General features: G+C 40.6%; 115 protein-coding genes, 1 tRNA gene, 1 pseudogene and 1 other annotated feature (2 of these 118 running past the window's edge). Of the genes and pseudogenes, 25 read left to right on the top strand and 92 right to left on the bottom strand.

Annotation, left to right across the window (positions count from 1 at the left end; translation table 11 throughout):
* Positions 1-141, top strand: the end of a protein-coding gene (gene trhA / locus IGJ01_RS06305) for a PAQR family membrane homeostasis protein TrhA (RefSeq protein WP_005236874.1). 513 nt of this gene lie to the left of the window's left edge; 141 of the gene's 654 nt are visible here — the last part of the coding sequence; its start codon lies off the left edge, out of view; the stop codon is at positions 139-141.
* Between the two features lie 63 nt (positions 142-204).
* Here the strand turns inward: trhA and IGJ01_RS06300 are convergent, their stop codons facing one another.
* The 11 genes from IGJ01_RS06300 to IGJ01_RS06250 all read right to left on the bottom strand — a co-directional run bounded on the left by IGJ01_RS06300 (position 205) and on the right by IGJ01_RS06250 (position 12,358).
* Positions 205-693, bottom strand: coding sequence for a dihydrofolate reductase (locus IGJ01_RS06300; RefSeq protein ID WP_008379636.1), 489 nt, complete (start codon positions 691-693; stop codon positions 205-207).
* 5 nt (positions 694-698) lie between these two features.
* A complete protein-coding gene (locus IGJ01_RS06295) occupies positions 699-1,445 on the bottom strand; it encodes a hypothetical protein (protein WP_016621290.1) in 747 nt (248 codons plus the stop codon).
* Positions 1,446-1,488: 43 nt separating this feature from the next.
* Positions 1,489-2,436, bottom strand: a complete 948-nt coding sequence (locus IGJ01_RS06290) for a thymidylate synthase (RefSeq protein WP_005236877.1) — start codon at positions 2,434-2,436, stop codon at positions 1,489-1,491.
* Positions 2,437-2,452: 16 nt separating this feature from the next.
* On the bottom strand, positions 2,453-4,360 hold the full coding sequence (locus IGJ01_RS06285; protein ID WP_430601527.1) for an ABC-F family ATP-binding cassette domain-containing protein: 1,908 nt from the start codon (positions 4,358-4,360) through the stop codon (positions 2,453-2,455).
* Between the two features lie 204 nt (positions 4,361-4,564).
* The gene (locus IGJ01_RS06280; RefSeq protein ID WP_016613210.1) at positions 4,565-6,601 is read right to left on the bottom strand and encodes a cation:proton antiporter; all 2,037 of its coding nucleotides are present in this window, start codon (positions 6,599-6,601) and stop codon (positions 4,565-4,567) included.
* Between the two features lie 3 nt (positions 6,602-6,604).
* Positions 6,605-6,886: a hypothetical protein gene (locus IGJ01_RS06275; protein WP_008379625.1), complete on the bottom strand. Its 282-nt coding sequence runs from the start codon at positions 6,884-6,886 to the stop codon at positions 6,605-6,607.
* Positions 6,887-7,076: 190 nt separating this feature from the next.
* Positions 7,077-9,197, bottom strand: coding sequence for a peptidoglycan D,D-transpeptidase FtsI family protein (locus tag IGJ01_RS06270; protein WP_016613209.1), 2,121 nt, complete (start codon positions 9,195-9,197; stop codon positions 7,077-7,079).
* Between the two features lie 407 nt (positions 9,198-9,604).
* Positions 9,605-10,630 carry an LCP family protein gene (locus tag IGJ01_RS06265; RefSeq protein WP_016621289.1) on the bottom strand — a complete coding sequence of 342 codons (1,026 nt, stop codon included), beginning with the start codon at positions 10,628-10,630 and terminating at the stop codon, positions 9,605-9,607.
* 257 nt (positions 10,631-10,887) lie between these two features.
* Complete coding sequence (locus IGJ01_RS06260; RefSeq protein ID WP_005229578.1) at positions 10,888-11,088, bottom strand: cold-shock protein; 201 nt, start codon at positions 11,086-11,088, stop codon at positions 10,888-10,890.
* Positions 11,089-11,232: 144 nt separating this feature from the next.
* Positions 11,233-11,838: a superoxide dismutase gene (locus IGJ01_RS06255; RefSeq protein WP_005236898.1), complete on the bottom strand. Its 606-nt coding sequence runs from the start codon at positions 11,836-11,838 to the stop codon at positions 11,233-11,235.
* Between the two features lie 76 nt (positions 11,839-11,914).
* The gene (locus IGJ01_RS06250) at positions 11,915-12,358 is read right to left on the bottom strand and encodes a GtrA family protein (RefSeq protein WP_034878673.1); all 444 of its coding nucleotides are present in this window, start codon (positions 12,356-12,358) and stop codon (positions 11,915-11,917) included.
* Positions 12,359-12,490: 132 nt separating this feature from the next.
* On the opposite strand from IGJ01_RS06250, the gene IGJ01_RS06245 reads away from it, so the two are divergent.
* A complete protein-coding gene (locus tag IGJ01_RS06245) occupies positions 12,491-13,300 on the top strand; it encodes a DUF1189 domain-containing protein (RefSeq protein ID WP_061053948.1) in 810 nt (269 codons plus the stop codon).
* A 26-nt stretch (positions 13,301-13,326) separates the two neighbouring features.
* Positions 13,327-14,322, top strand: coding sequence for a phosphoglycerate dehydrogenase (locus IGJ01_RS06240; protein WP_430601526.1), 996 nt, complete (start codon positions 13,327-13,329; stop codon positions 14,320-14,322).
* Positions 14,323-14,384: 62 nt separating this feature from the next.
* Here the strand turns inward: IGJ01_RS06240 and IGJ01_RS06235 are convergent, their stop codons facing one another.
* From IGJ01_RS06235 to IGJ01_RS06175, 13 genes are all read right to left on the bottom strand, one after another.
* On the bottom strand, positions 14,385-15,329 hold the full coding sequence (locus IGJ01_RS06235; RefSeq protein WP_061053946.1) for a glycosyltransferase family 2 protein: 945 nt from the start codon (positions 15,327-15,329) through the stop codon (positions 14,385-14,387).
* Between the two features lie 57 nt (positions 15,330-15,386).
* Positions 15,387-15,686, bottom strand: a complete 300-nt coding sequence (locus IGJ01_RS06230) for a HesB/YadR/YfhF family protein (RefSeq protein WP_430601525.1) — start codon at positions 15,684-15,686, stop codon at positions 15,387-15,389.
* A gap of 11 nt (positions 15,687-15,697) precedes the next feature.
* Positions 15,698-16,363: a potassium channel family protein gene (locus IGJ01_RS06225; RefSeq protein ID WP_005229566.1), complete on the bottom strand. Its 666-nt coding sequence runs from the start codon at positions 16,361-16,363 to the stop codon at positions 15,698-15,700.
* 87 nt (positions 16,364-16,450) lie between these two features.
* Positions 16,451-17,080 carry a response regulator transcription factor gene (locus IGJ01_RS06220; protein ID WP_005236913.1) on the bottom strand — a complete coding sequence of 210 codons (630 nt, stop codon included), beginning with the start codon at positions 17,078-17,080 and terminating at the stop codon, positions 16,451-16,453.
* A gap of 3 nt (positions 17,081-17,083) precedes the next feature.
* Positions 17,084-18,151, bottom strand: coding sequence for a sensor histidine kinase (locus tag IGJ01_RS06215; protein WP_008379604.1), 1,068 nt, complete (start codon positions 18,149-18,151; stop codon positions 17,084-17,086).
* Entirely contained in the window at positions 18,148-18,879 is a 732-nt protein-coding gene (liaF, locus tag IGJ01_RS06210) for a cell wall-active antibiotics response protein LiaF (RefSeq protein ID WP_008379602.1), read from the bottom strand. The genes IGJ01_RS06215 and liaF overlap by 4 nt, the downstream gene beginning before the upstream one ends.
* A 152-nt stretch (positions 18,880-19,031) precedes the next feature.
* Positions 19,032-19,511: a transcription elongation factor GreA gene (gene greA / locus IGJ01_RS06205; protein ID WP_005229556.1), complete on the bottom strand. Its 480-nt coding sequence runs from the start codon at positions 19,509-19,511 to the stop codon at positions 19,032-19,034.
* Between the two features lie 115 nt (positions 19,512-19,626).
* A complete protein-coding gene (mltG, locus tag IGJ01_RS06200; protein ID WP_429969992.1) occupies positions 19,627-20,760 on the bottom strand; it encodes an endolytic transglycosylase MltG in 1,134 nt (377 codons plus the stop codon).
* A gap of 271 nt (positions 20,761-21,031) precedes the next feature.
* Positions 21,032-22,564, bottom strand: a complete 1,533-nt coding sequence (locus IGJ01_RS06195; RefSeq protein WP_244733370.1) for a lipopolysaccharide biosynthesis protein — start codon at positions 22,562-22,564, stop codon at positions 21,032-21,034.
* 88 nt (positions 22,565-22,652) lie between these two features.
* Positions 22,653-23,759 carry a glycosyltransferase gene (locus tag IGJ01_RS06190; RefSeq protein ID WP_244733368.1) on the bottom strand — a complete coding sequence of 369 codons (1,107 nt, stop codon included), beginning with the start codon at positions 23,757-23,759 and terminating at the stop codon, positions 22,653-22,655.
* Positions 23,756-24,112, bottom strand: a complete 357-nt coding sequence (locus IGJ01_RS06185; protein WP_010749362.1) for a DUF2304 domain-containing protein — start codon at positions 24,110-24,112, stop codon at positions 23,756-23,758. The genes IGJ01_RS06190 and IGJ01_RS06185 overlap by 4 nt, the downstream gene beginning before the upstream one ends.
* Before the next feature lies 1 nt (position 24,113).
* A complete protein-coding gene (locus tag IGJ01_RS06180) occupies positions 24,114-24,890 on the bottom strand; it encodes a glycosyltransferase family 2 protein (RefSeq protein ID WP_244733366.1) in 777 nt (258 codons plus the stop codon).
* Complete coding sequence (locus tag IGJ01_RS06175; RefSeq protein ID WP_060792197.1) at positions 24,859-25,641, bottom strand: glycosyltransferase family 2 protein; 783 nt, start codon at positions 25,639-25,641, stop codon at positions 24,859-24,861. Before IGJ01_RS06175 ends, IGJ01_RS06180 begins: the two co-directional genes overlap by 32 nt.
* 236 nt (positions 25,642-25,877) lie before the next feature.
* On the opposite strand from IGJ01_RS06175, the gene IGJ01_RS06170 reads away from it, so the two are divergent.
* Positions 25,878-27,680, top strand: a complete 1,803-nt coding sequence (locus tag IGJ01_RS06170; protein WP_244733365.1) for an LTA synthase family protein — start codon at positions 25,878-25,880, stop codon at positions 27,678-27,680.
* An 806-nt stretch (positions 27,681-28,486) separates the two neighbouring features.
* A pseudogene (locus tag IGJ01_RS06165) lies at positions 28,487-28,840 on the top strand (transposase); the annotation flags it as partial.
* Positions 28,841-29,008: 168 nt separating this feature from the next.
* Here IGJ01_RS06165 and IGJ01_RS06160 read toward each other — a convergent pair.
* The 17 genes from IGJ01_RS06160 to IGJ01_RS06080 form a co-directional block, all read right to left on the bottom strand.
* Entirely contained in the window at positions 29,009-30,319 is a 1,311-nt protein-coding gene (locus tag IGJ01_RS06160) for a DUF2142 domain-containing protein (protein ID WP_244733364.1), read from the bottom strand.
* 20 nt (positions 30,320-30,339) lie between these two features.
* Complete coding sequence (locus tag IGJ01_RS06155; protein ID WP_196044543.1) at positions 30,340-31,587, bottom strand: glycosyltransferase family 4 protein; 1,248 nt, start codon at positions 31,585-31,587, stop codon at positions 30,340-30,342.
* Positions 31,588-31,633: 46 nt separating this feature from the next.
* Positions 31,634-34,708 carry a rhamnan synthesis F family protein gene (locus IGJ01_RS06150; protein ID WP_244733363.1) on the bottom strand — a complete coding sequence of 1,025 codons (3,075 nt, stop codon included), beginning with the start codon at positions 34,706-34,708 and terminating at the stop codon, positions 31,634-31,636.
* Positions 34,709-34,734: 26 nt separating this feature from the next.
* The gene (locus tag IGJ01_RS06145) at positions 34,735-35,964 is read right to left on the bottom strand and encodes an ABC transporter ATP-binding protein (RefSeq protein ID WP_244733361.1); all 1,230 of its coding nucleotides are present in this window, start codon (positions 35,962-35,964) and stop codon (positions 34,735-34,737) included.
* Between the two features lies 1 nt (position 35,965).
* On the bottom strand, positions 35,966-36,766 hold the full coding sequence (locus tag IGJ01_RS06140; RefSeq protein ID WP_005229524.1) for an ABC transporter permease: 801 nt from the start codon (positions 36,764-36,766) through the stop codon (positions 35,966-35,968).
* 209 nt (positions 36,767-36,975) lie between these two features.
* Complete coding sequence (locus tag IGJ01_RS06135) at positions 36,976-38,142, bottom strand: nucleotide sugar dehydrogenase (protein WP_244733359.1); 1,167 nt, start codon at positions 38,140-38,142, stop codon at positions 36,976-36,978.
* A 16-nt stretch (positions 38,143-38,158) separates the two neighbouring features.
* The gene (rfbD, locus tag IGJ01_RS06130; protein WP_244733357.1) at positions 38,159-39,010 is read right to left on the bottom strand and encodes a dTDP-4-dehydrorhamnose reductase; all 852 of its coding nucleotides are present in this window, start codon (positions 39,008-39,010) and stop codon (positions 38,159-38,161) included.
* Positions 39,011-39,052: 42 nt separating this feature from the next.
* Entirely contained in the window at positions 39,053-40,081 is a 1,029-nt protein-coding gene (gene rfbB, locus IGJ01_RS06125) for a dTDP-glucose 4,6-dehydratase (RefSeq protein WP_244733355.1), read from the bottom strand.
* 12 nt (positions 40,082-40,093) lie between these two features.
* Complete coding sequence (gene rfbC / locus IGJ01_RS06120; RefSeq protein ID WP_244733353.1) at positions 40,094-40,666, bottom strand: dTDP-4-dehydrorhamnose 3,5-epimerase; 573 nt, start codon at positions 40,664-40,666, stop codon at positions 40,094-40,096.
* Between the two features lie 15 nt (positions 40,667-40,681).
* A complete protein-coding gene (rfbA, locus tag IGJ01_RS06115; RefSeq protein WP_016621264.1) occupies positions 40,682-41,548 on the bottom strand; it encodes a glucose-1-phosphate thymidylyltransferase RfbA in 867 nt (288 codons plus the stop codon).
* 106 nt (positions 41,549-41,654) lie between these two features.
* The gene (locus tag IGJ01_RS06110; RefSeq protein ID WP_244733350.1) at positions 41,655-42,359 is read right to left on the bottom strand and encodes a glycosyltransferase family 2 protein; all 705 of its coding nucleotides are present in this window, start codon (positions 42,357-42,359) and stop codon (positions 41,655-41,657) included.
* Positions 42,356-43,186 carry a glycosyltransferase gene (locus IGJ01_RS06105; RefSeq protein WP_244733347.1) on the bottom strand — a complete coding sequence of 277 codons (831 nt, stop codon included), beginning with the start codon at positions 43,184-43,186 and terminating at the stop codon, positions 42,356-42,358. Before IGJ01_RS06105 ends, IGJ01_RS06110 begins: the two co-directional genes overlap by 4 nt.
* Entirely contained in the window at positions 43,186-43,974 is a 789-nt protein-coding gene (locus IGJ01_RS06100; protein WP_077452589.1) for a glycosyltransferase family 2 protein, read from the bottom strand. Before IGJ01_RS06100 ends, IGJ01_RS06105 begins: the two co-directional genes overlap by 1 nt.
* Positions 43,975-44,242: 268 nt before the next feature.
* Positions 44,243-45,541 (bottom strand): asparagine--tRNA ligase, encoded by a 1,299-nt coding sequence (gene asnS, locus IGJ01_RS06095; protein WP_005236932.1) that lies wholly within the window; start codon positions 45,539-45,541, stop codon positions 44,243-44,245.
* A 43-nt stretch (positions 45,542-45,584) separates the two neighbouring features.
* Positions 45,585-46,778 (bottom strand): pyridoxal phosphate-dependent aminotransferase, encoded by a 1,194-nt coding sequence (locus IGJ01_RS06090; RefSeq protein WP_008381156.1) that lies wholly within the window; start codon positions 46,776-46,778, stop codon positions 45,585-45,587.
* A gap of 50 nt (positions 46,779-46,828) precedes the next feature.
* Positions 46,829-47,329, bottom strand: a complete 501-nt coding sequence (locus tag IGJ01_RS06085) for a DUF5590 domain-containing protein (protein ID WP_005236934.1) — start codon at positions 47,327-47,329, stop codon at positions 46,829-46,831.
* 48 nt (positions 47,330-47,377) lie between these two features.
* Entirely contained in the window at positions 47,378-50,134 is a 2,757-nt protein-coding gene (locus IGJ01_RS06080) for a helicase C-terminal domain-containing protein (RefSeq protein ID WP_430601524.1), read from the bottom strand.
* A gap of 212 nt (positions 50,135-50,346) precedes the next feature.
* On the opposite strand from IGJ01_RS06080, the gene IGJ01_RS06075 reads away from it, so the two are divergent.
* Positions 50,347-51,117 carry an SDR family oxidoreductase gene (locus IGJ01_RS06075; protein WP_430601523.1) on the top strand — a complete coding sequence of 257 codons (771 nt, stop codon included), beginning with the start codon at positions 50,347-50,349 and terminating at the stop codon, positions 51,115-51,117.
* Positions 51,118-51,215: 98 nt separating this feature from the next.
* On the opposite strand, the gene IGJ01_RS06070 is transcribed toward IGJ01_RS06075, so the two are convergent.
* The 5 genes from IGJ01_RS06070 to IGJ01_RS06050 all read right to left on the bottom strand — a co-directional run bounded on the left by IGJ01_RS06070 (position 51,216) and on the right by IGJ01_RS06050 (position 55,390).
* Complete coding sequence (locus tag IGJ01_RS06070; protein WP_008381147.1) at positions 51,216-51,848, bottom strand: YfbR-like 5'-deoxynucleotidase; 633 nt, start codon at positions 51,846-51,848, stop codon at positions 51,216-51,218.
* A gap of 106 nt (positions 51,849-51,954) precedes the next feature.
* Complete coding sequence (locus tag IGJ01_RS06065) at positions 51,955-52,155, bottom strand: cold-shock protein (RefSeq protein WP_003126918.1); 201 nt, start codon at positions 52,153-52,155, stop codon at positions 51,955-51,957.
* Positions 52,156-52,433: 278 nt separating this feature from the next.
* The gene (locus IGJ01_RS06060; protein ID WP_430601522.1) at positions 52,434-53,558 is read right to left on the bottom strand and encodes a hypothetical protein; all 1,125 of its coding nucleotides are present in this window, start codon (positions 53,556-53,558) and stop codon (positions 52,434-52,436) included.
* 83 nt (positions 53,559-53,641) lie between these two features.
* Positions 53,642-54,361 (bottom strand): ThuA domain-containing protein, encoded by a 720-nt coding sequence (locus IGJ01_RS06055; RefSeq protein ID WP_016621256.1) that lies wholly within the window; start codon positions 54,359-54,361, stop codon positions 53,642-53,644.
* A gap of 96 nt (positions 54,362-54,457) precedes the next feature.
* A complete protein-coding gene (locus IGJ01_RS06050) occupies positions 54,458-55,390 on the bottom strand; it encodes a haloacid dehalogenase-like hydrolase (RefSeq protein ID WP_430601521.1) in 933 nt (310 codons plus the stop codon).
* Between the two features lie 69 nt (positions 55,391-55,459).
* Here IGJ01_RS06050 and IGJ01_RS06045 point away from each other — a divergent pair.
* Positions 55,460-55,531 (top strand) — tRNA-Arg (locus IGJ01_RS06045).
* A gap of 76 nt (positions 55,532-55,607) precedes the next feature.
* Here the strand turns inward: IGJ01_RS06045 and IGJ01_RS06040 are convergent.
* The 11 genes from IGJ01_RS06040 to sfsA form a co-directional block, all read right to left on the bottom strand.
* On the bottom strand, positions 55,608-56,789 hold the full coding sequence (locus IGJ01_RS06040; RefSeq protein ID WP_430601520.1) for a GNAT family N-acetyltransferase: 1,182 nt from the start codon (positions 56,787-56,789) through the stop codon (positions 55,608-55,610).
* 60 nt (positions 56,790-56,849) lie between these two features.
* Complete coding sequence (locus IGJ01_RS06035) at positions 56,850-57,263, bottom strand: DUF3284 domain-containing protein (protein WP_016621254.1); 414 nt, start codon at positions 57,261-57,263, stop codon at positions 56,850-56,852.
* Positions 57,250-57,444: a hypothetical protein gene (locus tag IGJ01_RS06030; RefSeq protein ID WP_005236946.1), complete on the bottom strand. Its 195-nt coding sequence runs from the start codon at positions 57,442-57,444 to the stop codon at positions 57,250-57,252. Before IGJ01_RS06030 ends, IGJ01_RS06035 begins: the two co-directional genes overlap by 14 nt.
* Positions 57,445-57,456: 12 nt before the next feature.
* Positions 57,457-57,678, bottom strand: coding sequence for a hypothetical protein (locus tag IGJ01_RS06025; RefSeq protein WP_005236947.1), 222 nt, complete (start codon positions 57,676-57,678; stop codon positions 57,457-57,459).
* A 59-nt stretch (positions 57,679-57,737) separates the two neighbouring features.
* Positions 57,738-59,135, bottom strand: coding sequence for a PTS sugar transporter subunit IIC (locus IGJ01_RS06020; RefSeq protein WP_005236948.1), 1,398 nt, complete (start codon positions 59,133-59,135; stop codon positions 57,738-57,740).
* 81 nt (positions 59,136-59,216) lie between these two features.
* Positions 59,217-59,534 carry a PTS lactose/cellobiose transporter subunit IIA gene (locus tag IGJ01_RS06015; RefSeq protein ID WP_005236949.1) on the bottom strand — a complete coding sequence of 106 codons (318 nt, stop codon included), beginning with the start codon at positions 59,532-59,534 and terminating at the stop codon, positions 59,217-59,219.
* Positions 59,535-59,572: 38 nt separating this feature from the next.
* On the bottom strand, positions 59,573-59,890 hold the full coding sequence (locus IGJ01_RS06010) for a PTS sugar transporter subunit IIB (RefSeq protein WP_005229471.1): 318 nt from the start codon (positions 59,888-59,890) through the stop codon (positions 59,573-59,575).
* 134 nt (positions 59,891-60,024) lie between these two features.
* Entirely contained in the window at positions 60,025-62,739 is a 2,715-nt protein-coding gene (locus IGJ01_RS06005; RefSeq protein ID WP_016613177.1) for a sigma 54-interacting transcriptional regulator, read from the bottom strand.
* 66 nt (positions 62,740-62,805) lie between these two features.
* Entirely contained in the window at positions 62,806-64,080 is a 1,275-nt protein-coding gene (locus tag IGJ01_RS06000) for a DEAD/DEAH box helicase (RefSeq protein WP_430601519.1), read from the bottom strand.
* 14 nt (positions 64,081-64,094) lie between these two features.
* Complete coding sequence (locus IGJ01_RS05995) at positions 64,095-65,096, bottom strand: Gfo/Idh/MocA family protein (RefSeq protein ID WP_008381134.1); 1,002 nt, start codon at positions 65,094-65,096, stop codon at positions 64,095-64,097.
* Positions 65,097-65,114: 18 nt separating this feature from the next.
* On the bottom strand, positions 65,115-65,840 hold the full coding sequence (gene sfsA / locus IGJ01_RS05990) for a DNA/RNA nuclease SfsA (RefSeq protein WP_016613175.1): 726 nt from the start codon (positions 65,838-65,840) through the stop codon (positions 65,115-65,117).
* A 182-nt stretch (positions 65,841-66,022) separates the two neighbouring features.
* On the opposite strand from sfsA, the gene IGJ01_RS05985 reads away from it, so the two are divergent.
* The 3 genes from IGJ01_RS05985 to IGJ01_RS05975 all read left to right on the top strand — a co-directional run bounded on the left by IGJ01_RS05985 (position 66,023) and on the right by IGJ01_RS05975 (position 68,322).
* Positions 66,023-66,367, top strand: a complete 345-nt coding sequence (locus IGJ01_RS05985) for a DUF4828 domain-containing protein (protein WP_008381130.1) — start codon at positions 66,023-66,025, stop codon at positions 66,365-66,367.
* A gap of 214 nt (positions 66,368-66,581) precedes the next feature.
* The gene (locus IGJ01_RS05980; RefSeq protein WP_008381128.1) at positions 66,582-66,746 is read left to right on the top strand and encodes a hypothetical protein; all 165 of its coding nucleotides are present in this window, start codon (positions 66,582-66,584) and stop codon (positions 66,744-66,746) included.
* 241 nt (positions 66,747-66,987) lie between these two features.
* Positions 66,988-68,322, top strand: coding sequence for a serine hydrolase (locus tag IGJ01_RS05975; protein ID WP_016621251.1), 1,335 nt, complete (start codon positions 66,988-66,990; stop codon positions 68,320-68,322).
* A gap of 57 nt (positions 68,323-68,379) precedes the next feature.
* Here IGJ01_RS05975 and IGJ01_RS05970 read toward each other — a convergent pair whose 3' ends face one another.
* On the bottom strand, positions 68,380-68,892 hold the full coding sequence (locus tag IGJ01_RS05970; protein WP_008381124.1) for a GyrI-like domain-containing protein: 513 nt from the start codon (positions 68,890-68,892) through the stop codon (positions 68,380-68,382).
* A gap of 124 nt (positions 68,893-69,016) precedes the next feature.
* On the opposite strand from IGJ01_RS05970, the gene IGJ01_RS05965 reads away from it, so the two are divergent.
* A complete protein-coding gene (locus tag IGJ01_RS05965) occupies positions 69,017-70,216 on the top strand; it encodes a YdcF family protein (protein WP_016621250.1) in 1,200 nt (399 codons plus the stop codon).
* A gap of 148 nt (positions 70,217-70,364) precedes the next feature.
* Positions 70,365-71,660, top strand: a complete 1,296-nt coding sequence (locus IGJ01_RS05960; protein WP_429972316.1) for an ISL3-like element ISEfa11 family transposase — start codon at positions 70,365-70,367, stop codon at positions 71,658-71,660.
* Between the two features lie 126 nt (positions 71,661-71,786).
* Here IGJ01_RS05960 and IGJ01_RS05955 read toward each other — a convergent pair whose 3' ends face one another.
* Both IGJ01_RS05955 and IGJ01_RS05950 read right to left on the bottom strand, forming a co-directional pair.
* The gene (locus IGJ01_RS05955) at positions 71,787-72,296 is read right to left on the bottom strand and encodes an HD domain-containing protein (protein ID WP_005236965.1); all 510 of its coding nucleotides are present in this window, start codon (positions 72,294-72,296) and stop codon (positions 71,787-71,789) included.
* 124 nt (positions 72,297-72,420) lie between these two features.
* Complete coding sequence (locus IGJ01_RS05950; protein WP_430601518.1) at positions 72,421-73,182, bottom strand: TrmH family RNA methyltransferase; 762 nt, start codon at positions 73,180-73,182, stop codon at positions 72,421-72,423.
* Between the two features lie 95 nt (positions 73,183-73,277).
* Here IGJ01_RS05950 and IGJ01_RS05945 point away from each other — a divergent pair, with 95 nt between their 5' ends.
* From IGJ01_RS05945 to IGJ01_RS05935, 3 genes are all read left to right on the top strand, one after another.
* The gene (locus IGJ01_RS05945; RefSeq protein ID WP_430601517.1) at positions 73,278-73,556 is read left to right on the top strand and encodes an acylphosphatase; all 279 of its coding nucleotides are present in this window, start codon (positions 73,278-73,280) and stop codon (positions 73,554-73,556) included.
* A gap of 124 nt (positions 73,557-73,680) precedes the next feature.
* On the top strand, positions 73,681-74,607 hold the full coding sequence (yidC, locus tag IGJ01_RS05940; RefSeq protein ID WP_005236971.1) for a membrane protein insertase YidC: 927 nt from the start codon (positions 73,681-73,683) through the stop codon (positions 74,605-74,607).
* Between the two features lie 109 nt (positions 74,608-74,716).
* Entirely contained in the window at positions 74,717-75,658 is a 942-nt protein-coding gene (locus tag IGJ01_RS05935; RefSeq protein WP_034872197.1) for an AEC family transporter, read from the top strand.
* A 285-nt stretch (positions 75,659-75,943) separates the two neighbouring features.
* Here the strand turns inward: IGJ01_RS05935 and IGJ01_RS05930 are convergent, their stop codons facing one another.
* From IGJ01_RS05930 to rpsB, 9 genes are all read right to left on the bottom strand, one after another.
* Positions 75,944-80,293, bottom strand: coding sequence for a PolC-type DNA polymerase III (locus tag IGJ01_RS05930; RefSeq protein ID WP_430601516.1), 4,350 nt, complete (start codon positions 80,291-80,293; stop codon positions 75,944-75,946).
* A 108-nt stretch (positions 80,294-80,401) separates the two neighbouring features.
* Positions 80,402-82,111: a proline--tRNA ligase gene (locus IGJ01_RS05925; RefSeq protein WP_008381112.1), complete on the bottom strand. Its 1,710-nt coding sequence runs from the start codon at positions 82,109-82,111 to the stop codon at positions 80,402-80,404.
* Positions 82,112-82,180: 69 nt separating this feature from the next.
* Complete coding sequence (rseP, locus tag IGJ01_RS05920) at positions 82,181-83,449, bottom strand: RIP metalloprotease RseP (RefSeq protein WP_008381110.1); 1,269 nt, start codon at positions 83,447-83,449, stop codon at positions 82,181-82,183.
* A gap of 150 nt (positions 83,450-83,599) precedes the next feature.
* Positions 83,600-84,406 (bottom strand): phosphatidate cytidylyltransferase, encoded by an 807-nt coding sequence (locus tag IGJ01_RS05915; protein ID WP_005236992.1) that lies wholly within the window; start codon positions 84,404-84,406, stop codon positions 83,600-83,602.
* On the bottom strand, positions 84,403-85,203 hold the full coding sequence (locus IGJ01_RS05910) for an isoprenyl transferase (RefSeq protein ID WP_005236994.1): 801 nt from the start codon (positions 85,201-85,203) through the stop codon (positions 84,403-84,405). The genes IGJ01_RS05915 and IGJ01_RS05910 overlap by 4 nt, the downstream gene beginning before the upstream one ends.
* A 191-nt stretch (positions 85,204-85,394) precedes the next feature.
* Positions 85,395-85,952: a ribosome recycling factor gene (gene frr / locus IGJ01_RS05905; protein WP_005229434.1), complete on the bottom strand. Its 558-nt coding sequence runs from the start codon at positions 85,950-85,952 to the stop codon at positions 85,395-85,397.
* A gap of 1 nt (position 85,953) precedes the next feature.
* Complete coding sequence (gene pyrH / locus IGJ01_RS05900) at positions 85,954-86,676, bottom strand: UMP kinase (RefSeq protein ID WP_005229433.1); 723 nt, start codon at positions 86,674-86,676, stop codon at positions 85,954-85,956.
* A gap of 147 nt (positions 86,677-86,823) precedes the next feature.
* A complete protein-coding gene (tsf, locus tag IGJ01_RS05895; RefSeq protein ID WP_005229432.1) occupies positions 86,824-87,705 on the bottom strand; it encodes a translation elongation factor Ts in 882 nt (293 codons plus the stop codon).
* Between the two features lie 110 nt (positions 87,706-87,815).
* Positions 87,816-88,604, bottom strand: coding sequence for a 30S ribosomal protein S2 (gene rpsB / locus IGJ01_RS05890; RefSeq protein ID WP_005229426.1), 789 nt, complete (start codon positions 88,602-88,604; stop codon positions 87,816-87,818).
* A 301-nt stretch (positions 88,605-88,905) separates the two neighbouring features.
* Here rpsB and IGJ01_RS05885 point away from each other — a divergent pair, with 301 nt between their 5' ends.
* The gene (locus IGJ01_RS05885) at positions 88,906-89,376 is read left to right on the top strand and encodes an arginine repressor (protein WP_005236999.1); all 471 of its coding nucleotides are present in this window, start codon (positions 88,906-88,908) and stop codon (positions 89,374-89,376) included.
* 85 nt (positions 89,377-89,461) lie between these two features.
* On the opposite strand, the gene argS is transcribed toward IGJ01_RS05885, so the two are convergent.
* The 10 genes from argS to IGJ01_RS05835 form a co-directional block, all read right to left on the bottom strand.
* A complete protein-coding gene (argS, locus tag IGJ01_RS05880; protein WP_005237000.1) occupies positions 89,462-91,153 on the bottom strand; it encodes an arginine--tRNA ligase in 1,692 nt (563 codons plus the stop codon).
* Between the two features lie 127 nt (positions 91,154-91,280).
* Positions 91,281-91,474 (bottom strand) — a binding site (T-box leader).
* 80 nt (positions 91,475-91,554) lie between these two features.
* Positions 91,555-92,568: an ornithine carbamoyltransferase gene (argF, locus tag IGJ01_RS05875; protein WP_005237003.1), complete on the bottom strand. Its 1,014-nt coding sequence runs from the start codon at positions 92,566-92,568 to the stop codon at positions 91,555-91,557.
* A gap of 137 nt (positions 92,569-92,705) precedes the next feature.
* Positions 92,706-93,725, bottom strand: coding sequence for a tRNA (adenosine(37)-N6)-threonylcarbamoyltransferase complex transferase subunit TsaD (tsaD, locus tag IGJ01_RS05870; protein ID WP_016621244.1), 1,020 nt, complete (start codon positions 93,723-93,725; stop codon positions 92,706-92,708).
* Entirely contained in the window at positions 93,718-94,191 is a 474-nt protein-coding gene (gene rimI / locus IGJ01_RS05865; RefSeq protein WP_005237006.1) for a ribosomal protein S18-alanine N-acetyltransferase, read from the bottom strand. Before rimI (IGJ01_RS05865) ends, tsaD begins: the two co-directional genes overlap by 8 nt.
* Positions 94,184-94,726, bottom strand: a complete 543-nt coding sequence (gene rimI / locus IGJ01_RS05860; protein WP_016621242.1) for a ribosomal protein S18-alanine N-acetyltransferase — start codon at positions 94,724-94,726, stop codon at positions 94,184-94,186. The genes rimI (IGJ01_RS05865) and rimI (IGJ01_RS05860) overlap by 8 nt, the downstream gene beginning before the upstream one ends.
* Positions 94,710-95,435, bottom strand: a complete 726-nt coding sequence (gene tsaB / locus IGJ01_RS05855) for a tRNA (adenosine(37)-N6)-threonylcarbamoyltransferase complex dimerization subunit type 1 TsaB (protein WP_005237009.1) — start codon at positions 95,433-95,435, stop codon at positions 94,710-94,712. The genes rimI (IGJ01_RS05860) and tsaB overlap by 17 nt, the downstream gene beginning before the upstream one ends.
* A 264-nt stretch (positions 95,436-95,699) precedes the next feature.
* Positions 95,700-96,680 carry a LacI family DNA-binding transcriptional regulator gene (locus tag IGJ01_RS05850; protein WP_430601515.1) on the bottom strand — a complete coding sequence of 327 codons (981 nt, stop codon included), beginning with the start codon at positions 96,678-96,680 and terminating at the stop codon, positions 95,700-95,702.
* Positions 96,681-96,712: 32 nt separating this feature from the next.
* Entirely contained in the window at positions 96,713-98,197 is a 1,485-nt protein-coding gene (gene galT / locus IGJ01_RS05845; RefSeq protein WP_016621239.1) for a UDP-glucose--hexose-1-phosphate uridylyltransferase, read from the bottom strand.
* A 3-nt stretch (positions 98,198-98,200) separates the two neighbouring features.
* Positions 98,201-99,199: a UDP-glucose 4-epimerase GalE gene (gene galE, locus IGJ01_RS05840; RefSeq protein WP_042890411.1), complete on the bottom strand. Its 999-nt coding sequence runs from the start codon at positions 99,197-99,199 to the stop codon at positions 98,201-98,203.
* A 41-nt stretch (positions 99,200-99,240) separates the two neighbouring features.
* On the bottom strand, positions 99,241-100,398 hold the full coding sequence (locus IGJ01_RS05835) for a galactokinase (RefSeq protein ID WP_008381089.1): 1,158 nt from the start codon (positions 100,396-100,398) through the stop codon (positions 99,241-99,243).
* Positions 100,399-100,548: 150 nt separating this feature from the next.
* Between IGJ01_RS05835 and IGJ01_RS05830 the strand changes: the two genes are divergently transcribed.
* On the top strand, positions 100,549-100,716 hold the full coding sequence (locus IGJ01_RS05830) for a DUF3042 family protein (protein ID WP_017144401.1): 168 nt from the start codon (positions 100,549-100,551) through the stop codon (positions 100,714-100,716).
* Between the two features lie 56 nt (positions 100,717-100,772).
* On the opposite strand, the gene IGJ01_RS05825 is transcribed toward IGJ01_RS05830, so the two are convergent.
* The 9 genes from IGJ01_RS05825 to IGJ01_RS05785 all read right to left on the bottom strand — a co-directional run bounded on the left by IGJ01_RS05825 (position 100,773) and on the right by IGJ01_RS05785 (position 107,032).
* On the bottom strand, positions 100,773-101,129 hold the full coding sequence (locus tag IGJ01_RS05825; protein WP_005237034.1) for a DUF488 domain-containing protein: 357 nt from the start codon (positions 101,127-101,129) through the stop codon (positions 100,773-100,775).
* A 151-nt stretch (positions 101,130-101,280) separates the two neighbouring features.
* Complete coding sequence (locus IGJ01_RS05820) at positions 101,281-101,682, bottom strand: rhodanese-like domain-containing protein (protein ID WP_016613157.1); 402 nt, start codon at positions 101,680-101,682, stop codon at positions 101,281-101,283.
* An 82-nt stretch (positions 101,683-101,764) separates the two neighbouring features.
* Positions 101,765-102,736: an ROK family glucokinase gene (locus IGJ01_RS05815; RefSeq protein WP_008381084.1), complete on the bottom strand. Its 972-nt coding sequence runs from the start codon at positions 102,734-102,736 to the stop codon at positions 101,765-101,767.
* A complete protein-coding gene (locus tag IGJ01_RS05810; RefSeq protein ID WP_005229394.1) occupies positions 102,736-102,945 on the bottom strand; it encodes a YqgQ family protein in 210 nt (69 codons plus the stop codon). Before IGJ01_RS05810 ends, IGJ01_RS05815 begins: the two co-directional genes overlap by 1 nt.
* 30 nt (positions 102,946-102,975) lie before the next feature.
* Positions 102,976-103,644, bottom strand: coding sequence for a rhomboid family intramembrane serine protease (locus tag IGJ01_RS05805; RefSeq protein WP_005237037.1), 669 nt, complete (start codon positions 103,642-103,644; stop codon positions 102,976-102,978).
* A gap of 12 nt (positions 103,645-103,656) precedes the next feature.
* Positions 103,657-104,196 (bottom strand): 5-formyltetrahydrofolate cyclo-ligase, encoded by a 540-nt coding sequence (locus IGJ01_RS05800; protein ID WP_086299630.1) that lies wholly within the window; start codon positions 104,194-104,196, stop codon positions 103,657-103,659.
* Between the two features lie 90 nt (positions 104,197-104,286).
* Entirely contained in the window at positions 104,287-105,264 is a 978-nt protein-coding gene (locus tag IGJ01_RS05795) for a FecCD family ABC transporter permease (RefSeq protein ID WP_016621237.1), read from the bottom strand.
* Positions 105,264-106,244, bottom strand: coding sequence for a FecCD family ABC transporter permease (locus tag IGJ01_RS05790; RefSeq protein WP_008381077.1), 981 nt, complete (start codon positions 106,242-106,244; stop codon positions 105,264-105,266). The genes IGJ01_RS05795 and IGJ01_RS05790 overlap by 1 nt, the downstream gene beginning before the upstream one ends.
* Entirely contained in the window at positions 106,241-107,032 is a 792-nt protein-coding gene (locus tag IGJ01_RS05785; protein WP_061053916.1) for an ABC transporter ATP-binding protein, read from the bottom strand. The genes IGJ01_RS05790 and IGJ01_RS05785 overlap by 4 nt, the downstream gene beginning before the upstream one ends.
* 202 nt (positions 107,033-107,234) lie before the next feature.
* Between IGJ01_RS05785 and IGJ01_RS05780 the strand changes: the two genes are divergently transcribed.
* From IGJ01_RS05780 to IGJ01_RS05750, 7 genes are all read left to right on the top strand, one after another.
* Entirely contained in the window at positions 107,235-108,194 is a 960-nt protein-coding gene (locus IGJ01_RS05780) for an ABC transporter substrate-binding protein (RefSeq protein ID WP_430601514.1), read from the top strand.
* A gap of 138 nt (positions 108,195-108,332) precedes the next feature.
* Complete coding sequence (gene rpmG, locus IGJ01_RS05775; protein WP_005229384.1) at positions 108,333-108,482, top strand: 50S ribosomal protein L33; 150 nt, start codon at positions 108,333-108,335, stop codon at positions 108,480-108,482.
* Between the two features lie 330 nt (positions 108,483-108,812).
* A complete protein-coding gene (locus tag IGJ01_RS05770; protein ID WP_005237045.1) occupies positions 108,813-109,064 on the top strand; it encodes a hypothetical protein in 252 nt (83 codons plus the stop codon).
* Between the two features lie 70 nt (positions 109,065-109,134).
* Positions 109,135-109,545, top strand: a complete 411-nt coding sequence (gene fosX, locus IGJ01_RS05765) for a FosX/FosE/FosI family fosfomycin resistance hydrolase (protein WP_008381069.1) — start codon at positions 109,135-109,137, stop codon at positions 109,543-109,545.
* Between the two features lie 64 nt (positions 109,546-109,609).
* Complete coding sequence (locus tag IGJ01_RS05760) at positions 109,610-109,996, top strand: VOC family protein (protein WP_430601513.1); 387 nt, start codon at positions 109,610-109,612, stop codon at positions 109,994-109,996.
* 254 nt (positions 109,997-110,250) lie between these two features.
* On the top strand, positions 110,251-111,645 hold the full coding sequence (locus IGJ01_RS05755) for a Y-family DNA polymerase (protein WP_015510066.1): 1,395 nt from the start codon (positions 110,251-110,253) through the stop codon (positions 111,643-111,645).
* A gap of 143 nt (positions 111,646-111,788) precedes the next feature.
* Complete coding sequence (locus IGJ01_RS05750) at positions 111,789-112,064, top strand: hypothetical protein (RefSeq protein WP_008381063.1); 276 nt, start codon at positions 111,789-111,791, stop codon at positions 112,062-112,064.
* A gap of 34 nt (positions 112,065-112,098) precedes the next feature.
* Here IGJ01_RS05750 and IGJ01_RS05745 read toward each other — a convergent pair whose 3' ends face one another.
* The 4 genes from IGJ01_RS05745 to IGJ01_RS05730 form a co-directional block, all read right to left on the bottom strand.
* Positions 112,099-112,557, bottom strand: coding sequence for a hypothetical protein (locus IGJ01_RS05745; RefSeq protein WP_008381061.1), 459 nt, complete (start codon positions 112,555-112,557; stop codon positions 112,099-112,101).
* 67 nt (positions 112,558-112,624) lie between these two features.
* Entirely contained in the window at positions 112,625-112,993 is a 369-nt protein-coding gene (locus tag IGJ01_RS05740) for a thioesterase family protein (protein ID WP_008381059.1), read from the bottom strand.
* Positions 112,994-113,000: 7 nt separating this feature from the next.
* A complete protein-coding gene (locus tag IGJ01_RS05735; protein WP_086299632.1) occupies positions 113,001-114,215 on the bottom strand; it encodes a CCA tRNA nucleotidyltransferase in 1,215 nt (404 codons plus the stop codon).
* Positions 114,202-114,552, bottom strand: coding sequence for a nucleotide pyrophosphohydrolase (locus IGJ01_RS05730; protein ID WP_008381054.1), 351 nt, complete (start codon positions 114,550-114,552; stop codon positions 114,202-114,204). Before IGJ01_RS05730 ends, IGJ01_RS05735 begins: the two co-directional genes overlap by 14 nt.
* Before the next feature lie 137 nt (positions 114,553-114,689).
* Between IGJ01_RS05730 and IGJ01_RS05725 the strand changes: the two genes are divergently transcribed.
* On the top strand, positions 114,690-115,343 hold the 5' portion of the coding sequence (locus tag IGJ01_RS05725; RefSeq protein ID WP_005237068.1) for a YitT family protein. It continues 252 nt past the right edge of the window; 654 of the gene's 906 nt are visible here — the first part of the coding sequence; its start codon is at positions 114,690-114,692; its stop codon lies beyond the right edge, outside the window.

The following is a 115,343-nucleotide window of genomic DNA, read 5'->3' as shown; positions in this document are numbered from 1 at the left end:
CTAGCAAGCGGTGGTGTTTCTTATACTGTAGGTGCGCTATTCTATAGTTTAAAATCCGTTCGATTCATGCATGTGGTTTGGCACTTATTCGTTATGTTAGGTGCTGGACTGATGTACTTCTCCGTCTTGTTGTATACCTAAAAATGAAGCATTGCTTACAAACAAAGAACAGGAAACTTTCGCTGCAGAAAGCTTCCTGTTCTTTTATTTTCTATGATAAAATTCAAATTGATGGGGATAACGGTTCTTTTCATCGACGATCCCATCGATCACATGATCAAGTTTCCATTGCGCCCAATCAATCTCTGGGAAATACACATCTCCGTTAAATTCCGCAGCGATCACTGTACGGTACAATTGATCGCAATCGTCAATCATCGCTTCAAAAACACCCGCTCCACCAGTTAAAAAAACGGGATGCTCTTGTTGCTTCACATACGCTAAGATTTCCTCTCGGTCATGCATCACTAACGCGCCGTTGGCTTGATAGTGTGGATCACTTGTCAAAACGATCGTCGTACGCTGCGGCAGTAATCTTTTTCCCATGCCTTCAAAGGTTTTGCGCCCCATTATAATCGTATTATTGATGGTTTGCTCTTTAAAAAATTTCAAATCATTCGGCAAATGCCACGGCAGTGTGCCATCCGCTCCGATCAAACCCTTTTGATCTTGTGCCCAAAGTGCGATCAACATAAAAATTACATCCCTTCTGTATAAAATGATTCCGAAATAGTAGCAGCAACCTGCAGCCGCTGCATCAGCTGAAAAGCTGATTCATGCTCAAATGAATCTTTGTTGCGCTCATCAAAGCGCAAGCCATCACAGGCTTGGTAAACAATTGTGCCGCCGCTTCTTTGGACATTTCTCGGCCATTCCCCATCGTTTAAACGCGCGTTGTTGTTTTTCAGTAAGGTCGGTATCAGGGAGATAGGAAAGAGAGCACTACCAGCTGCGACATCAATTTCTTGTATTTGAAAAAAGTCAGCTGCGATCTCGTTGATCAAGCGCTCCGTTCTTTGCCACGTTTGCGGATGACTCGCAAACGCCCTTGCAGTTCGTCCTAGGATACAATACGTATTCTCTGGTAACGGCTGTTTGCTTATTGCCACAAGTTCTTCTGGATACGTCTCGATCCAAGTCACTACGCGATCAAAATCACAAATATGCAATGAATCCAGCATTGGTAAATTATGCTGTGCAGCAAAAACAAGTCTTCTGCGGGCATCCGCCGCCCCTTTTGCTGGTATAAAAATGGCAGTGCACTGCTGATTTGATCGAATGGCTTCTTTTAGCTCCGGCACTGTTTCCTCGGATACGGATAGCCAAACTGCATCATAGTGCTGATGCAAGAAATCAATGCATTGATCAATGAGCAATGCATGAATCGATCCAGCATGTCTCTGATGAAAGGTCGCCGCAAAGCCTCGTTTGTGGGTATTTTCTATTACGCCTCATTCCTTTCTTTATGAAATGAAACCAAACAACCACTTAAACTGCGATCGGTGCTTTGATTGTTGGATGCGGATCATACCCTGCCAGGGTAATATCTTCCATTTCAAAATCAAAGATTGACTGTTTTTCAGGATTTAACTGTAAGCTTGGCGCCGGACGTACTGAACGAGTCAACTGTTCCTTCATCTGTTCTATATGATTACTGTACAGATGAGCATCACCTAATGTATGGATAAAATCTCCGACTTCTAGTCCAGTTTCATGAGCAATCAGGTGCGTTAATAGCGCATAACTAGCAATATTAAAGGGAACGCCTAAAAAGACATCGGCACTGCGTTGATATAACTGACAGCTTAAGCGACCATCATGAACATAAAATTGAAACATCGTGTGACAAGGGGGCAACGCCATCGTCGGTACATCTTCTGGATTCCAAGCAGAGACGATCAAACGACGAGAGTCTGGCGTTGTTTTGATCATCTCGATCACTTCTTTGATTTGATCGATAAACCCACCCGTACTTTTTTCCCAATGGCGCCATTGGTACCCATAAACATGACCCAAATCGCCGAAGGTTTCAGCGAATGTATCATCAGATAAGATTTTTTCACAAAACTGTTTCAACTCATGTTGGTACTGTTCATTGAAAGCTTCATCCACTAAGGAACGACGGCCAAAGTCCGTCATGTCAGGACCTGTGTAAGCATCACTTTTAATATAGCGTTCAAACGCCCATTCATCCCAAATGTGGTTATTATGTTCTAGGAGATAACGAATGTTGGTATCTCCTTTTAGAAACCACAATAATTCGCTTTTGATCAAGCCAAAAGGAACTCTCTTGGTTGTCAACAATGGAAAGCCTTGGGACAGATCAAAACGCATTTGGTGACCAAAGACACTGCGTGTTCCCGTTCCGGTACGATCACTTTTATCATTGCCTTCTGCTAATATTTTTCTTCCTAGATCTAAATATGCTTGTTCCATCGTTCTCTCCTTTACTCTACACAAATTCGCTCAAATATTCCCAACGATCCATTTTTTCTGCAAGTTGCGTTTCAACCTCGCTGATTTCTTGCTGTAATTTTTGGAGCTTGGTAAAGTCAGCTCCTTGATGATTCATCGCTTCAGTCAAAGTGGCAGCTTTTTCTTCTAACACCGCGATATCATCTTCAATTGTCGCCCACTCTTTTTGTTCCATATAACTCAGTTTCTTTTTGACAGGCGCTGCAGCAGACTCCTCACTATCAGCAGAAAGCGAATCGTTTTTTGATTCTTTTGGCTCTAGTACACTTGAACTAGCTTTATTGGTATTGGCTGCTAAGTACTCATTAATGGAACCAAAGTAGGACTTAATCCTGCCGTCTCCTTCGAAGATCAGCAATTTTTGGGCAACTTTATCTAAAAAGTAGCGGTCATGGGAAACAGTGATCACTGCACCTGGGAATGTTTCCAAATAATTTTCCAAAATCGTCAGGGTATCAATATCCAAATCGTTGGTCGGTTCATCTAACAAGAGAACATTTGGCTGTCCAATCAATAGCTTGAGTAAAAATAGTCGTCGTTTTTCTCCGCCAGATAGCTTGCCGATCTTAGTGCCGTGCATGGATCGCGGAAACAAAAACTGTTCCAGCATTTCTGCGACACTGACTTGTGAGCCATCCACTTTTTGCACTTCCTCGGCTGCTTCTTGCAAATAAGCAATCATTCGCTGATCAGGGTTCATCGCTTCAATCGTTTGCGTATAATAAGCCATTTTCACAGTCACGCCAATCGTACGCTCCCCTTCTTCTAAAGGCAGGTGACCAGCTAAAATATTGAGCAACGTTGATTTGCCCGCACCGTTTTCTCCTGTGATCCCTAAGCGTTCTCTTGATTGAATCAACAAATCAAAGTGAGACAAAATCGTTTTGTTTTCAATCTGGAAACTCGCATCTTTTAGCTCTAAGACTTGTTTGCCTAAGCGTGTCGTAGCAACATCAATGGCCACTTCGCCGTTACGTTTTACTTGATGTAGGTTTTCTTTTAAATCATCGAAACGATCGATCCGTGCCTGTTGTTTCGTTGTACGGGCCTTTGCTCCGGTGCGAATCCAAGCCAACTCATGTTTGTATAACTGCTTGCGCTTGTCTTCTTGCGTCTCCTCCACTCGTTCTCGTTCTGATCGAGCATGAAGATACGTCTCGTAATTGCCTTGATATTCATGCAGCTTGCCAAAGGACAATTCAAAGATTCGGTTAACGACTCGATCCAAAAAGTAGCGATCGTGGGTCACCATCAATAACGCACCCCGATAATTTTTTAGATAGCCTTCCAACCATTGGATCGCATCATAATCTAAGTGGTTAGTCGGTTCATCCAATAACAACAGGTCTGGTTCATCGATCAATACTTGAGCCATAGCCACTCGTTTCTTTTGACCTCCAGATAACTCACTGACCTTTTTCTTTAAATCACTGATCCCAAGTTTTTGGAGGATAATTTTGGCTGTTGTATCTGTGTTCCAAGCATCCGCTTTATTCATCGCTTCTTCTGCCAATTGATAATTGCGCTGCGTTTGTTGATCCATACCATTATTTTCTAAAGCAATCAGCGCTTTTTCATAGTCGCGAACAACGCGGATCAGCGGACTGGTCCCTTGAAAAACAGCATCTACAACGGATAATTCTTCTTGTAGCTGATTGTCTTGCGCTAAAAAGCCAATTCGATAATCTTGACTAGCAAAAACAGTTTGGCGATCACCATCTCCACGAACCAAACCTGCTAAGATTCGCAGCAAACTTGATTTCCCCGTGCCATTGACACCGATCAAACCGATCCGATCTTTTTCATGTATCAGAAAAGAAAGCTGATCAAACAGTGTTTTTTCACCGTAAGTTTTGGTTAATTCACTTACTTTTAATTCTTTCACAGAATCCCTCCTGAGTTTTTTCTTCGCTCATTGTACCACATTTCATCCGAGGAAACGATGAGAGAAAGGAGCAGTTTTTGCAATAAAAAAGAATGCCTTCGTCAGTTTATTCCCTCTGATCATCGATGTTGATCATCTTTTAGGAATAACCTGACGGAGACACTCCATAAAACGTGCATCAAGTTGCGCGCCTTTAGAGACATATTATCGGCGGAACATCCGCTGTTTCGGTTGTTCTTCCGCTCGAGACATCGCATACGATTCTAACAGATTGACATTGCGTCGGTACTCATTTGCAGAAATCGTTGAAATTTTCTCAGCCACTTCATATTCATCGATCGTCTTGCGCTCAAGATAATAGCCCCAAAGGACTTTCTTAACAAAAATCGGGTCTTGCTCAATCATGATCGTTTCAATGAAATTGCTATGTTCAAACCGTTTGATGCTCATTTCTCGTTGACGAATAAAGAAATTGATCAGCGAGGAATCATAAACATCTTCTAAATTGCTCAAACTGTGAAAAATGTATTCGCTGTTTTTTAAGTAGATTTTTTGTACTTCAGAAATGTCTCGTTGTTTCAAGGCATCTTTCAGTTGCTGCTGCCGCTGTAAAAACAAACGTGGATGGATCAGTACACGAATAAAACGCTGAATAAAGAAGAGCCAAAAACTAAAGAATGAGAGAATTTGTTTTGCGAGGGAATGCTGCTGCTGAGAAATAAAGCGTGAATAAAAACGATAGCCATTTAGGCTGACTTTCCCATTTCGATAAGCTTCATCCAAGCCGTCTTGTTCGATCGATAAGATCAATCCTTGAATTTCTTGGATTTCTTGTTTTTCTGAATCAGTCAAACTATTGCGATACAATTCCCAACGACGATTTTCATAGGAATTGATGACAGCATCGATCGCTAAGCGACCTTTATCAGAAAGCTCTTGTTTTTCTTCTGCTTCCAATTGTTCGATGACGTCTTCTAAGATCAGCAAGTGATTGAAGTCGACACTTTCGGCAGCTTCACCATCTGCCAAATAAGGTAAGACCATCACGCTGATGATCAATGTCAGCAAAATTACACAGGCGGTCAAAAACAGGAGCAAGCTCCGTTCCTGAAACGGTGTCTCATGCACCATCACCGGTAAAATGAAGATGGCTGCCAAACTGACTGTTCCCTTGACGCCACCAAAGGTCAACAAGGCGACTTGATTCATGGATACTTGTTTTTTTGACTGTAAGAACCAATAATAAAATAGCAAAAAGATAAAACGTACGAGGAAAATCACCGCTGTGACGACTAAAATCGTGATGACTAGATGCCAGTTTGCATAGTTTTTGCTTTCCCAGATCGGTGAAAAGACTTGTGACAACTCGATCCCTAGAAAGAGAAACACTAATGCGTTCAATGTAAAGACAATGGTCGACCATGTGCTTTCCGAAATGTTCGCTAATTCTGCATCAAACAACGAGATCCGGCGTTTTCTTTGGGCTTGGGCTACACCTGCCACAACTGCTGCGATAATCCCTGAGACGCCAATCATTTCTGCCAGCAAATAGGCAGCAAATGGCAAGAGCAGTTCAATCAATAAGTATACTGTGACATCTTGTGCCGAGATTTTTTCAATAAAACGTAAAATCCGGCGTTTCAGCCATACTATCAAGTAACCGACAAGCCCGCCACCGATACTAGAGAAAAGAAGTTGGAAGCCTGCGTTGGCTGCTGAAAAACTCCCGGTAGTCAAAGCCACGATAGCAAACTGTAATGCGGTAACCCCCGAAGCATCGTTCAGTAAGCCCTCGCCTTCAAGAATATGCATAATGTTTTTGGAAATTTTCAAACGCTTTGCTAATGAGGAGACTGCCACCGCATCAGTTGGTCCTAACGCAGCCCCGAAAGCGAAGCAAGCAGCCAGAGGTATCGTCGGCATCAACCAATGGAGGGTTCCGCCGACCGCAAACAGCGTCATTAACACGCCACCAAAAGCCAAAAACAGCACGATCTTGCTGTTTTTTAGGATCTCAGGTACATCTGCTCGTTCCCCTTCTCGAAATAGCAATGGACCAATGATCATTACTAAAAACATTTCCGGTTCAAAGGCGATCTCTTGACCCATTTCTGTAAGACCTAATAAAATTCCTAAGATGATTTGAATAAAAAAGATCGGTACTGAGGGCAATATTTTGCTCGCCACATTTGATAATGTGACAAGAATTGCAATGATAATGACGAGTTCAATAAATTCCATCCATTACCCTCTTTTCTTTCGAATGGCTAATAACAGCTCAAGAAAATCTTCTTTTTTTAAAAGGATCTTGTCGTTTAGAAGACCTAACTCCTTTTCGTTATTTTCAATCTCGCATTGGACACGCCGTGATTCCAAGCGATATAAATCGTGTTTCATTCGTTCAAATTTTCGGAAAAGCAATGGATTTTTCCGTTGTAAATAATCCCGAATCTCCTTTTTTTCAGCTGGTGTAAATTGTCCCAACTGCTTCATTAGTTCTTGCTTACTTAAACATTCCTTGTTCATAATTACGTTTTTTACCCCTTTTATCATCAGTTTATCTTTTTATTTAACGTGCAAATCAAAATTATCTCTTGACCGCTAGTATTCTAAGCCAATCATTCAAAAATAGCAAGTCTTTCTCACTAAATGTTGGTTTTCTATCAGTTTTCTTATAAAACAAAAAAACCGCAGTCTTCACTGCGATTTTTTATGCTTATTTCATATATAAGTCGTAGTAAGCATCCATGATCTCTTTGGCGATTTGAATATTTGGATGGGTATCTGTGTCGCCTTTTAATTGAGGCATTACGATCGCAATCGCAATATCCGCATCACTGCTTGGCCCGTAGGCAACGATGTTTAGGTTAACTAAGCTGATGGTATTGCCATTACTATCCACAATTGGTGTTTCGGCAGTACCTGTTTTGGCAGAGACCTCCATTTTCGCAGAAGCCAAGCCTTTGGCAGTTGCCCAAGCATCCGTTCCATGAACTGCATCATAAAATCCATTTTGAACAATTTGCATTTGAGCATCTGTTAAACCAACTTCATTCAATACCGTTGGTTCGATCTCTTCGATCAGTGAGCCAAGACCGCCAGTTTCATCATTGCCGTAAATACCGTCGACGATATGAGGCTGCAATCTTTTGCCACCATTAGCAACGGTTGCTGCATATTGTGCCAGCTGCAACGTGGTATAGGTATCAAACTGACCAAAAGCCAAGTCAAGGATCTTCCCACCATCACTGACGGGGTCCATATTATCGATCGATGTGCTGATACCAGTCGCTTCTCCAGGTAAATCGATCCCAGTTTCAGTTCCCATACCAAAAGAGGCAAAAGACGAACGTAGTTTTTCATAGACATCCCCTTGACGATCCACTGTTGGAATCGAGATACCTGACTGATAATTGATGCCCATCAAACGTAAAGCGACTTGCATCATATAGGAGTTAGAAGAAACTTCCAACGCCTGCTCCGCAGAAAGGTTACGATTATTTGCCCCAGTTGGGTTGAAAATTGAGGCTTTTACATCGGAGCCAATTCTGATTGGTTGATCCAATAACACTTCATTGCCGTTTAAGACCCCATTTTCCCAGCCGGCAGCCAAAGTCCCTGCTTTGACAACGGACCCTGGTACAAAGGAATTAATGAAGGTACCAATGGCATTTTCCTGCAATTCATTTGAACCTGTATCATGATGATAGCCGGACATTGACAAAACGCCGCCGGTTTTTGGATTTAACGCCACTGCGTAAACCCCTGGAGAATATTCTGCTGCCCCAGAATCAATCAGTTTTTGGAAATTGTCTTGCAAGATTTTATCAACTCTCGCTTGAAACTCAGCATCTAATGTTAATACAAGGTTATCCCCTTTTGCCCCAGCAAAGGTTTCTTTTTGACTTTCAATATTATTATTGTTATCAAGGGAAATCTCGGAAATGGATTTTGTGCCTTGTAAGACTTCTTCATACTGCTGCTCTAAATAACTACGTCCAACGCGATCATTACGAGCATAGCCTTTTTCTAAAAATTCATCCAAAACTTCTTCCGGAATCCCTTGTTCTTCACTAGTCACCGTTCCGATCAAACTAGCCAGAGAACTTCCTTCAACGATGTTTCTCGTCCAATCAGTCCCCGTGGAGATTCCCGGTAAATCAACCATATTTTCAGCGACAACAGCTAATTCACGGTCAGACACATCCGACGTCTTAATAAAGACCGTACTCAAAGATTGGGCGCTATTCATCCGCTTAAAAATCGTGGCTGCTTCTAATTCTGCATCAGAGAAATTGATTTCATCTTCTGTCACTTTATCAACGGTTGCCGCATATTGTTCAGAAGTACCTAAAGAACGCTCTTCATCACTCAATCGGTCAGTTGCTGCTTCAAGATTTTCTTCATCGGCCAGCCAAAAGTCCTTAAGATCACGATCAGACAAGTTTTTGTCCACAGGTACTTCGATCAACTCGCTCAATTTTTTGGCCGTTTCTAATAAATCTTGAGCGGTCATTTTGTTTCCGCGGGTAAATGTGATTGCTGCATTGGCTTGATTTTCCACCAGCGCTTTTCCAGAAGCGTCATAGATCATTCCCCGAGGGGCGCTTCCTTTGACTTCCACTACAGATGAAGCTTTCAACTGCTGCTCAATATTGTCGCCATTGACGATCTGTAGATAGCCTAATTGAACGATCAAGGACACAAACAAAGCAAAAATAATAAAAAACAAAAAGTTCAATCGAAATGGAACATGAGATTTGCGATACGATTTAGCCTTTGGTTCTTCTGGCCCCTTGCGTATCCCTTGGACAACTTTATCTTTCAAATTCTTCATCTCATCTATCCTTCCAATCTATAATGACTACTGTCCTATTTTACCAAAAAATTCGATTCGAAACAGAAAAAACAAAAAATATCCATTAATCCTTAGAAAAAACTATAAAAATTGGCGTGAATCCGAGTAAATGTTTCACAGTTTGATTGTTTCATTTTCATTCTTTCATGAAAAAATTGTTTTTTTAAGCTTTCTTATGTTTTTTCATTTGATGGTTTCGTGAAACAAGATTTACATTTCTTTTTTTGTGGAAAACTAGATCGATTGAAGCGAGAGGAGCTTTCATATAAACGAAAAATCGACACACAAGCAGTTGCCCATGTATCGATTCCGCTATCCTATCAAACAGTTGAAGGAGACGTACAAACCGACACACCCTCAATTGATCGAAAGACAGCTATATGGATCTATTCACTCGCACCCTCGCCATCGGAAAAGACTGCACTGTCATCGTAGAACTGATAGTTGACATAGCCTTGTGTATGTTCATCTCCTTGTGAGAGCTGATTGTTTTGAGGGAGGGCCAGTTGTTCTCTGAGTGTATTTTGCATGTGTAAGAGCTGATTGACCCCTAAAAGCTGATAGTAGACATCATTCAACATTTGCCCCTCCCCTTGAAGCTGCTCTTGATGAATCGTCGTAAAAGCAGGTAAATAGTTCTTTGCGACATCCAGCATATCGTCCCATGTTAGATCTGTCTTTGAATTTTTTTCAACAGCTTTTAATATTTTCTGATAATTATTGATTCCATCCAAACTCATCACTTTTTTTAAAATTTTTGTTACAACTTCTCGTTGTCTTTTCTGCCTACCAATATCTCCTTCTGGGTCTTCTTTACGCATACGTGCATAAGCTAGACCAGTTTTCCCATTTAAAGTGATTTTTCCTTTCGGAACATGGACTCCCTCGAGCGTAAAGTCGATATCATTCGTTACTTCGATTCCACCAACTGCATCAATCAAATCTCTCATCCCTTGCATGTTGATTGTCACATAATGATCGATCGGTATATCCAAAAGATTTTCCACAGAATCCATTGCCATGGCTTCTCCCCCAAAAGCGTATGCATGATTTAACTTGTCTAAAGTTCCATACCCGATGATTTGAGTAAATATATCCCTGTCCAAGCTAACGATCGTAGATTGCTTTTTTTCTGGATTTACTGTAACAACCATCATACTATCTGAACGACCTTGCTCGGTCCTTCCTAAAGCTCCGGTATCAATTCCTAGTAACAAGATAGAAAAAGGTTCTCTTTTTTCAATGTTGACAGTTTCTGAACGCCTTTTTGTGTTTCGATCAACTGGTTTAGAAATATGTTCAAAAGTTGAACTTGTATCATTATAAACTTGCAAACCGTACACAGTTAATCCGATAATTCCCAGGACCAAAATCCCTAATATTCCTATTACTATTCTTTGATATTTTCGCATCTTGCACCTCGTCCGATAAAAAATAACAATCGACTAAATTTTCGCATAATTTATATCATAGAGCAATCTCATTTGTTATAAAACATTTGTTTTAATAAAAATGTAATGTAAATGAAACAAAATGCAAGGATTCCTCCCTTGAAGGAAAGAAACAGTTTTCTCATTCTTTTCTTTCATGGTTTTGCCAGAAACTATCTAGACCGAAAAAAAACCTTGCTTAGCTGCAAGGCTTTTCAGTCGATTCTTTAATTAGGTAATTAGACTTTGGTTACTTCCGCTGCCTGCGGCCCGCGGGCACCTTCAACGATCGTAAATTCAACTTCTTGACCTTCTTCAAGTGATTTAAAACCGTCTCCTTGAATGGCAGAAAAGTGAACAAATACATCATCGCCACCGTCAACTGTAATAAAACCAAACCCTTTTTCGTTGTTGAACCATTTTACTTTCCCATGTTCCATAGTGTGTAAAGCCTCCAATAATTATAATCCGACGATTCCGTCGCCTTTATTATAGCGGATTATGTAAGCGTTAGCAATATCAAAACGACTCTTTCTATTCACAAAAAAAGAAGCCTTTTAGCAGGCTTCTTTCTAGTAAATTGTTTAAGCTTTTGCGAAATATTCGTTTACTTTGTCCCAATTAACAACACTCCAGAAAGCATTGATGTAATCTGGACGAACATTTTTGTATTTCAAGTAATACGCATGTTCCCAAACATCTAAACCTAAAACAGGCGTTTGGCCATCCATCAATGGTGAATCTTGATTCGCTGTTGATGTGATTGCTAATTTGCCATCTTTCACGACTAACCATGCCCAACCTGAACCAAAACGTCCGGTTGCTGCAGTTTTGAATTCTTCTTTAAAGTCTTCAAAGCTACCGAAAGCTTCGTCAATTGCTTCTTTGATGGCTCCAGTAGGTTCGCCACCAGCATTTGGGCCTAAGATTTCCCAGAAGAACGTATGGTTGGCATGGCCGCCACCATTGTTACGAACTGCTGTTTGAATATCTTCTGGTACAGAAGAAAAGTCAGCTAATAATTCTTCAACTGTTTTTTCACCTAATTCAGGATGTTTTTCAATCGCTGCGTTTAAGTTTGTTACATAAGTGTTATGGTGTTTATCATGATGCAAATGCATCGTTTCTTCATCAATGTATGGTTCTAATGCATCGTATGCGTAAGGTAAATCTGGTAATGTGTAAGTCATAAAAAAATTCCTCCTCAATGATAATGTTTACATAAGTAACATTATCAGACTATCAGACTTTGTTCAAAAAATATGCTTACTTTTTCTCACTTTTTTTCGTATTGAAAATCAAAAATTTACTAAACACATAGTTTGCCAAAACAACAACAACTTGGGTGACCAGCTTGGCAACTAGATCGCCGGTTGCCAAAATTGAAATAAATAGATACATACAAAGCATATCTAAGCCTAATGATAAGACGCGAAAGAAAATGAACTTCCCAAATGCCGCCCATGACTCTTGCTTTGTCTCGGTTTTTGCTTCAAAGACCCATAACTTATTTGTAAAGTAGGCGAACAAAACAGAAGCAATCCAGGAAATCACATTCGCTGTCTGGTAATAAAAACCAAATCCTTCACGAAAAACGAGGTAGACGACAATGTTGACTACAGTCGTTAATCCACCAAAAAATAAGTACGTAATCGGCTCCCACAACTTTTTTTGCTGCAAGAACTGCTTGTATTCGTTGTACTTTTGCATTCTTTTGCCTACTTTCATTTCTTTATTTATTCATTCATTCGATTATTGGTTCTTTTTTTGTGAATTCCTTGTAATTCAAAGAACCCTTCGTTACAATTACTCTAGTTATACCACAAAGGAGTTCATCAGCAAATGACTATCATCCAACTATTTAAAATTGCTTTTTTCCGAATACCTGATTTAAAATTTGTCAAAAAAGCAGAATTTTCCAAAGTAATCGTTTTTCTATTAAGCGCCTCCGTGCTTATCGCGGTACCGATGACCATCAATGTATTAGGTGTCTTTCGCGATGTGCAAGCAGACGGACAAAAAATTGGAGAATCGATTCCAGATTTTACGATCGAAAATGGGCAGCTTGCTACAGCGCCGGATACGCAAGGTTTCATTTATCAAACCGATTCGATCATCTTTACTTTCGATCCAGATGGCAACCGTACGCCAGCAGATATTGCATCTGATGTCACTGGCTCTGTCATCGCTGTTGGCTTGTTAAAAGATCAGCTGGTCATCCGTATCCCCTCTTCTGGCTTATCGACGTCAATGTTAGATTCTAATCAATTAGAATTTGATTACAGTGAGCCTGCGCTGCGCAATCTTAACGGTCAGGCGATTCGAGAAGCGCTATCAAACCAAGCGATTCCATGGCTAATCAAACTCATTGTCTTTTTTGTTGCATTGTATCCATCATTTGTCAGCTTGCTGATCACCTTAGTGATGGGGACCTTTATTGCAACGATCTATACAAGATTAAAACGATTCTCCTATACCTTCTTTGAAAATTTAAAGATTCTAATCGTAAGTGCTGCATTGCCTACGCTTATTAGTGTAATCGTACAACTACTATTGCCTTCCTTCGATGCAACCACCTTTATTTTGTTTGGTTCTTTATTCTTATTCACACAAGGGGTCAAACATTCTCCAAAAATTCAGTTTAAAACCTAATCTAGGCCATGGTCAATTCCTTGAACATGGTTTTTTTCTCATTCTTTGCTACACTTATGTTAAAAGGAGGCTTGGCAATGAAAAAAATAATCTTAGCTACTCGAGAGTTTCGTGACACATATGTGAAACAAATCGAAAAAGACTATCAATTTCTTGTGTACACAAAGGACCAAGCAATTGATTGGTCACAAGTAGAAATCACCATTGGTTGGAAGTCGGAATGGAAGGACTACCTGCTAACTGAGAAAACAAATTTGAAATGGGTCCAAGCAATTTCAGCTGGCGTAGACACCTTACCATTAAAAGAGTTTGCGAAATACAATATTCGCTTATCTAATGGCAGCGGCATCCATGCCGAATCGATCACAGACCATTTGTTGGCTCTACTATTTATGGAAAACCGCGGGATTTTCCAAGCAATTCAGCAACAGAGAAAACAGCAATGGTCACCAAATACAATCCCCTATACAAAATTGTCGGACCAAGAGATTTTGATCGTTGGTACGGGACAAATTGGCCAAAAGTTAGCTCAAGCATTGACCTTTTTTGGTGTAAGTCCCATTGGTATCAATACTAGCGGGCATGACGTGACAGGTTTTGAAAAAACGTTTGCGTTATCTGACTTACACGCTTGCGCAAAAACCGCCGATTGCGTCATCAACAACCTTCCTCTGACGGAAGAAACCAATCACTTGTATGATGCAGCTTTTTTTGCCCAAATGAAACCTAGTGCTTCCTTTTATAATGTCGGCCGCGGGCCAAGTGTGGATACCACTGCATTAGCAAAAGCCCTAGAAAAAAAGCAACTATCATTTGCCGCTCTGGATGTTTTTGAAGAAGAGCCATTGCCCGAAAATGATCCGTTATGGCACATCGAAAACCTTTTGATAACCCCCCATATCTCAGGGCATACGCCCCATTTTCAAAAGGCATTTATGTCCATTTTCTTAGCGAACTTCCAACAATTTTTGGCAAAACAAGAACTTGTAAAAAATGAGATAAACTTGGATAAAGGCTACTAACATATTCTTTCCGCAAAAAAAGTGTACAGTCGGAGGCAAACCCTTCAACTTGTACACTTTTTTTATTTTTGTTTTTCTTGATCTTTTTCGGTTTCTTTCAAAAAATACAAGGGTCTATTTTTAGTCTCTAAGAAAATTTTTCCGATATACTTGCCGATGATTCCTAAACAAAGCAATTGTAGTCCACCAACAAATAAGAAGATGCTGACCATCGAAGGCCATCCTGATGTCGGATCTCCAAAAATAAAGGTTCTTATCACTATAAATACCAAAGCAATCAGAGAGCCAAAACAGGAAAGCGCCCCAATAAACGAAGCAATGTTCAGCGGCGTATCCGAAAAGTTAACAATCCCGTCGATCGAATATTGGAATAGTTTCCAAAATGACCACGAAGTCTCACCGGCGACTCGTTCCCGGTTCTCATAAGCGATGTATTCTGTATCAAAGCCGACCCAGCTGAAGATCCCTTTTGAAAAGCGATTGTACTCTGACAGTTGTAAAACGGCATCCACCATATTACGACGCATCAAGCGAAAATCTCGGGCACCATTTACCATTTCGGTATCGGCAATCTTGTTGATAATATTATAGAAGGCATCTGAGAAAAAACTACGGATTTTCGGTTCTCCTTTGCGATCTGCTCGTCTGGTCCCAACACAATCAAGCTCTGGTTTTGCTTCCAGCATCGCAAACATTTCTGGCAGTAATGTCGGCGGATCTTGTAGATCTGCATCCATCACAGTGACAAAATCGCCTTTCGCCGCTTGTAAGCCTGCATAAAGTGCCGCTTCTTTACCAAAGTTTCTCGAAAAAGATAAATAGCGAACACTTTCAGGATGGGCACGATATAACTCTCTTAAAACAGGTAGTGTTTGATCTGAAGAGCCGTCATTAACAAAAATATATTCAAAAGGCATGTTTAAATACTTCTTCACCTTTTCTGTTTCCTCAAAGAATATCGGCAAGCTCGCCTCTTCATTAAAACAAGGTACAACAATTGATAACATCGGTTTCATCTCCTAGAGCCAATCGTGGGAAGCCGGTCAGCTATGACCGAATCCACATTATTTTTTATCTTCACTAAAATCGTACTTCGGTTCATCCAACGTTTGATCATAATCAACTGTCAGATTATAGCCTTTGAAAAACCACTCATCCGCTTCATCAATAAAAAAAAGCAATCCGTCAATGGTTTGTTCAACGATCGGACGTTCTGGTTTGTCCACTGAAATCCCCACGGAAAATCCGTCATGCACTTGTGTCTTTCCATAAATTTTTCCAAAAAAACGAATCCCGCTTCCTTGGTCTACCACCAACTCTTTTTTGAACCATTGCATTGCTTCAGGACTTATTGTTAAGTTCATTTTCTTCACTCCTAATCATTCATATGTTCATCGAGTATATCTACATCATCTGTATTGCCGATCACGAGTAAATTGTCATTTTCACGCACGATCGCCTCTGCATCAGGCGAAACGATCACTTGTCCTGGTCCCCGACGAATCGCAACGACTGTCAGACCATACTTTTGTCGAAAATTCAGCTCAATCAGGGATTTATTGAAAAAGCGTGGATTGGACACGCGAATCTCTGCTAAAGAAAATTCATCAGATAGTTCAATATAATCTAAGATATTTTTGGAAACTAGATTATGAGCGATGCGAATCCCCATGTCACGTTCAGGATGGACAACACGGTCTGCGCCGAGTTTTTCCAGTACACGGGCATGGTATTCGTTTTGGGCTTTCGCTAAGATATTAGGAACACCCATTTCTTTTACCATCAAGGTCACCAAAATACTAGCTTGAATATCCTCACCTATCGCAACAATGACATGGTCAAAGTTACGGATACCCAATGAACGCAACGTCATCTCATCTTGTGCGTTGCCGACCACCGCATGGGTGGCGATATTCATATATTCATTGACACGATCTTCGTTGCTATCGATTGCCAACACTTCTTGACCTGATTCAATCAACGTACGACAAATACTTCCACCGAAACGACCTAATCCAATAATTGCATAATTTTGCTTCACCACAACCGCTCCTTTGTTTGCCAGATCATTATTTAGTATAACAAAAACCTCCCCTGCTTGCCATGAGGAGGTATGATTATTAAGATTTTATTTTATCAAGCCATGTTTAAAAGCATATATCGTAGCTTGCGTACGATCTTCTACTTCTAATTTTGATAAGATATTTGACACATGTGTCTTCACTGTTTTCAGCGTAATGAAGAGTGAATCCGCAATCTCTTGGTTGCTCTTTCCTTCAGCGATCAACAGTAACACTTCTTGTTCCCGATTGGTCAAATCTTCATGTAGGATTGGTGTCCGATTCGTCAAACGATCCATCATTTTCGTGGTGACTTCGGGTTCTAAGACCCGCTCTCCTCGCTGGGTTGCACGAATGGCTTCCGCAATCTCATGAGCAGTAGACGTCTTTAACAGGTAACCGGCCGCACCCGCTTCAATTGCAGGATAGACTTTCTCGTCATCAATAAAACTAGTGACAATGATGATTTTTGCTTCTGGCCAATCATTTAAAATCAATTTCGTAGATTCGATCCCATCCATTTCATCCATCACCAAATCCATCAAAATCACATCTGGACGTAATTCCAATGCCTTTTCATACCCGACTCGACCATTTTCCGCTTCCCCAATTACTTCTATATCGTCTTGAATTGATAGATAAGAAGAGACCCCCAGACGAACCATTTCATGGTCATCAACTAACAACACTTTAATCATACGTTATGCCTCCTTCAACAGTGGAACTTTGATTTCAATACTGGTTCCTTGATTTTTAAAACTAATAATTTTCAACGTTCCGCCAACAGCACTTACCCGTTCTCGGATATTCATCAAGCCATAGCTGCCGGCCTTTTGATCTTGGGGATCAAAGCCAACTCCGTCATCGATCACCCGCAATAACACGTTATTATCGATGCGATGCAAGTATACTTCTAACTCATCAGCTTTCGCGTGGCGCAGTGTATTAGACAAGAGTTCTTGGATCACGCGAAAGAGTTGATCTTCAATCGAACTAGGCATCGTAAAGTCTTCAATATCCCAAGTCAATAGAATTTTGATTTTGGTCTCTAATTCCTTTAACAATTGCTCGATTCCTTGCTTTAGACTCTTCCCTTCCAAAGTTACAGGTCGTAGATGAAGCAAGAGCGCCCGCATTTCAGATTGCGAAGCATTGATAATGTCTGTGACCATAGCTAACTGTTTCTTTTGGCTTTCTGGAGCATCTGTTCGAATCGCTTGCTCATTCAGTGCAGACATCATCATCATGGCGGCAAACAGCTGTTGAGAAACAGAGTCGTGCAGTTCACGAGCCAGACGTTGCCTTTCTGCTTCTAAAATCTCTTCTTTCGTCTGACCATCAACAAACTGCGGTTTCGCATTCAATTGCTGTAATTCCATCGACATCTGTTTCATCTTCGATTGGATACTGGCAATATCACGATCCACATTCGCAATCAAATGGTTTTCAGACGCATGTGGGATCTTTGTTTCCAATAAAGGGCTATCGATATAGCCGCTGGCTAACAGTCTTAGCTTTTCTTCCACCGGACCGTATTGACGGTTGCGAAAAAAAGAAATCAGTAAAAAGACAGCTAAAGCAATCAATGCAGATATTACAAGTAAGTGAAAGACGATTGGGATAAAAAAGAGTTTGATTTGAAAGACTTCTATCAGCCAATTATTTTTCCCACTGGCATACAAATAGGAAAACAGCATCAATATCATGGTGAAAAAACTTGCTAATCCTGCGTAAAAAGCGATCATGCCTCTTGAAAATTTCCCAATCATACCCGAATCACCTCAACATCACCAACAAGGGTATTCGTTAAGATTTTCAAACGCCGACTATTTTCGCCATAATCCGGGCTGTAAATCGTCACTTTTTCATTTTTCAAGCTCGTTTCTTCGCCTTCAAAGATAACGGAGCCAATAAAAGTACTGTGCTCTAATTTGATCGCTATGCCAGCAGGCACTAAAATACGAGTTCTACCAAAGCCTTTTCGTACGATCACGACGTTTTCTTTCTTAGGCAATAAAGTGTTGCCTAGATCGATGAAAGTGTCTCCCGTCAAGATATCTAAATTGATATCGTCCCATTCATAGACTTGACTGCCGATCCGTTCATTGCCTAACCATTGCTGCTTTTGTTTCAGCGGATGATCCACTTTGGGTTCTTCAGTTTCAACGATAATCATTTGTTTTTTGCGCCAGAATGAATTTTTAGTTAAGTCGATTCCGGTAATCTCGACTCCTTTTAAACCAATAAATAAAATCGCAAAAATCAGCATCAGCCACAGTGCTGGACTATTTAACAAACTGATCAAAATAGCAATGGAACTTGAGACCATCAAGAAATTTTTAAAATTGCTCTTGCGCTCACTTCGGTTCACAAGGACCAAGCACGTCACACCAAGTATTAATAAAAATAATAATGGCGGATTAGATAAAATTTGCCATACCGCAAAAAGCAGTAAGAGCGCTTCAACAATAAAGAAAAAACGCCAAGGACTTTTCATTCAAGCTCCTCCTCCTAGTAATTCTACTTTATCATACCTGAAAAAAATGGTTTGTCCATCCGTCGCTGGTCCGAAAAAAGACCCTGTTTGATCAATTTCCCTAAAGGAGAATGAACAACAGGGTCACCTAAATCTACCTAGTGATCAAGCGACTAGCTTTTCTTTACTTCTGTGATTCTTACTTGCATATCTCCGCCTGGCGTTGAGATCGTCACTTCATCATTGACTTTTTTCCCAATCAAAGCACGAGCGATTGGTGAATCATTGGAAATTTTACCAGAAAACGGATCTGCTTCAGCACTACCAACGATCATGTACTCTTCTTCGTCACCATCAGGCAACTCAACAAAAATCACAGTTTTTCCGATGGAAACTTCATCAGAGTCTACACCCTCATTATCAATGATCTCTGCAAAACGAATCATATTTTCTAAAGTAGTGATTCGGCCTTCGACAAACGCTTGTTCATCTTTAGCAGACTCATACTCGGAGTTTTCGGATAAATCGCCAAAACTGCGGGCTACCTTGATACGTTCAATGATCTCGCCGCGTTTTACCGTTTTCAATTCTTCTAATTCTTGTTCTAGCTTTTCTTTTCCTTCAAGTGTCATTGGGTAAACTTTTTCTACCATAGTTCTTTTCTCCTTTTAGTAACTTCTAATAAATCGCAAAAGGTAATCTTTTGCGATGAGTCCACAAAAGATTACCATGCTTTTTTTTAAATGTAAACTATAAACCTATGAAAATTTAATTTGAGGTATTGTTTACATATTGTTCCACTAATTGCATATGCTGTTCATAGGTTTCCGCAAAGTAAACTTCTTGGGTTTGAATGTCAGCAACGAAATAATAGTAGTTGTTCGGTGTTGGATCTAAGACCGCTTGGATCGCTGCTTCGCTTGGATTGTTGAATGGTCCAGGTCCGTAGCCAGTATGCACATAGAGATTATAAGGAGAGTCAACTTGAGTGTCCTCATAAGTGACTAGCTCTTTGTGCTCACCTAACGCGTATAGAATCGAAATATCCGATTGCAGCGGCATATCAATCGCTAAACGATTGAAGAATACCTGTGCGATATTTTTACGATCTTCTAGCTTACTACCCTCTTTTTCAACAAGTGAAGCCAATGTAAGGACTTCTTGGACCGTCATTTCTTTTTGAGCAATTTGATCGAAATATTTGGACAAGACTGAATTTGATTTATCCACCATTTGGGTAACGACTTCTTCTAGGGTATTCCCTGTATAGTAGTCATACGTCGCTGGGAACAAGTATCCTTCTAGTCGGTAACGCACGCCTTGCGCATCGCCGGCACTTGCTAAAAGCTCAGGATAGGTTTCTTTCATTTTTTCAAAGAACTCATCGCTTTCCATCAAAGCTAAGAAATCGTCTTTCGAGATATTTGTTGCTTCCGCTAGAGCATCACCGATTTGATCCACATCAAACCCTTCTGGAATCGTCACTTTTGCATCAGAGGTGACCGAACCTTCGCCATTTTGCAACTGCTCACTTATCGCTTCCAGTGTCATATTTGGTGAAAAATGATATGTTCCTGCTTGAAAGCCCGTCAGATTATTAAATTTTGTGTAATAATTAAAAATCATTCCACTTTTGATAATGTTCTCATCCTCTAGGATCTCACCAATTGCTTTATTCGATGAACCGCTTGGAATAACAATCGTCACCTTCTCAGTATCATCTGGATCTAATGGCTGCAAACTTGAAGTAACATATCGATAAGCTGAGAAACCTAATATTCCGCCGATTACTAAGAAAACAAGAACAACAATCAACACGATCTTATTAACTATTTTGTCTTCCTTGCTGCGCTGCAATCTGCGTTGGTTTTTCCCCGTTAAATCGTCATTACTTGGTTCTATTTTATTATTGTGACCAAAAGCTTTACTTTGGCTTCTAGAGCCTTTTTCTTTCTCTGTGCTTTCTTTATCCGACCGAGAAATAATTGATCGACGCTCTTCTTGCTGAGAATTCAATTCGCTTCCTATATCCCGTTCTTTGTTTTGGTTTGACTCTAAAGACTTTAAAACTTCGTCTTTAAACGATTTTTCTGGATGCTGTTGTTTAGACAAAACAACTCCTCCTTAAATTCTTCTTAATTAAATGATATCACTTGTGAAACTGTTTTAGAAATTAATTATGTTTTTTTCTTAAAACAAGGTGTAGGAACCAACGAAATTCTCTTCGTTTAATATTAATAGCAATAAATGAAGATATTAATATTATACTTGTGATTAAAATTTGGAGAATAAAACCTTGAAATCCTCTAAGCTCTGATGTCAATAGAGCTGTTACAATTGCCAGTATTAAGCCTATTACTGTTGCGCCATAATTTTTAACAGCTAATATTGCAAACTTTTTAAACGGTTCAGAAAAACCATGTTTGTATAAAACATATGGTTCAAACCAACATGAAATCGTTATGCTGGAAATGATGGTTCCTAACAAAACCCCATCAACGCCTAAATGGAACACTGTGATGAAAAGTATAGAAAGTCCCAAATTCACTACAGATTCGAAAACCGGTTTATACTTTTGGTACCATGCCAATCCATAAGCATCAATAAAGCTAAGCGCACTTTTCCTTGAAATTGTTATTGAAAAATTTAAAACAATTAATATTACTGTAAAAAAACTAAACGTAAATTTACTGCCAAGCCAAAGAATAATAAATGGGTTAAACAACACAATCAAATAGAAACTACAAAAGTAGCCGATAGAATGAACCAAAAAAAGATGATTTTCAAACATACGCACTGAATCTGAACGGGAACCAGTTATTCCGACGTTTCCAATTGTAGCGGTCATTGAATTAATAATCTGATTGATTAAATTTGTAACGGAAGTAACTATTAACGTGTAATTCACATACATTCCTACTTGAGATAAACCTATAAAAATTGAAATAAGGATGTTGTCAGTTCCGTTAACAACCATAGTTCCTATTTTATTGGTAAATTGACCAATTGTGTTTTTCTTTATTTCAGATTTTAAATTTTGCGGCAACTGTGTATCACTGGGTTTATCCTTAAGATAAGGGAACTTTTTATCCGCTATAAAAGAGATACTTAGATTAGCAGCTATCGTACTTAAAAGTTGAAAGATTAGATACGCAGTAAAGCTACTATATAGCATTATAGCAAAACAACTTGAGATTTGAAACATCATCCAATATAAAAAGTCATTTGAAGCTACTATATAGTTCTTTTGATCTGCTATAATTATACTTCTTTTATAAGTGAAGAAATATGACACTACTGTATTTGATAAAAACAATAAATAATACAAATACAGATGATCAATCTGAGCAGAACTATCTATGATAAAGGGTAAAAAAGGGATCAGAACGAGCCCTAGTCCTGCAATTATTAAGCCAATCAAAGTATATATTTTTTTATAAAATTTCATCAGAATTTTCACTAGTTCGACTTCATTTTCCGCTAAAGGTTTATAAAGCGAAAAAATCAAGGCAGGTCCTATCCCTAGCTCAGCAACAGATAGAACCATCAAAATATTACTTATTACACCATTGAATCCCAGTATTTCAACACCTAAGAATTTAATAAAAAGAGTTCTTGTAACAAAACTCATAATCATCTGAATTACAAAAATAACTCCAGTGATAAATGAGTTCTTAAATAAGTTTTTTGTTTGATTATTTTCCATTAGAATCCTTTCAACTAAATAAATTTTATTTTCTTTACTCAATATCTCGCTGATTGAACCATTGGATAGCAAACCAACAAAGTAAAATTTATTTTCTTTTAGTCTCTCGTTCTTTTAAATAATCCACCACAGGCTGAAATGTTTTTTCAAACGTATAGTTTGATTTACCATATTTGTATATGAAGTTTGTCAATTCTTTCTTCGACATGTTTTTTCTCAAAGAATCATACCATTCAATGACTTTTTCAATATCTAGGGGTGTATCGTCATTGGGAATTTTGTAATAAAAAGATAGATTTTCTGAATCCAGCTCTGTTTTAACCCCTGATATAATAGGTAAACCTTTTGCTAAATATTCCTTTCCTTTTAAACTACTATTATAAAAAACACCCGATCTATGACGAGCCAAAGAGTCAATTCCAATATCTGCTGTCTGATAAAATCGATCTAAATCGGAAAATGCTATTCTACCATGAAACGTAACCTTGTCTTCTAATTGATATTTTTTAACCAATTGTTCATATTCTTTAAGCACAGGACCATCACCAACTAGTTGAAACTGAATCTGGCGTTGTGATTTACTTGATTGATAATAATTATTCAACCCTTCGATGACTCTATCATAACCATGATAAAAGCATAGCGCAGCTACGCCTAAGAGTTGTATTGAATCACTCGAACATTTAATTAAAGGCGGATGCTCCGGAAAATCGTATGCATTTGAAATATTTAAGCATGGAATATCATAGATTTTTTTATCGTCGGAATAAGTAACGAACAAATCAACATACAATTTCAACTTAGGAACCCATAATTTTTCTTTGCTTTTTATAATCCATTTAAGCAAACCCTTGAATTCATTTATGTAAGGATATGTCGGAATTTCCATAATAATAAGAATCTGCGGATTCTGTAATTTTATTTTAGTTAATAAGCCAATAACACTTTTGTCTAAGACGGCGCCTTTTCTTATATAAACAAAGTCATATTCAATCCAATTAATATTATCAGACATAAAATATTGTTTAGAAAAAAATGGGATAACATTGCGAATCAGGTGAAATATATTTCTCTTGGGATTAATCGCCTTATATATAGTAAAATTGTTCTTTTCAAATTCTTCGATTTGTCTATAGATTTTTTTCTCTATACCACCAGCATGCGATAGATCTTGCGATAGATATACGCCTCTCATTGTTTCTCCTTTTTTAATTTATTCATTTCATGCTTTAAAAGTGACAATTGCTGTGTCAATGTTTTAATTTGACGTTGGGTATTTATCAAGGCAATACTGCTTGTTAAAGCAATAAATAACAAAAAAGCAGTTAATGTGAACAATGCTAATGAAGTAAGTGTGGTGATTCCAAATGAGTGAGCAATTTTTGTTCCTAAACTGGGAAACAAAGCGCCAAAAATCATAATTACGCTTAAAAATAACCACTTATTCATTTGTCTGACTTCTGCATGATCTTTCCGAATTAAAAATATCGTTAACAATAAAAAACCAATTGCTAAAAAAATAGCAATTATTTGGAGCTGTATTGGCATATTACTTATCCTCCCTCTCAATCAAAGAAGCAATCAATATAGAGATCGAAACATTAAACATATAGGCACCTGAGTCCAACAAATGAATGCTTGATTTCCCACTAGTCCTCTCAAACATTCTAACGCCGACTTCTTTTACTCTAATGTTTTTCGCAATTAAATGCATATAACTCTCAGGTTCTGGATATTGACTTGGGTATCTACTAACAAATTGTTCTATAACTTTTCTGTTGCCCGCTCGATAACCGCTTGTAACATCCTTTATTCTTAGACCAGTCAGCATATAAATTAAATTGGATAAAATTTTTATTCCTGCCTGTCTGGCACCAGTGGATTTAAAACTAGATTTACTATCAGAAACAAATCTTGAACCAACAGTAAAATCAGCTACGTCATTTATGAGAGGCTCTATCAAATTAGGTAGACTTTGAATATCATGCTGTCCATCCCCATCAAACTGAACAGCGATGTCGTAATCATTTTCTAAAGCATAAATGTACCCGGTCTGAACTGCTCCACCAATACCAAGATTATTAACAAGTTCAACATGGTTGATATCATTTTTTCGAAGGATTTCTTCTTCATTGTCAGTTGAGCCGTCGTTTATTACAATGTAATCAAGGATATATTTATAATTTTTTTTATAATCATTTACTTTGCGGATAACATCTTCAATACCGTCCGCCTCATTATAGGCTGGAATGATTAACAATATTTTGGGATTCAATTTTACCTCATCCTTATTTTCATAGTTGATTGCTCTTTTGGTTATTAACATAATATTTCATCAATAACTTCGCAATAGTCTTTCCCCAGTAACGTTGGTACAATTCGTATTCCTCAGCTTCTCTTGTCTTTGAAACTGTATTAACCGTTGTTTCTGATTCTGAGTGGATACGATGATACATCAAACGTTCAGGAATGTATAATATTTCTCCATGGCGCTTCATTATGCGTTCCCAAGCATCCCAATCAACCGCCATTCTTAAAGATTCATTAAAGGAAAAATCTTTTAACCGATCTAAATCATATGATACAGCTGGGCAACATATAAAATTACCAAAAGCATATATTCTGCGCTGATATTTCTTGTATGGCAACAAACTCAGTAAATGCAATCCGAAGGTCTTTATTTTCAAATTAACATTCCGTTCTCTTATGTTGTCTTGCTCATCAATTTCTTCATAATCACAAAATACTATATTAAGATTATTGTTTTCTTCGAAAGAATTCAATATTTTTTCTCCATAGTTTGACAAGTAGAGATCGTCTTGATGAATAATTGTCGCATATCTTGTTTCTACCACAGACAAAGCATTGTTCCAATCCTTTCCAATACTGCCTCCCTCTTTTATAAATAAAGGGATCCCATATTGTCCAGAAATTTTCTTTATATATTCGTTTGGCGTGCTTGTGTACATTATTATCTTGGAATTATTATTTAAAACACTCGTCTGATTCTTACAAGATTCAATACATTTTATTAAAAATGGCGATTCCTTATATGCACAAATTACAAAGGTATGCATTCTCTTCCCCTTTCCTATTCTAGAGCTGCCGCTACAAACTCAATCTTTAAAATTATACTCGACTTCTAAATAAATCTCAATAATCAAATAAAATATATAACCTTTTCTTACTTTATCATACTTCATCTTTTTAAGATTGTATTTAATGAAATAATTTACTTAATCGAAGATTTATATTAAACTTTTTGCTAACGACACTTATTTCTAAAACAGTTTTTTCTGGGAGGATTTTTTAAATGCTTATAAGCCTGGGTCTTTTTTTTATTTTGTTTTTTTACTGTCGCTCTACCTTTTTGAAGCGGCTTTTTTTCGCTTTTTTTATTTCTAGCTTTCATTTCACCCTTAGTACTTTTATTTCATCCAATTTTACTCGAGTCGTACTTTTTTTAGAAAGGGTTTCAGAAAATGGTACGGTTGTAAGGACCATACTCTCATTAGTCCTTGCGATAATTTTCTATGCAATTTTTAGATTTGGTTCAAACTATTGGCTTGAGAAACCTATAAAGATTGATAAAAAATATGTTGCACTTTCACTACTACTGATATTGTTGACATTTTTAGGTTTTTTGGCCTCTAATAGCGCCTATTGGACTAAAAGCTACTTCGGAAACGTTGGAATAGATGAAATTTTTTATACACTTTCTCAACCGCTAACTGGAACTGATCAAGGACAGATTTACGCATATCTTTTAGGTCCTTTACTAAACTCTATAGTCATTACACAAATTATCATCATTCTACTCTATTTCATGATTATGATTCGTTCTTCGAAAACCACTAGAATAGTCAAATTTCCAAAAAAATCATGCTTTCTTTCTATTTTTTTTACAGTAATTTTATTGTTAGCAAATATAGTATTAGGCCTTAATAAACTTGGTTTTAATGAATTGAAAGCTTACTTTTTTGAAAAATCAACTATATATGAAGATTTTTATGTTGATCCAAATTCGATTTCTATAACTTTTCCTGAGGACAAGAGAAACTTGATTTATATTTTTGTTGAGTCCTTAGAGACAACTTATCTTTCGTCAGCTGTTGGAGGCGCCCAACAAGAAAATTTAATGCCAAATATCACAGAACTCTCATATTCAGATGGACTAAATTTCTCCAACCAAAAGCTGTTAGGGGGGGCAATTCAAGTTCCTGGTGTTGGATTTACGGTAGGAGGAATGGTTGGACAAAGCACAGGCGTGCCTTTACGTGTGACCGGCGGATATAGTGAAAACGACTATGGAAATACTGAACATTTCATGCCAGGAATTACCTCTATAGGTGACATATTACATGACAACGGATATAACCAAATTTTATTATTGGGGTCAGACGCCGATTTTGGCGGTAGGAAGAAATTTTATGAGCAACATGGAGACTACGAGATACGGGATTATAATTATGCTAATGACCATGGTTGGATACCAAAAGATAGAAAAGTATGGTGGGGATATGAGGATGAGAAACTCTTTGAATTTGCGAAAAACACACTTTTGGAACAAGCATCACTAGACCAGCCATTTAATTTGACTATGCTAACGGCAGATACTCATTTTCCAGATGGATACAAAAATGAAAATACACCTGAGATTTTTGATGAACAGCTTAGCAATGTTATTTATTATTCGGATCAGATGATTGGCGACTTTATTGCTTGGATAAAAGCACAGCCATTTTATGAAAATACAACTATTGTTATTGCTGGAGACCATTTAAATATGGACCAAGGTTACTTCGCTTCAATAGAAGAAACTTACCAGAGAACGGTTTTTAATTTATTCATCAACTCTCCTATTACTACATTAAATAACACTGAGCGTCAATTTAGCACACTCGATCTTTTCCCTACAACATTGGCCGCACTAGGCGTACAAATAGAAGGCGACCGAATAGGACTAGGTACTAATTTATATTCTGATACTAATACTTTAATGGAATTCTTGGGATACGAGACATTTACCTCTGAATTAAGTAAAAACTCAAGTTTTTATAATAAGTATATAATGAAAGGTTCGGATCTTACCATAAATACAAATAGTAATAATTAGTGAAAAATATATCGATCGCTGCTGCATGGAATACTTCATAAATCGCCCCGACAAAAGCATCCAAGTGATGTTTTTGTCTTTTTTTTCGCTTGCTCAAAGCAACATGTTAGAAAGATCACTTTCTTGTTAGCTATATGATTAAGTAGTTTTTGAAATAATATATTCTGATAGAAATCTAATATTTTTTCTAAACACGATTCAAAATCCAAAAATATTTTGCTGGTCTAATCTATAAACTCTTTTTTCAAATAACAACAATATTTCACATCCGCTCTTAAAATAAAAAATATATAGTAGCAACTGGAAGAGGGAAGATTTTTCTTGATTGTCCACAACCACTTTTTATGTATCAGCCAAATTACACTTTTTAAGGTGACCTGCATGACAGAATTGCAAGTCAATCATAATATCCTCTCGTTTATACTAGTTTTGTACATAAAAAAGTTTTCTTAAAATACCTTTTTAACATCGATTCTTTAAAGAGCGATTATTACTTTAATATTTATTAAATCAACTATATTGTGAGTAGAGGTAAATTAAAAAAGAATGCTGCTTGATTTATCACCTTTTTTTATTTTAATCAAAATATAATTATATGAATATTTTTTTAGTAAAAAAGCGAAATTTTATTTTAACAGACTTCTTATAATCCCATTATCTATAAAGTGAAAATTAAAAGCATTTCAAGTTTCCTGTTACAACATTACACCAAAAGATATTTATATCATGTAATGAGAATAAGGCTTTCTATTTCTCAACCGCCTAATCATTCTCCTCAAAAAATCAGCCTCTATAATTTTTATGGGACAGAAACGATGATGATTGATCGATTGCTTGGCTTTTCTACGCCCCGGAAGGAGGCGTATCCCTTTTTTCATGAATTAGTTGAAGCCTTTCGAGACAAAGACCCTGACTTATTTTTCTCCTTATTGACAGAACTTCCCGAAACGTTAGATGACAGCTTTCGGGAGAAGCTTCAAAACCTTCTGACCTATGAAGAAGGCATCACCAACGCAATGATCTATCCTTATTCCAATGGAAAAATAGAAGCGAAGAATACCCACATAAAGACAATGAAACGAGTATCCTACGGATTTAAATCATTCGAGAACATGAGAATTAGAATCTTTTTGATCAATCAATTAATCAAAGTAAGATAACAAAAAATCTGAGCCAGAATGTGGTTCATTCTGACCCAAATTTGATTTTACACAACTCATTTCATCTATTATTGAAAAACAGAATCAGCAAATTTCTATACTGAAAATGAATTAGAAAAGAAAAAAAACTAATCTAAAGATAAGCAACCCTGTTCATAAGTTCTCCCATCATAAAAACCAATAAGTATCCAAAACCAAGCCTGTAGAAACAATAAAATTGAATACTAAAGTTAATATTATAGCAAACCTTAATAGCTTTTCACTCATCTCGACTTTTATGCTATCTTTTAATGAGATGAAAAAAGGAACAAGAAAAATAAGAAACGGAGTAAAGTATCTCCCTTGTGCACCTACCGAAATTATTGCATTCTCTCCTAATACTAGCGGTGTCCAAGCATAGTACATTCCAGCGATTATAGCCAAAATTTGAATTACAATGATTGCTAACGATGAAAATCCGAATATTTTCTTGATTTCAAAATCACTATTCAGAGCAGAAATAAAAGCCAATAAAGCTACATCTATAAAAATAATCCACAAAGGGATTTCTACCGAAAACAACCCAATATAACCAAACATACCCACGGTTAAAATGCTGTTTAAATGTCCATTTAGATTATTATTAAATAGAGTTCTCACCAAAACGAGCAGTAATTCTTTAATTCCCTGTATACCACCAAACATTTTAATACCTACTAATCCCCCAAGAACAAGCAAAAGGACGATCAGTATATATTTGTATTTGAAGATCAACTTTCTTATATGCTGATTAACTTTCTCCAAAGGAGAAAGTTTTCCTGCTAATATGAAATTGATTGGGAACAGAAGCAATAGAAATAAAAAGTTATTACTTTTCGTAATATATAGTGCTAGAGCAAAAAGCAAAATTTGAAACAACTTTTTTAGATTGATTTGAGGATTTTCAATCATTAAGCTTAAAAAGGCAAAAAAGCCAAGAATCACTACGAAGTTTGCAGCATCATAAGATAATGATCCTGCTTGTTGAACCATTATAGGGAGTAAAGATAAAAGCACCATCGACCATTTACCGTATCTAGTCTTTGTAATAATTAAATACATACTGGCTATATAAAATACAGCGTTAAATAAGCGTCCCAATGTTACCATTACGCCTATTGATGGATAAACAATGCTTCCTAGTATCATTCCTAAAACTTGCGGAATATGCATAATTCTTTTCAACTCAAAGCTTGGTTGAAATTTTTCCTCGGATAAATCAATTTTTTCCGTAAACAACTGTTTATATTCACTTTTGTTAATTTCAGTATCTGCACTAACACTATTCATCCAATCAAAACTCGTGTCAGTTCTTACAAATATTGAATTCCATGCCATTCTCGCATGGTTCATCTCATCGGGCACTCTATTAATAGGCATTAAAAATACCGAAATCCCTATAAATAGAGTTGCTAGTACGAGAAAAATCCCTTGCGGTTCTCGTAATTTGTTTCGAACCATTATTTTAACCCCTTAAGTATTTATTTATTTTTAATCTTATACATCACTCTCTGCACAAAGGTTCTTATTTTTATTTCTAGATTTGCTAATTTACTTTTCTTTTCGTTGATTACTAATAAGTTTTTTATGTGTCTTATAGCATGTTCATTTGTCTTTGCTTGATTTATTTTTTCTATTAAAACATGATAAACTGACTTGATTTGATATTTTTCTTTCGCTGTTTTAATGAACATTTCTGATTTACTTTTTACTTCTTCAAAATTGTCTATAAAATAATTAATAGCCTCTACAAGCGAATCAATATTACCTAAGGGATATATTTTCCCATGTTGAAACATCTCATATGCAGATAAATGGCCTGGATTGTCCGAAATGATCACTGGAATACCATTGAGTAAAGCTTCTACATAAACTAATCCATATGTCTCTAAACTTGATGTAAACACACAAATATCCTTATCTGTAACTATATCCCATGGATTCTCTACATTCCCGGTAAAAGAAACTGATGCAATAGTATGCTCCTTTATATATCGTTCGCATTCTCTTTTATACTCTTCATCCCAACCGCCAACAAAAACTAGTTCGATATCTTTTCTATTTATTTCATGGAATGCTCGAATTAGCTCCAATTGATTTTTTCTTTTGGTTATTCTTCCAACTGAAACGATTCTTTTTTTCTTTCCTATTTGAATATTTGAACTTTTTAGTTCTGTATACGGCGCAAAAGGAAGTATTTCTCTACTATTAAATAATTTATTCAGATGATTGTTTAAATCACCTGTGACCGAAAATATATCCGTGGAAAATTGATCAATAAAATCTAGTTTATTCTTATAGTAAGCAAACTCTTTTTCTGGATATTCATGAATTAACCAGATATGAGGAATAGATTCTAGACAAGAAGCAAGAGCACCTTGAAACATATTTACCGTATTTGTAATCACCACATCCACTTGTTTTTCTTTTATAATCTCGGTTAATGTCTTAATTGTGTCTCTATATGAAACAACTCTTTCTTCTTCTGAACCAAATATATGTGCGGGAGCATCTTCCCACCACCAACGTTGGCTATTGATCAAATAGCATTCAATGCCATTGGACTCACAATATCTAGAATAATCATTTTCTGTTGCAACTCCATATATCGGTGCTGCATTAACTACATGATATCCTTCTGCAGCTAAAAACTTCATTAAGTTGACGATAGATATTTCTGCTCCATTATCGAGCGTACCCGTTGGTGACACGAAAAGTATTGTTTTCATCTTGTCTCCTTCATTTAAAACATACCTATACTAAAGAATATTTTATTTAATCGTTTATTTTATTTTTTGCCTCTTCAAATAAAAAATCTGTCAATTCATCGTTATGTTGAATTGTCGTACAATTGTTAACAACATAATTATACGTGTTACGTCCAATTTTTTTGCGCAACTCTCCATTCGTTACAAGCAGCTCTAGTTTTTCAAACCAATCTTCAGATGAATCAACTAAAATGCCAGTTTCACCTTCAATTATCATGTCCTTGAATGATCCAATGTTACTGGCAATTGTTGGAATTTTTAATAACCCAGCTTCTAACCACTTAATTTCAGATTTTGCCCTGTTAAATATAGTGTCGACAAGCGGCGCAAGATTTATATCTACATTTTTAACAAGTTGCGGCAGCAATCTCCAGTCAACAAATGGATGGATCACAATTTGTTCACTATATTCTTTTAACTCATTCGGAATATCGATATGACCCGCTAAATGTAATTTCACGTTATTAAAGGAAGCTAAAATTTTCAATATTGCCGGCATAATTAATTCAAAATTTTCGTTATGAGTAATTGATCCAGAAAAATACCCAATATGAACACATGATGCATCACTAAGTTTTTCTGCATTATTGCTTAGCTTTATTAATTCCTCACTGCCTAAGTTACGGTTTAACAACACTTTAGTATTATACTTTTTTAGCTCTTTTTTCAAATCTTCTGTGGAAGCTATTGCAATATCACATAGAACCAGCATTTTTCCATAGTTAGTCACGCCAGCATCATAATTTTGCTTCTCTATTTTAGATAATCCTTTAACATACGAAAGCTGGTCAGTGTATTTCGTATCAATCACTAAATCATCAATATCATATAAAACAGGCTTATTAAATTCTTTGGCCACTTGAATCAAATTGACCAGCATCTCATTATATGGCGCTCTATAAATTATAATATGGCTCGCTCTTTCTGCATCGCTAATTTTCAGCTCAGAAAGTCCCACAGACTTCACTCTAAAATTCAAATTTTTTAATTGTTCAATTTTATTTTCAACACGATATTTTGTCAGTTGTGGAATAACATTTTCAACACCATCAATAATCAATACATACTTTTGTGAATCTTTCTCCTTTATATCCTCTATGATCTCTTTGATGATTTTAACAGGATAATCTGTCTTTTCTTCTATATATTTTACCAAACTAGGGATTTCTGTTTGCCTATTCAAGCCTTGCCAAATAAATTTCTCATTTGTATAGTTTGATAATGCAGTATATTTGATTACTGGTATACCCTCTTTAAGCATCTCAAGAGGATGGATATACATTGCACTATCCTCGTTTTTTTCTGTTAACGCACCATGCTTAAATCCTAAATCTGAAAAATGCTTTGTGAATACCGTTTCGTGCATACCAATTGCTTTATCTCTTGAATTTGTATCATTCATTTTTTCCCAATAAGAATAAAACCCTGAATAAGAAAGCAATGTCTTTTCTATTACTAAGAAGTAAGACTGTAAGTGTTTAGGAATATAGCCGTATTTGTTTAAATTAGTAAAATCGTTATATTCTTCTCCATAAGTCAAACCCCAAAAATCCAGTTTTTTATCTGCCATTTTTTTAAAAATAGATGATAATTCACCAATAGGTCCAATGTTGGTATCATTTACTAACAGTAACTCATCATATTCCAAAAGCTTCTCTTTACCCAAAAGCAAAATTCCATGTCTAAATGCTGCCGTATCGTATCCTTTATTTTCTCTGGTTTCTACACGGCCTAATTGTTCCAACTGCTCAATATCCGAGCTTGGTAAATCACCATTTACTATAATTAAGAGATCTGTACATAGAGCTTTAAATGCTTTCAAGAAAAGAAGTTTATATTCTTGTAATTTCTCTTTGTCTTCATAAATAACAAAAATCAAAATTCTTGATGGAGCAACATAGTTATTATTCTTTCTCTCTACACTCCTTTTAATCCTCATCAGGAGTGTAGAGGGTTTTACAACTTTTGTTGAGTATTTTCTTGTGTTCTCTTTTAATTTACTCCACACTTTTAAAGCAAGAGCTGGATTTTTAATAAAGCGATATCCGTAATGTATAGGCTTGATGAAAAGATTCCCTAATTTATATGAATTTGAATTTCGAATTTCATTTTTCTCATTTTCCAAAGTTGCAATAATTTGTTTCATTGTAAATTGTTCTTTTTCATATTTTTCAATTTCATAAGAGAAATGTTCACCCAACTCTTTTCTTTCAACAAGCAGATTTTGCTTATCCAATTCTAAAAGTTTTTTTTCATCGTTTTTCACGATAATTTCGTGATCTTGATTCTTTACATGTTCTGTTAACTCAGTCAAATGTTTTGTGAGATTGCTTAATCTATTTTCCAATATCATAGTATTGTGTGAAACTGCATTAAGAATTTCATTGGGATAGTCTTCAATATGTTTTCTTAATATATAAAAATAAACTTCATAATAAAATTTATCAGAAGAATGCTCTCCGGTCCTAGAAATCGAATTTGCCAGTACTCGATAATTCAGCTTAGCTTCTTCACATTTTTTTGGTTTTGCTTTATTAACTAAAATCAAATTCATGATAAAATCATAATCAACTAATTTTTTTCGGTTTAAATTCAAGTCATAACGAACATCTTTAATGATGGATGCTCGTATTAGTGAACAATTATCAATAAAATTATTTGTTAAATAGGCTTGAAGCTCGAACGGTCTGGCTTTCATGAAAAGTTCTTTTGATGAAGCATTGATTAAGTCGGTATATACTATATCGACCTCTTCGCTTTCAGCCAAAGAAACTAATTTTTCAATAAACTCAGGATCGAGATAGTTATCACTGTCAATAAAAAGAACATATTTGCCCTTTATCCAATCTAACCCACGGTTTCTTGTTACGCAAACACCACTGTTCTCTTGATAAATATACTCATATTTTGTGTTAGAAAGTTCAAGAGTTTTAAGAATTATTTCTTCTGATTTATCAGTTGAACCATCATTTATAACAAGCAGTTCAATCTCAGAATACGTTTGAGAAAGTACACTTTTTAAACATTGTTCAATATATTTTTCGTGATTGTAACATGTCACAATAACAGATACTAACCCCATAAAGTTTTGCCCACCTCATTACCAGACTATATTTCGATTTCTTCCCAAGATCCATTTCGTCTAACTAATCCGCTAGAAGAAATTCTCTCGCTTTTAGACATTTCTTTTTTTGGAGAAATAATTATAATAGGTGAATTCTCCTTATCAGAGAACGCGAAAGGTTGGTCTGATTCATTTCTGACTGAAACACCTAACCGAAGTTTGCAACCATTCATTTCGTTCAAATTACATGTATAACGCAAAGTTTTTTTCCCTAAGCCTGTGGTCATATGATCTAATGAATTGTCATTATATACCCAAATATTTCGATCAATATCCGTTAAAGAAAAAGCTATATATGTTTTCATTTCCTCTAAAACTTCATACGAAACTTCAAACGCTATTCTTTTTTGATCTTTCTCTATTAGTTCATCTGATAGCAACCGTACTTTGAAGTCTTTAATGTAATCGTTCTCTTCTTCTTTCTTTACATCGATATCGTCTGTTTTTTCAATAACGGTGGAGGCCCCCGTCTGTGTAACATTGTCTAAAGAATATTGATTTGCTACATCATCTGGGGTTCCGATGATTTTTACTTCCCCTTTATCGATCATCAGTGCTTTATTACAGTATTTACGAACAGATTCCATTGAGTGAGTCACGAGTATAATGGTCTTGTTCTCATCTTTGGCCTTCATGAAATAGTCATTGCATTTTCTTTGGAACGCTTCATCCCCGACAGCCAATACTTCATCTAAAACTAAAATATCGCTTTTCGCTTGAATCGCTACAGAAAACGCAAGCCGAACCTGCATGCCGCTTGAATAATTCTTTAATTTTTGATTCATAAATTCAGTTAATTCCGCAAACTCAACGATATCGGAATACATTCCATCCACTTCTTTTTCGGAAAAACCAAGCATAGCGCCATTCAAATAGACATTCTCTCTCCCAGTTAATTCTGGATTGAATCCAACGCCTAACTCGATGAAAGAAACCAATTTTCCGTTCACTTCTACAGACCCTTTTTCAGGTGTATAAATTTGGGAGATAATTTTTAATAAGGTTGATTTTCCACTCCCATTTCTTCCGACAATTCCAAAGAAATCTCCTTTATTCACTTCAAAAGAAATATCTCTTAGGACTTTTTGCTCATTGTATCCTTTGATTCCTTTAAAATAATTAACGATCGTTCTTTTTAAACTCGTTGTACTTTCTGTAGGAAGACGAAACGATTTTCCTATATGATCCACTTTCACTGCTATTTCATTATTCATATTAAATAATCTCCGCAAATTTTTTCGAATTTTTATTAAAAATCATGTAGCCGGCAACTAATACGATCCATGGCAAAACATATGGAATTGCGACGATCCAATTCGTATTTATTAATTGCCATACCGTAATATTACTTGTACTTGTTAAGATATGCCGCATATCTTGAATGATTTGAGCCATTGGATTCATCATCAAAAGTTTGGCAATGTTCACGTCCATATTCATTACAAGTGTCAATGGGTAAATTAACGGTGTAAGGTAAAAACCCGCTTGAAGGACAACCTCCCAGATCGGTCCAATGTCTCGAAACCTAACATAGATTGTTGCCAAAATAAAAGACACGCCCAATGAAAAGGCATAGAGTTCAATCAGAAGCAGCGGTGCTAAAAAAGCATAGATTGAAATATCCGCTCCATTGATCATCGCAAATAAAAGAACGATCACAAGGCTGATTACTAGATTGATTAAGGCGTTGATCGATACAGCAATAACAATGATATGTGTAGGAAAGCTTAGTTTTCTAAGCAGATCGCCTCGTGTGACGATTGATGACATACCTAAATTTGTCGTTTCGCTAAAAAAGCTCCATAGAACGGTTCCCAAAAGTAACGCCACTTCAAAATGAGGAACATCTTGTCCAAATTTAAGAAAACGTACAAAGACCACATACATGACAGTAAACAGCATCAAGGGCTTCAAAACAGACCAAACATAGCCCATAATACTTCCTTGATATCTTAGTTTAAAATCGGTTTTTACTAATTCTTTCAATAAAATTCTATTTTTACGCTCGAACATCATTTTCTCCTTTAAGGTTCCACTAATCTTTTTTGCGGTAAAACTTTTTAAAGCTATCCTTAAAAAGTATACTCGACATTCCCCTCTTTCTCAACCTCTATCAGATCATTTCAAAAATTGAGAAAAAAAATTAATGTTTCATTGACAGATTAAACGAAAAAAAGAAAGCCGCATTCAACGAACGAAATTTGGCCTCCTTTTTCTCAAAGTTTTTAGTCTCTTTCAAACAAATCTCTTGTGTATACTTTTTCTTCTACGTCATGCAGTACATCTTCCATACGATTTGCTACAATAACATCAGAGATCTTTTTAAACGTCTCAAAGTCATCAATCACTTCAGAGTTATAGAAGGATTTCTCTTTTAAAGAAGGCTCGTATACTACTACGTTGATTCCATGGGCTTTGATCCGCTTCATAATTCCTTGAATGGAAGAATAGCGGAAATTATCAGAATGAGCTTTCATAGTCAATCGATAGATGCCCACAACTTTCGGTTGTCGATCAAGAATCTGATCCGCGATGAAATCTTTGCGGGTCGTATTTGCTTCGACGATCGCTTGAATGATATTATTCGGAACCTTATCATAGTTAGCTAGGAGCTGCTTGGTATCTTTGGGCAGACAGTAGCCACCGTATCCAAAAGACGGATTGTTGTAGTGGGAGCCGATTCTAGGATCCAGCCCGACGCCTTCAATGATTTGTCGTGAATCAAGTCCCCTCACTTCCGCATAGGTATCTAATTCGTTGAAATATGCCACGCGCAGCGCCAGATACGTGTTAGAAAACAGTTTGATTGCTTCAGCTTCAGTCGGATTTGTTAAAAGCACGGGAATTTCATTTTCCCATGTATTTCGCTTGAACATCTCGGCGATCTCTTTCGCTCGCTCGCTGCATTCTCCAACAACAATTCTCGAAGGATGCAAATTGTCGTATAAAGCTTTTCCCTCACGCAAAAATTCAGGTGAAAATAAAATGTTCTCCGTGTTAAAACGTGCTTTAAGATCTAATGTATACCCTACAGGAACTGTTGATTTAATAATAAACACAGCATCTGGACGCAACTCCAGCGCTTTTTCAATCACCGATTCTACAGTCGACGTATCAAAATAGTTTTTATGCTCATCGTAATCTGTAGGCGTCGCAATAATTAATACATCCCCAAAGTCAACAGCTTCATCAAAAGCTTTGGTGAAACGAACGGACAAGTCTGTCCGCTCCAAAAACTGGTGAATTTCTTTGTCTTCAAGAGGTGAGATGTTCTTTTGCAATTGATCGATTTTTTCATCCACAATATCATAAGCAAGTACTTCTTCTTTTTGCGCCAATAACAAAGCGTTTGCTAATCCTACATAACCTAAACCAAAAACGGAAACTTTCATCATGATCCCTCTTTTTCTAGTTTTCTTCTTTCTCTAAAGATGCAGTCATATCAGCCAATGCTTCTTCCCAAGTAGGAATAACAAAACCGGTATTCTTTGCTTTTGTAAGATCCAACACCGAGTATTGTGGTCGTTTTGCTTTTTGCGGATATTCTGCTGAAGTGACAGGTGCAACCTCAACATCCGTTTCTTTCAGAATTTCTTTGGCAAATTCGTACCATGAACAGCTATTGTCATTTGATAGATGGTAGATCCCATAGTCTGCATTGTTTTCGATAATATAGACCATAAATTCAGCTAATGTTCGGGTCCATGTTGGACGGCCATATTGATCATCAACGACGGTTAAGCGCGGGTGCGTTTGCGCTAAACGTTTCATTGTATATACAAAATTATGTCCATATTTACCAAAAACCCATGAAGTTCGGATAATGAAGTATTCATCTAAAAGATCTTTCACTGCTTGTTCACCCAGCAGTTTTGTACGACCGTATTCATTTTGAGGATTCGGCGTATCTGTTTCTTTGTATACTCCTTCTTTTTTCGTTCCATCGAAAACATAGTCAGTACTGATGTAAACAAACTTTGCTCCTACCGCTTTCGCCGCTTTCGCCACGTTTTCCGTCCCGTTGACATTGATTTTCTCATCAAGTTCCTTGCCTTCATCTTCCGCCTTATCTACTGCTGTGTATGCAGCACAATGATAAATAACGGTCGGTTTTAATTCTTGAATAAACGCAAGAGTTGCTTGTTCGTCCGTAATATCCATTTCCTGGGCATCCGTTGAGACATAGCTTAATCCTTTTTCATCTAATAGATGTCGCAGCTCCGTGCCCAGCTGCCCATTTCCGCCTGTCAGTAAAATCATATTTCTCATCCCTTCAAAAAAAGCAGGTTTCCCTGCTTTTATTTATTGTCCATTCACAGCATAATTTTTCTCTACCGCTTCTTTTTCTGTCTTCCACCATTCTTCGTTGTTGCGATACCACTCAATCGTATCGGCTAAGCCATCTCGGAAATTGGTAAATTCCGGTTGCCAGCCCAATTCTTCTTTCAATTTTGTCGAATCAATTGCATAGCGTAAATCATGACCTGGTCGATCATTTACGTGCTCATACGCGTCTTTGGGCTGATCCATTAGTTCTAAAATCAGTTCAATTACTGCTTTATTATCCTCTTCACCATCGGCACCGATGAGATACGTTTCACCCATTTGCCCCTTTGTTAAAATCGTCCACACAGCTGATGAATGATCATTTGTATGAATCCAGTCACGGACATTTTTCCCGTCACCGTACAATTTCGGCTTGATGCCGCTCAAAATATTGGTAATTTGTCGAGGAATAAATTTCTCAATGTGTTGATAAGGTCCATAATTATTAGAACAATTGGAGATCGTCGCTTGAAGACCGAATGAGCGCACCCAAGCTTTTACCAAAAGATCGGAACCAGCTTTTGTTGAAGAGTAAGGACTTGATGGGTTATACGGCGTTTTGTCCGTAAATTTTTCTCCTACTCCTTCGCCATGTCCCGGAAGATCTTCTCTCAAAGGAAGATCGCCATATACTTCATCGGTTGAAACATGATGGTATCTAACATTGTACTTTCGGCATGCCTCTATCAGCGTATACGTTCCAATAATGTTGGTTTGGACAAACGGAAAAGGTTCTTTCAACGAGTTGTCATTATGAGATTCTGCAGCATAATGAACGACAGCATCTGTATTCTGAACCAATCTATCTACCAACTCCTGATCAGCAATGTCGCCGACAACTAATTCGAAGCGATCCTTTGGCAGACCATTAAGATTGTTCTTATTTCCCGCATAGGTCAGCTTATCTAAAACTGTTACAAAAACATCAGGCTGATTATTGATCACATAATGAACAAAGTTAGAGCCGATAAATCCTGCTCCACCAGTTACAATAATTTTTTTCATCACTTTCACTCCTTATACTTCACCATAGACAAATGTATTTTCTATTTCAAATTCTTTCAGTGTTGGATGTTTTTTATCTTTTTCTGATAGAATCGCTTTTTTCACATCTATAGGCCAAGTAATTGCCAAATCGGGATCATCAAATGCAATGCCGCCATCAGCTTCAGCATTATAATAGTTGTCACACTTATACAAGAAGTTCACATTTGGGGTCAGTGTCATAAACCCGTGAGCATATCCGCGAGGTACTAATAACTGACGATGGTTGTGTTCGGTTAACAAGTACCCTTCCCACTCTCCATAGGTCGGGCTGCCTTTACGAATATCTACGATAACATCAAGTACCGCACCAGTCACCACACGAATCAATTTTGTCTGTGCTGCTTCACCTTTTTGAAAATGCAGGCCTCTTAAGACACCAGCTTCAGCAGATAATGAGTGGTTATCTTGAACAAAATCAAAGTCAATTCCTTTTGCTGAAAATTTTTCTTTTGAATAGCTTTCAGTAAAAAAACCTCGATGATCGCCGTAAACGTCCATCTCTATTAATTTTACATCTGTCAATTTTGTTTCTATAACTTTCATCAAAGCGTCTCCTCTTTATTCAGCAGCTAGTCGTAATAAATATTGACCATACTGATTTTTTTTCAATGGCTCAGCTAAAGCAACCAACTGCTCTCTTGTGATATAGCCCATTCGGAATGATATTTCTTCCAAACACGCAACTTTCAAGTTTTGCCGTTTTTCAATCGTTTCAATAAAAGTAGATGCCTCAAGCAATGTTTCATGTGTTCCTGTATCAAGCCAAGCGAAACCTCTTCCCATGACTTCAACAGAAAGTTTATTTTTTTCTAGATAAACTTTATTGATATCGGTAATTTCTAATTCTCCACGCGCAGACGGTTTGATATTCTTGGCGATTTCGACTACTTCGTTATCATAGAAATACAGACCTGTTACAGCATAATTTGATTTCGGCTTCTCAGGTTTTTCTTCAATAGACAAGGCGTGCATATCGTCATCAAACTCCACTACACCAAATCGTTCAGGATCATTCACATGATAGCCGAAAACGGTTGCACCTGATTCTTTTGCAGCAGCTCGTTGAAGCATTTTTGATAGACCGCCGCCATAATAAATATTGTCTCCTAGGACTAAACAAACACTATCTGTGCCGATAAACTCTTCCCCAATAATGAATGCTTGAGCGAGGCCGTCAGGACTTGGCTGTACTGCATAGTCAATTTGCAGTCCTAAGTCTTTGCCATCGCCGAATAACTCTTGAAAGCGAGGAGTATCTTGAGGAGTGGAAATAATTAAAATTTCTTTGATCCCCGCCAACATCAATGTAGACATTGGGTAAAAAATCATTGGTTTGTCATAAATAGGCATCAATTGTTTAGAAGTTGCTTTTGTTAATGGATAAAGGCGTGTTCCTGAACCGCCTGCTAAAATAATTCCTTTCATTCATTACGCTCCTTAAATAATTTACTTGTATTTCTCACCACAGCATTATCTCATTTCTAGAAAGCTTTGTCATTCAATTCAAAGTTTTGAAATGAAAATGTAACTTTTATTTATCAAATACCTTTCTCATAATCAGGCTTCTTATTAGACCCCAGCGCCACACGAATTGCTGGCCAAATGAAGCGGATGTTTTGATTTCACTGGCATTTTTTTCATGTCTACGATACAACGTTAACTGCTTATCGATAAGTTCGATACGGTTGCCTGCCATTGCACCGATCCACATATCATGCATTGGAATTGCTTGCGGAAACGGAAGTATAGCTGGCTTCAACTCTCTTCGAAAAGCCATGCCTGCTCCGATGTATTTATTTTTAAGCAAATTTCGTAAAAATCCGACTTTTACATTCCGATAGGCAAAATAGGAGGGTTCAATCAGTTCAAGCTGCTCATCGACAATTCTCAAATCAGAAATGACTACTTGTGTCTCTTTTTTTTCATCAAATTTTGCTTTTGTATCAGCAACTTTATCGGGAAGCCACACATCGTCTTGGTCGGCCAAAAAAATTAGATCGCCTGAAGCCTGGTTAATTGCGTGTTCAAAATTTTTGATAATGCCTTTTTGCGGTCCTTCCAAAAGTTTGATTCGGGGATCTGCGCGATAAGAATCGAGGATACTTCTTGTCTTGTCAGTAGAGAAGTCATCCGAAATAATCAGCTCATCATCAGGTGCAAGTTGAATTAGAATGCTGTCCAGCTGTTCTTGAAGATACTTTTCTCCGTTATAAGTGGCTACACATACTGATATCATAAATGATCCTTCCTAAATGACAAGTATTCTTTCCATGTTCTTCGACTGAATCGGCACATTTTGGGTGAAAGTGCTTGTTTTATTGTTCGAAAAAAAAGCTGTTTTTCATGTTCCTTTTTCTTTTCTTTATCGAAATCCCTATAGAATTTCGATTCACTGGTAAGAATCTGCTCATATCTTTCCCTAGTCATCGTTTTATAATGCATGACTGAAAGATCATGATTCAGCTTTTGGTTTGCGATCAAAAACCGAAAGCCTTCTTGATATAAGCGGAAAAAAAGCCAATGATCTAAAAAATCAAGCGGAAAAGCAGCATTGAATCCGCCGATTTTTTTTATAGCCGCGAGAGTGACTGCGGTACCGGAATTGATTGCCATTATCCGCTGTTTTTGCTCACCGATAGCAGGATATGCCAGATTTCGATTGATATAACGATCAGCTAAGACCGGTGATACCTGTGTTGTGCCACTATAAACCAGCGGCACAACAGCACCTATTTCAGTTCCCATCGTCTCAGCCATAAGAAAGTTTAGGTAGGCTTTTGTCAGCTCCGTATCTTGGTCCAAGAGAAGCAGCAAATCAAAATCGCCGCTAGACGCAGACTTAAACCCTTTATTGTATGCTTTGGAGAGGCCGGGATTGGCTGGATCATGGAAATAGGTCACTAATGGATGCTGAAAAAAAGGCTCATCATGACTTTGTGTACTGTTATCATAAATCAGCAAATGAATTTGCTGGTTCTCAACTGCTGTCTCCAAAAGGATTGAAGACACCACTTCTTCCCAACTTCTTTCATACATTACGATCGTCACAAATAAACGGTTCATCAAAACAGCCTCCAACCCCATTTATTAAAAAATTTCATCATCGAATGCATAAACACCAAAAAGAGTTTTGCACTTCTATGAGCTCCTTTACCGTATAAGTGCACGACTTTTTCAAAGGGCGTATACAAAATGCGGTACCCCGCTTTTTCATATCTCAAACACAAATCATTGTCTTCAAAATACATAAAGAACTGCTCGTCAAAGCCGCCGATTTCTTTAAAGCGAGTAATATCTACCAGCATAAAACAACCAGAGCCCATTCGGATATAACTGGTTTGATCTTGTGGAAGGTCACGGCACTCATAAGCAGACAGTCTTTTTTTAAATACTTTTTTTACCCAATGAAACGGAATAAATCGCAAGAAATAATCGAATACAGCTAATCGTTTTCTTACTAAATACTGAATAGAGCCATCTTCGTTCAAAACCTGAGGAACTACGACAGCTGCTTCATTCTCTTGAATTCTTTTTAATAATCCTTCAATTGATTCTTTCGTGACAAGAATATCAGGATTGCAAATAAATCCGTATTCTTGCGTTGCGTTCATTAATAATTGATTGTGTCCATGACCAAATCCAAGATTTTCATTGGCTGAGATGACAGTGACAAATGGATAATCTTGCATTTTAGCAATGTATTCTACTTTCGAATTATTATCAAATATTTTCACTTCAAAGCGTGGATCCTCTCCTATCTCTTTCTCCAGATGATCCAATGTTTTGAATATATCACGACTATTATGTGTCACAATACTGATGATTATTTTATTCGTTTTTCTATTATCCATAGTGTATTGTCCTTAATGTTATAAAATGAGAGATACTAGTCAATTTGTTATTATATCACATCACCGCGCTTAAAAAAAGCAGACTCGAGCAAGCAAAGCGATTTCTTCTATTCAGTCCCAGCCGCCCGTTGGATTGCTGCTTGATTCTTTTCTGAAGTAATCCCTCATCATTAAGAGCAGATAAAAACACCAGCCCCGCTAGAGACTTTCTAGCAAGGGATGGTGTGCTGAGTGAATCGTTTACGCTTTTGCACAAAATTTGTTTAAATTACGGATAAATCCGATTCAACAACCGTGGAAACGGAATGGATTCTCTTACGTGCTCGATTCCTGATAACCAGGTAACGGTCCGTTCTAGTCCAAGTCCAAAGCCGGTGTGAGGAACTGAGCCGTACTTGCGTAGGTCTAAATACCATGAGTATTCGTTTTCGTCTAAGCCGTGGGCGCGGATTTGTTCTAGCAGGTATTCATGATCGATAGCACGTTCAGAACCGCCTATGATCTCGCCATAGCCTTCTGGTGCGATCATATCGGCACAGATCACGACATCTTCTCTCGTTGGATGTGGCTTCATATAGAAGGGTTTGATGGCTTTTGGATAGTTTAAGATAAAGACGGGCTGATCGAATGAATTGGCAATAAAGGTCTCATGTGGTGAGCCAAAGTCATCGCCCCATTGAATATCATCAAAGCCGTTCTTTTGTAATAATTCCACTGCATCATCGTAAGAGATTCGTGGGAATGGTAATTTGGTGTATTTTTTCAAGACTTCACGGTCACGACCTAAGACGTCTAACGCATAGTCACAGTTATCGAGCACATTTTGCACTAAGAATGCCACGTACTGCTCTTGGACTTCTAAACTTTCTTCTTGGTGCATAAAGGCCATTTCTGGTTCAATCATCCAAAATTCAATCAAGTGACGACGTGTCTTTGATTTTTCGGCACGGAAGGTTGGTCCAAAAGAAAAGACTTTGCCAAACGCCATAGCGGCAGCTTCCATGTACAATTGACCGGACTGAGATAGATATGCTTTTTGATCGAAATAGTTGGTTTCAAATAAATCGGTCGTTCCTTCTGGTGCTGATCCGGTTAGGATCGGTGGATCGATTTTGATGAAGCCATTCTTGTTGAAGAATTCATACGTTGCCCGGATGATTTCGTTTCTGATTTGCATGATGGCGTGTTGTTTTGAGGAACGCAACCATAAATGACGATGGTCCATCAAGAAATCTGTTCCGTGTTCTTTTGGTGTGATTGGGTAATCATGGCTTTCCCCAACAACTTCTAAACCAGAAATGCCAATTTCATAGCCAAATTTTGAGCGGCTGTCTTCCCTGATTTCCCCAGTGACCAGTACGGCAGTTTCCTGATTTAAATTTTTCGCTAATTGGAAAACTTCTTCCCCTACTTCACTTTTCACAACGATTCCTTGGAAATACGCTGTTCCGTCGCGAAGTTGTAAGAAGGCGATCTTGCCGCTGGAACGTTTGTTAGCAACCCATGCGCCGATTTGAACGGTTTCGCCAACGTGTTTTTTTGCATCTAAAATTTGAATAGATTCCACTTGATTCTCTCCTATCTAATTAATAAAGGCACCATAGAGCATTTTAAGCTTTTTGGCGCTTCTTTTCAACAAAATCATGGATTCGTTTGGTAGCTTCCGCTAACGTGTCCCAATCAGTTGCATAGCTGATTCGTAAATAATCCGGTGTGCCAAAACCAGCACCAGTCACTACTGCCACGTGGGCTTCCATTAGTAAAGCTTCTACGAAGGCATCAATGGTTTGATAGCCGCACATTGTCATGGCTTCTTTGACATTTGGGAACAAGTAAAACGCGCCTTGGGGTTTCGTCACCTGAAAACCAGGAATAGCGGCAATTAGCGGATATAGTTTGTTCAAGCGTTCTTCGAAGGCCTGACGCATCACTTCGATCGATTCTTGATTACCAGTCAGTGCCTCAACTGCAGCGTATTGGCTAGCAGCCGGCGGGTTGCTGGTAGCTTGGGAAGCGATATCGACCATCGCTTTGATGATTTTTGCATCGCCGACAGCAAATCCGATCCGCCACCCAGTCATAGAATAGGTTTTAGAAACGCCGTTGATCACGATGGTTTGTTTGCGGATCTCTTCTGATAGACTAGCGATTGATGTAAAGGTATTGCCGTTATAAACCAAACGACCATAGATATCATCCGCTATGATCCAAATATTATTTTCCACTGCCCAGTTGCCGATTGCCGTTAATTCTTCTTTTGAGTATATCGCCCCTGTTGGGTTGGCAGGCGAGTTTAAAATGATGGCTTTCGTTTGCTCTGTACGAGCGGCTTCTAATTGAGCAACAGAAACTTTAAAATCTGCTGATTGCTTAGCTTCAACAAACACAGGTGTCCCTTCTGCTAAACGGACTTGTTCCGCATAACTGACCCAGTAAGGAACTGGAATAAGTACTTCATCCTCTTCATCAAGAAGCGCTTGAAACAACGTATACAAAGCAAATTTCGCGCCATCTGTCACGATCACTTGGTTTGAATCATAGTCAGCACCATAAAACTCTTTCATATAAGCAAGAATCGCCTGTTTTAGCTCTGGAATCCCAGCAGTTGCTGTATAAAAACTAGCTTTGCCGCTCTCAATCGCTGCAATCGCTGCTTGGCGAATGTTCTTCGGGGTAATAAAGTCGGGCTCACCGACGGTTAGACTTAATACGTCTACACCTTGGTCTGCTAATGCTTTTGCCTTAGCAGATGCCGCTAACGTAGCGGAGGGTTCTAATTTTTCTGCTCTTTTTGAAAGTACCATGTTTATCATCCTTCCTACGATCCAAATTTCTGTCTATCAAAAGCGCCTTTTTATAGTTCAGTGACCGCTTTGATTTCTTCTCCATCTTTGAAACCAATCAAATAATAGTTCAAGCGGCCTTGGTCGTCTTTAGTCATGACTTCCCAAGCGGGCTCGCCTTTAAAAATACCCAATGCTGCTTTTTGGATTTCCTGCCCTTGATGGTTGTCGCGAACGAAGGCCTTGGCCTGTGCTTCCGTCAATCCATCCCCTTGATTAAAAACGGAAACCTTTTCGCCGCTTTTAGGAATGATCACGACGATCTCATTGTTATTCGTATCTTTTCCAACAATGCTAAAAGATGTTTCCTCACGGGTGAACCAATAAAATTGTTCGACCTCTGCTAAATCGGTGTATCTTTCTGCTATTTCGATCGCTTCGTTTCTTGCTTGCCGCATTGGACGAGAAGAACGGAGATAGAAAATAGAAGCGAAGAGAATAACGACCAGTAAAACCGTGATCGCACTCAGCAAAATAATCACTCGCCGATGTTCTTTGTCTTTTGTTTTCACACTTCGTACTCCAATCTTAAATAAAACTCATTATATCAGATGTTCGACTCATTTTTCAAAATCAACCGCCGCTTTTTCCTCTTGCGCAAAAAAATGTTGAATATCTTCGGCAATTTCGGTTGGACTAGCTTCAATCAGAGGTAAGTTTTTAGGTAGACCTTTGACCATCCGTTTGCCATACTTCGTTGATAACAAGCGTCGATCAAGGACGACCATCACGCCTGTATCCTCTTCAGAACGGATCAAGCGCCCCAACGCTTGGCGTAGCCGTAGAATCGCTTTAGGTAAGGCATCTTCTTTGAAAGAATCGATGCCTTCTGCTTCCAAGAAGGCATGCCGTGCTTGGACCATTGGTTGCTTAGGATTCTCAAAAGGTAAGCGAGTCACCACAGCGATCTTCAAGGCCTGACCTGGTAGGTCGACCCCTTCCCAAAAACTGCTAGTCCCTAATAAGATGCCATTTTCCGCTAATAAAAATTTCTTTAAGATTTTCTCACGGGTTCCGCCAGTTCCTTGAGCAACGATTTCTCTGCCATAATGCAGGGCTTTTTTATTCAATCGATCATAGACATTTTTCAAAGTTTCGTGCGCCGTAAACAACACAAGCGCTGGTTGCGGATTGTCAAACAAAATTGGGACTAACGCTTCGACTAAATAATCCGCGTATTCAGCAGCTGATGCTTGTTGGATCGAGAGTCCTTTTTTAACTACATAGAGTCGAGTTTGTTTGCTGTAGTCATAAAAAGCGGGGATCGTTTTGACTGGCACATCGGTCAAGCCGATCTGATGGGCAAAATATTCTTTTTTTCCTGGGATCTTCAATGTCCCCCCAAGATAAATGATGTGCTGATAGCGTTGATACCACGTGCTTTCCACGATCGAATGCCCTTCTAGATCAGCTAATTCAATCACAGCATTTCCTGACTGGGGATGCTTTTTCAACCAATGAACGTAACGAGGATGCCACCAAGTCAACCATGCGGTCACCGTTTGTTCCTGGGTTTCCATTTGACCAAAGAAATCAAACAAACGAGCAATCACGATTCGTTGTCTTGCATACCACCGATCATTGGTCAACTCGAATCGCTGACGCAACTGTTGTTGGATCTCATTGATTTCTTGATAGTAAAGGCTCAATTTCTGATGCAGCTTGTCTTGTTCTAACGTGCCATCATAGAGGTCGTCATGGTGCACGACTTGTAGCTCTGGCGCATCGATCGACAAACTGCGAAAATACTGTTCTTGTGTTTCGACCAAGATCGACAACGCGTTTCGATACAACGAGAACATCCGTTGCAGAAAGTCATCCTCGGTAATGATTTGGGCAATTTCTTCAAATAGGCCTTCTTCATTTAGCTGTAAAAACTGCCGCTTGAAGTGAGCAGAGTCAAAGACATGTTGACTAAAGCCTTCTGCTTGCTGCGGCAACTGTTGGGCTTCATCAATCAATAAGTAATCACTCGTTGGCAACAGTGGCTGCGCTCGCCGGTTTTCCTGCATCAAAAAGGCATGGTTGACGATCAAAACATTGCTTTGCGCCATCCGCTTATATAAATGTCGAACAAAATCTTGTTCATAGAAGGGTTGATCTTTGGCTAAAAAAGCAACGCCGCGATGGCGGATGTCGGTAAATAAAGGATGATCAAGTCGAACCAAGTTCAATTCATCGAAATCCCCCGTTTCTGTTTTAGTCAGCCAAACTAAGATCCCCATTTGGTATTGCGCATATTGCTTTTGCTCTATCGGTTGATCAAGGGTCGCTTTAAAACGCTGCAAATCAATGTAATGACGATGACTTTTGACCAAAACTGCTTGCAAAGGTTGCTGCAGTACTTGGTTTACCAAAGGAATGTCTTTGTTGATGATTTGATTTTGCAATAGAATTGAAGAGGTACTAACGATCAACGGATTTTCTGGTGTCACTAAATAGGCGGCTGGAAACAAGTAACCAATGGTTTTCCCCATGCCTGTTTCTGCTTCAATGATCAGATTTTTCTCTGGCTGGGTGTAATGCGTATACACTGCATTCATCAAGCGTGCTTGTTGTTTCCGATAGACTAAGTGCTGGCCAAAGCGCTGTTCTTTTTCCGTTTTAACTTTCGGATACGTTTCTTGAAAATGCGTAGATTCAAAAAGCGGGACGGTCTTTTTCCGCAATACGATACCGTCGATCACTTCTAAATCTTCTGCCAACTCTGGGCCTTTTTCTTTTAAGATTCCATGGATATAGTCACTCGTTTGCATGCCCATTTGACCGCTTAAAAGCGCAATTTGTTTAAGGGTCGTTCGGGGCAGTTCTCGCATGATCGCTTCGATATACAAAAATAAAGCTGCGGTCACTTCTGCATCACTATCAGCTTGATGCGGGTTATCATGACGAAAGCCGATGCTATCTGCCAGATCGCCTAAACGAAAGCTGCTTTCTGTTGGTAGAAACACTTGCGCCAATTCCACCGTATCGATTCCGGGAAGTGATAAAGGCGGTAGCCCGCAACGCACAAATTCATTGCTTAAAAAATGATAATCAAAATAAATATTATGCGCCACAAAAATCGTGTTGCTGAGTAAGTTATAGATCGTATCAGCTACGTCTTCGAAATATGGCGCTTTGCTTACTTGTTGGTTTGTGATGTGTGTCAATCGTTGAATTTGCTTAGAAATTCTGCGGTCAGGGTTGATATCTGCGGCAAAACGATTGATGATCTTGCCATCTTGGACTAAGACACAGCCAAATTGAATAATTCGATCAATCGTCGAATCGGTTCCTGTTGTTTCAAGATCCACCACAGCGTATATGGGTTTCATTGTATTCCTCCTTGCACACTGTCTGCATTATACTACAAAATCAATGGCGATTACATCTGTTTTCCCACTAGATAAGAGGGTTCTCGGGAGGTAAAATTAGAAAACCAACCATTGACGTTTCCTAGCTGAAGAAGTTTGTTGCTGTTCGCTGATCGCTTTTTTCGACAAAAAAAGGGATCTTTTTTATAATTTACTGTAAGGAGGCGAAAAAAATGAATGATTTCAAAAACAAACGAGTGATTATAACGGGGGCTGCTTCAGGGATTGGAAAAGCGGTGGCAGAACAATTTCTAGCACAGGGCGCACTTGTTGGGTTAATTGATCGCAACGAAGAAGAGCTGCAGGAGTTTCTTGCTGACTATCAAGCACAAGCCCATTATCGAGCGGTTGACGTCACTGAAGCGGATAAGCTGCAAGAAGCAATGAGTGGTCTTGTAGAAGAACTAGGCGGTCTCGATGTACTCCATGTCAATGCCGGCATCAACGGTACCTGGACACCGATCGAAGAGCTGACAGTGGCAGAATGGGATCAGACGATCAACACAAACTTACGTAGTACCTTTATTACCGTCAAAGCAGCCATTCCCTTTATGAAAACGAACGGTGGCAGCATTGTCATTACGAGTTCAGTCAATGGAAACCGCATCTTCAGCAATTTTGGTGCGACTGCTTACAGTACGTCTAAGGCAGGTCAAGTCGCCTTTACAAAAATGGCTGCGCTGGAACTTTCTGGTTATAATATTCGGGTCAATGCCATCTGCCCTGGGGCGATCGCGACGAATATCGATGCCAGCACAGAAATTGAAGAAGAGGTTGCTCGCGTTGAGATCCCCGTCAAATATCCAGAACGTTCTCGACCATTAAAGCAAGAAACAGGCGTGCCAGAACAAGTCGCCAACCTTGTGCTTTTTCTATCTTCAGAGGCTGCCGGCAATATTTCTGGAACGGAAGTCTATATTGATGGAGCAGAATCTTTGCTTTAATCCAACAAAAAAACGAAAAATCAAACCTGATCCCCTCACTTGTTTCATTGAAGCCCTTGAGATGGATCATTTCTTGATTTTTCGTTTTTTCGTTTGGGTTATTTTTCCACCAAAGCCGCGATTTCTTCTAGAAAAGCAGTCTTGCCATAAAAATCTGCATTTAGTAACTCTGGAAAAATGGCTTCAAAGAAATAAGTGACACACGGACGATGCTGAAACTCTTTGACGGTTAAAACGGCCTCTCGAAACATTTCTTTGTATACTTTATCTGGGTTGCTTTTTGAGATCTCTTCAAAAGATTCATACAAAAGATCGATCTTATCCGCAATTGCTAATAGCTGCCCTTCAAGGCTGTTGTCTTTGCCATCCGCTAAGCGTCTGCGATACGTTGCTTGAAAGCTTCCTGGAATTTCTTCTTCGATGAAGGCATCGGTCATTTTTTCTTCAACGGTTGATAACATTGCCCGCAATTCTTTGTTCGCATATTTGACCGGCGTTTTGATATCACCGATGAAACGTTCAGTGTAATCATGATTCAAGGCTTTTTCGTAGAGAATTTGCCAATTGACTTGATTCCCCGCCTTTTCTTCGATATCAGCTAAGGTCTGGGCAATCATCGTTACTCGAAATGAATGAGCAGCTACACTGTGCTCAGTAAACTTAAAAAAACCCGGCGCTCGTTGGATCTTCTCTAAATTAGCCAATCCGAGAATAAATTCATTCAATCCCATAAATGTGCCTCCTTTTTTTAAGAGTATAACAACTCCTTTGTCTGCAAGCAACTATCTCGCGCACAAAAAAAGAGCAGCTAAGCTGCTCTTAAAAGGCATTCACTAATTATGCTTTGTTAACGTTAGTCGCTTGAGGGCCACGTTGTCCGTCTTCGATATCGAAAGTCACTGCTTGACCTTCTTCTAAAGTTTTGAAGCCTTCGCCTTGGATAGCTGAGAAATGAACGAATACATCGTTACCGTTTTCTGCAGTGATGAATCCAAAACCTTTGTCTGAGTTAAACCATTTAACTGTACCTGTTTCCATAATAAAAATCCTCCTTGTGTTTATACACATATTTTGCAATTACTTGTATAAGGTGAAAATGTGGAAGATGTTTAAGATGAAACAAGCTACCATAATTTACCGTAACAAAAACTACACTTTGTATTATAGCACATTATCTTCATTATGACTAATAGAAAATCAAAAAAAATGAAAACGCCTTTATTTTTTTATAATTCGCAAAAAGACTGCTGCATTAAAGATCTGCAACAGCCTTCTCTTTTTTGGAAACGATTTATTGGCTAACGACGCAACTGCGTTTAGTAGCGCAAAATCGCCGTCAAACTTTTTTCTCCAGGGGCATCTTTTTGTTCCAAGATAGATACCTCACCGCCGTTCTCTAAAACATCGATTGCCAGTGTATTTAACACTTGCCGCCGATCGTACTCTGTATCAGGATCTTCTCCAAAACCATCGGCGAGATTTGAGGTAGCCACAAACAGATAGGCGATCCGGCCTTCTTTGGCTGCAGGCACGATATCAACCAATTGGTCAATAAATTTTCGATCCAACAGCTTGCCGTATTCCCCAACTTCTTTTTGTGTCAACTCCGCAATCAGCTTTTGCGTACACGTTTGGATCTCTTTCAAGGATAACGATGCTGGGGAAGAGGAAATACTTGGTTCTGCTTTGAAAAAGTTCGTTTTTGCCACTTTTTTAAACAGCGTTTGATTTTCTGGTAATGCAAACAGATACATTGGTAAATGCTCTTCATTTGAAAAATCATTCTTGAAAAATGCATCAACTGCTTGGTAGTAGTTGACGTGATCGATCTCGACTTCTTCATCTTTGGCACTAAAGCCGTGATAAGCAACGCCTTCTCCCCCTGAGTTAGGGCCACCTTGAGCACTGTAATTAAAGTTACCACCACCAGTGACTTCTTCCCCCAGCGCTTTTTCAATCGTCGTCGGTGCCTCTTCTGGCAACTCGACTTCACGCACTTGATTGTTTTCAACTTGATAGACTTGCATTGAATCGCGATTCAACGCTAAGAGATAAAATGGGTAATTAAATTGTGCATTTTTGATGACAGCTAATACATAAGGGGTTTCCCCTACGTAATATTGATCATCCACACGAATACTTAACCGATGGACCAGTACCTCTTCTGGGGTGATAATCACCGCCACACTTGTTGTACTGTTGCGCCAAAATGATTGATCTGCAAGCAGTTCATCAATTTTCATTTGAAAAAGATCCCAAGAATGTTCTGGGTATTTCTTTTCAAAGCGGCGCTTCGCATCTTTGGCAAAGTTCTTAAATTTGATTTGATCCTTTTCGACATTCTGGTGGCCGACATGCGTATTGAGCATGATCGTGACAAATGGTCCTTTGATTCCGTCAGATATTACCTGCGATAAAAAACTTTTTCCAAATTTTCCCATTCCACATTACCTCCTGCTTAATCAAATACAAATAAAGTGTACCATGCTTATTTTCTTCCATAAAGTAAAACGATTGCACGCGTTTATTTCCTCATTCGTTTTTCTGATGACTCACTATACTGGCTATTTTTCAGCGGATCAGCCAATGTATTTCTGGTGGCCCATAGAAAGCCTCGTTTGGTCCAAGTCTGAATGGTCGGCTCTTTCAGCTCTTTTAGACTGTGTCCAACGGATTGGAAAAAGACTCTGCCCTTGCCCCATTTTTTGATCCACATCATTGGCAGTATGACTTCTTGGTTAGCTGCATTCGGATGATCTTTAGCGGCAAATGTTGAGGTAGCTAACACAGTGACGGCTGGATCAACCAAGCAATAGTATTGCTCCGTCGTCAACTGAGGGATCGATTGCGTATTTGCCGTAATATAGTGATCTGTCGTAAGATCGATGCTATAGGTCGTTTCCAAGCCACCAGGATGTGCCAAAAAACAGCCACCAGTCAGAAACAACCAGCCTTTACTGGCTTGAAAAGCCGAAGCAAAGCCGCCATGAACTCCTGCTAATCCTAATCCTTCTGCTACAGCCTGAGTAACATTTTGCAGCGGCTCATCAGGCAATTCTCCTCGCGTCCAATTCATGATCAACAGATCCAGCCTTTTTAATTCTTCTTTATGATAGAGAGGTTCAAAATCTGAGGCGAGTGTCACCTGATATCCTTCTGACTCCAGCAACGTTTGGTAAAACTGACTGGTCTCTTTTGGGGCGTGTCCTTCCCAACCTCCATAAATGATCAATGCTTGTTTCATTTTGTGTTCCCTCCTTTCTTTCTAACTTAGCGAAAAAAATGCAAAAAGCGAAGCAGAACGATTCTTCGCTTTCCTTCGCTAGTATTTTTTTCTGATTTAACGGTTGATTGAACGCCCGACACGATTGATCGTATGGCGCATGCCTCTAATCGCAACCGATGTTTCAAAAATATTTTCGGTCGGTGCCATGCCGCCATAGCCGGCATCACCGATATGCTGCAGATCGACCCCACAGGTTTTGTTGATAATGGCTAATTGCCGCAACGTTTCTGGACGTGCGCTTTCTTGACTCGTTCCGATCGCTGACATCGTCAATAAGTCATATTGTTTGGCAATTTGAACAGCTTCAATCAGATCCTTTTCTAGAAAGCCTTGAATCGAGCCAACGGAAGGCAGTAACAAAATATCTGCCCCAGCTTCAGCGTAAGAAATGATGGCTTCTCGATCAACCACAGGCTCATCTGAGCCGGCACTGTGCATTTTTCCAGCGATGATCAACCCAGAGAAATGTTCTTTTGCCAATTTTACTGCTTTAGCGATTTCTCGGTTGGTCACACCTGTTCCAGGATTGCCTGTAAAGCAGAGAAAGTCCACCCCGAGTTCTTGGGCTTTTTTGATGGTGTCAACCGAACTTGTTCGGCCTTGACTGATGCTGATCTTTTCACTCATCATCTCCGTCGTAGCTGGGATCGGCTCAAGATTGATGCCGACAGGTCGTCCAATCAGTTGTTTTAGTTGAGGAATCGGGTTTTCAATCGGTTGTTTAGGATCAAGCAGCTGCTCCAATGTGATACCAGGCATCCCAAAAATAGCTGGGCGATAACAATCAAACCCATTCAACAAAATTAAGTCAGCCCCAAAAGCTGCCGCGACTTCTGCGTTGGTGATATCGCCAGCTTGCGGCATGGTTTGAACCACCGTTTCACAGATGATTACTCGTCCTTCGCTCGCTTTAATGGATTGTTTCAATTCTTGCGCCGACATTTCTTTGATTTCACTATAGTTTGCACTTATCAATCGTTTGACCATGTTTTTCTTCCTTTCTTTTCCTTCTCATCTTGCGAGAAACACGAATAACAGGTAAAATATAGCTATTGTGTTCCCTTAGTTAAATGGATATAACAAGTCCCTCCTAAGGATTAGTTGCTGGTTCGATTCCGGCAGGGAACGTTTTTTGAAGAAAAAGATTCCTTATTTTTAAGGAATCTTTTTTTGTTAGAAAGTGAATGCGTCTGTGTCGATTGGCTTAGAAATAGTCTTCCAATAGTGGTTTTCCTGTTGGCAAGTTTTCCTGAATCAACACTGCAGCTTCCTGGTCCGTTTCCATTTGCTGGAAAAAGACCAGAGAATCGAGGGATTGTGCCTGCAAGAACAGCTGCACAAAACGCTGAATCGACAAGGTTGCTTTTGGCAGCTTGGTGGCCGTCGTTTTCGTGACCTGATGCTGAGCGTTTTCGATTGTCACTTCATAACACCCATTATTCCATGGGGCATATTCATCCCCTTGAATTTCTATGGCAAAACGACCAGCTTTTTTCATCGTAAATGGATAACTTTTTAGAAACCCTTCCACATCGATGACGCGCGCCATCATGTCCGGGCGCACTTGGTAGTGAGACAATGGTTTGGCCGCGTTTGCTTGTAGGACTTCCCCATCAAACCCTGGTCGATAGTTAATCTGTGCTACTGAATCTGCATGGGAGACGATAAACCGATTAAATCCTTGGTAAGCATTCGCAGTCAAATAGCCCCACTCTTGAATATCGAAACGTCCTCCCTCGATAAAGTAAATCAAGTAGCCTTCAGGGACCCCTGCTTCATTGCGATAAATCGCAAACGTATACGGTCGGCGCAAAACAAACTTGATTTCTTCCCACCAGGGTTGGCGAATCAGTCCGCCCTTTTGATGGCGCGGCAATTGATGATAAATCTCGTGAATGATCGGCTGTGCTTCCTCCCAATTCATGCGTTGAATCGTTCCATTCACTTTCTTGCCATCGGGCCATTGATGCGCATCGACTTCATAAACCGTCCGTTCAAAAGTATACTCATACCCATATCTGCGATAAAAAGCAAAGGAGAAAGGTGCCAGATAGGAAAGAACGATTTTTTGTTCATAGCAGTCCTTAATGATTTGTTTCATGATCCGATCGATCCGACCTTGGCTGCGATACTCTGGATACGAAGCCACAAAACCGATCCCTGCCATCGGATAACTCGTTCCATGAAAGTTCACATCAAAAATCGTTGCCATGATTTGGCTCGCCAATTTTCCATTCCCATCGTAGGAACCATAATTCCAAGAATTTTCCGCAAGCTTGCGATAGCGCTTGATATTTGTTTCATTCAATTCCCACTGAAAGGCATAAGAAACCAAGTCCAGTACTTCTTGCGAACCAAATTCGGTCATTTTTTTGACATCTGTCATTCCTTCATCTCCTCTACTTGAAAACACGCAAGAAACGCAAAAAAGGCGTCAGTCGACCCCTTAATATGCTTCTTCCATCATACTCAACATTTTTTTAAATTGCTTGCGTTTGAAATATCCTAGAATCGTACCTAAGAGCATGTCATTTAATTGCTGAATCATGCCTTCAGAAGTCATTTTTTCTTCATAATGCAAGTTGCAGTGCGACTCGTCTATCGCTTCGATCTGATAGTGTACACGGAAGGTATTTTTTTTCGTCGCCGTTTGGAACACATAGGCTTGATTCTTCTTGACCGTTTCGATTGTTATGGTGGCATTACTATCTTTATAAAACTGTTTAAGATAGCTGTATCCTTCTAATTGCTCTTCAGTAAGTGTTTGATCTGTCGCTTGTTTAATATCATGTAAAACGGAATCGATGATCGTCTTATATAAAAAGTCAGCGGGTACATTCATTTTTTTAGTGATTTCCATCTTGCGCCTCCTTGTCTTTCTTGTTGCGTTTGTGTCCAATTGAAGCCATGATTCCTCCAATAGCCATTAGAATGACTGACGTGATGAGATTCACCCAGTGGTATTCACCTGACTGCGCGTTAGCGCTGTATATAAATAACATACTACCGATGCTTATAAAAAACAATCCATTTTTAAACATGATATCACCTCACTATTGACTAACGACGTTAAAGTATAGTACTCGACCCCAATCAGTATTTTTGATTGCGTCTTTGGCAAGTTTCGCTGCTTTTTCTTTGTCTTCTGCCGTTGTTTCAAAAATCAACTGAATCCCTTTTTTTTCTTTAAAGGTATACTTGATCTCACCTTCTGTCAAAGACTCAAGTAATGCTTTGATGTTGTCTTGTTGCATCGCGGAATTTACAATAATCATTTTTTCTCCTCCTAAAAAAGATAGCTAGATGGGTGAAGCCACCCATCTAGTTTATTTGATTAGTTCTCTTGGTCTGCTGGATTGATTTTGTTGGCAGCAATAATAAATGGTGCCCAGATCAATAAAGCTACAGCCAAATTAATAATTGTCAAGATGATCGCACGCCAGTCTCCACCGGTAGCTAAGAAGCCGCTTAGGATCGTTGGCATTACCCAAATCACATTTACCACAACTGGTGCAACTAACCCTAAAGTTGTTGCAAAGTAAGCAATCGTTGCTGTAACTAACGGTGCAACAATAAATGGAATGATAAACAATGGGTTTAACACGATTGGTAGACCAAACATTACTGGTTCATTGATATTGAACAAACCAGGTCCAATCCCTAGTTTACCAACTGTCTTATAGTCGGCACGTTTAGAGAATAGCAAGATTGCGATCAAGAGCATTAAAGTCACACCTGCTCCACCAGGCCAAACAAATGCTTCGAATGAACCTGCTACCCATTTATAAGGAACAGCTTCCCCTAATTGATAAGCATTAGTATTTTCAACCATTGCCACACCGTAGATCGATTGTAGAACAGGTCCCATGATATTTGTTCCATGTAATCCAAAGAACCACAAGACATGGACAAGTAAAACAATGATAAATACGGCAAAGTACCCTTGAGAGAGACCCAATAATGGTTTTTGGATCGATTCGGAGATCCAGTCAATTATCGGCATACCGACAAAGCGTTCAAATAGATAGTAAATCAAACCTGAAGCATATAGTCCGGCAATCCCAGGGATAATCGCTGCAAAGGCACGGGAAACTGCTGGTGGCACTGAATCTGGCATTTTGATAATAATATTTTTTTGCATCAATTTTGCAAAGATAATAACTGAAACGAAACCAAAGATGATTGCCGTGAACAATCCAGAGCCACCCATATAGGCGCTAAATGGGAAGTAGCCCCAGCCTGCAGCGCTGATCGTTGAACCATCTGCTGCAAATCCTGATGTAGCACTTGTACTGTTGATCATGTCTACCACGTTTGCTGGTAGTGCTTCTTCTAACGCTAAAGAAAGAGAAGCAGATTGTGGAATACCCATAATAAATGCTGCTAAAGAGACCAACGCACCTGATAGTGCATCAACATTGTAAGCCTTCGCTAAATTATAACCGAATGAAGCTGAGAAGATAACCGCCATAATTGCTAAGGTACCTGTCCAAACTAAACCATTGACTGCGATCACTGGCGTGAAAAATTTCGTGATTGCATTGTCCGCACCAAGATAAGTGTTTGGAAAATCACGCATGAAGGCGTTCAGTAATACTGCAATTGCCCCAGCCATCGTTGCTGGCATCATTCCGATAAAAGCATCCCGCAAGGCAACCAAATGCTTTTGCGCACCAATCTTAGCTGCAACCGGGAGAATGTGTCTCTCCATCCAACTTGTTAATCCATCCATTCTTAATTCCTCCTATAAGTTCTATTCGTCAAAGAAGATTTTTTGATTCATCGACAATAACTACTTCTATCCGTTCAAAGATTATTCGTTATTTAGACGTCGATAGACATCAATGATTTCTTTCGCTAAATCGGTAAATGCGATTGACGTCATTAGGTGATCTTGTGAATGCACGGTCAACAATGTCACGGTCATATGATTGCCTTGCGCTTCTTGTGTCAACAATCCTGTTTGCGAATGATGCGCTTCCACAAGAGATGCTTCAGCATCTTTGATTTTTTGGTCAGCTAATTCGAAGTTCCCTTCTTTTGCTGCCGCGATTGCTTCCATTGCGTCACTTTTTGCATTACCACCATACATGATCAATCCCATAATGGCTTCCAAATTTTGCTCATCCATCTTTAAAAATCCTCCTTACACTTCGATCCTAAAAAATCTTAGTTCATTAATGTTTCTGCTTGTTGCAATACTTTTTCGCCGTTCATCATGCCATAGTCTGCCATGTTGATCACGTCCAAAGGAATGCCTTTTGGTGCTAATTTTTGTTCAAATTGTGATTTCATGAAACGTACTTGTGGTCCTAACAATAGAACATCGACTGGTTTTGACTCCAAATGTTGGTCGGCTTCTGAAGCTGAAACAGCAAAGATATCTGCTTCCATTCCTTTAGCTTCGGCTGCTTTTTGCATTTTTGTCACCAATAGACTGGTACTCATTCCTGCTGAACAAACCAGCATAATCGTTTTTTTCGCCATCGCGCATCTGCTCCTTTCTGTTGTAAGTTACACTTTACTATAAAGCAAAAAGCGTGCCAAAAAAAAATAAGTTCAGACCTTTATTTATCAATGGTCTGAACCAATTTCTCGTTTACACACTCGCAGTTTTTTCATTACACACTAAAATTGTGTGCGGATTCATCATAATTTTTGATTTTGTTTTCTAAAAACATTTGGGTTAAATAGGCGATCTCATCTTCAGAAAATTTGATTTGATAATTTTTTTCAATTTGTAATAAATGGGTTCGTAAAACATCCATTTCAATTCGGTACCGTTTTTGGAAAGTAGCTAAGTTGACGAAAGTACGGGAAGGCTCCTTCTTCAATAAACTTTCTACCAAAAAGGCTAAATGAATGACTAATCCTGCATCGACGGTTGGTTCTACAATCACATGCAATTGATTTTGAATCTGATGAACGATTCGTTGCAGGCTTTCGATCAGATGATAGACGGACCCAACATGAGTTATCGTATTTTCCAATGAACGCACGATCTTTTCGATCGGCACTTCATCTGAAGCGATTCGTTTTAGCACATTCAAGCGATTGTCATCAAAAACATCATAGGCGGAGAAAAACGGAATGTTTTGATAATCGATCTCGACGGTGCCGGCAATAGCTTTGATCTCATATTCTTCTAGCAAGCCGTCAATATGTTTTTTGAAGGTTTCTTTTTCAATAAATTGCATTTGGATGATCTCGACTTTTGATTGATCGACGACGGGATAAATTCGTTGATAAAGTTTGGCAGCGACACCTTCCCCAGTAAAGCAAGTAACGATGACTGCCTTTTTATTTCCTTTTGCTTCACGAACCGTACGGAACTGTTCTTGTACGATGGTTTCAAAAGAACGCTGAATGTTTTGGTAGATATCTTCTAAACTGCGCCCACTCTCTGCCATCCGCAAAGCTTCTAAAACAATCATCGTGCTGACCATCGAAATAGCTTTCGTACGAATCCCCGTCTCTTCGGAAATCAAATTCGCAAATGAATTGAGGGAGCCCATATCGGTTAAAAGCAATAAGCCATTGCTCATCTTCTCTTTGTTTTCATTGATATAATTCAACAGCTGGTCATACATTTGCCCGACTTCCATATCCAAAGACATATTCATTGCCTTGCCATGGTCGGTCTCCAGCAGCTCTTGGGCTGTCTCCAGCATACTACTGGCAGTTGCCTTACCATGCATCAAGACAATGATCTCGATTTTTTCAAGGGGCAATGGCGAAGGCTGTTTGACTTGAATCGCTAAAAACATACTGATAAAGCCGATTTCATCAAATGGGATCTCGACATGACGTTCCTCTTCAATGATCGTCGATAAATCCATTGCCACTTGAAATTCGGATTTTAAGTTTTTTCTAATTGTGTTCAAATCCGGATGAACGATCATATGTCCCTCTTTAACACGTTCCAGCGTACTTTGCAAATGCAACGCAAAGGCAAAACGGGCTTTTTCACTATAAGTTCGATCTAACCTCTGACCTGCCAAGTCATAAAGAACATTGGTCAGTTTCCAAATGTCTTCTGGAATCAACTCTTTATGAACAGGGTTTTGGATCAATTCTTCGACATATTTTTCAAAGTAGGCATCCACATCCTTAGAGATCAAGTTTTCTAAATCTACATTGGCTACACCGGTTTCAATCAGTGTGCTGACTTTTTCTTCGATCTCATTGTACACCTGCATATTCCGTTGCGGATCACGAGACCAGACAACATCTGGGTCGCCGGGTTCGAAACTCAGAAAGTCGCCTTTGCCATCTAAAAACCGATCCAAGCGTTCTGACATTTCTTTGATCTTCAACAGCCCTTTTTGAACTTGCAGTGAGCAATCGCCTTTTCGAATCAGGAGGTGTTTTTTCCCATAGGTCCGATAATGTAAGAATGCCTTCGCACAGACGAGTTTCAGGTCTCGCTTGATTTGACCGATGTTGCCTTCTGCATCATAGAGCATAAAGGCCAATATCGCATCTCGCTCGACATCGATCCGCTGATTTAGACGGGTCGCCTCTTGCTTGATAAACAAGGAAATGATTTCATACCGTTCATCTAGCGAACGACTTTCCACATTTGGCAAAGTAATAGCCATGGGAATTCGCCGATTGAAGGTCGTCAAAAAGGTTTCTGATGATTCAGTGGTGGCACCAATGATCTGCACGGCGGCTTCATGAACTTGGTTGCTTTCCCCTAATGGGCGGTAGATCCCTTTGTCAATGAAGGTAAAGAGCATTTCTTGGCCTTCTGGCGGCAGTCGATGGATCTCATCCAAGAACAATATGCCGCCATCGGCTTTTGCCATAAGTCCTGGACTATCTTCTGCAGCACCTGTGTAGGCCCCTTTTTTGATGCCAAAGATGTGACCAAACAACAACTGCGGATTTTGTGCATAATCCGCACAATTAAACGATACGAAAGGAGCATCTTTTTCTAACATATTTGATTCAACCGCAAAGTGATACATACATTCGGCAAATAGGGATTTACCGGTACCTGTCTCTCCAAAAATAATGGTATGGAGTCCTCTAGGCGGATATAAAATTGCTGCTTTGGCTTGCTGGATACTTACTTTTAAAGAAGCTTGAACCCCAACAAGACTTTCAAAACTCACTTCAGAGGAAACATCCACATGCACCGTTTCTTCTAATGGCTCATAAACGACCGGACGGCCGGAACGTTTGCCGATTTTCTTTTCTTTATAAAGCTCACTGAGATAACGGCTTGCATTGCTGCGATCGATTTGTAAGATTTTAGCGACGTCAACTGCGGTCAACCCTTGCTTATGCAGTTCGATCGTTTGAAAAATCTCTTCTTTTCGCGAATTCATTCGATAGCCTCCTCATTTTTTTACACACTAATAATAAACAACGTTAATGGTAACACAAAAAGACGCTCAATGGCGTCTTTTTCCTTTGTCTTTTTGCTTTTTCGTCTTTTTCTTGGTCTTTTTAACAGGAGTGTGTAATTTTTCAGATGTTTTCTTGGAAATTTTCTGCACACTTACTATTTTCGTTTCTTTCTTGCTTTCCTTTTCGATAACAGGTGCTTCTGTGTGTAATTGTCCCCCATGCAGATAGACTTCCTTGAGTTCTATGGACAATTGATTCGCGGTTTTTTTCAAATCCTTCAACGAATGGTCTTGAACGATCGTGACGACGGTTCCTTCTTTGCCCATTCGTCCAACACGTCCTGCCCGGTGCAGATAGGATTCTTTTTCTAACGGGACTTCCGTATTGATGACATAAGGCAAATCCACCACATCTAAGCCGCGAGAGGCGACATCGGTCGTCAATAATTCTACTAGTTTTCCTTGACGGAAGCTCTCCAGTGCGCCTTTTCGGGCAAGTTTGTTTTGGTCAGATGCTAATGATGCCACCGGCAAGCCGTGAAACAGCAGTTTTTCTTCTGCATTTCCCATTGCGCTTAATTCATTGAAGAAAACCAAGGCTTGAAAGCTTGGTAAATGAGCAAAGCGCCTTAAAGCATCCACGATTCGTCGTTGCGGATAATTCAAATAGTAGTGATGGATCACGCCTTTGCTCTGATCTTCTTGGGTAACATCAATGATCAGCGGCTCTTTTGTCACCAATGGTCGAATCTCATCAATCACTTCGTTAGCGGTTGCTGAAAAGAAACTACGCTGGATTTGTTTTGGCAATGTTTGATTGATCTTGGCAGCCAGTGTGAAGGCCCCTTCTTTCAATAATTGGTCAACCTCATCTAATACCAACGATTGCAACTGCTGGGTCTTGATTTTTTTTGCTTTGATCAATTCTAACACTCGGCCTGGGGTGCCAATCAAGACCTCGGGCTTGTCTTTCAGTTTTTCCACTTGGCGTTTTGTACTTGCGCCACCAATTAGCGGCAGAACGGTCAAACCAATGGCTTGGGCCCATTCCCGGGCCACTTCTGTGACTTGCATCGCTAATTCTTGTGAAGAAGTCAAAATCAGCAACTGATTGCCTTGCTTTGCCTCGACTTTTGTTAACAGTGGCAAGAGGTACGCCAATGTTTTACCAGAACCGGTCGGTGAGACTCCAATGACAGACTCACCATCTTTTAAAGGGCCAAAGGTTTTCTCTTGGATCAAGGACGGTGCGTGATACCCTGCCGCTTGCCATTTTTCCTGCCAGATGTCTGGCAATTGTGTCAATTCAAATACTGTCATAAATGTTCCATTCCTTATTTTTTATCTGCATCAAAAATGATGCCTGCTTGTTTACGCATAAGAGCGATGGTTTCGTTGACACTGCGAGCAAGTTCCACCCATTCCTCATACCGTTGTCCTTGTTGGGGATCATTTTTGTTTTCGATGATGTCTGCAAAGTCTTGTGCTTCTTCGATCATCGGGTTTTCTAAAGCACTTACTGCTAATGCCTGGGTTTGTTTTGTTTTTCGCTCATAAAATGCGGCTTCTTCGATGGCATTGACGGCATTTAGGTCTAATGTACCGTCTTCAAAATAGATTTCTGAACGCAACTCTGAATCAGCGATTTTTCCTGTTTGGATTGTGACATCAAAGTCAGCATAGCGCAACACTGCAGTCCCGATACCATCTACACCAGTCGGTAATTTACGGGCAAAATAATGAACATCTTGCGGTTTGCCAAACCAAGCGACCGCCGCATAAATCGGATAGACGCCCAAATCCGCTAAGGCACCGCCAGAAAAATGTGGAGAAAAAATATTTGGTTCCTCCCCAGCTAGTACAGCGTCATAACGAGACGAATATTTCATATAAGAAAAGTTCGCCCCAAGAATGGCACCGCGTGTCGGTAAGAATTCGGCTACAGTAGAAAAACTTGCTTCATGGATGTTGCGAGCTGCTTCAAAGAATAATACCTGTTGCTGATTTGCCAATTCGATGATCTCCGCCATTTCCTCAGGCGTTGAAAAGGCTGGCTTCTCCACAATGACATTTTTTCCTGCTAAAATACCTTGCTTGGCTTGTTCAAAGTGCAAACTATTCGGAGACGCGATGTAGACCGTGTCCATATGAGCTAAGCCAAAAAAAGTGTCCAGATCGGTCGCATACTCGATATCCCCATATTTTTCTCCAAAACGTTGTGCCGTTGCTAACTTTCTTGAGTATACGGCAACCAATTGATAGCGTTTGGTTTCGTGGGCTGCTTGTACAAATTGATCGGTGATCCAATTTGTGCCGATAATCCCTAAATGAATCATGTTTTTTCCTTCTTTCTTCTATAGATTAGGGTCGTCAAAGACGACATTCAAATCAAAAGGGATTGGTTCTTTGACCGTGATCATCCCTTGGTTTACTTGGCAATTATAGGCAAACACTTCGACACCCTTGCTTTGCGCTTCAGCGATTTTAGTGGCCAGATCCGGTTGCATCTGTCGATGGATCGTGGCGATTTGCACCGCTTCAAATTGGATCATAAACAAAACCGCCGCATAATAGCCAGCTTCTTTGGCATGGATCAATTCATTGACGTGTTTCAAGCCACGAATGGTTGGTGCATCTGGAAAAGCACCGACTTGCTTGTTTTCAAGGGTCATTCCCTTGATTTCTAAAAAGCCTTTTTCTTGTTCATCTGTTTCAAAATAAAGGTCGAATTTTGATGTCCCATAGACAACTTCCCTTCGCAAAAGCGCGATTCTCCCTTTGATATTTGGCAACTGGATCGTGCCATCCAAGAGGCCTTCATAGCCTAAACGATTCGGTACTTGACTATCGATGTTGATCCATTGGTCTTGTTTCTTGACTGAGATCAAGTCGTAATTGGTTTTGCGTTTCGGATTGTCCCAATATTGCAGGGTAACAAGCGCACCTTTGTGCAAGAGCTCTTTTCCTCGTCCGGTATTTTTTACATGGACGATTACTTCTTGACCGTCAACGAGACATCGGGCAATGAACCGGTTGTCTCGCACGAGAAACGTGGCTAAAAGGGTATTCGGATAATTCATTTTCTCACCTGCTCTTTTGAATCATAGCATATTTTGATAAAAACTTCTAAACTTCAAACTAAAGTACCATGCTTTTTTACCTTCTCATGGTATACTTATGGCAATTATTTTCTAGTGCGAAAAAGTGGACACCTGTCCACAAGGCACAACTTGATGAATCGTAAATGATAGGACGTGTATAAATGAAGAAAAGGTCTATTTTGATTGGTTTATCTCTTGCAACGGGCGTGGTCAGCTCCTTGCTGTTGCGAAAAGAAAAACAAAAAAATGAGAATCGCCAGAATTTCATTGGTAATTGGCGTTTTACTTCCAAGACAAAAGAAGATGTCACGATAGAAATAGCCAATGATTATTCGTTGACCATCGAAGGCAAGCCTTTGACTGCTTCCATCGTTGAATTGACTCCGATGCGGTTAGTTTTACTGGACACATTTGGCTATCATTTAGTTCTTGAACAAAAAGGCTCCGTCATTACTTTATATGATGAAGCAGAAGATTGCCACTATTCTTTGACAAAAATCATCTAAAATCGCTGAGAAAGACAAGTTCATGTTTTCTTCACATTTTCTTCGGTCAATTCTCAGACTTTTTATCAGCATTTCTTGGCAATCCATGCTATCATTAACTTAACAAGTGGTTGAACAAGGTGTTCCGTTGAGTGATGTTTGATCGTTCATAGATTAAGGTGTAGGTTCGATTCCTACCTTCCACATTTATTTTAAATAGAAAGAAGGGATTTTTATGTTAACGACCTTTATTTCACTCTTTTCCATCTTTGCTTTAGCTGCATTGTTAGCTGGGACATTCTTTTTAGCAAAATTGGCTATGCAACAAGAAACGAAGGCGGTGAAAGTTCCCGTCAGAGTCCAAAACCAAAACCCGAGAATCCATTCCAATCGTCGCTAAGTGAATCAGTTTGACCCTATGTCAATTCACAAAAACTTGCCTTCTATTTTATAGGAAGGTAAGTTTTTTTGTTAGCTATTATTTACAGTAACCAACCTTAGTCACGTAACGTCTCAGTTTGTCTACTGAGGGATCGGTCTTACGCAATTAAATGCTAAGTTTTCTCTTAGAGTATTGCAACGGTGGATACTCTTTGTTAAAATTTTTGCTTAGATACAACTTTAAAGGAGCTACTACATATATGCAGAAAATAACCAAGTTCGGGTATTCCATCGTTGCTGCTTTGGCAATCCTCTTTGCTGCTGCCGGCTTACCCGTCGTTTCGTATGCTGATGATACAGCTATGAGCGCCGAAGAGATCCAAGATTTTTCAGTCGATGCAAAAGCCGCTTACTCCATTGATTTTGACACAGGCAAAGTGTTGTATGATCAAGATGGTGAGACCGCCATGGGCATCGCCTCCATCACCAAGATCATCAGTCTCTACCTTGTAGCTGAGCAAGTAGAGCAAGGAACCATCGCTTGGGATGATCCTGTCCCTATTTCAGATTATGCCGCGAATCTCAGCGTGTCGCCAAACTTATCGAATGTCCCTTTGCATCAAGACGTTACCTATACAGTAAAAGATTTGTATGATGCCAGTTATATCCAATCTGCAAATGCTGCAATCGTAGCGCTCGCGGAGCTGATTGCTGGGTCTGAAAGTGCCTTTGTTGATCAAATGCAAGAAAAAGTGCAATCATGGGGCATTACCGATGCAAAGATCGTTAATGCTTCTGGCTTGAACAATACTTATTTAGGGGACAATATCTATCCCGGGTCAACTTCCACTGACGAAAACGAACTATCCGCAAAAGATGTCGCCCTGATTGCTCGCCATTTGCTGCAAGACTTTCCAGACGTTTTAGAAGTAACAAGTCTTTCCACCAAACAATTTGGCGAAGGTTCCTATTCGCCTGTCGAGATGGTCAATTGGAACTGGATGCTTCCAGGTTTTACGAATACTAAAGATGGTGTTGACGGTCTTAAGACTGGTACGACAGATATGGCAGGCGCCTGCTTTGTCGGAACCGCCGTCAAGGATGGTCAACGAATTATCACCGTCGTGCTAAACGTTAATGGTCATGCGGAAAATCCAAGCGTACGTTTTATCGAAACAGGTCGGTTGATGGACTACTCCTTCGATGCTTGGGAACAAGTAGAAATTCTACCAGAAAATGCACAGTTAGAAGATACACAGACGGTGGCAGTCAAAGATGGGAAAGAATTGAGTGTTCCCGTTGCCTTAAATCAAGGTTTGACCTTATGGGTACGTGGAGATATGGATGCAACAGCCTTTGAAACAACCATTGACTTTAATGAGCATTATCGTGATTCTGCCCTGCAAGCGCCATTGACTGAGGGCACAGAAGTCGGTACTGTAAGTGCTTCGATTCCAGCTGATACGCTTGGTTATATTGATGCTTCTGATCATGACGAAACTGCAGGATTGGTCACAACACAAACGGTAGAAAAAGCCAACATCTTTGTTCGTGCTTGGCGCGGTGTGTCTACTTTTTTCGAGAATCTTTTTTAATCCAAACCAAAGAAAAAATCTGTCCTGAGCAAAGATTGCTTCTCGGACAGATTTTTTTTATTCTACCGTTTCCACCGTTGCTGCTGCCAAAGGCTCAACAGGGAAAAACAATTCAACTTCCCCTTCTTTAAAATGAGGAAGATATCTTTCTTGGATCGCTGCTGACAAGTGGACGTTATTTTCTGGTAAAACTTCCATCAACATTTTTTCAGTCATCATGGTCAAGTTTTTTTCATCCGTTTTTACAACGAGATAGGTCATTGCGGGCATTTCCCAACGGACCCAACCGACTGGAGGAAAATTTTCTGTATGGACTTGAACGCCTGCCAAATAACGGCCGGTTTCTTGCCAAGGCTCTAACCAATTAGTGCCATCACTCATTAAGCCCCAAAATTCCAGTTCTTCTGCCTTTTGATCGCTCACTAGAAATTCGATCTCTTCAAAATCCTTTGTTGCAAGTTCCCATAGCGCTGGTACCCAAGAAGCTCCTTCTTCCGCTAATCCCTTGCCTTCTTTTCCGATCACATAAAAAGCGGGCCGTTCAACACGAATCACTTCACCTAATTGCATGTTCCTTCCTCCTTCTTTTCTTCATTTTAGCGAATTGCAAGAAATTCAGCAACTTTGACCTTAGCAACAAGCAATTTTTGTCATTTTTCGGTATACTAGGTGTATCGTTAAAGGAGTGAAAAACATGGATTTTACGCAATTGCTGATTTTTGCCATCAGCTATTTGACGGGTGTGATCGTCGTTCAAAAGTGGCGCAAGAATAAAGATGAGCCAGATATTTTCTTTTTTGAGTGCTGTTGGACGATTTTAGCCCTGCTGATTTATTTAGCCGTCTCAGAATTACGGACAGGCAGTTTCTTTATTCTAATACCAGTCGCCTTCGCCGGCCTTTTTTTATTTTCTTATCGGCGCAACAAGCACCGACTCGTAAATGGCTTGCTCTTTAATTTGTTTGTCTTAGCATTTGGTGGCTACCTAGTCATTAATCTATACCGAACACAAGATATTCTTGTAGGTGGTCTATTGGCTGTTTTGCTAGCGATCTTCTTCGCTGTATTATTATTCGGCTTAGCCATTCTCGTGGTCTTTCTTTACTGGAATTCCATTATTGTTTTACGAAGAGAGTCGCGATCAATCGCCAATCTATTGACCCTGATCTTAGCAGTGGTTTTGACCGTTTTATTATTTTCAGATACCCTTTTGCACTTTTTCCCGGATTGGATCCGAACCTTATTCGGCGTTGTTCCCCTAAGTCTGATGTATCTATTTGTGGTCTTTTTGAACTTTTTATCGATTTCAGTCATTTATCAGTTCAATCATCCTCGTTACAATCAAGATTTTATCATCGTCTTAGGAGCAGGTCTTTTGAATGGCACCACGGTCTCCCCTTTATTGGCCAAGCGTATCAATAAAGCAATCTCGTTCTACGAAGCGCAATTTAAAGCGAAAAAAACCGCTCCTCGGTTACTGATGTCAGGCGGCCAAGGAAGCGATGAAAAGCTGCCAGAAGCTGTCGCGATGAAAGAATATGCAGTTGCGCAAGGAGTGCCCGAAGGAGAGATTTTAGTAGAAACAAATTCCACGACTACTTATGAAAACATGAAGTTTTCGAAAGAAATCATGGATTCCTTAAAGCCAAATGGCTACAAAGTTATTTTTTCCTCCAACAATTACCATATTTTTCGTGCCGGTCTCTATGCAGATCAAGCACAACTTAAAGCGGATGGTATCGGAGCACCCACCGCCTTTTACTATTTACCAAATGCCTTCTTACGAGAATTCGTAGCGATCCTTTTTATGCACAAAAGACGACACTTAACGGTATTGATCACCTTACTGATCCTTTATGTAGGCGCAGCGATCCTCCAACTTATTTTTGGCTAAGCAAACAAAAAAGGCTCTATAATTTATGGGACTGATGAATCAGAATTGATTCTTCAGTCCCATTTTCATTTTAGGTATTAAAAAACATATCGTTCTCTAGTATGATTAAATCACCACAAAATAAACAACTGAGAGGACGATATGCTATATGAATGATTCTATCAAAAAAATGCTGAGAATAATAGAGAAAGATTTGATGATTATAGAGGTCTCTTACGAGACCCTTCAGAAGAAAAAGACGTTGGTCGTCGATGCTGTTCTCTCGCCTACTCCTCGTGCTTGTAGAAGTTGTGGTTCTACTGTGGTAGATGGAAACGGGAAAGCAATTATAGTGAAAAATGGGAAGAAGGAAACGATTGTCCGTTTTGAACAATACAATCATATGCCTTTGGTTATGCGCCTAAAAAAGCAGCGCTATACCTGTAAAAACTGCCGAACCCATTGGACTGCTCAAAGTTATTTTGTCCAACCCAGACATTCAATCGCAAATCATGTTAGATATAAAATTGCTTCTTTACTGACTGAAAAAGTATCTTTATCTTTTATTGCGAAAAGCTGTCAGGTATCTTTGACCACCGTTATTCGTACATTGAAAGAGTTTAAAAGCTATTTACCAAAGCAATCTAAGAAGATTCTCCCCAGAGTATTGATGGTTGATGAATTTCGTTCGCATGCTTCCATAGAAGATAAAATGAGCTTTATTTGCGCAGATGGCGAAACAGGAAAATTAATAGATGTTTTGCCTACGCGTAAATTACCTCGATTAACAAGCTATTTCTTAGGTTGTACCAATCCAGAAGAAGTAGAATTCTTGGTGACAGACATGAACGCCGCCTACTTCCAGCTCACCAAACGTGTTCTGCCAAATGCGAAAGTAGTGATTGATCGGTTTCATATTGTCAAACACATGAATCAAGCGTTCAATGAGTTGCGTATCCGTGAAATGAATGAACTTCGTAAAGCGGGACAGAAAAGCCAGGCAGAAAAACTGAAAAAGAACTGGCGCTTTTTGCTAAAAAATCGTGCAAACATCAACCATTATGAATACAAAACATGGAAAAGTTTCCGAGCACCAAAATACCCATTTCTTACTGAAGCAATGATGATTGATCGATTGCTTGAGTTTTCTACGCCCCTGAAGGAGGCGTACCCCTTTTTTCATGAATTAGTTGAAGCCTTTCGAGACAAAGACCCTGACTTATTTTTCTGCATATTGGCAGAACTTCCCGAAACGTTAGATGACGGCTTTCGGGAGAAGCTTCAAAACCTTCTGACTTATGAAGAAGGCATCACCAACGCAATGATCTATCCTTATTCCAATGGAAAAATAGAAGCGAAGAATACCCACATAAAGACAATGAAACGAGTATCCTACGGATTTAAATCATTCGAGAACATGAGAATTAGAATCTTTTTGATCAATCAATTAATCAATGTAAGATAACAAAAAATCTGAGCCAGAATGTGGTTCATTCTGACCCAGATTTGATTTTGCACAACTCATCAGTCCTTATTGACAAAGAGCCACAAAAAAAGTTCTTTGAACCGGCTGGTTCGAAGAACTTTTTTCTTATTGAATCGTACGATGTTTCTTCCAGAAACGTTGTTGCCATTTTTCTTTCATACTTTCTGTAAGTGGTTCTGATGCTTCTTTGATCGCACAATATTTGTCAACCATTGTGACAATATAGCTTTCTTTATAACGTGGCGGCGCAATCGTTGCTCCCCACATATGTTTCAAGATGATATCTTTTTCTAGATCACTTAGTTCAGTGATTTTTTCAGCATTTTTTACTGCAATTCGTGGATGCATATACGCATGGGTACCTTCATCAAACTTTGTGGTACGCCAGTCATAGTAGAATAAATCATGAAGGAGTCCTGCACGAGCTGTTGCACGAGCATCGCCGCCCCATTTCTTGGCCAATTTGTAACTATAATAAGAGACGCTGATCGAATGTTCCAAACGTGTGGAGTTCATATGCTGCACAAAGTTGGCTAATTTTTTTACAGCTTCTGTTTCTAACAGGTCAGCCACGTAAGACATATATTCGCTATCTTCTTGCCATTTTTCTGTCATAAATTTTTGTCTGCCACCTTTTTTTGATCTGCTTGATTGTTACAAGACAAAGTATAGCACCTATTCATCGAAGATTCTAGGTGAGGTGCAATAGATTCAAATAGTTTAACAGTTCCTTAAAAATCTATCTGACAGAAAAATACATCAAAATTCCGGCTGCAATGGCGACGTTCAATGATTCCGCCTGACCATAGAGGGGAATATACACATTTTTGTCAGTCAAAGCCAACAGTTCTGGGTGAACCCCTTGTCCCTCGTTACCTAAAATGAAGGCAGTTGTTTGTTCTTTAGGAAGCTCGGTATAAGGAACAGCTTCTTTATTTAATTCGGTGCCATAAATCGTCACGCCAGCTGAGCGTAGCTGCTTTAGAAATGGCGGGATCGCTCCTTCTAAAATCGGCAAATGATAGTTGCTTCCTTGCATGCTGCGCAAGACTTTTGTGCTGTAAAGATCTGCTGTTCCTTCGCCGAGAAACACCCCGCTAAATCCAGCAGCATCCGCTGTTCGAATCATGGTACCAACGTTCCCGGGATCTTGCACATTATCTAAAATCAACCAATTACCCGTCAGTGTCTGTAAGTTTTGCTCTTGCTTTTCCACCACGGCAAAAATTCCTTGTGGTGTTGGTAAATCAGAAAGCATCGCTGCGATCTCCTCTGTGATCAAATAGCTTTCTTCCTGATAATCATCGAGCTGCCCGTTGGCTTCGCTTAACCCTCGCGGTGTCACCAACAACGCTTTGATAGGTACTTTGGCCTGCAGCGCTTCTTGCACTAAATGCCAGCCATCGATCAAATACGTATTGGTCTGTGTACGGTGTTTTTTTTTTGTTAGTTTTTTGATTTCCTTGATAAAGGTATTTTTTTTCGATTGAATTTCTTTCATGTGGTCACCTCGATTTATTATAGCATGAGTCAATCGATCTAACTTGTTCTTTTACTGAAAAAACGCTATCATTATAAGCAGAGGAGGGATTGTCCATGAAGAAACTACGAATCCATGTTCAAGGGCGTGTCCAAGGTGTCGGCTTTCGTTATACCACGAAAATGCTTGCCGATCAATTAGGGGTCACAGGATCTGTAAAAAATGAGGCAGATGGTTCTGTTTCGATTGAAGCGATGGGAGATGCAAAAATCATCGATGCCTTTGTTGCCGGAGTGAAAGATTCTCCTTCTCCCGCTGGAAAAGTGAACCAAATCGACATCCAACCAGATGATACCATTAAAGAACGTACTAGCTTTGACGTAGTCTATTATTGATAATTGAATGTTTTCTAAGTCGAAAGATTGATTTTTCAATGAATTTCTCTTTGTACATTGAAATAGTCGGTCTTTTTTAGTATAGTTATTTTTGTCTAAATTTATTGTGAAGAGGAAGAATAGAATGTCTAAAATGAATAAATGGCTGCTTTCATCAGGATTATTTGGCCTGTTATTAGCATTATCAGGCTGTGTCAGTACCAATGCTGATGGTACGCCGAAAGAAACAGGAATGATTTATCGCTTTTTGGTGAAACCTTTAGGTGATATGATCACGATGCTCGTTGAAAACTTCAACTGGTCTTACGGCTGGGCGATCATCGCCGTAACGATCGTTGTCCGCGTCATTATCTTACCATTAGGGATCCATCAGTCTCGAAAAACGATGATTCAAAGTGAAAAAATGCAGTTTCTGAAACCTCAAGTGGATATTGCGCAAGCCAATTTGAAGAAAGCAACCACTCGGGAAGAACAAATGCAAGCGCAAGCGGAGATGCAAAAAATCTATTCTGAAAACAACGTCAGTATGTTTGGCGGTATCGGTTGTTTGCCTTTACTGATTCAGATGCCGATCTTCTCTGCCCTCTACTTCACCGCCCGTTACACACAAGGAATCCAAAACTCTGAGTTCTTTGGCGTATCATTAGGTGACCCCAGCATCCTCTTTGTGGCGATTGCTGGTATTTCCTACCTGGCACAAGGATACATCTCAACCATTGGGATTCCGGAAGAACAGAAAAAAACGATGAAAACCATGTTGATCGTTTCTCCATTGATGATCGTTTTCATGTCAATGAGTGCACCAGCTGGTGTGACGCTTTATTGGGTAGTCGGTGGGGTCTTCAGTTGTATCCAAACATTTATCACGAATGTCATCATGAAACCAAAAATTCGTGCCCAAGTCGAAGCAGAAATGAAAGCCAATCCGCCAAAAACGGTGGTTACGCCTCGCAAAGATGTAACTCCTGAAAAAACAGAAGCTGTCAAAAAAGCGTTGAACACGACAAAGCCTAATGGAAAAGGTCGTAACGCAGGCAAGCAGCAACGTTAGTAATTCTTGACCAAATCGCTCAATGAGTGGTTTGGTTTTTTGTTGTTTTCAAATGGGAATCAGTTGCTTCTTCTTCTGCCTTTCGCTATAGTAAATGAGAGGTGAGCACATGTTTCAAGCATATATCAATATTTTTGTCATTTTCAGTCTCATGTTTATCGGTTATTGGTTGTCTTACAAACAATGGTTTTCTAATCGAACCGCCGATACGTTTTCAAAATTGGTATTAAATGTCTCATTACCAGCCAATATGTTTTTAACGATTATTAAAAACTTTACGAAAGATGAATTTCTTTCATTGGTTTCGGGGATGATCATCCCATTACTTTCCATGATGATCACTTACTTCGCTGGTTATTTATGGCGACGTTTCGCGCAAGTTGAAGCCAAACACCAAGGCGCATTTTCCGCCATGTTTACCTTTTCCAATACGATCTTCATCGGCTTACCGATCAATTTAGCTATTTTTGGTGAAAAAGCCGTTCCTTATGTGTTGTTGTACTATATTGTAAATACGACATTATTTTGGACCATCGGTATTTTTGAGTTAGCAAAAGACAATCCTGATTTTGGTGAAGCCCGGATTTCCTTTCATCCATTGGTCATGCTAAAAAAGATTTTTTCACCAGCCTTGATTGGTTTCATCATCGGTTTGATCTGGATGCTATTCACCTTACCGCTGCCCTCATTTGTTGATGGCCTTGGAAGCTATCTAGCAGATTTGACGACACCCTTATCAATGTTTATTATCGGAATCATCGTCTACTTTGGGGGACTCAAAAATTTGCGAATGACGAAAGACATTGTCGGTGTTTTGTTTGGTCGTTTCGTTCTTTCGCCCCTCGTTGTGTGGCTGTTAAGCAGAATCATCCCTGTTCCTGAATTGATGCTTTCTGTGTTTATTATTCAAGCCTCTATGCCCGTCCAAAACTCTGTCCCGATCCTTGTACGAAACTACCAAGGGGATGAAGAATTTGCAACTTCATGTTTAGGCTATTCCGTCTTACTGTACATGGTGTATTTGCCTGTTTTGCTTTTTTTCTTTTTTTAGCTATTTAACGAACTTTGTCGAAAAATACTCGTTACCAAAGGCATTCGCTTCTTTCGGTAACGAGTATTTTTCTCCTCTTTGTATGGTAAAGGTTCGATTGATTCGCTACCAAGGCTGGCCCCTATGATTTCCCACAATAGACCACGATCTTTCTGATTTTCGTCAGATTGTGGCTGCTTAGATCGATTTCACAAACAAGACAAAAAAGCACATCATGCAGAAACTAGCTATACTAGCCATTATGATGATGTGCTTATTTTTTATCTTAAGTGAACAGCCGGTGGTTTACAACATATCAAACAACGATAACTGATTTTCATCAGGTAAATCTTTAAGAACACCGTTATCCGTCATGTATTCAATCAAAGTCTTAGAAACTTTCCCGCGATTGGCGAGATCTTCTTTCGATAAGAAAGGACCATTTTTCCGTGCTTCCACGATTTGTTTCGCTACGTTTAGTCCCAAACTCGGCACTGCTCGAAATGGTGCGATCAATTTTTTTCCGTCGATCACGAAGTTTTCCGCATCCGATTTATACAGATCGATCATCCCAAATTCATAACCGCGCTCTAACATTTCATTGGCTAACTCCAGAACGGTTAACAGATTCTTTTCTTTCGTTGACGCATCCAATCCTTTGTCAGTGATTTCTTGCATCCGTTCTTTTACGGCGTCTTTTCCTTTTGACATGGCAATCAAATCAAAATCATCCGCCCGGACAGAGAAATAAGCACAGTAATAGAGAATTGGGAAGTACACTTTAAAGTAAGCCACCCGCAACGCCATCAAAACATACGCCGCCGCATGGGCTTTCGGGAACATATACTTGATCTTCGAACAAGAATCGATATACCATTCAGGGACATTGTTCTCCCGCATCGCTTGCAAGTAAGTGTCCCGCAAGTCGTCAGGGATCTTGTTCCATTGCCCTTTACGAACCGTCTCCATGATTTTAAAGGCCATCCCGTCATCTAAGCCAGCATGGATCAAGTACACCATGATATCATCCCGACAGCCGATTACTTCTGCTAGACTGGCATCTCCGCGACGAATCAGTTCTTCGGCATTGCCCAACCATACATCGGTACCATGGGAAAGACCAGAGATCTGCAAAAGCTCTGCAAACGTCGATGGATGGGTTTGATCCAACATCCCCCGCACAAATCGGGTCCCAAATTCTGGGATGCCTAATGTACCTGTTTTGGAGTAGATCTGCTCTTCAGTCACACCTAGCACGTCCGTACCACCAAAAATACGCATCACTTCCGGATCATCCGTGGGGATCGTTTTAGGATCGATTCCTGATAAATCCTGCAGCATCCGAATCACCGTTGGGTCATCGTGTCCCAGGATATCCAGTTTTAAAATATTGTCATGAATGGAATGGAAATCAAAGTGGGTCGTTTTCCATTCTGAATTTTGATCATCTGCTGGGTATTGAATCGGCGTGAAATCATAGACATCCATATAGTCTGGAATAACGATGATTCCCCCCGGATGCTGACCAGTTGTCCGTTTGACGCCAGTTGCACCCTTAGCCAATCGATCGACTTCAGCTGCTCGATAATGGAGATTATGATCGCGCTCAAAGCCTTTTACGAAACCGAAGGCTGTTTTATCGGCTACTGTACCGATCGTTCCGGCACGATAGACATATTCTTCGCCGAAGAGCACTTTCGTATAGTTATGGGCCTCTGGCTGATATTCCCCAGAGAAGTTCAAATCGATATCGGGGACTTTATCGCCATGGAAACCAAGGAAGGTTTCAAAAGGAATATCATGGCCATCTTTGTTCAGACGTGTGCCGCATTTTGGACATTTTTTCTCTGGCATATCATAACCAGAACCATACGAGCCGTCTTCGTAAAACTCAGAATACTGGCAATCGGGACAATAATAATGAGGGGCTAATGGATTGACCTCAGTGATCCCAGTCATCGTTGCTACGAAACTAGAACCGACTGAGCCCCGTGACCCTACTAAGTAGCCGTCTTCATTGCTTTTATGAACCAGTTTTTGTGAGATCAAATAGATCACGGAAAACCCATTCCCAATGATCGAATCAAGCTCTTTTTTCAAACGTTTTTCCACAATTTCTGGTAATGGATCACCGTATAGCTCTTTGGCACGGTTGTAACTCAAGTCGGTGATCTCTTGTTCAGATCCGGGAATCTTTGGTGTATACAGATCATCTTTTACCGGAATGACTTTTTCACAGAGATCAGCGATTTTATTTGGGTTCGTCACCACAATTTCTTTCGCTACTTCTGGACCTAAAAACTGAAAAGCGGTCAGCATCTCATCGGTTGTTCGGAAGTGTACATCCGGTAAACTATGTCGATTCAAGGGATTGGCGCCCCCCATTGAATTGATCAAGACCTTACGATAAATAGCATCTTCTTCGTTCAGGTAGTGGGCATTCCCAGTAGCAACAACGATTTTCCCTAACTCTTCACCCATTTGGATCAAATTCCGAATAATGTCTTCTAGGTCTTTTTCGCTTTTCACGAGCTCCGTTTCTAGGAGATGGGCATAAACTGCTTTGGGCATGACTTCGATATAGTCATAAAACTTAGCAAGTTCCCGCGCTGCATCGACCCCTTTTTGCATCATTGCGACAAAGACTTCCCCTTTATCACAAGCGGTTCCGACTAACAATCCTTCCCGCAATTTCACCAATTCTGAGCGCGGGATCCGCGGGACTTTATCATGGAAGTACTTCACATTCGACATCGAGATCAGCTTGAATAAATTCTTCAATCCCGCCTGTGTTCGGGCTAAGATCGTGGCATGGAAAGGCCGAGCTGCTTTATAGGAGTTCTCGCCCCCAACGTGTCGGTTCAAATCTTCGTGCAGCAGCATGTCATGTTTTTCCATCGCTTCTTTGACAAAGATCCACGCTAAATGACCGGTTGCCTCGGCATCGTAGATCGCTCGGTGATGTTGCTCCAAACTAACGCCGAATTTTTTGGAAAGGACACCTAAACCGAATCGCTTAAACTCTGGATACAAATAACGAGCGAGTTCCAATGTATCAATGACGGGATTTTCTGCTTCTGGAATACCGTATTTTCGATAACTTGTATTTAAGAAGCCCATATCAAATGACGCATTGTGGGCAACTAGAATGGCTCCTTCAGAAAACTCACGGAACAAACGTAAGACTTCTTCTTCCGATTTTGACCCCCGAACCATTTCATCGGTGATCCCCGTCAATTCTACGGTCGTTCGTGATAAAGGATGGCCAGGATCGATGAATTCATCAAAGGAGCCTTCCACGTTGCCTTTATGCATCCGCACAGCGGCCAATTCAATGATGGTGTCGTACACTGCAGACAATCCGGTGGTCTCCACGTCAAACACGATATAAGTGGCATCAGTCAGTGGGACAGGCTTCGGATTATAGGCAACCGCTACCCCGTCATCCACGATATTGGCTTCCACACCGTAAAGAATTTTTACCCCGGCTTTTTCTCCGGCGTGATGGGCATCAGGAAACCCTTGTGCGCCACCATGATCGGTGATCGCAATCGCCTTATGGCCCCACTTGCCAGCTTGAGCGACAAAGTCTGCCACATTGTTGGTTGCATCCATCGTACTCATATTTGAATGCAGGTGAAGTTCGACCCGTTTTTCGCCTTCAGGTGCATAATCTTTGCGGGCCTCGTGTTTGACTTCCAGCAAATCTTGCGCATTCATAACGAGATCTCGCATAAAAGTATCTTCTTGAACACTACCACGCACTTTGACCCAACTACCTTTAGCAATGGCATCAAAGACTTGTTCATCTTTTTCATTATTGGAGAATTTTTTCACACTAAACGACGACGTATAGTCGGTGATTTTCAAAATCAAAATCTTCCGTTTTGAACGCAATTCTCGAACTTCTTTATCAAAGACATACCCTTGGATCGTAACTCTGCGTTCTTCCTCAATGATATTGATCATCGGTGTCACAGGTTCATCGGCAGGAATATTACGTCCCAAGGCAATTGGTCCGTCAAATTCGACTGTTTTGACTTCTTTTTTGCGTTGCTCGTGGGCCATTAAGTTCTCAGCGGCTTGCAATTGGAAGGCTGCCGTTTGTTCTTCTTTTCGTGCTTCAAGTTCTTTCAAGGCTGCCTCAGCCTGTTCTTTGTCTAGCTGCGGCAAGATCCGAAATTTTTGAAACCCGAAAGTCCCATAATTTTCCTCAATGATCGGTAAGTACTGTTGCTGCAAAATCGTGATGACCGCATCATTGTTGACGGGTAAAATCACTTTGTTCTCTTGAATCATAGGCATTTGATTTTTAATCACTTGATGAACTAACGGCCGATCACAATTTTGATTGGCTAACGCTAGTGGCCAGTATTCTTGAATGAACTGCTCATCAAAGGAACCATCTTGAGCTTCAATGACAATGCGAACTTCCGCGATCTCTTTAAACGCTAGTTCAATGTGTTGTTTAAAGGATTGATACACCATCACCGGTAATAAACGTTCAAATTGGAAATAAAACGTCCACGCTTTTGATTGTCGATGCACGGTTACTTGTCTGATTTGGGCAGTTTGTATCAATGGATGCTGCCGAAGATTTGGGGCAGCTGCAATTTGGTCTAATAATATCTCAAAGGTCTCTCTTTCTTTTGACAATTGAAGATCCTCCTTTTCTCAGTACTCACTAGTATACCTCTTTTTGTCTTCACTTTCATTAAAAAATCGAGAAAGGAATTCCTCTCTCGATCTACCATTTGTTCCGATTTATTCTTGGTTGGCTAATAAAATCGTCAAGGTCGAAGCGACTTCTTCTTTCCTCACTTCAACGGTTGCGCCAGTATGCTTGATTTTGATCTCCACGATGCCTTCTACGGCTTTTTTACCGATGGTCAAGCGAATCGGACAACCAATCAAATCGGCATCTGCAAATTTGACCCCTGCACGTTCATTGCGGTCATCCACCAATACTTGATAGCCGACTTGGTTCATCATTTCTTCTACTTCTTCACTTAAGGCATTTTGATAGCTATCTTCAATCGACGTTTGGATGATATGCACATCAAATGGGGCAATTTCTTGGGGCCAATCGATCCCAAACTCATTGCCGTATTGTTCGACGATTGTTGAAAGCAGCCGAGAAACGCCCAGACCATAACAGCCCATGATGATTGGTTGTTCATCGCCATTTTCATCGACAACCGTCGCTTCTTGGGCCTCGCTGTACTTGGTTCCTAACTTGAAGATATGCCCAACTTCGATTCCTCGCGTAAAGGTTAAGGTTCCTTTTCCATCTGGGGAAGGATCGCCTTCTTGAACCAAGCGAAAATCGGCAAAGGCTAGTGGTTGAAAATCACGGCCTACATTTGCATTGAGAAAATAGCTCTGTTTTTCTGCCGCTGGGACGATCAGATTCGCCATATCTTGGACATGCTGATCCGCATACAATTGGATCGAATCAGCAAGCTCAATGGGGCTGCGAAGTTGTGTGTCACTGGTAAGATAGGACTCGGCTTCTTCAGCAGTCAGGACCTTCACTTGATCAGCCGCTAAAAAATGCTTGATTTTTGTTTCATTGAGACTGTGATCACCTCGAAGCAATACCATAATGACTTGCTCGTCAACGAGCAGCAAAAATACTTGAACGATTTTTTGCAAATCCGTATCGTGTGTTTTCGCCAGTTCCTCTAACGATAATGATTCTTTATGAACGACTTTTTGTAACTCTAAGTAGGTCTCATGAGATTTTTTAGCGATATACTGACTAGTTGCTAGTTTCCAATTGGCGACATAGTCGCTTTCAGTCGAATAACAGATCAGCTCTTCGCCGATTCCAGACAATGCCAAAAACTCTTTTGAATCTCGGCCACCCATCAAGCCATTATCCCCGACCACTGCCCGATACTCGATCCCACAGCGTTTCAATATGGCATGGTAAGCCATTTCGTAGCGATTATAGGTTTGATCTAAGCTGGCTTCATCGGCGTGAAAAGAATAGCCATCTTGCATGATAAATTCACGGCTGCGAATCAATCCAAAACGCGGCCGCTGTTCGTCCCGATATTTCGTTTGGATCTGATATAAGCTCAAAGGCAGCCGCTTATAAGACGTGATCTCGTTTTTGATCAATGTCGTGAACGGCTCTTCGTGAGTGGGCCCTAAAACGATCTCTCGTTCGTTTCGATCTGTCAACCGATACAAAGACTCACCATACAATGAGGCCCGTCCAGACTCCTTCCATGGTTCATACGGAAGCAAAGAAGGCATCGCCATCTCCACAGCATCGATTTCTGCCAGCTCCTCACGAATGACCCGTTTGATCTTTTCTAACACCCTTTGAGCTAATGGCAAGTAGACATAGATGCCTGCCGCCACTTGTCGAATATACCCTGCCCTAACTAACAGTTGATGACTTAACGTCTCCGCATCGCTGGGGGTTTCCCTCAATGTCGGAATCAAACATTTTGACTGTTTCATTTTTTTCTCCTTTGCTACAAAAAATCATGTTCACCCGATCAACAATTGATTTGCTTGTGCGTCTTATTTTTAAAAGAAGAAACGTTGGATATCATTCCAGGTAACGAGAACCATCAGCAGCATCAAAAACCCAAACCCAATCAGGGTAATGATGCCTTCTTTTTCTTGACTGATTGGCTTGCCTCGCACACCTTCTAAAATATTTAAAACCAGTTTCCCACCATCTAATCCAGGAATCGGCAATAAATTAAAGATCCCCAAATTGATGGAAATCATCGCCATCATGGCGATCACCGTTGTGACACCTTGCGATGCGGCTTGAGAAGACAGTTGGAAAATCGCTACCGGTCCGCCCAATTTATTGATATCTGGTTGGGCGATCAAGTTGCCGACTGCTCTAAAAATAACCAGCGAATTGTCAATGGTCGTTTGTAAGCCACCCAGTAAGATGTCTCCGATCCCAGTTTTTAACGAAGCCGTGATCCCTAAGAAACCGATCGTGGTCTCCCCTGATTCTTGACTCGCAGGAGTTGCTGTCAAATCAAGTGTTTCCGCTCCTCGTTTGACTTCTAGAGTAATCTTAGTAGCTGGGTACTTTTGGATCTCTGTCGTCAATTCTGACCAGTTGGAAACATCGACGCCTTCAACTGCTAGGATTTCGTCGCCATTTTTCAGCCCGGCTTCAGCTGCCGGGGTTCCTGCTTCGATTCCTGTCACGACGGTTGCATCTTGATTCGCGACACCACCTTGCGCAAACACCAACCCAGTGAATAAAACCAAGGATAAAATAAAGTTATTCATCGGTCCTGCAAAATTCGTCAGCATTCGTTGCCACAGCTTTGCAGACTGGAATTGAACGTCTTTTGGTGCGATCCGAACTTCAACGCCATCTTCATGAATGATCGTTGCGTCATGATCCACAGCGTACGTAACCGCTTCTTGTTCATTGCCGTTGATGAAGCCAGTGATCGTCAACTTCTCCTCCAAGTCAAAGTCGGTCACTTCCATGGGGATCGCTTGCGGCAATTGGATCTTTTTGCTTGTATTGATTTTGATGACTCTGCCAGTTGCATCTTGAACCAAGGAGACTGGCATGCCAGGCGTTAATTCAGTCTCATCTTCGCCCCAGCCTGCCATTTGGACATACCCGCCTAATGGCAGCATCCGAATCGTGTAGGTCGTCCCATCTTTCGCTTGATGCGCGAACAATTTAGGCCCCATACCGATGGCAAACTCTCTTACTAAAATACCTGCCCGTTTTGCAAAGAAGTAGTGTCCAAATTCGTGAATCACTACCACCACGGAAAAGATAATGATAAATACAAGTATCGTTTTCATGCTCGTTCCTCTCTTTCACAGCATCCCTCTCATTCAGGGCAGCCTTTCCTTATTTTATCACACCGGTTCCCGTTGAGGAACTCACATTCCCGTTGTAACAAGAATTTAAAAAAAGAAGCGCAAGCCAAGCCTGCACTTCTTAAAACTTTTCTAAAAGACACCGAATAAATACATGATTGGAAACACAAACAACATGCTATCGAAGCGATCTAAGATTCCTCCGTGACCTGGCAGGATATTCCCTGAATCCTTCACGCCATAGTGACGTTTGATCGCGGATTCCACTAAATCACCAAATTGCCCAGCGATCGAAAAGAGGACCGTCAATAAAATCATGATGGCACTACCGTGTCCAAAATAATCTTTCCCAGGAAATGCTAATAGATACAAACCAGCTACGACCACCGCAGCAGCAATCCCGCCTAGGGCCCCTTCGATGGTTTTATTAGGAGAAATCTCCGGCCATAATTTTCGTTGGCCGTAACGCCGTCCCACCATGTAAGCCCCAATATCCGTTGCCCACACGATAAACAGCCCGAAAACTAAAACAACTAATCCATCCGTTGCTGACCGTGCCGTCAAGAAACGTTCAAACCCGACACCAGTATATAAGCTAACGATCACCGGAAACCCAGCTTCATCGATGGTATACGTATTTTTCGAAATAACCGCGATCCCTAGTAACAAAAGAACGATCAGATAGTACAAGGCACTTTTATCTGTCCCCTCTGGCAAAAAGAAAAACCAGCGTTCTTGAGGCAAAACTAAGATCACCGCTCCGAGGATTGAAAGAATTCCTTCAAAACTGAAAATAGCTAGTCCTTTCATCCGAAATAATTCATAAACACCAATTCCTGCCATTGCTGCTGCCAGCAATTCGACGGCAATGCCGCCAACATAAATAATTGGCAGGAAAAAGGCTAATGCGACGACCGCAGTGATTACACGTTGTCTCACTCTTCTTCCTCCTCTGTTTTCAAACCGCCAAAACGCCGGTTTCGTTGTTGAAAGCTCCCAATCGCGTCCTCTAATAACGCAGCATCGAAATCAGGCCAGAGCGCCTTCGTAAAGAATAACTCGCTGTATGCAATCTGCCATAACAAGAAATTACTGACACGTTCCTCACCACTCGTTCGAATCACCAATTCAGGATCCCGCAAAGGGCTTGGTAAAAAACCAGTCATCAAATGCGTCCCCAGCATGTCTTCCGTGAGCTCTGGTAGGGCTTCGCCGGAAGCCGAGAGTTCTTCATAAAGCGCTTGGACAGCTGTCAAAATTTCTGCGCGGCTGCCATAATTCAAAGCAAAATTCAAGATCATTCCCGTATTGTCTTTGGTTTGGTCGATCGCTCGCTTGACCGCTTCTTGCGTGTGTAGGGGTAAAGAATCCGTGAACCCCATCACTTTGACTTGAACATTTTCTTTGATTAGCTCAGGAACAAAGGTGTCGAAAAAGTCGACTGGTAGTTGCATCAAAAAGTCTACTTCCTCGTTCGGCCGTTTCCAATTCTCTGTCGAAAATGCATAAAGCGTCAATACCTTCACACCTAAGTGTGAAGCGTGTTTCGTGATTTTCTTTACCGTCTCCATGCCTTCTTTGTGGCCAGCTACTCTTGGCAAGCGCCGATTTTGCGCCCATCTGCCGTTACCATCCATAATGATCGCGATGTGTTGGGGAATCGGCAGTGATGGATCAAATTCATGTTCAGCCGCTTCTTTGATATATTTGTCTTTTTGTGGAAAAAAACGCAGCATCGTATTCGCTCCTCTTCCAATTCTTGAAATTCATCTTTTACATTATAACAATAATCAGATTTCTTGCCTATGAAAACCAAGAAAAGATTTCCATATTAAGAAAAAACAAAAAAACAGCTGTCATATTCAAGTACATGAGATAGTTTCGCCCATAAAAAAAGAGCCGCTGAAGCGACTCTTCGTCATTCCTTTTAAACTTCAAGTAATTCTTGTTCTTTTTCAGCTGCGATGGCATCGATTTCTTTGATGCTGTTATCTGTAGCAGTCTGCACTTCTTTTTCAGATTCCCGCAAATCATCTTCTGTGATGTCGCCAGCTTTTTCTTGTTTCTTGTAAGCTTCCATGGCATCCCGACGAATGTTACGGACGGCGATTTTCGCATTTTCAGCTTCTTTTTTCACGTCTTTTGCTAATTCTTTACGGCGTTCTTCCGTTAATTGAGGAATCACCAAACGAATCACTGTTCCGTCATTGGCAGGCGTGATACCAATATCACTTTGCATGATGGCTTTTTCAACTTCTTGGATCATTGTTTTGTCAAAAGGTGTGATCATCAAAATTCTTGCTTCTGGAATCGTAATTGAAGCCATTTGGTTCAAGGGTGTTGGTACACCATAGTAAGTAACCATTACGCGGTCTAAGATGCTCGCGTTCGCGCGGCCAGCACGGATTTGTCCTAGTTCCCGCTGCAAGTTTTCTGCTGCTTTTTTCATTTTGTCTTTTGCTTCTGTTAAAATTTTGTCAGCCATGTTATTTCCCCCTTACTGTCGTTCCAATATGTTCACCTAAAATGGCGCGGCGAATGTTTCCATGCTCATTCAAGTTGAATACGACTAATGGAATATCGTTGTCCATACTTAATGAACTTGCGGTTGAATCCATTACTTGCAATCCTTTGGAAATGACTTCTAAATGAGTCAATTCTTCAAATTTCACAGCACTTTGATCCGTTTTAGGATCTGCTGAGTAGACGCCATCAACATTGTTTTTTGCCATCAAAATGACATCGGCGTTGATTTCAGCTGCCCGTAAGGCTGCGGTCGTATCAGTTGAGAAATAAGGATTCCCGGTTCCGCCAGCAAAAATGACGACCCGTCCTTTTTCTAAGTGGCGTTCTGCTCTACGACGAATATAAGGCTCAGCGATTTGACGCATCTCGATTGAAGTTTGGACACGCGTTGGTACACCAGCGTTTTCTAGTGTATCTTGTAATGCTAAAGCATTCATCACAGTCGCTAGCATGCCCATGTAATCAGCTTGGGCTCTTTCCATCCCCATTTGCGCACCGATTTGTCCACGCCAAATGTTTCCGCCGCCGACCACGATCGCCATCTGTACACCTAATTCGTGGACTTCCTTGATCTCTTTAACGATCTCCTGGATGGTCGGTGGTTTGATCCCAAAGCCTTCGTCACCCGCTAATGCTTCACCACTTAATTTTAATACAACACGTTGATATTTTGGTTTGCCCATCATGATTCCTCCGTACATTCTCCAATACTATTGTAGCATATTGGTGCTCTTTCGTTGAAAATTATCTACACTATTTCTTCAAAAACCGTTTTTGCTTAAAAAAAGGGAGCGCACTTCCATGCGTTCCCATCTGTTCGAGGAACAGAATTATTTTTTCACTTGGCTCATTACTTCTTCAACGAAGTTGTCTTCGCGTTTTTCGATACCTTCGCCGACTTCAAAGCGGACAAAAGATTTCACAGTTGCGCCTTTTGATGCAACATATTTTTCAACTGTCATATCTGGGTCTTTAACGAATGGTTGGTCAACCAAAGCGATTTCTGCTTTAAATTTCTTCAAGCGTCCTTCAACCATTTTTTCAACGATGTTCGCTGGTTTGCCTTCGTTCAATGCTTGTTCTGTCAAGACTTGTTTTTCATGATCCAATTCTTCTTGAGAGATTTGTGCTTCGTTCACGTAGCGAGGGTTGATCGCTGCAACGTGCATTGCAACATCTTTCGCAACTGATTCGTCAGTTGTTCCTTCAAGAACAGTCAACACCGCAATACGTCCGCCCATGTGTAGGTAACCGCCGAAAGCAGCATTGTCATCTTTTTCAACAACTTCAAAACGACGGAAGCTGATTTTTTCTCCGATTACTTGTGTTGCTTCGATCAACGCAGCATCCATTGTGCCTTTAGAGGTTTCTAATTTTAAAGCAGCATCCATATCAGCTGGTTTGTTTGCTGCGATTACTTCAGCGATTTCTTTTACTAAGTCTTGGAACATTTCGTTTTTAGAAACGAAGTCAGTTTCTGAGTTCACTTCAACGATTGCTGCTGTGTTGCCGTTGATTGCTACAGATGCTAAACCTTCAGCAGCAATACGGTCGTTTTTCTTCGCAGCTTTTGCCATACCTTTTTCACGTAATAAGTCAACGGCTTTTTCGATGTCGCCTTCTACTTCAACTAATGCACGTTTTGCGTCCATCATTCCTACACCAGTCATATCGCGTAATTCTTTTACTAATTTAGCTGTTACTTCTGCCATTTTTTGTTTCCTCCTAAATGTTTTTAAACAAGATTGCTTGTCTTTAAAAAAAGCTGTTTCAAAGGAGAGTGAGGCTTGGCGCCTAGCCTTTGAAACAGCTCCATCATTTATTATTCAGCTGATGCGTTGTCGCCTTCGACAACATCAACGATTTCTTCGATTGAAGTTGCGTTTTCTGTTGATTCAGCAGCAAAATCTTCTTCTGCTACTTGGTCTTCGCCTTGGTTACCTTCGATGAAAGCATCTGCCATTTTCGCAGTGATCAATTTAACGGCACGAATAGCGTCATCATTTGATGGGATAACAACATCGATTTCGTCTGGATCACAGTTTGTATCGACCATCGCTACGATCGGGATATTTAATTTGCGTGCTTCTTGAATCGCGATACGTTCTTTACGTGGGTCAACAACGTACATTACATCTGGAATTCTTGGCATATCAGCAATACCGCCTAAGAATTTTTCAAGACGTTCGCGCTCTTTGTTCAAGCCAACGACTTCTTTTTTAGGAAGAACAGCAAATGTACCATCTTCTTCCATTTTGTTGATTTGTTTCAAACGAGCAACACGTTTTTGGATTGTTTCCCAGTTTGTCAATGTTCCACCTAACCAACGATGGTTAACATAGTATTGACCTGAACGGATTGCTTCTTCTTTGATTGCTTCTTGTGCTTGTTTTTTAGTACCTACGAACAATGCAACGCCGCCTTCTTCAGCAACATTTTTCATGTAGTCGTAAGCTGCGTCTACTAATTTCACTGTTTTTTGCAAATCAATGATGTAGATGCCGTTTCTTTCTGTGAAGATATATTTCTTCATTTTTGGGTTCCAGCGACGAGTTTGGTGACCAAAGTGTACGCCGGCTTCTAGTAATTGTTTCATTGAGATTACTGCCATGTTGTGTTTCCTCCAATTTGGTTTTTTGTTTTCCTCTCTTGCTCTTTTACTCCTTGAAGAACTGAATCGATCAGCACCGCTTCGCAGATGGAACAAGATGTGGGATTGACGTGAAAAACTCACGCCTTAAACAGTATACAGTAGCTAAAAAAGAAATGCAACTGATTCAAATGAAAAACTACGATTCGTGGTCCCGCTTTTTTTTAACGTTCTAATTCTTTTCTTATTATATCTAGGTTTTTTCGGCTTTATCTGCTATGATAAGGCTGACTTAATCAATCATGCTTAAAGGAGTTTACCTATGCGAAAAGCTGATCGCCATTTACTTATTAGACAAATCATTACTGAACATACTGTACGCACGCAAGAAGAATTATTGCAGCAATTGGAAGTCCAAGGCGTCTCCGCCACGCAAGCGACTATTTCTCGCGATATTCGTGATTTGAAAATCGTGAAAGTGCCCGATGAGTCAGGTCAGACAAAGTTTGTCATTTTTCAAGGAATGCAAGCTTCTGAGGATGAAAAAGAAGAAGAGCAGCGTTTGATACAGATGATCGAAGACGTTGTCACTAAAGTAGATCGTGTGCAATTCATGACCTTGATCCATACCGTTGCGGACAATGCGCCTTTGCTTTCGGCAGCGATCGATGAAGTGACCATGCCAGAAAAAGTTTGCTCGTTGGCGGGCTTTGATACAGTAGCGGTGATTTCCCGCAGCGACGAAGACGCTGAAACTTTTTATCAATTTATCAGAAACCACGCGGTCTTATAGCGCAAAAACAGCTATAGGATCTAGCTGCATTCTTCACTACAAAAAAGCTGTGCCCTTGTCGAAACAAGAAGCACAGCTTTTTTTGTTACATTTTGTCGGGTGCGTGTAAACCAAGCAACCGTAAATCTTCTTTCAATAGAGTAGTTACTGCATAAACAAGAGCTAGACGTGCGTCTTTTTCCGTATCTTCGGCTAAGATTTTGACATTGGCATAATACTTGTTAAAGGCTTGTGCCAACTTGATGGCATGTTTGGCAATGACGGATGGTTCATATTTTTCCGCCGCTTGCATGACCGTTTCTGGGTAGCGCTGAATCAATTTGATAACTTCCCAGCTCTCAGCGTCTGCCAACGCCAGACTGCTGACAGCAGCGGGATCAAAGTTGGCTTTTTCAAGAATGCTCATGGCACGGGCATGAGAGTATTGCACGTATGGTCCGGTCTCTCCTTCAAAACGGACGACTTCTTCTAGCGTAAAGTCGAAATTATTCAAACGGTCATTTTTCAAATCGTGGAAAACGACTGCCCCGACACCGACTTGTTTTGCTACTTCTTCTTTGTTTTCAAGTGTTGGGTTCTTTTCAGTGATTTGTTCTTTCGCTGAATCGATCGCTTCATTCAATACTTCTTCCAAAAGAACAATCTTGCCTTTTCTTGTAGACAGTTTTTTCCCATCTTTGGTGATCAACCCAAATGGTACGTGGGTCATATCATCTGCCCACTCAAAGCCCATTTCCTTCAAAACAGCTTTTAATTGTTTGAAGTGATAACTTTGTTCATTCCCTACCACGTACAATGATTTTGCAAAATTGTAGGTCCGTTTGCGGTAAAGCGCTGCAGCCATATCCCGTGTGATGTAAAGGGTCGCACCATCGGACTTACGGATCAACGCCGGATTTAAGTCATAGGCAGCCAAATCAACGATTTCTGCCCCTTGGTCTTCTTTTAGCAAGTGTTTTTCTTCTAATAATTCCACGACTTCTGTCATTTTATCATTATAGAAAGCTTCGCCATTCAATGAATCAAAGGAAACTTCCAACATATCATAGATTTTATTGAATTCTTTTAATGATTCATCACGGAACCATTGCCACAAATCCATTGCTTCTTGGTCACCATCTTCTAGTTTCTTGAACCAAGCTCTCGCATCATCTTCTAATTGCTTATCTGTCTCGGCTGCTTCATGAAAATCAACATACAAACGTAATAGTTCGTTGATTGGTTCCGCTTTGACCGCTTCTTCTGACCCCCACTTCTTATAGGCAACGATCAATTTCCCAAATTGTGTGCCCCAGTCGCCTAAATGGTTGATGCGAATTGGCTGATAACCGATTTTTTCTAAAATAAAGCCGATCGAGTTACCAATCACAGTGGAACGCAAATGCCCCATTGAGATGGGTTTGGCAATATTTGGTGAAGACATATCGATCGGTACTGCTTGCTGATTGCCGATGGTTTGATCGCCAAAATGATTTTTTTCTTTGAGAACCAGCTCTAAGACATGGGCAGAGATTGCTTTTTTATCCATAAAGAAGTTTAAATACGGACCGACCACTTCAATTTTTTCAAAAGACGCTTGATCGATTTTTTCTGCTAAGTCTGCGGCAATTTGCTGCGGCGCTTTCCGATAGACTTTTGCTAGCGAGAAGGCTGGGAATGCCACATCCCCATGGTCGGCTGACTTTGGATTTTCCAGTAATTGCTGAACTTGTTCGATCGATAGATCTTCTTTTACTACTTGATGGATCGCTTGTGCGACGATTTCTTTGTTATTCATAGTATCCCTCCTATAATGACTGAACCCATTTTTTGATGAAACGTTGTTTGAAGCAAGCAAACAGTTGTATGTTTTTCATGCAAGAAATGATTGATAAAAACAAAAAAGCCTCTAGCGCATAACTTGCACTAGAGACGAGATTTCCCGCGGTACCACTCTGATTGTCCTATTCGGACCCACTTTTTTCTGATAACGGCAGAATTCCGTTTGCTTAGCAAATTCTCACAAGTGCGTTTCACAATCTGATCAATTCGGCTTCCACCACCCCGAACTCGCTAACTGATACTCGAATCGCTACTTCTCTTGTTTCATCAAATCAAGGCTATTTACTTCCCAGAAAGTATAGCAAAGAAATGTTTGTTTGGCTAGCGAGATTCTGGCATTTTTCAAAAATTTTATTTTTATACTTTAGGAATAAATAGATCCCCGGCAGTCACTGCCATGATCGCTTTGATTGAGTGCAAACGATTTTCGGCTTGATCAAATTGACGAGCATACTTGCTACGAAAGACCTCGTCAGTGACTTCCATCTCAGAAATCCCATACGCCTGCGCTGCTTTTTTGCCATAAATAGTTTGTTCATCATGAAAAGCCGGTAAACAGTGCATAAAAATCACTTGGTCATTTTGCGTTTTTTCCATCAACGATTGGTTTACTTGATAAGGCAGCAGCTGTTCGATCCGCTCTTGAAATTTTTCTTCTTCGCCCATTGAAACCCAAACATCGGTATACACGACATCAGCGCCTAAAACACCTTGATCCACGTCATCCGTCACCAGGATCTTTGCGCCAGAGTGCTGAGCATAGGCTTGTGCTTGTTCGATAATGTTTGCTTCTGGCTGCAAGGCCTTCGGGGTGACGACATGAATATTGACCCCTAAAATCGCACTCGTCACTAACAAAGAATTGGCGACATTGTTGCGCCCATCCCCACAGTATGCGATCGTCAAGCCAGTCAGCTCACCAAAGTTTTCTTGAATAGTCAAAAAATCAGCGATCATTTGTGTTGGATGCCAGTCATCCGTTAAGCCATTCCAAACAGGCACGCCTGAATAGTTGGCCAGATCTTCGACGACCTGTTGGCTAAAGCCGCGAAACTCGATCCCGTCAAACATGCGTCCGAATACTTTGGCGGTATCTTCAACGGATTCTTTAGACCCCAACTGAATATCATTGGCCCCTAAAAATTCCGGATGCGCCCCCAAATCCACCGCTGCAACCGTAAAGGCCGCTCGCGTCCGTGTTGAATTCTTTTCAAACAAAAGTGCAATATTTTTTCCTTCTAAGTAGCGATGTGGTTGATTGTTGGCTTTCATCCCTTTTAAGTGCTGGGAAAAATCAATTAAATATTGCAGTTCTTCTTTTGTGAAATCTTTCTCTGCTAAAAAACTGCGTCCTTTAAAAACTGATGTCATTGCATACCCGCCTCTCAAATAATTAATAAATATACATCAGAATATCAAATAATGAAATATAATACAACTATATCTTCTGTTTGCTCATAAATGAAGCAAAAAAAAACACCTAAGAACGGATCTTAGGTGCAATCATCTTAAGAAATCCTATGGGCAAAGCTGACACTTGGATCAGCATTCAATGAAAGGTCTGCTAGGTGCTGCTTTTTCAACGCAACATGGGCATAGGCACCAATCATGGCCGCATTATCTCCGCAAAGGCGCAACGGTGGAATCAACAGTTCTACCTCCGGCAATTCCTGCATTGCTTTTTGTAAAGCGTCACGCAAGCCTTGATTCGCGGCGACCCCGCCAGCGACGATCAGTTGTTTTACCGGATAGGCTTGGCATGCCCGCACTGTTTTGTGAACCAATACTTCGACTACGCTGGCTTGAAAACTGGCTGCTAGATTTTCTACTGACAATGCTTCCTCTCTTTGCTGTGCATTATGCACAAAGTTGATAAAGGAACTCTTCAAGCCACTGAAACTAAAATCAAAATTATCTTCTTGCATCATTGCTCGAGGAAAGTGATACGTATCACTACCTAGATGTGCAAGGCGATCAATTTCTTTCCCACTAGGATAAGGCAAACCGAGAACTCGACCAACTTTGTCATAGGCTTCACCAGCGGCATCATCTCTCGTTTCTCCGATGATCTCAAAAGAGCCATCTTCTGCCATATACACCAATTCGGTGTGGCCGCCGCTGACCAATAATGCCATTAAAGGAAAAACCAATGGCTTCACTAGGCGAGCTGCATAAATATGTCCTGCCATGTGATTGACCGGAATCAGCGGTAAGCTGTGGGCCCACGCAAAGGCTTTCGCTGCAGAGAGCCCAATCAACAGTGCCCCAACCAACCCTGGACCATAGGTGACAGCAACAGCTGACAACTCTTCTGGTTGTGTGTTGGCTTGGGTCAATGCTTCGTCGATGCACAAAGTAATCTGTTCGACATGGTGACGACTAGCGACTTCTGGTACGACACCGCCGAAGCGCTGGTGGCTCTTGATCTGCGAAGCAACAATGTTACTTAAAATGGTGTCGCCGTTTTTAATCACTGCCACACTGGTTTCATCACAACTGCTTTCAATGGCTAAAATCAATTCATTCATTTGATTTTTTTCCGCCTACTTTCTTTTCCATAATCAACGCATCCTCTTCAGGATGACTGTAATATTTTTTTCTACGACCGATGACCGTATAGCCCATGCGCAAATAAAGGGCCTGTGCTTGTAAATTCGACACACGTACTTCAAGATAGATCCGCCGACCATCGGTTTGTTCCACGAGCGATTCCATTTGTTTCAACAATTCTTTCGCCAAACCATGCCCTTGATATGCTGGTAAAACCGCTACATTAAACAGCTCTGCTTCATCCAGCACTTGCTGAAAACAGAGAAACCCAATCAGCTCTTGGTTGGTTTTTCCATAACGAAACAAATAGCGACTGTTGCTGTTTTGCAAATCTTGCTGAAATTGCTGCAGATTCCAAGGCGAGCCAAAGGGATAGCTCTGATCCGCCAATGACCAGAGCATTTGCGGTGTCGGGATCGTTTGATCTGCTTGTTCGTTAATCATTTAAAAATTTCACCATATCCAATGCGTCTTCATTGCCTTCAGTGTAATACGCCGTTTTGATCGCCTGTGAAACAAACCCGAGGGTCCGATACAAACGTTGCGCATCACGATTGCCCAGGCGAACTTCTAATGTCAAACGGTCGCATTTGTTTTTCCTTGCATAACGTTCCATCTCTCCTATCAAGAAAGAACCGATCCCTTTTCCTTGATAATCAGGAATGATCGCGATATTGGTGATATGGGCATCACCGCCTAAAATCCGCACCCCGATAAACCCAATCATCCGTTCATTATGCAAGATGCCCAAATAAAGATGTTTGACCCGTGAATAAAGTTCTGACAAAAAGGCGCTCTTGGTCCAAGGCAGTTCCCCAGCATACACGAGACGTTCCACCTGCAGCAGCTCTTTAATGTCATCACCGACTAATTCACGAACAACATACGTTTCCCCTCGTATCTCTTTTTTACGCTCTGGATATTGAATCTGACGGAAAAGAGCCAACTTTCCCGTCATCGTTTTAAATTTTTTCAACATAGGCATCCACTCCCGGTTCATGCGAGGCTAACCATTTTTCTTCGGCTTCAACTAATTTTAAATAGTCCGGTACAAAATCATGGATCGAAGCCACCGGCGCTTCTTCTTTCGCAATAGCAGCTAAAACAACGCCATTCGGGTAATTCCAAAACGACACTTGATTGATATGGGCTGTCGGCAGTTCCGCCTCGATCATGTCTTTAAATTTGACGGTATCGGCGCCGACAAATAGCACTTCTTGACCATCAACTGCTTTTAGCTGGGTCAATAACTCAGACAGTGAGATATGCTGGTCTTTGATCCTTGTTTCTAAGGTCCCATTATGCCATTGGTAGGCACCTGCGTAGACATTTTGACGGCGAGCGTCAAACAACGGGACGATCACTTGCGATACGCCCACGCAATTGGCAGCGACTGCTTTCAAACTAGAAACACCAATCAGCGGGATGTTCAATGTTTGTGCCAGCGTTTTTGCTGTTGTGACACCGATGCGCAAACCCGTATACGAACCAGGACCTTTCGCAACAACGATTTGCTCCAGCTCTTTAGGGGCCATCCCCACTGCTTGCATCAATCCATCGATGGCAGGCATCAATGCTGTGCTGTGGTTTTTGATCGCCATCGTCTGGCTTTGTCCCAACACTTCTTGACCATCGACCACCGCAACCGCCAGTGTCTGGTTTGAGGTATCAATCGCTAATGTTTTCATCTATCTTCTCCCCATTCAAAAAACTCTCTCATATTCTACCATATTCTAATCAAATGCCCAACCAAGTCTCCAAAAAGATGCCTGTGTTAAGAAAAAAAGCAATAGGACAACAATACCCGAACCTTTGAAAAAAGCAAGCGCGGTTGCAGCTGCAAACCAGCGGGGCTGTTTAAAGGTTCGGGTAAGGCGATATTCATTTTTTTGTTATTTCATTAAAACTCAGTTGACGTGTGTAACGGTATCCTCCGATGATTCAACTGGTTGCTAAGAAGATTGGCGCGTAATCAGCTCCGTTGCGATCGTAACTTTTCGAGGAACGGGTGCTGCATTCGTAATGATATCCAGCAAGGTCGTCACTGCCAGCTCCCCCAGCCATTCCGTATGAACTTTGATGGTTGACAGAGTCGGAAAGACGTACTTTGCGACACTGACATCATTGAAGCCGATAATTGCGATCTCATCTGGAATCTTGATGTTTTTTTCTTGCAAAGCACGCATAGCGCCAATCGCTAAGGCATCACTGGAAGAAAATAAGGCACTTGGCAACTCTTTGTTTTGCTGCAAATACTCTTTCATCGCCTCATAACCGCCCTCTACTGTAAACGGTGCGTTGAGATGATATTGCGGGTGGTGCAACTTCAACCGACGAAGCCGTTCCTCAAAAATCCGGCGCCGAGGGTCTTCGATTTCTTGGTGATGGTCCTTGGTAAACTCAACGCCTGATAACAAGCCGATCCTTTGGTGGCCTTTTGCAATAAAGTCATCGATCACTAAATCGACCGCTTGTTGAAAGTCCACCACCAGAGAATTGACGCCCTGGGCCAATGCATCAAAATCGACCATCAACAAATTGGATTGGCTTTTTTTCAATTGACGAATCTGGTGATCATCGAATTTCCCTAGCGCGATCGTTCCATCGACGGCGGTATCAGTCAATCCTTCATAGGGTTCTTTCAGCAAACGGATCCCTAATTCTTCGGTTTTGTTTTCAATCCCGATACGGATCGCTAAATAGTAAAGATCCGCTAATTCTTCCTCGGTATCAAACCATTGGATCAAGCGCATACTACTGGTTTCTGGCTGACTCTTTTTTTTATGTTTTGTGTAATTGAGTGCTTCTGCGGCTTTAAAAATTTTCTCTTTGGTTTCAGAACTGACCGATAATTCTGAATCGTAATTCAGCACCCGTGATACAGTGGCTGGCGAGACGCCAGCCTGTTGTGCAATATCTTTAATCGTTGCCATCTTCCAGCCTCCTTTTTTTGCGGGGAACTTTTTTATAAAGTAGCTATAAAGCGAGCAAAGGCCGCTTGCCCTGTCTGGTCTCGTTTAAAGACGCCTGCATGCGTCAATACTTGTGTAAAGACTTCTCCTAATGCATTGCGCAAAATCTGCGACACGTTTTCGGCATTGCATTCTGGGTGCTGGGCTTTGATCGCATCTGCCCACGGTATATGGTAAGCCGCGATCTGATTGGGCTGATCCAATAGATAAGCAGTCACTTCTTCTAGTTCCGGAGCTAAACGCGGTGGGAGAACTGCCAAACCCATGACTTCAATCAATCCGATATTTTCTTTTTTGATATGCTGCACTTCTTGATGTGGATGAAAAATGCCGTCAGGATGTTCTTTGGAAACATTATTATCCCGCAAGACTAAGTCCATTTCAAACAGCTCTCCTTGCTTGCGGGCGATCGGTGTCACTGTATGATGAGCCGTCCCATCTTCTGAAAAAGCAAGGATCGAAACACTTGGATCTGAGTACTGTTGCCATTGGGCTAACACATATTGGCAAGCGGCGGCTAATTTTTGTTTGTTTTTCGCTTGTAATCGTATCACCGACATTGGCCACTTCACGATCCCCGCAGCTACATCAGGAAACCCAGTCAAAGAAAAGTGTTGTTCGATTGGCGCTTTTGCCATGGCAAACGTATGCCGCCCTCCTTGGTAATGGTCATGGGACAAGATCGAACCCCCAACGATCGGCAGATCGGCATTGGACCCGACAAAATAATGCGGCATCACTTCAATGATCTGCAACAAGCGAGCGAAGGTTTGCAAATTGATTTTCATAGGCCGATGGTCTAAAGAAAGAAAAATCGAATGCTCATTGTAATAGGCGTAAGGAGAATATTGGAAGCCCCACGCTTCATTATCCAAATTCATACGAATGATCCGATGATTGGTCCGCGCTGGGTAATTGACCCTTCCTTGGTAGCCTTCATTTTCCAAACACAACATACATTTCGGATAATCTACAGAAGCAGCGGTACCTTCTTGGGCAATTTGCTTCGGATCTTTTTCAGGTTTTGATAAATTGATCGTGATCTCGATCTCCCCATATTCGGTATCAACTGGGAACACGATATTCTTTGCGATGGCCCGAGTCTTGATGTAATCATTTTGACGGCACAGCTCAAAGAAATAATCCGTCGCTTCTTTAGGATCATTGGCATAATGCTGCGCAAAAAAAGCATTGACTACTGAAGGCGGTGGCGTCAAAAAGTCCATCAACTGTGCTTCAAAGATTTCTCTTTCTGCGTGAGAATCGCCAATTTGCTGATTGCTCAATGCACATGCCACCAGTTCGTCCATCAATTCAATCGAGGAACGATCAACAGAACGAATTTCGCTGGGCTCAAAAACAGCTTCCCCGATCATAGCTAGTACTCGGTTTTGCAAATAAATACGATCCATTTCCATCCAGCCGCCAGCCTTGATTGCTAAAGTGACGAAATCGCTGATTGTTTGGCTGATCGTCATTGGTTATTCCTCCTGCCCTTGATACCCATTTGGATGGCTGACATGCCAATTCCAAGCAGTCTCGATGATTGCTTCGACGTCGGTATAGACTGGTTTCCAGCCTAAAACCTTTCGTGCTTTTTCACTCGATGCCACTAAGGTACTTGGATCACCGGCACGGCGAGGCGCCACTCTGGCTGGGATCTCTTTTTTCGTTACATTGCGGGCCGCTTCCACCATTTCTTTCACAGAGTACCCATGATTGCTGCCTAAATTGAAGACATTGCTCTCATTGCCTTTTTGTAAATACTCTAATGCCAACAGGTGAGCAGCGATCAGATCTTCGACATGAACATAATCGCGGACACAAGTCCCATCTGGAGTATCGTAATCCTCCCCAAAAATCGCGACTTCTTTTCGTTGTCCTAAAGCAGCTTGTAAGATGATCGGTACTAAGTGTGTTTCTGGATCATGGTCTTCACCGATCGAAGCATCCGACTTCGCGCCAGCCACATTGAAATAACGCAATGCGACATACTTCATACCATAGGCTTCATCGCACCAACGCATCATTTTTTCCATGATCAACTTGCTTTCGCCATAAGGATTTTTAGGATTTGTTGGGGTTTCTTCCGTGATTGGACTATGATCAGGTTCCCCATAGGTTGCTGCTGTAGAAGAAAAGACAATATGTTTCACTTGATGTTCCTTCATCACTTCTAAGAGGACCTGCATCCCATACACATTATTGTTGAAATATTCCAATGGTTTTTCTACGGATTCCCCCACCAAAGAGCTGGCAGCAAAGTGAATCACGCCGTCGATCGTTTCTTTTTCAAAAACCGATTGTAAAAATGCTTTGTCGCGAATATCCCCTTCATAAAAGGTTGCTGCTGGATGGATCGCTTGGCGATGTCCTGTCAGCAAATTGTCAATGACAACGACTTGTTTTCCTTGTTCGATCAATTGATCGACTGCATGAGAACCGATATAGCCGGCTCCTCCTAATACTAAAATCGCCATATTTTCAGCCTTCTTTCTAAATTCCTTCATCATTTCTTATTCTACAGTTTTCGTGCACCATCATCAATACTTGCTTGATAAATGTCGGTTGCGTAGCCGATTTCTGCTAAATAGGTTGCTTTGACGGACGCTTCAAAATCAGCCCATTCACTTGCTTTGACCAATGCGATCCCGCAGCCGCCAAAGCCCGCACCAGTCATCCGCGCACCTAAAACAGCAGGATGCGCTTGAGCAGCTGCGACTAATGTATCTAGTTCACGCCCTGTCACTTCATAATCATCCCGCAATGAAGCATGCGAAGCATTTAACAACTGGCCGAATTCTTCAAGATCACCAGCAGTCAAAGCGGCTTTTGCTTTTAATGTCCGTTGGTTTTCCGTCACTGCATGTTTCGCCCGTTTGATCAAGCGTGGATCGTCGATCAATGCTGTATTTGCAAAAAAGGTTGCTTCGTCCAATGCGCCCAATGAATCAACGGCTAATGATTTTTGCAAACGAGCTAATGCTTCTTCACATTCTGCACGTCGTTCATTGTATTTAGAATCAGCCAATTCGCGGCGCTTATTGGTATTCATGATCGCTACGACATAATCACCAAATGCCGCTGGTACGACTTCATAATTTAAAGTGTTCGTATCTAAAAGCAATGCATGGTCTTTTTGACCCATTCCGATCGCAAATTGATCCATGATCCCTGAGTTAACGCCAATAAACTCATTTTCGACTTTTTTGCCGATTTTAACTAAGTCCAAGGTCTTCAGGGTTAAATCAAAGAGATCTTTTAGACAAACCCCCGTCAGCAATTCAATCGATGCGGAAGAAGAAAGACCTGCGCCATTCGGAATGTTGCCATAAAAAGCGATGTCAAAGCCACGATCGATCCCTTGCCCCGCTTCTTTTAGGAAACGAACGACCCCTTTCGGATAGTTTGTCCAATCATCTTCTTTTCGGTAATCTAGCTCATCTAACTGAAAGGAGATCACGCCTTTTTCTGGAAAATTCTCTGAATAGAGTTGGATCAACTGGTCTTCACGTTTTCGTGCTACTGCATACGTCCCTAATGTGATTGCCGCCGGGAAAACATAACCGCCATTGTAATCTGTGTGTTCACCGATCAAGTTGATTCTCCCTGGCGCAAAATACATGCCTGTGCCTGCTGTTCCAAATTTATCAATAAATATCTGTTGCAATTGCTCCATTTTTCTCACTCCCGCTTTCTTTTTAGTAAACTTATTGTAAATTATTTACTAAATTATTTCAAGCGTTTTCAATCCCAAAAGTGATTTTTTTTGATATTTTTTCCGTTTTCATTCATAATGAACCTATAATTAAAGGCGAGGTGTTTAATGATGAAACGATTTCTTTCAGGATTTTTAGTAGGAACAGTCGCAACGGTTGCTGCAGCTGCAAGTGTTGTTATGACGGTCAAAAAACAAGTGATTGATCCAATTGACGAACAACAAGCAGATCATGATGAAAAACGGAAACGCGCGATGCGTAAAAGCGTTGCCCGCTAATCATTTGCTACAAAAGAGCCGTCAGCCTTCAATAGGCTGGCGGCTCTTTTAGGTAATCATTCTGCCTTCTCCAGTAAGTCCTGCAAAATCACGGCTTGATTTTGTTCTTCATTTTTCGCTCCGTAAAGTAAGGTCACGGTCTGTTGTTCAGCAACCAACGCTTTTAACCGTGCCAAGGCATCTTTAGCTGGCGCTTTCTCTAATTCTTGTAGATAGCAGCCTTTAAACGCATCAAAACGTTCAGGATCATGCCCAAACCATTTGCGCAATTCAGTACTTGGTGCGACTGCTTTGAGCCATAGATCGATCTGGGCTGCCTCCTTTTTCATTCCTCTAGGCCAGATGCGATCCACCAATACCCGATAGCCATCTGTCGTTTCCGCCACTTCATAAATTCTTTTTCGCTTGATCAACGCACACTCTCCTTATCGATAGACCTAAGTTCTATAAATAAAGGCAAAAGCCCACAATGTAAATTGAATAATGACTTACTTGAAACACTCCGTTTGGTGTTTCGTCGCTCATTCAAATTTGCTTGTGTTCTTTTGCCTTAAGTTCTCTCTTTTATAAACTATTTTTCTTTTTCGTCTTGCCACTCCAGCCTTCATAACCTTCTTTTAGGATATAGACATTGGTAAAGCCTTCTTTTCGTAATTTATTTGCTGCGCGAATACTCAACGATTTACGCGTGTCATATAAGTAGATCGGTTGATCTTTACGAAATGCGCTGAAGGAATTGGTTAAAACAGTAAAGGGAATATTACGCGCCCCTAAAATATGCCCACTGTCAAATTCATTTTTTTCCCGAACGTCGATCACTTGGGCTTTCTTCATTCCTGCTTTAAATTCATCTTCTGAGATGATCGTTGCTGAACGGCGTCCCATAATTTGAAAATACGCCCAGTTCAAAGCGATTGCTAAGATTATTAGTGCCAAAACCAAGTTTAGCCACATAATTGGTGTCATTTCTTCTATTCCTCTCTATTGTAACAAACATTCTTTTTTGATTTATGCTGCTTTAATCTATCCTTGCCTAGCAGCTTGTCATCTATGCTTTTGCTGCAAACTGCAAAGCTAATGATGCTGCCCCAATCACACCGGCATCATTCCCAAGTTCGGCCAATTTGATTTCAGTACTTTCCGTTACCTGTGGGAAGGTAAATTGAGCAAAGTAGGCAGCAACCCGTTCACGTAAAAATTCACCGGCTGCCGATACGCCTCCACCTAAAACGATACTTGATGGATTTAATGTGTTTCCTAGGTTTCCGCATGCCAACCCAAGGTAGAAGCACACTTTATCAACGACCATCAAGCCAAATGAATCGTTTGCTTGAGCCGCTTCAAAAATATCTTTACTTGAAACATCTTCCCCATTGTCCAGCTGTTGTTTCAATGCCGAGTCGCCAGCATATTCTTCTGCCAACTGTCGAGCAACTCGCACAACACCCGTCGCACTAGAAACCGTTTCTAAACAACCACGTTTGCCGCAAGTACATTCGAACCCTTCAGGATCAACAGTGATATGACCGATTTCTCCGGCACAACCAGCAACCCCATGAAGCAATTGCCCTTCCATGATGATACCGCCGCCAACACCTGTACCTAGTGTGATAAAGATGACATCAGGATTGTTATCCCCTGCCCCTTTCCAACGCTCACCTAAAGCTGCTACATTGGCATCGTTATCGATGGCAAATGGGATTTTTGTGCCTTTTTCAATCAGTTCTTTGACTGGCTGAAGTGTTTTCCAGTTCAGATTGTAGGCACCTATGACGGTTCCTTTGTCACGGTCGACACTTCCTGGTGTCCCCATACCAATACCGATAAATGCTTCCGGCTGTAAGCCATATAATTCTAGGCGATGATTGATCGATGCCACGATTTCTGGCACGATATGTGAGCCTTCATCAAGAATATTGGTGTCAATACTCCATTTTTGCTGAATCTCGCCTTCGCTCGTTAAAATAGCGAATTTCACCGTTGTTCCGCCTAAATCAATTCCGATGATTTTTTTGTCCATCACTTGTTTTCCTCCCGGCTTTCTTCAATTCGATGCTCCCGCGTAAGAATTCGCCGGGCAGTCAGATATACATCCCGATCTATCAAGCGACTGTCATAAAAGTTTTTCAACTCGATTTGCATCAGTTCTATATCGTAGATCCGCTTGCCGACATATACGTAAACACCAAATTGTTTCAGTAATTGTTGTACGTCATATAACGTTTCCATTTAACCACTTCCTGCTTATTATACAAGTAATTAATATTTTTTAAAACCATATATCACAAAAATAGCCAATAAGAAAACAAAGAGTCCGCCAGAGAGGATTCTGGTGTGGATCGAATATTTTCCATAGTTCTTTGGCAATGCCAAAAGATTCCCTAACAATAACCCACCGAGGATCCCGCCAATGTGTCCCCACATATCAATCGTCTGATCAAACACCCCAAAAACCAGGTTCAATCCAACGAATAGGGCAAATTGCCGTACCATTGCTTGGATGCGGTAATCATTTCTAAAATGCCAACCTAAAATCAAAAATGCCCCGAAAAGCCCGAATAATGAAGTACTAGCGCCTGCTGATTGAACCCCTATTTGGTTGAAAGCAAAACTCATGGTATTGCCCATGATGCCGCTTAGTAAATACAAGGCAAAAAAACGGCTATGACCATAGATGGCTTCTACTTGTTGCCCCATATAATAGAGAATCACAGAGTTGATTGCAAAATGTGCCAACCCGAAATGCAGAAAGATTGGGGTAACGAAACGCCAATATTCATTTAAATAGACGACAAACGGACCAAACATCACCCCGCCTGATTGAATAGAGGGACTAAAATAACCCAAGATAAACACAATAGTTTGGATAGCTAAAAATAGATACGTGAAGATCGGCTGATTCAGCCATCTTTTCATTTGAGAATTCATTGACGTGCTCCTTTACGTGCGAATAAGCGAATCCGTATAGATTTTATCGATTGGAATGTCGAATACATCTGGTGTCCATTGATCGTTGAATTGTTCTCCGAAGACCAAAGAAACGGTCTTGCCATCAAAAGCTGACAAGAAACGATCATAATAGCCGCCGCCAAAGCCGATGCGATAGCCTTTTTTCGAAAAAGCCAAGCCGGGAACAATGAGTAAATCCAAGTGATGGGCTTCTTGCTCACTGATCGGCTCTTCAACCCCAAATGCCGACGTTTCATAACGCGTTGCCGGCTCCACATGATAAAACTGCAATTTTTTTTGTTGTGCTTTCGGCACTGCGATTCGTTTGTTTTGTTCAAATCCTTTAGCAAAAATAGCCGCTGTATCAAATTCAAATGGCAACGAACGGATCACTCCTACTGACTTAGCCGTTTGCCAAATCTGAGAAGAAAACAGCAACTGCAAAATCACCGTTTCTTTCTGCTGCTTTTGTTTGCTCGGCATTTTTTTTAATGTTTGGATCATGTGCTCTCTAATGACTGGTTTTTCCATTGGATCACTCCTCTCAGAAATAGTACCAAAAACTGTGTCCAAATAGCAAACTAGAATCGCAGATTTCTTGGCAAGATCATGACTATCTGCTCATCCTTCTTTACGCCGGATCAGTAAAAAGACAAAGTACGGTGCCCCCACGATAGAAATGATGATACCAGCTGGGATCTCACCGCTTGTCAATAGTAAACGACCGATCGTATCACTTACTAAGACCAGCAGACTGCCGATCATTCCCGCTAAGAAAAAGGCACTGCGAGATTCTCTGCCGATGAGTCCCTTGGCGATATGAGGCGCCAATAAGCCCACAAAGGCTAAATTACCGGTATAGCCAACCGTACTGGCAGCCAAACCAACCGCAATCACTAAAAACCACGTCCGCAACCGTGTCAAAGAAACCCCTAAGCTAATTGCCTGTTCCTCACCAAAACCAAGCAGATTAAGTTTAGGTACGGTCCAGAAAGCTGCGACAGACAATACGATGACCCAAGGAAGCAGACTGGTAATTTGCTGCCACGAGGTTCCCCAGATAGATCCAGAAAGCCATGCTGTTACAAAGCGATAGCGGTCTTTTGATAATTCCACCGTAAAAAGTAAAGTAGCCGCGGCCAACCCTGCATTGACGGCGATTCCCGCCAGCAGCACTCGCTCCATCGACAACAATTGGCGGTGTTTATAGGCAATCAAATAGACCAGTACAGCAGCCAACAAGCCACCGAAGATCCCAACGACAGGTAAAAGCTGCGATCCTTGGGTATAAACCCCTAAGTAGATCATTACAAAGAGACCCGCGCCATTGTTGATTCCTACGATACTTGCATCAGCCAGCTCGTTTCTTGTCACCCCCTGCAAGACAAAACCAGAAAAACCAAAGGCACCGCCGGCGATCAGCGCCAGACAAGCCCGTGGTAGTCGAAACTCAGTAAACGTCAGTACCTGACTCGAAGAAGCCGTACCTTGAAAGATTGCCCCTAATGTCTGAAAGGTTAAGATTGTTTTTCCCACCATGACACTTCCTAAAAAAGCGGCCATCACCAGTAGAAAAAAAACAAAGAGTGTTTTTTTCATCAGTCTTCCCTCCGTATCTTGACCAATAGAAAAGGCACACCGATCAATGCCATCAGTATCCCAAAGGGTGTCTCAAAAGGGGGATTGATCAAGCGACCTGCCAGATCAGCGGCCATCACTAGGGTCCCACCTCCAATGATCGTCAAAGGCAAAATTAATTGGTAGTTTTTGCCCACCATCCCCCGCACGACATGAGGAACCATTAAGCCGACAAAGCTGACCGGTCCTACAAGCGAAACCGCCATTCCCGCCAAAACTACGACTAACAGTAAGGCAGATGCCCGAATCAGATGCGGGTGCTTGCCTAATGAAATGACGGTGTCATCTCCTAGTGCTAACAGATTGAGGGCTTTTCCTAGCCGTAGCACAAAAACGATGGCGATCAGATAGATGGGCCCCACAAAACGCAGTTGCTGCCAAGTCACATTCGCCGCACCACCGATAAACCAAAAGGCTAGCTCTTGGTTTAAATCAAATTGCAATGACAGAGTTTGACTAATGGCTGAGAAAAAAGAACTTAATGCCACACCAGCCAAAATCAGTCCCGTGGGCGACATGCCTAGTTTGGCGTATCTGGTCAGTAAAAAAAGCAGCCCAGTTGCCGCAAACGCACCAAAAAAGGAAAACAGCGCCGCTTGACTCGGTTGCACACTAGGAAAGAGGATAAATGCGATCGCTAGTCCCAAGGCAGCCCCACTATTGACACCTAAAAGACCACCATCTGCCAAGGGATTTCTCGTAATCCCCTGCATGATGGCTCCTGTAACAGCAAAACAACTTCCTACTAGAAAAGCAGCCAAAACACGTGGCAACCGAATATTGCGCAAGACTTGATGCAGCTGATTCTCATAATCAAAAGCAAAGACGGCATCCCAGATCGTTTCAAAAGAAAGGTCCGCTGCTCCTTGAGTGATCGCTAAAAAGAAACAGATAATAAAGCAGCCACTAAAAAGCAGCAGCAGCCAAGGAAACTTTTTCATATCTGCGCTCCTAACTCATAGGTCAAGACCAGCGGCTTTGTACTATTAGGAAAGGTACCTAACACGGCATCGATCTCAAACAAACGCTGCAGCCATTCTTTGGTCAGTACCGTTTCCGGTGTACCGGAAACCAAAAGCTCTCCACCTTTTAATGCGTAAATATAATCAGAAAAACGTGACGCATGATTCAGGTCATGAATCGACATAATGATCGTTTTCCCATAGGTTTTATTGATTTGCTGTAATAAGAGCAAAATTTCTAATTGATGCGCAGGATCTAAAAAGGTTGTTGGTTCATCTAAAATCACGATATCCGTATCTTGCGCCAGTGCCATGGCGATCCAAACGCGCTGCTTTTGTCCCCCTGACAGCGTACTGATCACTTCTTCTGCCAGTGCCGTCAAACCAGTTGCCTGCAAAGACCAGTCGATCGCTGCAAGATCTTGTTCCGATAGACTATTCAGTCCTTTTTGATAGGGAAAACGACCGTAAGAAACAATTTCGCGAATCGTCAAGCCAATCGATGAGTCGCTAACTTGTGAAAGCAGCGCAATCTTTTTAGCCACTTCTTTGGTTTTGATGTTCTGGAGGTTTTGTGTATCTAATAGGACCTCACCAGACAAAGGCTGTAAAATTCGGGCGAGTGCCTTTAAAAATGTCGATTTTCCACTGCCGTTCGGACCAATCAAGCCGATGATTTTCCCTTCTGGAATCTCAATTGTTAGATTTTGCACAATTTTTTGTTTTTGATAGCCGACACTCAAGTCAACTGTTCGTAATTTCGCCATATTCGTCCCCAAAATAATTGATTGATAATGCTTATCAATTATGAATGTAATCCTACTATTCGTCAATAGTTCTAAAAAAAGGAAATAAAAAAATAAGATTGACAAATCAGCGTTTCTCCGTAATAATAGCAATCAGCAAATGAGAATTATTCTCAATTAAAATGATAAGTGCTCATCTTTTAACAAAGGAGGAAGTTTTTCTATGAAACAATGGTCAAAAAGAAGTACTTGGCTTACCCTGCTAGCAGCCTGCTCCCTTACTCTACTGGGTGCTTGCGGTACGAATAATGACTCAACGGATAGCAGTGGATCAGCCACTACTTCTTCAGAAATAGCAACAACCTTTACCGATGCGATGGGAAATGAAGTCACTGTTCCCGAAAACCCACAACGGGTGATCGGTAGTTACTTGGAAGATTATTTGGTCGCTTTAGGGGTAACCCCGGTTGCTCAATGGACAGTCGGCAATGACAGTGATCAAGCATACTTGCAAGACAAACTAGCAGCTGTGCCAAGAATCAACTATGATCTGCCCTATGAAGATGTCTTGAGCTTTGAGCCAGACCTGCTGCTGATGGATAGCAATTCCATGGTGGAAGGCGACAAATATGATCAGTACAGTAAGATCGCGCCGACCTATGTGGTCACAAATGGCGAGGAAGTAACCTGGCGTGAACGTCTGACAGATATCGCAAAGGTCTTACACAAAGAAGAGGAAGCTGCCCAAGTAGAAGCTGATTATGATGACTTAGTCGCTACTACCAAGGAAACGTACGCTGATCAAATCCAAGGCAAGTCAATTGCTGTTTTATGGGTGGTCAATAATTCTGTCTTCATGGTTTCAGAAACAAAATCAAGTGGTCAACTGCTGTATCACGAACTCGGTTTTGAAGTTCCCTCGCTTGTTTCAGAAATCAGTGAAAGTGCCACTGCTGACTGGTCTGCCGTTTCTCTGGAAAAATTGGCAGAATTGGATGCCGATTACTTGATTTTAGTGAATAGTGATAAAGGCGCTGATTTTTTCAGCGAACAAGTCTGGCAAAATCTTGATGCAGTCAAAAACAATCATTTATGGGAATTCGGTCCTGAATCAAGCTGGCTCTACAACGGTCCTATCGCCTATACCAAAATGATCGAAGATATCCAGAGCAAATTGGACTAATGCGTTTCAAGTAATTCGTCAAGTAAAACTACTTAACAAATTTCAGGAAAAAGCTAGCATTCCCGCACAAAACATGCTATTATATTTTAGTCTGAGAGATTTCTTAGAGGATTCTTGTATCGTTAGGGGGGGAAAATCATGCGCGTAAACATCACATTAGAGTGCACTTCTTGTAAAGAACGCAACTACTTATCAAACAAAAACAAACGTAACAATCCTGATCGTTTGGAAAAGAAAAAATATTGCCCACGTGAAAGAAAAGTTACTTTACACCGCGAAACAAAATAATACTATTTAAGAAGTTCGCAAACGCTGATAACCAAGGCGTTTGCGAACTTCTTTTTTTTCAGACATTTTGCAATGATAGCTGCTGCATTTTTATTTCCCTCTTTACACAACCACTCCCCTATTTTCACTTATTTGCTTTGAACTTTTGAGCCAACTTTTTCTTTGAAGCGACGTATAAATAAATTTTAATGTATAATGTAAAAAAGAAACTAATGTTCAACAAAGGCGGCACATAGAACATGAACCAGCTTTTTCTTCTAGCTGTCCTTTCAATATACTTTGAGTGCCAGTCGATCCTTTCAAGCTATACTGCCTACAGGAGGTGAACCCATGCTTGGCAATTTTACGTATCTACCTAGTAACTATCGTCTGTTTTATGGCGCTTTTCTTTTTGCTCTTATTGGAAATATGCTTTTCATTTTCATTAAACACCCTGCTTGGACCTTTAGCTTACCGACAGTGATTATCCTCTTCTTAATAAATGTCTTCTTTTGGACAAAATACAAGAAGAAAGTTATTCCTTGCACAACTGATGCACTGTTTTATGTTCTGCTCTTCCTATTGGTATTTTACAATCACTAACATAATGCTTATTTTGATACTAATTGTTTCTCTTTCCCCTATTCCGTCATAACGAAGGAGTGTTGATGCGATGGAGATTTCCCATATCACGTTGATCGTACAGAATTTAGCAAAGACGACAACGATGCTGGAAACATTGTTTGAAGCAGAGGAAATTTATGATAGCCGAGACCAGCCCCATTCTTACTTCCCAGAAAAATTCTTTTTGATCGATGGCTTATGGCTTGCTGTTATGGAGGATGCCTCCCAGAAGCTGCCGAAAACGTATAACCATATTGCCTTTAAAATCGATCAAACTCAAATCGATTCCTTGATTACGCGCATCCAAGGACTAGGATTGAAGATCGAAAAAGATCGTTCTCGTATCAAAGGCGAAGGTGCTTCCATTTACTTTTACGACGATGACAACCATTTGTTTGAACTACATACTGGTACGTTGGCTGAAAGGTTGCACCATTACCGTCTGACAGAAACGAGGTAATCTTCATTGCTAGCAACTGCATTGACTGTTATGGAAAGAATTCCCACAAGAAAGGAAGAAAACAATGAAACTAGATATGGTTGGTATTATCACAAAAAACATGGAACAGGCACTGGCTTTTTATCAAGTACTTGGCTTCACACCATTAGGTCAGCACTCAGAAGATTATATGGAATTAGCAAACGACGGGGTTCGCATCTCTTTGAATAGCCGCCAGATGGTTGCCGGGATCTACGGACATGCACCAATGACTGTTGGTGACACAATTGAATTAGCCTTTTTATGTGATTCCCCTGAAGAAGTTGATGCCCTTCATGCAAAAGTCGTAGCTGCCGGGTATCAGTCTTTCAAAGAACCTTGGTGTGCCTTTTGGGGGCAACGCTATGCCATCGTCAAAGATATAGACGGCAATCTCTTAAGTTTGTTTGCAACCCTACCTGCCGAAAATTGATTTAAGCTACGACAGTCGGTCCAATGGAGCGGCTGTTTTTTTATCCGTTTTTCGGGTAAAAAGACAAAACCCCGTATTTATGTCCAATCGAATTCTGATAATCTGAAATGAATGTATTCCTTATAAACCAACATTTCCCATCATTATAAAATAAAAATAATCTCTCTATAAAAAAACAAATCCCCCTCATCCACTCCTGTTCGCTTGACAAAAAAGAACAAACGTTCGTATAATCTCGGTAAGGAGTGATAAAAATGGGTGGTTTTAATTATGCGCTCGAGCCAAAACGCGATATCTTATTTATAGATGTCAAAAGTTTTTATGCTTCTGTCGAATGCATCTCTCGCGGGTTAGATCCTATCCAAGCGATGCTGGTCGTCATGTCACATTCTGACAATACTGGTAACGGCTTAGTCTTAGCAGCTTCCCCAAAGGCAAAATCGGTATTGGGGATTTCAAATGTGACTCGCAATGACAACCTGCCGACACATCCCGATTTGTACAAAGCATCGCCGCGTATGAGTTTTTATATCAAAGAAAACACCAAAGTCAATAATGTCTTTCGCAAATATGTTGGACAAGACGACTTGCTGCTCTATTCGATCGACGAAACGATGATGGATCTGACCCGTACACTGGATCTTTTCATTCCCGATAAAACGATCTCTCGCGAAGAAAAACGTTGGTTGATTGCCCAGCAAATTCAAAAAGACATTTACGAAACAACGAAATTGTATGTCACCATCGGCATTGGCGATAATCCATTGTTAGCAAAACTAGCTTTAGATAACGAATCCAAACACAATCGTTCCTTGATCGCTGAATGGACCTATGACGATGTACCGACAAAAGTTTGGCAGATCGCCCCTATGACAGAGTTCTGGGGGATCGGTCGGCGCACAGAAAAACGACTTCACTTGATGGGGATTGAAACGATCGAACAATTGGCTCACGCCAGTCCTGATCTTTTACGCAGTCGCATGGGGATCATTGGCGAGCAGCTCTATCATCACGCCCACGGCATTGATCGCACGATTTTATCTGAACCGACACCACAAGTGATGGAAAAAAGCTACGGCAATAGCCAAGTTCTACATCGCAATTATTATTTACAAGAAGAAATCGAGATCGTCATCAAGGAAATGGCGGAGCAAGTTGCCGCTCGAATTCGCCGCCATCATTGTCAGACCGCTTGTATCAATGTTTACATCGGCGTAGCCTTTGGTGAAACTGCTTCTGGCTTTTCCCGACAAATGAAAATCCCGCCAACTGACAATACCCGTAAACTTGTCGCTCATTGCCTATTTCTCTTTCGAAAATTTTATACCGGGCAAGTCGTTCGCCACATCGGTATTACCTATTCAAAATTGGTTTATACAGAAAATGTCCAGCTGGATCTTTTTGAGCAAGCAGAAGCGCAGTTGCGCCAGCGTAAATTAGATTTGATCATCGATAAGATTCGTGAGAAATATGGCTTCACTTCGATCGTTCACGCCACAAGCCGAATGGAAGGCGCTCGCGCCATTGCTCGCAGCAAATTAGTCGGCGGACATGCCGGTGGTCTAGATGGGATCGCTAATATAGGACCCGTCCATCAGCAAAAGGAAAAAGAACCGTTTGCTGATGGTTCGAAAAATACTGGCACTTGATTCGTTTTTCTTTCCTTTTTGCTGACAAATCTTAAGATAACATTAACAAACGGTCCATTTTTTAAAGATTTATGTAATTTCGATTCGCCCACCTCCCCCTTTGTTCTTTTCTAAGGTACTTTAATAGCAAGGAGTGTGAGCAGATGAAAATTGACAAAATCGAATACAAACGAGTCATCAATGGTGCGGGACACCTTGAGTACGATTTGCTGCAATATTTAGAAAAGAATCGGGCGACTGCTGCACAAAACCTGAAACAGTCTGAGATCGATTACCTTCTGGAAAAAGATATTCAGCATCGGATCATTCAACATGCTCGTAAGAGTTTCTTTGGCGATACAATCGTTTTAAAGGATGAATATGCCGAAGATTATCTTTTATTAAAAAAGTATACGGATATGTTCCAAGAAACATTCTAAAAAAAACGCAGAACCAACTGGTTCTGCGTTTTTCTTATTCTTCGAAATGTTCTTGATAAACATCATCAACCGTTTGATTTGGGTCGATCACGATATACAGACTCTTCGTTTTTTCACTGATTTTTGTTGATTGGTATACATTATCCAATCCTTCAGTATCTTTGTCCTTGTATGGGAAATAAACAAGATCCGGTGTACCGTTACGGTAAAGAATTTCCATCCGTTCAATATCTTCATATTTCAACGCACGAGCAAACATCCCTAATTCAAGTCCGCCTAAGTTGATGTCATGTGTTGCCACATGATCGCCTTCTTGAAAGATTTCAATTTTGAACCCAGCACATGGATGAATCTCAACGAATTCGCTTCCGTGGATACGGCCAAAACTGGTCGTGATTTGTTTGATCCATAAGTCACCGATGTAACGGCGCTCGATCGTCCATGTTTCTCCATTACGGAAATAAAATTTTAAAGCTTTCATTTCTCTAGCCATGACAAAACGCTCCTTTTTATTAATAATACATTTTAATTCTAACACATAGTCGCTACTGGGACACAAATTAACTTTGGTTTTCGTTGACTTTTTTCATAAACCGAGAGATTTCCACCGCCGCTCGTTGATGAGTCCCTTTAGCAATGAGTTGTTGCGCCCCATCGGTCACCTGATAATCAAACTGGAATCCTTGTTCTTTTTCCCATTGTATAAGAACTGTGATTGTCGCTCCGACTGGTGAAGGTTTCAAATGATCGATCGAAAACTTTGTACCGACGGTGGTAAACCCTTTATCTAAAGTAGGCTCAAGTGCTTCCCAACAGGTGTTTTCCACCATTGCGACTAGTCGAGGGGTTGCTAAAACCGCTAAACCGCCAGAACCCAAAACAGCCGCAGTGTCTTGAAGGTCAACGAGAAAGTCTTTTTTGCTTTCCATTCTTCAGTTATCCCTCCTTCGCTAAATATGCTTGGGCAAACGCCAATAGTGCTTCTTTTTCATTAGGGATTTTTCGTGTGATGACTGCAGCTTCGGCAGCGGCCAAGACTTCTTTGAGCCACGGACCAGAAGAACGATCAACTGTCTGCAGTAAATCACGTCCATTGATCGCCAGCTCCTTCAGTGAATGGATCGGTAGCTGCTGATAGCGCTGACTGATTTTTGCAGGATCATTGGGCAGCTTGTCATAACGCAATAATCCTTCAGCTAAACAGGTTGCTTCTAAACCGAACTGATACAACAGCAGATCGTTCCATTCGCCGTTTCGACGCATTAGTAGTGCTTGATAGACCGTTTGTACTTGGCGGATGCAGTCATTCGAACATTTCCAAGCTTTTAAAAAGCTGCGGACTGCCTCAGGAGCTAAACCGATTTGGTCAATGAGCAATACCCAAGCCGTCGTTTCGTTTTCTAATGGGATCGCTGGCAGGTCTGCCATCCGCAGTAACGCCTCACCGTATTCCCGCAAGCCTGGGCAATAGATATAGCATTCGGTTTCTACTAGTGCTCGTAGTGCTTGGTTCCGATGATTGCCTAACAGCAATTTCACGAATTCAATCATGATCCGTTCAACAGAGATTTTCCCCAACAAGGCATGATTCGCATGGATAGCAGCCAATGTTTCTGTTTCTAAAACAAAGCCCAATTGACTGACAAAACGCAGCCCCCGCATCATTCGTAGGGCATCCTCATGGAAACGTTCCTGCGGGTGACCCACTGCTCGTAAAATCTGATTGTCGATATCTGCCAGTCCATCGAAAAGATCAATGATGACCCCATCTTCTTGAAGTGCCAATGCATTGATGGTAAAATCCCGCCGCTTTAGATCTTCTTTCAAGGAACGGACAAAATCAACTTTGTCAGGTCTGCGATAATCCTGATAGGCGGCTTCGGTTCGAAAGGTGGTAATCTCATATTGCGCCTGTTCCCACAAGACCAGCACCGTCCCATGCTCGATACCAATGTCAATAGTTCGAGGAAAAAGCGCCTTGATTTCGGCTGGAAAAGCGCTGGTAGCAATATCGACATCATGGATCGGCTGGCCTAAAATCGTATCCCGCACGCTGCCGCCAACAAAGTATGCTTCATAGCCCGCGGCTTCGATTTTTTTTAGGAGTGGCGCAGCTTCTGCAAATTCTTTTGGTAGTTTAGTCAGCTTCATGTACTTTCCCATCTTTTCTTTCAAAACGATACGCATCCCGCTGATTGAATTTTGCCATATTTTCCTCAAACACTTCAGTCAGGTCGATGTCTAGTGAATTGGCCATGATCATCGTCACAAAGAGCACGTCACCCAGTTCTTCTGCCACTGTCTTTTCAACTTCATCGCTTTTTTTATTTTTTTCCCCGTAATAGTGATTTACTTCTCGCGCCAATTCGCCAACTTCTTCAGTCAAACGAGCCATTTGGGCGAGGGGGCTGAAATAGCCAGTTTTAAATTGTTGAATATAGGCATCGACTTCTTCTTGCATCGATGCCAAGGAACGTTTATCTGTCATCTTCTTCACCCTTTCTCGTTTATCTTACCAAAAGAATGGCTGCCTGCCTAGATAGAGCCCCCCTCAGGATTTGTTGTACATTCAATGATTTCGTGCTACATTGATACTTGTGGAAGTTGAATAACGGAGGAAACAGGATGCGGGCATTTTTTTCATGGCGAACGATTCGCGACATTGTTTTGATTATTTTCGGTACGAGTATTTATGGCTTCGGTCTAGTCTATTTAAATATCCCAAATGACTTAGCAGAAGGCGGTGTGACAGGGATCACCTTGATCCTGCGAGCCTTATGGGGAATCAATCCTGCCATTAGTACATTGATCTTAAATATTCCGATCATTTTGATCGGTGGCAAAATTCTTGGTCGACGCTCATTAGTGTATACGATTTTAGGAACCTTTGGTTTGTCTTTTTGGTTGGCATTTTGGCAGAGTGTTCCCCTGTTGATCGATCTACAGCATGATCTACTGATCGTCGCACTCTTGGCTGGTTTGATTGCAGGGATCGGTAGTGGGATCGTCTACAAAGTCGGTGGAACAACAGGTGGCGTCGATGTACTAGCGCGCATTTTAGAGAAAAACTTTGGGGTGACGATCGGGCGGTCGCTTTTGATCTTTGATGTGTTCGTCCTGTTGCTTTCTTTGACCTATATAGATTTGAACCGCATGATGTATACCTTGATTTTTTCTTATGTCTTCACTCGTGTGATCGATTCGATCTTAGACGGCGGCTATTCAGCCAAAGGGATTTTAGTGATCAGCAATCACAGCGAAGAGATAGCTCCTGTTTTA

Origin of the sequence: Enterococcus sp. AZ089 (assembly GCF_050547225.1) — a bacterium.
Lineage (GTDB): Bacteria > Bacillota > Bacilli > Lactobacillales > Enterococcaceae > Enterococcus_D > Enterococcus_D entomosocium.
Note: the sequence above shows the minus strand (reverse complement) of the source record. Positions and strands in the feature narration are given on the sequence as shown.

Coding starts and splice junctions, on each gene's coding strand:
- IGJ01_RS06300 (WP_008379636.1), bottom strand. CDS start 693: ATGTTGATCGCACTTTGGGCACAAGATCAAAAGGGTTTGATCGGAGCG.
- IGJ01_RS06290 (WP_005236877.1), bottom strand. CDS start 2,436: ATGGAACAAGCATATTTAGATCTAGGAAGAAAAATATTAGCAGAAGGC.
- IGJ01_RS06280 (WP_016613210.1), bottom strand. CDS start 6,601: ATGGAATTTATTGAACTCGTCATTATCATTGCAATTCTTGTCACATTA.
- IGJ01_RS06275 (WP_008379625.1), bottom strand. CDS start 6,886: ATGAACAAGGAATGTTTAAGTAAGCAAGAACTAATGAAGCAGTTGGGA.
- IGJ01_RS06270 (WP_016613209.1), bottom strand. CDS start 9,197: ATGAAGAATTTGAAAGATAAAGTTGTCCAAGGGATACGCAAGGGGCCA.
- IGJ01_RS06265 (WP_016621289.1), bottom strand. CDS start 10,630: ATGCGAAAATATCAAAGAATAGTAATAGGAATATTAGGGATTTTGGTC.
- IGJ01_RS06260 (WP_005229578.1), bottom strand. CDS start 11,088: ATGGAACATGGGAAAGTAAAATGGTTCAACAACGAAAAAGGGTTTGGT.
- IGJ01_RS06255 (WP_005236898.1), bottom strand. CDS start 11,838: ATGACTTACACATTACCAGATTTACCTTACGCATACGATGCATTAGAA.
- IGJ01_RS06250 (WP_034878673.1), bottom strand. CDS start 12,358: ATGCAAAAGTACAACGAATACAAGCAGTTCTTGCAGCAAAAAAAGTTG.
- IGJ01_RS06245 (WP_061053948.1), top strand. CDS start 12,491: ATGACTATCATCCAACTATTTAAAATTGCTTTTTTCCGAATACCTGAT.
- IGJ01_RS06240 (WP_430601526.1), top strand. CDS start 13,327: ATGGTTTTTTTCTCATTCTTTGCTACACTTATGTTAAAAGGAGGCTTG.
- IGJ01_RS06235 (WP_061053946.1), bottom strand. CDS start 15,329: ATGTTATCAATTGTTGTACCTTGTTTTAATGAAGAGGCGAGCTTGCCG.
- IGJ01_RS06230 (WP_430601525.1), bottom strand. CDS start 15,686: ATGAACTTAACAATAAGTCCTGAAGCAATGCAATGGTTCAAAAAAGAG.
- IGJ01_RS06220 (WP_005236913.1), bottom strand. CDS start 17,080: ATGATTAAAGTGTTGTTAGTTGATGACCATGAAATGGTTCGTCTGGGG.
- IGJ01_RS06215 (WP_008379604.1), bottom strand. CDS start 18,151: ATGATTGGGAAATTTTCAAGAGGCATGATCGCTTTTTACGCAGGATTA.
- liaF (WP_008379602.1), bottom strand. CDS start 18,879: ATGAAAAGTCCTTGGCGTTTTTTCTTTATTGTTGAAGCGCTCTTACTG.
- greA (WP_005229556.1), bottom strand. CDS start 19,511: ATGGTAGAAAAAGTTTACCCAATGACACTTGAAGGAAAAGAAAAGCTA.
- IGJ01_RS06195 (WP_244733370.1), bottom strand. CDS start 22,564: ATGGAAAATAATCAAACAAAAAACTTATTTAAGAACTCATTTATCACT.
- IGJ01_RS06190 (WP_244733368.1), bottom strand. CDS start 23,759: ATGAGAGGCGTATATCTATCGCAAGATCTATCGCATGCTGGTGGTATA.
- IGJ01_RS06185 (WP_010749362.1), bottom strand. CDS start 24,112: ATGCCAATACAGCTCCAAATAATTGCTATTTTTTTAGCAATTGGTTTT.
- IGJ01_RS06180 (WP_244733366.1), bottom strand. CDS start 24,890: ATGTTAATAACCAAAAGAGCAATCAACTATGAAAATAAGGATGAGGTA.
- IGJ01_RS06175 (WP_060792197.1), bottom strand. CDS start 25,641: ATGCATACCTTTGTAATTTGTGCATATAAGGAATCGCCATTTTTAATA.
- IGJ01_RS06170 (WP_244733365.1), top strand. CDS start 25,878: ATGCTTATAAGCCTGGGTCTTTTTTTTATTTTGTTTTTTTACTGTCGC.
- IGJ01_RS06160 (WP_244733364.1), bottom strand. CDS start 30,319: ATGGTTCGAAACAAATTACGAGAACCGCAAGGGATTTTTCTCGTACTA.
- IGJ01_RS06155 (WP_196044543.1), bottom strand. CDS start 31,587: ATGAAAACAATACTTTTCGTGTCACCAACGGGTACGCTCGATAATGGA.
- IGJ01_RS06150 (WP_244733363.1), bottom strand. CDS start 34,708: ATGGGGTTAGTATCTGTTATTGTGACATGTTACAATCACGAAAAATAT.
- IGJ01_RS06145 (WP_244733361.1), bottom strand. CDS start 35,964: ATGAATAATGAAATAGCAGTGAAAGTGGATCATATAGGAAAATCGTTT.
- IGJ01_RS06140 (WP_005229524.1), bottom strand. CDS start 36,766: ATGATGTTCGAGCGTAAAAATAGAATTTTATTGAAAGAATTAGTAAAA.
- IGJ01_RS06135 (WP_244733359.1), bottom strand. CDS start 38,142: ATGAAAGTTTCCGTTTTTGGTTTAGGTTATGTAGGATTAGCAAACGCT.
- rfbD (WP_244733357.1), bottom strand. CDS start 39,010: ATGATTTTACTGACAGGCGGAAATGGGCAGCTGGGCACGGAGCTGCGA.
- rfbB (WP_244733355.1), bottom strand. CDS start 40,081: ATGAAAAAAATTATTGTAACTGGTGGAGCAGGATTTATCGGCTCTAAC.
- rfbC (WP_244733353.1), bottom strand. CDS start 40,666: ATGAAAGTTATAGAAACAAAATTGACAGATGTAAAATTAATAGAGATG.
- rfbA (WP_016621264.1), bottom strand. CDS start 41,548: ATGAAAGGAATTATTTTAGCAGGCGGTTCAGGAACACGCCTTTATCCA.
- IGJ01_RS06110 (WP_244733350.1), bottom strand. CDS start 42,359: ATGATATCAGTATGTGTAGCCACTTATAACGGAGAAAAGTATCTTCAA.
- IGJ01_RS06105 (WP_244733347.1), bottom strand. CDS start 43,186: ATGAACCGTTTATTTGTGACGATCGTAATGTATGAAAGAAGTTGGGAA.
- IGJ01_RS06100 (WP_077452589.1), bottom strand. CDS start 43,974: ATGGATAATAGAAAAACGAATAAAATAATCATCAGTATTGTGACACAT.
- IGJ01_RS06090 (WP_008381156.1), bottom strand. CDS start 46,778: ATGGTACTTTCAAAAAGAGCAGAAAAATTAGAACCCTCCGCTACGTTA.
- IGJ01_RS06080 (WP_430601524.1), bottom strand. CDS start 50,134: ATGAAACCCATATACGCTGTGGTGGATCTTGAAACAACAGGAACCGAT.
- IGJ01_RS06075 (WP_430601523.1), top strand. CDS start 50,347: ATGAATGATTTCAAAAACAAACGAGTGATTATAACGGGGGCTGCTTCA.
- IGJ01_RS06070 (WP_008381147.1), bottom strand. CDS start 51,848: ATGGGATTGAATGAATTTATTCTCGGATTGGCTAATTTAGAGAAGATC.
- IGJ01_RS06065 (WP_003126918.1), bottom strand. CDS start 52,155: ATGGAAACAGGTACAGTTAAATGGTTTAACTCAGACAAAGGTTTTGGA.
- IGJ01_RS06060 (WP_430601522.1), bottom strand. CDS start 53,558: ATGGGAAAATTTGGAAAAAGTTTTTTATCGCAGGTAATATCTGACGGA.
- IGJ01_RS06055 (WP_016621256.1), bottom strand. CDS start 54,361: ATGAAACAAGCATTGATCATTTATGGAGGTTGGGAAGGACACGCCCCA.
- IGJ01_RS06050 (WP_430601521.1), bottom strand. CDS start 55,390: ATGGTCAAACGATTGATAAGTGCAAACTATAGTGAAATCAAAGAAATG.
- IGJ01_RS06040 (WP_430601520.1), bottom strand. CDS start 56,789: ATGACAGATGTCAAAAAAATGACCGAATTTGGTTCGCAAGAAGTACTG.
- IGJ01_RS06035 (WP_016621254.1), bottom strand. CDS start 57,263: ATGGAAATCACTAAAAAAATGAATGTACCCGCTGACTTTTTATATAAG.
- IGJ01_RS06030 (WP_005236946.1), bottom strand. CDS start 57,444: ATGTTTAAAAATGGATTGTTTTTTATAAGCATCGGTAGTATGTTATTT.
- IGJ01_RS06025 (WP_005236947.1), bottom strand. CDS start 57,678: ATGATTATTGTAAATTCCGCGATGCAACAAGACAACATCAAAGCATTA.
- IGJ01_RS06020 (WP_005236948.1), bottom strand. CDS start 59,135: ATGGATGGATTAACAAGTTGGATGGAGAGACACATTCTCCCGGTTGCA.
- IGJ01_RS06015 (WP_005236949.1), bottom strand. CDS start 59,534: ATGGATGAGCAAAATTTGGAAGCCATTATGGGATTGATCATGTATGGT.
- IGJ01_RS06010 (WP_005229471.1), bottom strand. CDS start 59,890: ATGGCGAAAAAAACGATTATGCTGGTTTGTTCAGCAGGAATGAGTACC.
- IGJ01_RS06005 (WP_016613177.1), bottom strand. CDS start 62,739: ATGAATTCGCGAAAAGAAGAGATTTTTCAAACGATCGAACTGCATAAG.
- IGJ01_RS06000 (WP_430601519.1), bottom strand. CDS start 64,080: ATGACAGTATTTGAATTGACACAATTGCCAGACATCTGGCAGGAAAAA.
- IGJ01_RS05995 (WP_008381134.1), bottom strand. CDS start 65,096: ATGATTCATTTAGGGATTATCGGCACAAATTGGATCACCGATCAATTT.
- sfsA (WP_016613175.1), bottom strand. CDS start 65,840: ATGAATTATCCGAATACCCTTTTAGCCACGTTTCTCGTGCGAGACAAC.
- IGJ01_RS05985 (WP_008381130.1), top strand. CDS start 66,023: ATGAAGAAAAGGTCTATTTTGATTGGTTTATCTCTTGCAACGGGCGTG.
- IGJ01_RS05980 (WP_008381128.1), top strand. CDS start 66,582: ATGTTAACGACCTTTATTTCACTCTTTTCCATCTTTGCTTTAGCTGCA.
- IGJ01_RS05975 (WP_016621251.1), top strand. CDS start 66,988: ATGCAGAAAATAACCAAGTTCGGGTATTCCATCGTTGCTGCTTTGGCA.
- IGJ01_RS05970 (WP_008381124.1), bottom strand. CDS start 68,892: ATGCAATTAGGTGAAGTGATTCGTGTTGAACGGCCCGCTTTTTATGTG.
- IGJ01_RS05965 (WP_016621250.1), top strand. CDS start 69,017: ATGGATTTTACGCAATTGCTGATTTTTGCCATCAGCTATTTGACGGGT.
- IGJ01_RS05960 (WP_429972316.1), top strand. CDS start 70,365: ATGAATGATTCTATCAAAAAAATGCTGAGAATAATAGAGAAAGATTTG.
- IGJ01_RS05955 (WP_005236965.1), bottom strand. CDS start 72,296: ATGACAGAAAAATGGCAAGAAGATAGCGAATATATGTCTTACGTGGCT.
- IGJ01_RS05950 (WP_430601518.1), bottom strand. CDS start 73,182: ATGAAAGAAATTCAATCGAAAAAAAATACCTTTATCAAGGAAATCAAA.
- IGJ01_RS05945 (WP_430601517.1), top strand. CDS start 73,278: ATGAAGAAACTACGAATCCATGTTCAAGGGCGTGTCCAAGGTGTCGGC.
- yidC (WP_005236971.1), top strand. CDS start 73,681: ATGTCTAAAATGAATAAATGGCTGCTTTCATCAGGATTATTTGGCCTG.
- IGJ01_RS05935 (WP_034872197.1), top strand. CDS start 74,717: ATGTTTCAAGCATATATCAATATTTTTGTCATTTTCAGTCTCATGTTT.
- IGJ01_RS05925 (WP_008381112.1), bottom strand. CDS start 82,111: ATGAAACAGTCAAAATGTTTGATTCCGACATTGAGGGAAACCCCCAGC.
- rseP (WP_008381110.1), bottom strand. CDS start 83,449: ATGAAAACGATACTTGTATTTATCATTATCTTTTCCGTGGTGGTAGTG.
- IGJ01_RS05910 (WP_005236994.1), bottom strand. CDS start 85,203: ATGCTGCGTTTTTTTCCACAAAAAGACAAATATATCAAAGAAGCGGCT.
- frr (WP_005229434.1), bottom strand. CDS start 85,952: ATGGCTGACAAAATTTTAACAGAAGCAAAAGACAAAATGAAAAAAGCA.
- pyrH (WP_005229433.1), bottom strand. CDS start 86,676: ATGGGCAAACCAAAATATCAACGTGTTGTATTAAAATTAAGTGGTGAA.
- tsf (WP_005229432.1), bottom strand. CDS start 87,705: ATGGCAGAAGTAACAGCTAAATTAGTAAAAGAATTACGCGATATGACT.
- rpsB (WP_005229426.1), bottom strand. CDS start 88,604: ATGGCAGTAATCTCAATGAAACAATTACTAGAAGCCGGCGTACACTTT.
- IGJ01_RS05885 (WP_005236999.1), top strand. CDS start 88,906: ATGCGAAAAGCTGATCGCCATTTACTTATTAGACAAATCATTACTGAA.
- argS (WP_005237000.1), bottom strand. CDS start 91,153: ATGAATAACAAAGAAATCGTCGCACAAGCGATCCATCAAGTAGTAAAA.
- argF (WP_005237003.1), bottom strand. CDS start 92,568: ATGACATCAGTTTTTAAAGGACGCAGTTTTTTAGCAGAGAAAGATTTC.
- tsaD (WP_016621244.1), bottom strand. CDS start 93,725: ATGAATGAATTGATTTTAGCCATTGAAAGCAGTTGTGATGAAACCAGT.
- rimI (WP_005237006.1), bottom strand. CDS start 94,191: ATGATTAACGAACAAGCAGATCAAACGATCCCGACACCGCAAATGCTC.
- rimI (WP_016621242.1), bottom strand. CDS start 94,726: ATGTTGAAAAAATTTAAAACGATGACGGGAAAGTTGGCTCTTTTCCGT.
- tsaB (WP_005237009.1), bottom strand. CDS start 95,435: ATGAAAACATTAGCGATTGATACCTCAAACCAGACACTGGCGGTTGCG.
- IGJ01_RS05850 (WP_430601515.1), bottom strand. CDS start 96,680: ATGGCAACGATTAAAGATATTGCACAACAGGCTGGCGTCTCGCCAGCC.
- galT (WP_016621239.1), bottom strand. CDS start 98,197: ATGACGATCAGCCAAACAATCAGCGATTTCGTCACTTTAGCAATCAAG.
- galE (WP_042890411.1), bottom strand. CDS start 99,199: ATGGCGATTTTAGTATTAGGAGGAGCCGGCTATATCGGTTCTCATGCA.
- IGJ01_RS05835 (WP_008381089.1), bottom strand. CDS start 100,398: ATGGAGCAATTGCAACAGATATTTATTGATAAATTTGGAACAGCAGGC.
- IGJ01_RS05830 (WP_017144401.1), top strand. CDS start 100,549: ATGAAACGATTTCTTTCAGGATTTTTAGTAGGAACAGTCGCAACGGTT.
- IGJ01_RS05820 (WP_016613157.1), bottom strand. CDS start 101,682: ATGACACCAATTATGTGGCTAAACTTGGTTTTGGCACTAATAATCTTA.
- IGJ01_RS05815 (WP_008381084.1), bottom strand. CDS start 102,736: ATGGACAAAAAAATCATCGGAATTGATTTAGGCGGAACAACGGTGAAA.
- IGJ01_RS05810 (WP_005229394.1), bottom strand. CDS start 102,945: ATGGAAACGTTATATGACGTACAACAATTACTGAAACAATTTGGTGTT.
- IGJ01_RS05805 (WP_005237037.1), bottom strand. CDS start 103,644: ATGAATTCTCAAATGAAAAGATGGCTGAATCAGCCGATCTTCACGTAT.
- IGJ01_RS05800 (WP_086299630.1), bottom strand. CDS start 104,196: ATGGAAAAACCAGTCATTAGAGAGCACATGATCCAAACATTAAAAAAA.
- IGJ01_RS05795 (WP_016621237.1), bottom strand. CDS start 105,264: ATGAAAAAAACACTCTTTGTTTTTTTTCTACTGGTGATGGCCGCTTTT.
- IGJ01_RS05790 (WP_008381077.1), bottom strand. CDS start 106,244: ATGAAAAAGTTTCCTTGGCTGCTGCTGCTTTTTAGTGGCTGCTTTATT.
- IGJ01_RS05785 (WP_061053916.1), bottom strand. CDS start 107,032: ATGGCGAAATTACGAACAGTTGACTTGAGTGTCGGCTATCAAAAACAA.
- IGJ01_RS05780 (WP_430601514.1), top strand. CDS start 107,235: ATGAAACAATGGTCAAAAAGAAGTACTTGGCTTACCCTGCTAGCAGCC.
- rpmG (WP_005229384.1), top strand. CDS start 108,333: ATGCGCGTAAACATCACATTAGAGTGCACTTCTTGTAAAGAACGCAAC.
- IGJ01_RS05770 (WP_005237045.1), top strand. CDS start 108,813: ATGCTTGGCAATTTTACGTATCTACCTAGTAACTATCGTCTGTTTTAT.
- fosX (WP_008381069.1), top strand. CDS start 109,135: ATGGAGATTTCCCATATCACGTTGATCGTACAGAATTTAGCAAAGACG.
- IGJ01_RS05760 (WP_430601513.1), top strand. CDS start 109,610: ATGAAACTAGATATGGTTGGTATTATCACAAAAAACATGGAACAGGCA.
- IGJ01_RS05755 (WP_015510066.1), top strand. CDS start 110,251: ATGGGTGGTTTTAATTATGCGCTCGAGCCAAAACGCGATATCTTATTT.
- IGJ01_RS05750 (WP_008381063.1), top strand. CDS start 111,789: ATGAAAATTGACAAAATCGAATACAAACGAGTCATCAATGGTGCGGGA.
- IGJ01_RS05745 (WP_008381061.1), bottom strand. CDS start 112,557: ATGGCTAGAGAAATGAAAGCTTTAAAATTTTATTTCCGTAATGGAGAA.
- IGJ01_RS05740 (WP_008381059.1), bottom strand. CDS start 112,993: ATGGAAAGCAAAAAAGACTTTCTCGTTGACCTTCAAGACACTGCGGCT.
- IGJ01_RS05735 (WP_086299632.1), bottom strand. CDS start 114,215: ATGAAGCTGACTAAACTACCAAAAGAATTTGCAGAAGCTGCGCCACTC.
- IGJ01_RS05730 (WP_008381054.1), bottom strand. CDS start 114,552: ATGACAGATAAACGTTCCTTGGCATCGATGCAAGAAGAAGTCGATGCC.